Origin of the sequence: Variovorax guangxiensis (assembly GCF_003952165.1) — a bacterium.
Lineage (GTDB): Bacteria > Pseudomonadota > Gammaproteobacteria > Burkholderiales > Burkholderiaceae_C > Variovorax > Variovorax guangxiensis.
This window is the reverse complement of sequence record NZ_RXFT01000010.1, coordinates 112,043-223,609: the sequence shown is the minus strand read 5'-3', so window position 1 is coordinate 223,609 and position 111,567 is coordinate 112,043. Positions and strand designations below refer to the sequence as shown.

Genomic DNA, 111,567 nt, shown 5'->3' with positions numbered 1-111,567 from the left:
TGCCTTCGGGCGAGTGGTTGGAGTCCACCACGCCGATCAGCGGAATGCCGAGCTTCTTGGCTTCGGCCACGGCGATCTTGTGGAAGCCCACGTCGATCACGAAGATGGCGTCGGGCAGAGCGGTCATGTCCTGGATGCCGCCGATGTCCTTCTCGAGCTTCTCGATTTCGCGCGTGAAGGTCAGCTGCTCCTTCTTGCTCAGGCTGTCGAGGCCGGCTTCCTGCTGGGCCTTCATGTCCTTCAGACGCTTGATCGAGGTCTTGACGGTCTTGAAGTTGGTCAGCATGCCGCCGAGCCAGCGGGTGTCGACGAAGGGCACGCCGGCGCGGCGGGCTTCCGCCGCCACGATCTCACGGGCCTGGCGCTTCGTGCCGACCATCAGGATCGTGCCGCGGTTGGCGGTGAGTTGCTTGGCGTACTTCATCGCCTCCTGGAACATCGGGAGCGACTTTTCCAGGTTGATGATGTGGATCTTGTTGCGATGGCCGAAGATGTACGGAGCCATCTTGGGGTTCCAGAAGCGGGTTTGGTGACCGAAATGGACGCCTGCTTCCAGCATTTCGCGCATGGTGGTGGACATTGAAATTACTCCAAAGGTTGGGTCTAAAATCCAGCCCGTTTTGCGCTCTTTGAATCGAGTCACAACACCTTGATTGGGCCGGTTTGCGGATGTGTCTGGCTGGATGCAACGGGAGCCGTTGCCCGACCAGCGAAACCCAAAGAGTATAGCACGGCCGTCGCCCCTCCCTCTGAACCCGAGCCGTCCCGGCGGCACCCGCAGCCTTCCATGAACGACCTTCACGCCACCCGTCTCAACCTTCTGGCAGGTGGCACCGATGCACGCACCGAAATGGAGCGCGCCATCGACATCTCCAGGTCCGCGGCCTGCGAGCACGTCTTCACCCGCACGATGTTCGACGAGGCCCTGAACGCCGCCTCCACGTCGGACCCGGCCAGCCGCCTGGCCGGCCTCGCTTTCACCGCCAAAGACCTTTTCGACGTCGAGGGTCAGGCCACGCCCGCCGGCTCCGCCGTCCTGGCGCACGCCCCGGCCGCCAAGGCCGACTCCCCCGCCGTGGCCCGGCTGCGCGCCGCCGGCGGCGTACTGACCGGCCGGACCAACATGACGGAATTCGCCTTTTCAGGCGTTGGCGTCAATCCGCATCATGGAACGCCAGCCAACGCCAGCGACCCCGCGGTACCGCGCATCCCGGGCGGTTCGTCTTCCGGCGCCGCGGTTTCGGTCGCCAGCGGCGCTGCCTTCATCGGACTGGGCTCCGACACCGGCGGCTCGATCCGCATTCCGGCAGCGCTCAACGGCATCGTCGGCTTCAAGAATACGGCCCGGCTGACGCCCACCGCCGGCGCGCTGCCGCTCTCGACCACCCTTGATACCGCCTGCGCCATGACCCGCTCGGTGCGCGACGCCATCACCGCGCACGAGATCCTCGCCGCCCGTCGAGTGACCGCCGGCAACGCCCCGCTCGCCGCCTACAGGCTCGTCGTGGTGAAGAACGTGTTCTTCGACGGCATCGAGCCCGCCGTGACCAACGCCTTCGAACGCTCGCTGAAGACGCTTCGCGCCACCGGCGCCCGCATCGTCGAAATCGACCTGCCCGAGCTCGCCGAGCTGGGCGCCATCAACGCCACCGGCGGCTTCTCCGCCGCCGAGTCGTACGCCTGGCACCGCCTGCTGCTGGAACGCAGCGGCGCGGGCTACGACCCGCGCGTGGCCCAGCGCATCCTGCGCGGCGCCACGATGAAGGCGCACGAATACATCGACCTGATCAACGCCCGCCGCGACTGGATCGCCCGCGTCGAAGCCGTGCTCGCGCCCTTCGACGCCGTGCTGTCGCCGACGGTGCCGATCACCGCGCCGTCCATCGCCAGCGTGGCGCCGGGCGCGGAGCGCGACGAAGAATTCTTCCGCGTCAATGCGCTGCTCCTGCGCAATCCGTCGATCGTCAACATGCTCGACGGCTGCGCCATCTCGCTGCCCTGCCAGGCTCCAGGCGAACTGCCGGTGGGCCTGATGCTGTGGCACGCGGCGCTGCACGACGACGCCGTGCTCGCGGTGGCGCTCCAGACCGAGCGCGCGCTGCAAGAATAACGGCCGACGGCGCCCGTCCCGCGGGCGCCAGCCATCTCTCTCATCCTGAACACTCAATGAAAATCGCGATCGTGGGCGCCGGCATCATCGGCGTCACCACCGCCTGGGAACTGGTTTCCGACGGCCATGAAGTGACCGTCTTCGAGCGCCGCGGCGCCGCCGCCGAGGAAGCCAGCTTCGCCAACGCCGGCGTGGTCGCTCCCGGATACGTCACGCCGTGGGCCGGCCCCGGCATGCGCGGCAAGGTGCTGCGCTCCCTGCTCTCCTCTCACGGTGCCATCAAGCTGCGCTGGCCCCTGGGCTCGCGCGACCTCGGCTGGCTCTCCCGCTGGCAGAAGGCCTGCAAGCTCGACACCTACCTGGCCAACCGCGCCCGCATGCAGCGCCTGGCCTTCTACAGCCGCAACCGGCTGCACGAGGTGACCGAGGCACGCGAACTCAGCTATGAGCGCAGCGACGGCTATCTGGTGCTGCTTCGCTCCAAGCGCGAGAAGAAGCTGGTGCAGCCCGGGCTCGACGTGCTGCGCGCGGCCGGCAGCGTCTTCAAGGAAGTCGACGCCGACGAAGCGCGGCTCATCGAACCCGCCCTGAACCCCGACACCCCGCTGGCAGGCGCCATCCACCTGCCCGAGGACGAAGTGGCCAACTGCCGCCAGTTCGCGCTGCTGCTCAAGTGGGAGGCCGAGTCGTTCGGTGCGCAGTTCCATTTCAACTGCGACATCGCGCCGCTGAGCCGCGCGGCCCCCACCTCGCTGTCGCTGGCGAGCGGCTCCGACCCGGTGCGCTACGACGCCGTCGTGGTCTGCGCCGGACTGGAATCGGCCTCGCTGCTGCGACCGCTGGGCCTGCGCATTCCGATGGCGCCGGTCTACGGCCATTCGGTGAGCGCGCCGATCCGCGAGCCGCTCAATGCGCCGCGCAGCGCGGTGATGGACGAGCGCTTCAAGGTCGCCATCTCCCGGCTGGGCCAACGCGTGCGCGTGGCCGGCAGCGCCGAAATCGGCGGCTCGCTGGACACGATGAACCCTGCCGCGGTGCAGACGCTCTACAAGGTGCTGCACGACTGGTTTCCGGGCGCCGCCACGCTGCAGTCCGGCATCCAGCAATGGAAAGGCGCGCGGCCGATGCTGCCCGACGGCCCGCCGGTGCTGGGCGCGAGCGGCATTCCGGGCGTGTGGCTCAACCTCGGGCATGGGTCGAGCGGCTGGGCGCTCTCGTGTGGCAGCGCGCGCGTGCTGGGCGACCTGATCGCCGGACGCGAGCCGGGCATCGACCTCGAAGGGCTCGGGGTCGAACGGCTCAGTCTTTAGGGCCCCACCGGCGCAAGGCTTCGGGGCTTGCGGGCTTCTCGACGGGAAGCCCCGGCTCGGGCGGAGGCCGCAGCCTGCCGGCGCCCCAGGCCAGCAAGCCGGGGCAGATCAACGCGAAGAAGATCAGGCACAGCACACCGGCGCCCAGCAGCGCCAGCCGCGTCAGGCCGGAGGCACCCTCGGCCGGCAGGTCGAACCAGCGAATCACGCTGATGCCGAAACCGACATTGGCGGCCCAGGCCACATCTCGCAGAGGCACCCATCGCCTGAACTCCGCCAGCAGGAAGACGCCCCACACGAGGCACAACAGGCCCAGCACCCACCCGAATCCCGCGATCCACGCCTTCGTTGCGGCCAGGAACGAAACGAGCGCCGCGAGAAGCAGGACAAGCAGCCAGCCGACGCCTTTGAAGTTCATCCCCCGGATGATAGGGAGGCAAGCAGCAAGCCGGGCCAGCGGCACAATGCGCCGATGCAACGCATCACCTCCGCCACTGCTGCCGGCCTGTTCGACATCGCCGCCACGCGCCGCATCGAGCAGGCAGCGTCGGCCGCCCTGCCCGCCCACACGCTGATGCGACGCGCAGGCCTTGCGGTGGCGAGGCTCGCGATGGCAATCGCGCCGCACGCGCGCACGGTATGGGTGGCTTGCGGGCCGGGCAACAACGGTGGCGACGGGTTCGAGGCTGCCGCCCAGTTGCGGCACCGGGGCTTCTTTCCGGTGGTCACGTCCATCGGCGATGAAGGCATGCTGCCGCCGGACGCCAAGGCATCGCTTCAACGAGCGCGCGATGCCGGCGTGGCCTTCGCATCGACGCCGCCTTCGGACTACGAACTGGCGATCGACGCATTGCTCGGCATCGGCTCGACGCGGCCACCCGAAGGCGCGATGGCCGACTGGCTGGAGAAGATGCACACCAGCGGCCAGCCCGTGCTGTGCGTCGACGTGCCATCGGGCCTGAACGCGGATACCGGCACGCTGGCCCAAGGCGTCAGCCCTGCGCAGGCGTCGACTCGCACCTGCATCACCTTCCTCACGCTGAAGCCCGGCCTGTTCACCGCGCAGGGCCGAGACGCCGCAGGCACCGTCTGGTTCGACGACCTGGGTTGCGGCGCCTTCAAGGACCAGCCCACGGCACGGATCGCAGGAGCACCCGAAGCGCAGCCGCGCAACCACGCCTCGCACAAGGGCAGCTATGGCGACGTCGCGGTGATCGGCGGAGCGTCCGGCATGGCCGGCGCCGCCCTTCTCGCCGGCTCCGCGGCACTGCATGGTGGCGCGGGGCGCGTGTTCGTCGGTCTGCTCGACCCGAGCGCGGCTCCCGTCGACACCGCCCGGCCCGAGCTGATGCTGCGCGATGCCCGGACTCTGGATCTTTCGAGCATTACGGCGGTCTGCGGTTGCGGCGCAGGAGAAGCCGTGGGCGAACTGCTGCCGGGCGTGTTCTCCAGCGCGGCGGCGTTGGTGCTCGATGCCGATGCGCTCAACGCCATCGCTGCCGATGGCGCGCTGCAAGCCCAGCTGGCATCACGCGGAAAAAGCGGCTCGCCCACGGTGATCACACCCCACCCGCTGGAGGCAGCGCGCCTGCTGGGCCGATCAGTCGGTGAAGTTCAGGCCGACAGGCTGGCCGCAGCCCGCGGAGTCGCCGCGCGCTTCGGAGTGGTCGCGGTACTCAAGGGATCCGGCACCGTCGTCGCCAGCCCTGGCGAAGCGCCACCGATCATCAACCTGAGCGGCAACGCCCGCCTCGCAACCGCCGGAACCGGCGACGTGCTGGCCGGAATGATCGGCGCGGCGCTGGCTGCTGGCCGCCCCGCCTTCGAAGCCGCGCGCGAAGCCGTCTGGCAACACGGCCACATCGCAGACACCTGGCCGGCCGACGCGGCCCCGCTCACGGCCGGCACGCTGGCCCGCCGCGCGCCGGCCTGAAAGGCTCTAGCCGCGCCCGACGAAGGGCATCTTCGTCGCCATGATGGTGTGGAACAGCACGTTGGCTTCCAGCGGCAGGTTCGCCATGTAGAGCACCGACTGGCCGACGATCTTCACGTCGATCAGCGGCTCGATGGCCAGTTCGCCATTGGCCTGCGGCACGCCCTTGGCCATGCGCGCGGCCAGCTCGGTCATGGCGTTGCCCACGTCCACCTGCCCCACGGCGATGTCGTACTTGCGGCCATCGAGGGACGCCGTCTTGGTGAGTCCCTCGACCGCGTGCTTCGTCGCGGTGTACGCAGCCGAGTTCGGACGCGGCGCCGTGGCCGAGATGGAGCCGTTGTTGATGATGCGCCCGCCCATCGGCTTCTGCGCCTTCATCGTGCGGAAGGCCTGCTGGATGCAGAAGAACATGCCAGTCAGGTTGATGTCGACCACACCCTGCCACTGCTCGGGCGTCCAGTCCTCGAACGGACCCGGCGGGTTGCCGACGCCGGCGTTGTTGAACAGCAGGTCGACGCGGCCGAAACGCTCGACGGTGGCAGCGAACAGGGCCTGCACCGAGGCCGCGTTCGATACGTCGGTAGGCACCGCGAAGGCGCGCGCGCCGGCGCCCGACTCTTCCGCCACCTGCTCCAGCGGCTCCAGGCGGCGGCCCGCCAGCGCCACGCTCCAGCCGTCGCCCAGCAGCGCCAGCGCGGCGGCGCGGCCGATGCCGGAGCCGGCACCCGTGACGATGGCGATACGGCCCTTGTTGTCTTCAGCGCTCATGCTGTCTGTCTCTTTCTTTTCGGTTGTCGATGGTTCGTTCGATGGCGTGAGGCCCGGTCAGCGGCGCGGCTTGCGCCCCTTGCCCTTCATCTTGCTGGCGGCTTTCTTCACCGCCGACTTGAAGGCCTGCATCGCCGACTGCGCCCCGGCCGTGGCCGAGGTGGGCCGCTCGCCACGCGGCTCGGCCTTGCCGGCTTCCGCCTTGTTGCGCGTGCTGCGCTTGGCCGAGGCCTTCAAGGGCACGCCCGATGATGCCGCACCCTTGTCCTTCATGGCCCGCGTCGTCAGCTCCTCGCCTTCGCGCACGAGGCGGAAGTCGATCTTGCGGCCGTCCAGGTCGACGCGGCTCACCTGCACCCGCACTCGCGTGCCGATGGCATAGCGGATGCCGGTGCGTTCGCCGCGCAGCTCCTGGCGCATCTCGTCGAACTTGAAGTACTCGCCGCCGAGCTCGGTGATGTGCACCAGGCCCTCGACGTACATCGCATCGAGCGTGACAAAGATGCCGAAGGTGGTGGCCGCGGTGACCACGCCGCCGTATTCCTCGCCGAGATGCTCGCGCATGTACTTGCACTTGAGCCAGGCCTCGACGTCGCGGCTGGCTTCGTCGGCGCGGCGCTCGTTGGCGCTGCAGTGCAGGCCCGCGGCCTCCCACGCCATGACTTCCTTGCTGGGCGCGACGGTGGCCTTCTGCGGCTTCGCCGTGGGCGCCTTCACGCGCGAGGCGAGTCGCTTGGCCAGCTTGGCATGCGCCTCACCGGGGGTGGGCAGCATCGGCAGCTGGTAGCGCGTCTTGCCGAGAATCGCCTTGATCACGCGGTGCACCAGCAGGTCCGGATAGCGCCGGATAGGACTGGTGAAGTGCGTGTAGGCCTCGTAGGCCAGGCCGAAGTGGCCGCTGTTGATCGGCGTGTAGATCGCCTGCTGCATCGAGCGCAGCAGCATGGTGTGGATCTGCTGTGCGTCGGGGCGGTCCTTGGTGGCCTCGGCGATCGCCTGGAATTCACCGGGCCTGGGGTCGTCGGTGATGCTCAGGCCGACACCCATGGCCTTCAGGTAGCCGCGCAGAATCTCCTTCTTTTCGGGCGTGGGGCCTTCGTGCACGCGGTACAGGCCCGGGTGCTTGCCCTCGGCGATGAAGTCGGCGCTGCAGACGTTGGCGGCGAGCATCGCTTCTTCGATCAGGCGGTGTGCCTCGTTGCGCGTGCGCGGCACGATCTTTTCGATGCGGCCTGCGTCGTCGCAGATGATCTGCGTCTCGGTGGTCTCGAAGTCGACGGCGCCGCGCTTGCCGCGCTGTTTGAGCAATGCCTTGTATACGTCGGCGAGGTTCAGCAGGTCCTTGACACGGTCCTTGCGCTTCGCGGCCTCGGGCCCGCGCGTGTTGCCGAGGATGGCCGCCACCTCGGTGTACGTGAAGCGCGCGTGGCTGAACATCACGGCCGGATAGAACTGGTAGGCGTAGATCTCGCCGTCGGCGGCGACCAGCATGTCGCACACCATGCACAGGCGCTCGACCTCGGGGTTGAGCGAGCACAGGCCGTTCGAGAGCTTCTCCGGCAGCATCGGAATCACGCGGCGCGGGAAGTAGACGCTGGTGGCGCGGTCGTAGGCGTCGATGTCGATGGGCGAGCCGGTCTGCACATAGGCGCTGACGTCGGCAATGGCCACCAGCAGGCGCCAGCCCTTGCCGCGGCCCACCTTCGCGGGCTCGCAGTAGACGGCATCGTCGAAGTCGCGCGCGTCTTCGCCGTCGATGGTGACGAGCGGGATGTCGGTGAGGTCGACTCGGCCTTTCTTGTCGGCGGGGCGGACCTTCTCGGGCAGCGCCTTGGACGCGGCCAGGCACTCCGCGGAAAACTCATGCGGCACGCCGTACTTGCGCACGGCGATCTCGATCTCCATGCCGGGGTCGTCGATCTCGCCCAGCACCTCTTTCACACGGCCCACGGGCTGGCCGAACAGGGCCGGCGGCTCGGTGAGCTGCACGACGACGACCTGACCCACCTTCGCGGGGCCGGTGGCTCCCTTGGGAATCAGGACGTCCTGGCCGTAGCGCTTGTCTTCCGGTGCAACGAGCCAGATGCCGCCTTCGTGCAGCAGGCGGCCGATGATGGGCTGCTCAGGACGCTCGACGATCTCCACCACGCGCCCTTCGGGGCGGCCACGGCGGTCCTGGCGCACGATGCGCGCCTTGACGCGGTCCTTGTGAAGCACCGCACGCATTTCATTCGGGGGCAGATAGATGTCTGCTTCGCCATCGTCGCGCTGCACGAAGCCGTGCCCGTCGCGATGTCCTTGGACAGTTCCTTCGATTTCATCCAGCAGTCCGCTGGAAGTGACGTTATTTTTGATATGATCTCCTTCTTTCCTGAAATTCAAAACGTAGTTGCTTCTGCAACTACGTGGGCCCAGATGGCGGAATTGGTAGACGCACTAGTTTCAGGTACTAGCGAGTAACATCGTGGAGGTTCGAGTCCTCTTCTGGGCACCAAGTTTAAACAGACCTTTACCAGGTCATTCGATTCAAGCCACCGGTCTCCGGTGGCTTTTTTCATTGCCGATCGAATCCGCATCGAACGGTCGGCGCAACCGGACAGGCAAGAGCCGGACCAGTGCCAAATTTTTTGCGCGCGACCCGTTTTTTTCAGGCCGCCGCGGCAAATTGTGTATACTCGCAGTCTTTGCTGAAAAGCAGAGAAAGCCCAGATGGCGGAATTGGTAGACGCACTAGTTTCAGGTACTAGCGAGTAACATCGTGGAGGTTCGAGTCCTCTTCTGGGCACCAGATCCAAATTGACCCCCGCCAGGTCATCCGAAACAAGCCACCGGTCTCCGGTGGCTTTTTTCATGGTCGATCGGATCCGCATCAAACGGGCAGCGCGATCAGATCGTGGCCCTCTGCCCCCACGATGCGCGCGCGGGTGAACTCACCTACCTTCAGCGTCTTACTGATCTTCTCGGGCGGCAGCAGACGGACCGTGCCGTCGATCTCCGGCGCATCTGCGTACGTGCGCCCCACTCCGCCCTTGCGGCCCATGGCGGGCGCCGAATCGACCAGCACCTGCATCGTCGAGCCGATGCGCCTTTGCAGCTTGGCGATCGACACAGCCTCCGCCACTTCCATGAAGCGCGCACGGCGCGCCTCGCGCTCCGCCTCGGGCAGCATGCCGGGAATGTCGTTGGCGGTGGCGCCTTCGACCGGGCTGTAGGCAAAGCAGCCGGCGCGATCGATCTCGGCCTCGCGGATGAAGTCGAGCAGATGCTCGAACTCCTGCTCCGTCTCGCCAGGGAAGCCCGCGATGAAGGTGCTGCGGATCACGAGCTCGGGACACACCTCGCGCCAACGCGCCAGCCGCTCCAGGTTCTTCTCGCCGCTGGCCGGGCGCTTCATGCGTTTCAGTACATCCGGGTGGCTGTGCTGCAAAGGCACATCGAGATACGGCAGCACCTGCCCGCTCGCCATCAGCGGAATGATCTCGTCCACGCTCGGGTACGGGTACACGTAGTGCAGGCGAACCCACGCGCCATACGGCTCGGCGATTTCACCCAGCGTGCGCACCAGTTCGAGCATGCGCGTCTTGACCGGCTTGCCGTCCCAGAAACCGGTGCGGTACTTCACGTCGACTCCATAGGCCGAGGTGTCCTGGCTGATCACCAGCAGCTCCTTCACGCCACCTTCGAACAGGGCCTTGGCCTCGCTCAGCACATCGCCGACCGGCCGTGACACGAGGTCGCCGCGCATCGAGGGAATGATGCAGAAGGTGCAGCGATGGTTGCAGCCCTCGCTGATCTTCAGATAGGCATAGTGGCGCGGCGTCAGCTTGAGACCCGCGACGCCGAATGTGTTGGGCACGAGATCGATGAATGGGTCGTGCGGCTTCGGCAGATTGGCATGCACCGCATCCATCACCTCCTGCGTGGCATGCGGGCCGGTCACGGCCAGCACGCTCGGGTGCATCTGGCGCACCAGGTTCCCGCCCTGGTCGCCGGTCTTGGCACCAAGACAACCGGTGACGATCACGCGGCCGTTCTCAGCCAGGGCTTCGCCGATGGTGTCCAGACTTTCCTTCACGGCATCGTCGATGAAGCCGCAGGTGTTGACGATCACCAGATCGGCGCCTTCGAAGGTCTTTGCGGTCTGATAACCCTCGGCGCTCAGCTGGGTCAGGATCAATTCGGAATCGGTAAGGGCCTTGGGGCAGCCCAGGCTCACGAAACCGACCTTGGGGGCGGTCGACGTGGCCGTACGTTCGGGGGAGGCAACTTCGCTCATATGCCTCTATTGTCCCAGCTATCGGAGACGGCGGGGCAACCACCGCTTGCGGGCACCCGCTTCAGATCAGGAACGCTTGATGCCAAAGGCCCCCAGCACCTGCTCGGTGTTCTTCTGCATCTGCTCCTGCATCTGCAGGAAGACGTTCTTCGATTGCTCGACGTAGCTGCCCATCAGCCCCTGCAGCATCGGCGACTGCATGGTCATGAAGCGAGCCCACATCTCGGGCGTCAGGCCTTCGGCCTTTTCGGCGAGCTGCGCCTGCACCTCGGTCATGGCCTGGATGTTCTTCTCGAGATATGGCCCCATGTAGCCCTGCATCGCCTGCCCGTAGAAACGGATGATGTTGGCCAGCACCTGTTCGGTGAACATCGGCGCGCCACCCGCCTCCTCTTCAAGGATGATCTGCAGCAGGATGCTGCGCGTGAGGTCGTCACCGGTCTTGGCATCGCGCACCACGAACTGGGCGTTCTGGATGACCAGCTGCTTCACCTCGGTCAGCGTGATGTACGCGGATGTCTCGGTGTCGTAGAGCCTTCGGTTCGGGTACTTCTTGATCACACGCTGTACCGGCTTGACCCCGGACTTCTTGCTCTGCACTGCGGACTCCTTCACATGGACGCCCATGTCGTCGGACGATTCTAGGGAGCGGTTTTGCTGCGCCGCGACAAGGTTTACCCTGACCGGAACGGGCACTTTCCTCAATCCGACGATGTCGCGTACTCCGCGCCGCAGATATGGCAGGCCGCCACCTCCGGCCGCTCTTCGTCGGCCTCGCGAAATCGCAATGGCGTCTTGTGACCGTAGACCACCCAGCAACGCGGGCAGTGCTCCTGCCCGACGGTCGGCAGATAGGCGCGAGCACGCTGCTCGGCACGCTCTTCGGTCAAAGGCATGCCCTGGCGCTGGGCGCGCACCACTTCGCGCGCAGCCATGGTGTCGGTGCGCCCGCTCGCGTAATCGTTGATGCCGTAGACAGCACGCGCAAACTCGATGGGAGCCTGCTTGAGCAATGCGGCCAGGCGCTTGTCGGCATGAGCCCGATCAACCAGTGTTGATCGCGTATTCATCGGATCGCTTATCAAGAAAAATGGAATGTAGTTGCAGAGCGACCAAGGTAGCACAAGAACGTGGCCAAGGCTTTTGCCTGCATCACTACAAGGGACGATATACACACCGGAGAACCCGGTGCATGATCTGTTCGACTGATCCGGTGGTTGGCCGGGCGAAACAGAAATTGGTAGGCGCGATTGGACTCGAACCAACGACCCCCACCATGTCAAGGTGGTGCTCTAACCAGCTGAGCTACGCGCCTAAGGATGTGTCCGAGAAGCAGTTATTGTAGCAGGAGAAATCGCGTTTTTCAGCGGCGACGTGCAGATCGCACACCAATAACTGCAGTGACCAGTCCAAGGACCTGCGTGAGCCTCGCCGCATCGGCGATTTCCACGGTGAACGTCATCCACGCCGTGCCCTTGATCGACTGCGTCTGCACGCCGATCACGTTCATCTTCTCGCGCGCGAACACATCGGAGATGTCGCGCAGCAGTCCCTGGCGGTCGGCCGCTTCGACGGCCACGTCCACCGCATATACAGGTGCATCGGTGCCCTTCTTCGCGACGCCCCACTCCACGTCGATGACGCGCTCGCCATCCTTCGCGGCCATCGTGCGGAAGTTGCTGCAATCGCTGCGATGCACGCTGACGCCATGGCCTCGCGTGACGAAGCCGCGAATCGCATCGGGCGGCGCAGGCTTGCAGCACTTGGCGAGCTGCGTCATCAGCGAAGACACGCCCACCACCAGCACACCGCCCTTGCCCGACTTCTCGCTGCCGCGCGCCTTCTTGATGAGCACGCCATCGTCCGGCCCCTGCGCAGGTTCCGGCGGACGCAGCAGCGTCTCGATGTTGCGCAGCGAGAACTCGTCCTTGCCCACCACTTCGAACAGATGGTCCGCCGACTTGAAGCCGAGCTGCGAGGCCAGGTCTTCGAGGCGCATGGCCGTCTTGCCTTCGCGCTGCAGCAGCTTCTCGACCGCCTCTCGTCCGCGCGCCACGGTCTCGTGGGTGATCTGCGCGTTGAACCATGCACGCACCTTCGCTCGCGCACGGTGGCTGGCCAGATAGCCCAGCTCCGCATTGAGCCAGTCGCGCGAAGGCCCGCCTTCCTTGGCCGCGATGATCTCCACCGTCTGCCCGTTCGACAGCGGTGTATTCAGCGGCACCATCGCGCCATCGACACGCGCCCCGCGGCAGCGATGGCCGAGCGTGGTGTGCACCGTGTAGGCAAAGTCGACCGGCGTCGCGCCCTGCGGGAGCTCGACGATCGCGGCGTCCGGCGTCAGCACATAGATGCGGTCGTCGAAAAGGCCCTGCCCCTGCAGGCCACCCGAGAGATCGCGCTCCCAGGCCAGCAGCTGCCGCAGCACAGCGATCTTCGCGTCGTACTCGCCGCTGGCCCACACGCCCGCGTAGCCCTTGTGGCCCGCTTCCTTGTACGCCCAGTGCGCAGCCACGCCATGCTCGGCGTGGTCGTGCATTTCTTCAGTACGGATCTGGATCTCGATCGGCTTGCCCGCCTTGCCGTCCACCAGCTCGCGCACCACCGTGTGCAGCGACTGGTATCCGTTGGGCTTGGGCCGCGCGATGTAGTCGTCGAATTCCTCGTCGATGGGCTGGAAGTGCGAGTGCACCCAGGCCAGCGCCGCATAGCAGTCCTTCACATCGGGCACCACCACGCGCAGCGCGAGGATGTCGAAGACCTGCGCGAAGTCGAGCGACTTGCCGCGCATCTTCTTCACGATGCTGTAGATGTTCTTGGGTCGCCCCTGCACCACGGCCTTGACGCCCTCGGCCTGCAGCTCGCGCTCCAGCTTCGAGCGCAACTGCTCCACATGCCCTTCGCGCTCGATGCGCTTCTCGTCGAGCAGCCGCGCGATCAGCTTGTAGGTCTCGGGTTCGAGGAAGCGGAACGAGAGATCCTCGATCTCCCACTTCACCTGCCAGATGCCCAGCCGGTTGGCCAATGGCGCGAACACCTGCAGCGACTCGCGCGCCACGCCCTCGGGCGCCGGCTGCTTGCTGGCGGCGGCATGCCGCAGGGTCTGCAGCCGGGAGGCCAGCCGCAGCATCACCACGCGCAGGTCGCGCGAGAACGCCAGCAGCATCTTGCGCACGTTCTCCGTCTGGGCGCCGGCGTTTTCCGCGTGATGTCCCTGCGAAGCGGAGCGGGCCTGCTCCTGCACGCGCACCAGCTTGGTCGTCTCGACCGCCAGCGCCGCGAAGTTGTCGCCGAATACCTTGGCGATCACCTCCTGCGGCCGGTTCAGGTGCTGGCACGAATAGACCAGGTAGCTCGCCGCCTGCATCGCCTCGGAGCCACCCATCTTCGCGACGATGGCGGCAACGGCGTCGGCATGCGCGAGCGTGTTCTCGCCGGTGTCGAGCTTCTCGTCGGCGATCAGCGGCTCGGCGAAGGCACGGGCGCGCGCCAGCATGTTCTCCATCACCGGGGTGCGCTCGGCCGTTGCCGCGGACAGCGGGTAGTCGACCATGACCGCGTCGGACGCGGTCGCCGTCTGGAGACTCGAAGAATCGCGCTTCACGCTTCGCTCACTCAATCGCTCGATCAGTCGAAAAGGAAGTTGGTGACGGCGGCGATCTGCGCGGGGTCGACGAAAGTCGGCGCATGGCCCACGCCCTCGAATTCGACCAGCGTCGCATGCGGACCGCGCTGCGTCATGGCGAGCGCGGTTTCGCGCGACAGCAGATCCGACTCGGCACCGCGCGTGAGCAGCGTGCGCGCCTCGATGGCGTCGTACAGGCTCCACATGATCGCGCCCCCCTGCGCCGCGGCCTCGGGAGTGATGGCACGGAGCGCAACGCCGATGGCCGGGTCGTAGTGAAGAAGCCAGGCCTCCTCGTCGCCGCCCACTGTCGACTCGCGCTTCGCCGAGCCGTCGGCCGTGCGCTGCGAGGCAGGCACCACCATGTGCCGCGACAGCGCCAGCCACTGCTGCGGCGTATGCGGTCCGAAGGTGGTCGACAAAGCCCACATCGCATCGGCCGCCGCCTGCACGCTTTCATAGCTGCCATTCTTTCCGACGTAGGCACCGATGCGCTGCAGCGCGACCGGTTCGATGGTCGGACCGACGTCGTTCGCGACGAAGCGGCGAATGGGTCGCGCCAACGGCAGTTCCTTGTGGCCCGCCAGCACGAAGCCGATCAGGCCGCCCATGCTGGTGCCGAGGTAATCGAGCGTGCCGATCGCCTGCTCGCGCTGCAGCTGCGCGATCAACGCGACCATGTCGGCCGCGTACACCGGCACCTGATAAAGAGAAGGGTCGCGCAGCCAGTCGCTGCGCCCGCGGCCCACCACGTCAGGGCAGACCACGCGAACATCGCCGCCCGCACGCTCCACGATGGCCTGGGCCAGCAGGTCGAAATCGTGCCCCTGTCGGGTCAAGCCATGCACGCAGATCACGACATGCGCGCTGTGCGCGTCGCCCCATTGCCAATAGGCCATGCGGTGGCCGCCCTGGGCGTCATCGCACGCCACGTAATGAAGCGTCGGTTCGGTCATGGAAACGATGGTGTCCTGGTGCGGATAATTGTCTCGTCGCATCCTAATTCATCCGGAGATTGATCTTCATGCTCAAAGGCAAAACCGCGCTTGTCACGGGGTCCACCAGTGGCATTGGCCTCGCCATCGCCAAGTCTCTCGCCCAGCAGGGCGCCAACATCGTGCTCAACGGCTTCGGCGATTCCGCCGCTCCGAAGGCCGAGGTCGAAGCGCTCGGCGTGCGCGCCGAATACCACGGCGCCGACATGAGCAAGCCCGAGCAGATCGAGGACATGATGAAGTTCGCCGCGTCCAAGTTCGGCCGCGTCGACATCCTGGTCAACAACGCCGGCATCCAGCACGTCGCCAAAGTGGAAGACTTCCCCACCGAACGCTGGGACGCGATCATCGCGATCAATCTCACCAGCGCCTTCCACACCACGCGGCTGGCGATCCCGGCGATGCGCGAAGCCAACTGGGGCCGCGTCATCAACATCGCCTCGGCGCACGGGCTGGTGGCGTCGGCGCAGAAGTCGGCCTACGTGGCGGCCAAGCATGGCGTCGTCGGCCTGACCAAGGCGGTCGCGCTGGAAACCGCGACCACGGGCGTCACCGTCAATGCGATCTGCCCCGGCTGGGTGCTGACGGCGCTGGTACAGAAGCAGATCGACGACCGCGCGGCGCGCGAAGGTATCACGGTCGCGCAAGCTCAAAACGATCTGCTGGGCGAAAAGCAGCCTTCGCTGCAGTTCACCACCGTGGAGCAACTGGGCGGCCTGGCGGTCTTCCTCTGCTCGCCGGCCGCCGACCAGGTCCGTGGCCAGGCATGGGCCATGGACGGCGGCTGGACTGCCCAATAAGACTGCCCAGTAGTGGGTAGCCCCGCGGTACGCGCCTCTTTCTTATATGAGCACGGACCGCTCTACTTGAGCTGCACGGAACCCGAGACGGTGACCATCACGGCGGTCTTGCCGGCTTCGACCGGCACCGCCGAATCCGCCGACGAGAACGACTTGGCCTGCACCGCCATCATGCGCGGGCGGATCGGGCCGTTGTCGCTCGCATTCACCGACACCTCGCGCAGCGTGTAGCCGCCGAAGCCGAAGCCCTTGGCCAGCTCATTGGCCTTCTGCTTGAAGTTGTCGATGGCGATGTTCTGTGCCTCGGTCTCGGTCTTGGCCCGCTGCTCGCGGCTCAGGCCGAAGCCCACGTTGCCCACGCTGAGCGTGGTGATGCGCCCTGCCGTCTGGGTGATGCGCGGGAAGTCGCGGCCTTCGAGCACCAGTTCGGTCGAGCCCTGCCAGCCGTTGATCTTGCCGTCCTTGGTGTAGCGCGGCGACAGGCTGAAGTTGCCGGTACGCACGTCGAGCTGGCCTGCCTGCGCGTTCTTCTTCGCTTCGGCCAGCGCGGCGTCGAGCGCGGCCTTCAGCTGCGTCTGCACGGTGGCGGCGTCGGTCGCGTCGCGGGTGGTCACGAGGGTCATGCTCAGCATGTCCTGCTGGACTTCGACCGTGCCCGATGCCGTCAGCTGCAGCACGTTCTGGGGAGCCGGCGTAGCGGCGTTCTGGGCCAGCGCATTGCCGGCGGCGGCCAGGGCGGCGCAGGCCGCGAGCAGTTTGATCTTTTTCTTCATGGCGAAGTACTCCCGTTGTTGGTATGAAAAGACAGGCAGCCGAGCCTGCACCGGCAGGCCGGACGCACCCGCGCAGATCAGCGGCGCTGGCTGCGCGGCGCGAGCGGCAATGCACTTGCCGCGGCCGGCGGCACCGGCACGATGCGCTCGGCCGGCTGCGATTCTGCCGAATTGAGCAAAGCACCCGTCGAAGGCGGGGTCCATTGGCCGCGGACCTGCTGGCGCAGCTCGAACAGCTCAGCGGGAGTCAGGCGCCGACCGGCAATGGCTTCTCCGCGCTTCATTTCCTCACGCTGCGCGGCCCGGTGGGCGGCGACCGCATCGCGGACTTCGCTGCGGCGCGTTTCACCCACCCTGAAGAAGTCGCCAGACACCGCCAGCGAGGGGCCGCAGGCGAAAACGAGGATGAGCGGCAGTGCGGAAAAAGGACGTCTCATTGAGGCGAAAGTCATCGGTAGACGCGACTTTGCCATTGCCGGACTAACGTCGGATGACCAGACCGCGAGCGTCCGCAAGTTTTGTAACTTAGTGTCAAACCATAAGCAAATCCGGCTCAACCGGACCGCAACGCCATCAGAATCGGCCCTGTTACAAATTCGACGTTGTAGAAATGACTCAAGTTCCCGCTCGCACCGACAAGATCGTGATCGTCGACGACGACGCCCGCATCCGCGACCTCCTGCGCCGCTACCTGACGCAGGAAGGCTTCGAAGTGATCGTGGCCGAGGACGGCAAGGCGCTCAACCGCATCCTGTTGCGCGACACGGTCGACCTGATCGTGCTCGACCTGATGATGCCCGGCGAGGACGGCCTGTCTGTCTGCCGCCGCCTGCGTGCCGCCAACGACCGCACGCCGATCATCATGCTCACCGCCAAGGGTGAGGACGTGGACCGCATCGTCGGTCTCGAAGTCGGCGCCGACGACTACCTCGGCAAGCCCTTCAACCCGCGCGAACTGCTGGCCCGCGTGCACGCCGTTCTGCGCCGCCGTCCGCCGCTGGAAGCGCCGGGCGCCCCCTCCACCGAGAACGAAACCGTCACCTTCGGCCCCTTCGCCTTCGACCTCGGCTCACGCACCCTCAAGAAAGACGGCGAAGAACTCTCGCTGACCACCGGCGAGTTCGCCATGCTGAAGGCGCTGGTGCGCCATCCGCGCCAGCCGCTGTCTCGCGAAAAGCTGGCCCAGCTGGCCCGCGGCCGCGAGTTCGAGCCCTTCGACCGCAGCCTGGACGTGCAGATCTCGCGCCTGCGCAAGCTCGTCGAGTCCGACGCCGCTGCGCCCCGCTACATCCAGACCGTCTGGGGCGTGGGCTACGTGTTCGTGCCGGACGGCACGGCCTGACGCCACGTTGAAAGGTGGCCGTCGGCCAACCCCCCGGACCAGGCGCAGCCCAGGAGGACGGCGCGCAGGTCACGATGCCGAGCCCGCTCGAAGCGAGCGCGCAGCGTGACCGCCGCCCCGGCCTCAAGCTGGGCTTCAGCCTTTTCTGGCGCACCTTCTTCCTGCTGGCGCTGCTGCTGATCGGCTGTACGGTCGCCTGGCTGCAGACTTTCCGCTCCCTCGAATACGAGCCGCGCGCCATTCAAACGGCGCACCAGATCGCCTCTCTCGTGAACCTCACGCGGGCGGCGCTGGTGTACTCCGACGCCATCACCCGGGTGTCGCTGATCAAGACGCTGGCCGACCAGGAGGGCGTGCGCATCCTGCCGCGCGAGCCCAACGACCGCTTCCAGCCCTACACCAGCGGCGCGCTCGACCTGCGCGTGACCGAGGAACTCATCGACCAGCTCGGCGAAGGCACCACGGTGGCGAGCCGCGTGAACGACGAGGCCGGCCTGTGGATCGGCTTCACCATCGAGAGCGACACCTACTGGCTGCTGCTCGACCCCACGCGCTTCAGCCGCGTGGGCGGCCGTACCTGGCTGGTGTGGCTGAGCACCGCCATGGCGCTGTCGCTGGCGGGCGCGGCGCTGATCACCCGGCTCATCAACCTGCCGCTCAAGCAGCTGTCGCGCGCGACCATGCAGGTGCGCGAGGGCGAGTACGAGGCGCACCGGCTCGACGAGCGCGCCCGCACCAACGAGATCCGCGCGGTCAACATCGGCTTCAACCGCATGGCCGACCAGCTCGCCAAGATCGAGCAGGACCGCGCCATCATGCTGGCCGGCATCTCGCACGACCTGCGCACGCCGCTGGCCCGGCTGCGGCTGGAAACCGAGATGAGCGTGGCCGACGAGGACGCGCGCGACCACATGGCGGCCGACATCGCCCAGCTCGACGCGATCATCGACAAGTTCCTCGACTACGCCCGCCCCGACCACGTCGACCCCAAGCCGGTGCTGCTGCGCGACGTGGTCGACGCCTGCACCTACGCCGTGCAGGACTACGAGGAGATGAACATCAAGGTCGAGGTGCCGCCCGACCTGCGCGTGATGGGCGACGAGGTCGAGCTCACGCGCGTCATTTCCAACCTGGTCGAGAACGCGCGCCGCTACGGCAAGACGCCTGCCACCGGCGTGGCCGACGTGACGATCCAGGCGCAGGCCAACAACGACGCGGTGCTCATCAAGGTGCGCGACCACGGCGCGGGCGTCGAGCCGGCCCTGCTCGCGCAGCTGACCAAGCCCTTCTTCCGCGGCGACGCGGCGCGCACATCCGCAGCCGGCGCGGGGCTGGGCCTGTCGATCGTGGCGAAGAACATCGAGCGCATGGGCGGCACCTTCGCGCTGACCAGCACACCGGGCCGCGGCCTGGCGGCGCACATCCGGATGCCGCGCGCGATGCCGGCGGGAATGGTCAGGCCGGGCGAGCCTCAGGGCAGCGGCAAGAAGCCAGCCTGAACAACGCCAGTCGCGCCTGCGTCAGCGATGCAGCAGAACGGCCGCGCGAGCTTCCATCGCGCGGCCCTCGCCCACGGGGCCCAGCTTCTCGGCCGTCTTGGCCTTCACATTCACCTGCTCCAGCGCCACGCCCAGCGTGTCGGCGATGCGCTGGCACATGAGCGGAATATGCGGCGCGAGCTTGGGCGCCTGCGCGATCACGGTGCTGTCGACGTTGCCGATCTCCCAGCCCGCGGCACGCACCCGGCGCGCCGCCTCGGCCAGCAGCACCGCCGAATCGGCACCGCGGAACTGGGGATCGGTGTCCGGAAAGTGCCGGCCGATGTCGCCCAGCCCCGCGCCGCCCAGCAGCGCATCGGTGATGGCGTGCAGCAGCACATCAGCGTCCGAATGGCCCAGCAGGCCGGTGGTGTGCGGCACCTCGACGCCGCCGAGGATCAGTTTGCGCCCCGCCACCAGCTGGTGGACGTCCCAGCCCTCGCCGATGCGGATGTTGAAAGGCGCGGCGGTCATGCCAGTTCCTTCCTGCGGCCGAGCAGCACGGCCTCGGCCAGGGCGAAGTCTTCCGGGAAGGTCACCTTGAAGTTCTGGGCGCTGCCGGGCACCAGCAACGGCGAAAGGCCGACGGCCTCGATCGCGCTGGCCTCGTCCGTAACGGCGTCGCCAGCGCGCTCCAGCGCGTCGAGCAGCATGCCGATGCGGAACATCTGCGGCGTCTGCGCCAGCCACTTGTCGGCGCGCGGCAGCGTCTGGGCCACCCGGCTCTCGGCGGTGGACGACTTCAGCGTGTCAGCCAGCCGCTGCGCCAGCAGGCCGCCGACGGCGTCGTGCTCGCAGGCGGCGATCAGCGCCTCGATCTGGCTGGAAGTGACGAGGCAGCGCGCCGCGTCGTGCACCAGCACCCAGTCGTGCGCGCCGGCGCCCTTCTGCCGCAGCGCCATCAGGCCGTTGCGCACCGTGGCCGCGCGGGTCACGCCGCCCACGCGCAGCAGGTATTCGTTCTCCGAGGGAAAGCGCGGCAGCACCGCATCCACGTCCCGGTCGTCCGGCGACACCACCAGCGCCAGCCCGGCGAAGCGCCCCGACATCGCGCGGAAGGCCTCCAGCGTGTGGGCCACCATCGGCAGCCCGGCCAGGCGCCGGTACTGCTTGGGCTGCGTGGACTGCGCATGTCCCGCGCGATGGCCGGAGCCGGCGCATGGGATCAGCACGAAGAGTCGGGAAGAGGACATGAGGGCCCAGCGTCGGCCGTGGCCGACAAGCGGATAAAGGGCCGCCATTCTAGAATTGACCGCTACGCACACCCCTCGCCAGCCGGCGCGGGGTGTTGTGCATTTCCATCAAGCGTTCCATGGACCTCCCCCACCTCACGGCGGGCAAGCGATTCACGCTGCCGCGTCCTCCCTTGTCGGCAGATGCCTTGCTGCTGGCGCAACTGGCCATGCGCGAGAAGGCCGCCGGGCGCGCCACCGCGATGTTCACGGCCGACGCCAACGACGCCCAGCGCCTGATCGACGAGATCGCCTTCTTCGCCCCCGAGCTGCGCTGCGCGCTGTTCCCCGACTGGGAGACGCTGCCCTACGACAGCTTCTCGCCCCACCAGGACCTGATCAGCGAACGCCTGGCCACCCTCTGGCGCATCAGCCAGAAGGAGGCCGACGTGGTGCTGGTGCCCGCCACCACCGCGCTCTACCGGCTGGCGCCGCCGTCCTTCCTGGCCGGCTACACCTTCCACTTCAAGGCCAAGCAGAAGCTGGAGGAGTCGAAGCTCAAGGCTCAGCTCACTCTTGCCGGCTACACCCATGTGACGCAGGTGGTGAGCCCCGGCGAATACGCGGTGCGCGGCGGCCTGATCGACCTGTTCCCCATGGGCTCGCCGGTGCCCTTCCGCGTCGACCTGTTCGACGACGAGATCGACACCATCCGCACCTTCGACCCCGACACCCAGCGCAGCCTCTACCCGGTGCCCGAGGTGCGGCTGCTGCCGGGCCGCGAGTTCCCGATGGACGACGACGCGCGCGGGCGCTTCCGCAGCCGCTGGCGCGAACTGCTCGAAGGCGACCCGACCAAGAGCCGCATCTACAAGGACATGGGCAACGGCGTGGCCACCGCCGGCATCGAGTACTACCTGCCGCTGTTCTTCGACGAGACGGCCACGGTGTTCGACTACCTGGGGCCGGACGCCACCGTGGTGCTGCACGGCGACCTGGAACCCGCCTTCCAGCACTTCTGGCAGGACACCAACGAGCGCTACCGCCTCGTGCGCGGCGACCCCGAGCGCCCCGCCCTGCCGCCCGAGGCGCTGTTCCTGAACGCCGAGCAGTTCTACCAGCGTGCCAAGCCGCACGCGCAGCTGGCCATCCGCGGCGACGTGGACACCGACGCGCCCTACGCCGAGTTCGACCGGTTGCCGCCCTTCGCCGTGGTGCGCGGCGCCGAAGACCCGCTGGTCGGCCTGAAGGCGCACATCGCGAAGACACCGCACCGCGTGCTGCTGATCGCCGAGAGCGAGGGCCGCCGCGAGAGCCTGCTCGACTTCCTGCGCGCCAGCGGCGTGAACCCGCCGGCCTTCGATTCGCTGGCCGAGTTCGAGTCTTCCGGCGACGAGAAGATCGGCATCGCAACCGCCGCGCTGGCCTCGGGCTTCGCGTGGCGCGAACAGGGCATCGACTTCGTCACCGAGACCGAGCTCTTCGCCACAGCGCCCACCACGCGCCGGCGCAACAAGAAGCAGGAGCAGGTCAGCGACGTCGAGGCGCTCATCAAGGACCTGTCGGAGCTCAACGTGGGCGATCCGGTGGTCCACAGTGCGCACGGCATCGGCCGCTACCGCGGCCTGATCCACATGGACCTGGGCCAGGGCAACGGCCCCGACGGCAAGCCGCTGATGCAGGAGATGCTGCACCTGGAGTACGCCGACAAGGCCACGCTCTACGTGCCCGTGAGCCAGCTGCACCAGATCAGCCGCTACACCGGCGTCAGCGCCGACGAGGCACCGCTGCACAAGCTGGGCTCCGGCCAGTGGGAAAAGGCCAAGCGCAAGGCCGCCGAGCAGGTGCGCGACTCGGCCGCCGAGCTGCTGAACATCTATGCTCGCCGCGCGGCACGCGAGGGCCATGCCTTCCGCTACTCGCCAGCCGACTACGAGGTGTTCGCCAACGACTTCGGCTTCCAGGAAACCGCCGACCAGAAGGCGGCCATCCACGCCGTGGTGCAGGACATGATCTCGCCGCAACCCATGGACCGCCTCGTGTGCGGCGACGTGGGCTTCGGCAAGACCGAGGTGGCGCTGCGCGCCGCCTTCATCGCAGTTACCGGCGGCAAGCAGGTGGCATTCCTTGCGCCCACCACGCTGCTGGCCGAGCAGCACTACCAGACACTGGTCGACCGCTTCGCCAAGTGGCCGGTGAAGGTGGCCGAGATGAGCCGCTTCCGCTCGGCCAAGGAAATCACCGCCGCCGCGAAGGGCCTGGCCGACGGGCAGGTCGACATCGTCGTCGGCACGCACAAGCTGCTTTCGCAGTCGGTCAAGTTCAAGAACCTGGGCCTGCTCATCATCGACGAGGAACATCGCTTCGGCGTACGCCACAAGGAGGCGATGAAGGCCATGCGCGCCGAGGTCGACGTGCTCACGCTCACCGCCACGCCGATCCCGCGCACGCTGGGCATGGCGCTCGAAGGGCTGCGCGACCTGAGCGTGATCGCCACCGCGCCGCAGCGGCGCCTGGCCATCAAGACCTTCGTGCGCAACGAGGGCACCGGCGTGATCCGCGAGGCCGTGCTGCGCGAGTTGAAGCGCGGCGGGCAGGTCTACTTCCTGCACAACGAGGTCGAGACCATCGAGAACCGCCGCCAGAAGCTGGAAGAGATACTGCCCGAGGCCCGCATCGCCGTGGCCCACGGCCAGATGCCCGAGCGCGAGCTGGAGCGCGTGATGCGCGACTTCGTGGCGCAGCGCCACAACCTGCTGCTGTGCTCGACCATCATCGAGACCGGCATCGACGTGCCGACCGCCAACACCATCGTGATCAGCCGCGCCGACAAGTTCGGCCTGGCGCAGCTGCACCAGCTGCGCGGGCGCGTCGGCCGCTCGCACCACCAGGCGTACGCCTATCTCATGGTGCCCGACACCGAGGGCCTGACCAAGCAGGCGGCGCAGCGGCTGGACGCCATCCAGCAGATGGAAGAGCTCGGCTCCGGCTTCTACCTCGCCATGCACGACCTGGAGATTCGCGGCACCGGCGAGGTGCTGGGCGAGAACCAGAGCGGCAACATGATGGAAATCGGCTTCCAGCTCTACAACGAGATGCTGAGCGAGGCGGTGCGCGCGCTGAAGGCCGGGCAGGAGCCCGACCTGCTGTCGCCGCTGTCGGTCACGACCGAGATCAACCTGCACGCCCCCGCCCTGCTTCCCGACGACTACTGCGGCGACGTGCACCTGCGGCTGTCGTTCTACAAGAAGCTGGCCACGGCGAAGACGCCCGACCAGATCGACACGCTGCTGGAAGAGATCGTCGACCGCTTCGGCAAGCTGCCGCCGCAGGCGCAGACGCTGATCGACACCCATCGCCTGCGCGTGCTCGCGCGGCCCTATGGCGTGGTGAAGGTCGACGCGGCGCCGGGCATCATCAACATCACCTTCAAGAAGGATCCGCCGGTGGATGGCATGGCCATCATCCAGCTGATCCAGAAGAACAGGCACATCAAGCTCGCCGGCAACGAGAAGCTGCGCATCGAGCGAGAACTGAAAGAACCCAAGGACCGGGCCCAGATGGTGCGCGACGTGCTGCGCAGCCTGGGCCAGCCCACAGTCAAGGAAACCGCCACCGCATGAGCGCTACTGAAATCTCCCCCGGCCTCGTCATCCAGCGCGTGAAGCCGCCGCTGAAGCTCGCCGACTTCAAGCTGATCGCCTTCGACATGGACTCGACGCTGATCAGCATCGAGTGCATCGACGAGATCGCCGATGCCGTCGGCAAGAAGGCGGAGGTGGCCGCGATCACCGAAGCCACCATGCGCGGCGAGATCAAGGACTTCAAGGAGAGCCTGCGCCGCCGCGTGGCGCTGCTCAAGGGCGTGCCGGTCGGGGCGCTGCAGCAGGTGTACGACGAGCGCCTGAAGCTCAACCCCGGCGCGGCCGAACTGGTGTCGGCCTGCAAGGCGGCCGGCCTCAAGGTGCTGCTGGTGTCGGGCGGCTTCACCTTCTTCGCGAACCGGGTGAAGGACCGGCTGGGCATCGACTTCGCTCGCTCCAACCTGCTCGACGAGGCCGACGGCAAGCTCACCGGCGAGGTGGTCACGCAGAGCTGGGGCGACATCTGCGACGGCGCCGAGAAGCGCCGCACGCTGCTGGAGGTGGCCTCGCTCATGGGCATCTCGCCGCAGGAGACCATCGCCGTGGGCGACGGCGCCAACGACCTGCCGATGATGGGCGAGGCCGGCCTTTCGGTTGCGTATCACGCCAAGCCGAAGGTGCGCGAGCAGGCCATGGTGGCCATCAACGAAGGCGGCCTCGACCGCGTGCTGGAAATCCTGAAATGACCGACGCCACCGCGCCTGCTCCATCGGCTCCTCTCTATCGCGCCGATGCGCTCGTCGAGTATGCGGATGCCCTGCTGCAGAAGGCCGGCCTTGCCGCGCCCAAGGCCGCCGTGGTCGCGCGCACGCTGGTCGAAGGCGACCTGCTCGGCCACGACACCCACGGTCTCGCGCTGCTGGCGGGGTACGTCAAGGAGCTTGAATCCGGCGGCATGACGCGCGACGGCGCGCCCGAGGTGCTGTCCGACCGTCCCGCCGCCGTGCTGTGGGACGGCAAGCGCCTGCCCGGCCCGTGGCTCATGGACCAGGGCATGAACCTGCTGGTGCCGCGTGCGCGCGAGCTGGGCACGGCCTCGCTGGTCATCCGCCGCAGCCACCACATCGCCTGCCTGGCCGTCTACATGCTGCGCGCGCTGCAGGAAGACATGCTGATGCTGCTGGCCTGCTCCGACCCCAACGCCGCCAGCGTCGCGCCCTTCGGCGGCACGCAGGCGGTGTTCACACCGAATCCGCTGGCGATGGGCTTTCCGCTGTCGCAGGGCGGCGTGATGGTCGACATCTCGGCCTCCATCACCACCAACGGCATGAGCAACCGCAAGCGCGCGGCCGGCGAGACCTTCGCCGAAGAGTGGCTGATCGACGCCGCCGGCAAGCCCTCGAACGACCCGCAGGTGCTGTTCGACCAGCCGCCCGGCACGCTGCTGCCGGTGGGCGGGCTGAGCCACGGGCACAAGGGCTACGGCATGGCGCTGCTGGTGGAGACGCTCACGGCCGGCCTCGCGGGCCACGGCCGCGCCGATCCGCCCGAGGGCTGGGGCGCAACGGTGCACGTCACGCTGCACGACCTGAACGCCTTCGGCGGTAAGGAAGCCTTCCTGCGCCAGATGGACCACGTGGCCGAACGCTGCCGCGCCAATGCGCCCATCGACCCGGCGAAGCCTGTGCGGCTGCCGGGCGAAGGCGGATTGAAGCGTCGGGAATTGCAGTCGAGGAACGGAGTGCGGCTGCACCCTTCGATCGCGCGCTCGCTGCAGGATGCGGAGCAGCGCCACGGCCTGCGGCTGGCGCAGGCGCTGGCCTGAGCGGGGCTCAGCCTTCTTCGGGCGGTTCGGATTCCGGCGAGCCTGCCGGGCGCGCCTTGCGCTGCGCCGGCTTGGCCAGGATCTCGATGTAGAACTGCTTGCCACCCTCCTTCGCCACGCCGTCGATCAGGCCGGTGATGGCGGAGAGGTGTATGACCTCGGCAGATTCCTTCGAGGCGCCGAAGCGGCAGTCGAAGTCCCAGTAGTCCATGCCCTCGGGCAGTTCGCGGCGCCGCTCGCGCTTGATGTACTTGCGGATCTCGTGCTTGATGGCTTCGAGTAGACGGTCGGGGTGCTTGCCCTCGACCTGAAGCTGGAAGGTTTTTCTCATGGGTGATCCTAACCCGCTGTGTACAGTCGACTCATTCCACGGACAACAGGACAGGTGACGACATGGCGCGCGCGAACGACTGGGCAAGCAAGGTGATGGCATTGATCAACGGCGGCAACCCGACCGCGGCCATCGCTCAGATCAAGGTCGCGCCCTCGGTGAAGGACCTGAAGGCGCTGCAGACGATCATGACGCTGTCGAAGATGAAAGGCCGCTATCCGAACGTGGATGCGGCCATCACGGACAACCTGGACCTGCTCGCGGCGCCCCGGCTGCACCGGTCGCCCTGAGCGTCCAGATTGCTGCACGAAGCCCTGCGGCTTGACCTCACAAATGAGAACCATTCTCGATAATAATCTGGAGAGCAATACCGACGTATTCATTCCAGATGTCCGCCCAACTCTCCTCCATCCTGCTGCTTCGCGCCTTTCAGGACAGTTACCAGGATTTGGTGCGGTTCATCGCGCGCCGCACGGGCAGCACGCATGACGCGCGCGAGTTGGCGCATGACACCTGGCTGCGCCTGGCCGAACGTGCCGAAAGCCCGCAACACGGAGGGGAGACCCCGCCGGAGCCCGCCGCACGCGCCTATGTGTACGCAGTGGCCGAGAACATCGCCATCGACCACCTGCGTCGCCGCCGGCGCGGCATGGAGCGCTTTGCCACGGCATCGCACATCGACGCCGACGACTGCGCCGCACGCGAACATGGCACGCACGACGTCGCCGATCTCTGCGCCCACCGGCAGGCCCTCGATGCCGTCGACGCCGCGCTGAGACAGCTGCCCCAGCGCAGCCGCGACATCTTCCTGGCCGACCGGCTCGAAGGCATCGGCCACGCCGCGCTGGCCGAACGCTACGGCGTCTCCATCAAGACCGTCGAGCGCGAGGTGATGCGCGCACTCGACAGCATCGAAGCCGCGCTGCATCGGTGGCGAGGCGACGCCGTGCCGGTACGCACCGGACGCCGCAGAGCCCTGTCCACGCTGCTCGGCATCGCCGGCCTGGGCATCGGCAGCGCTGTGCTTTGGCAGGCCTGGCGTCAATGGGTGCCGGACTACCAAGGGAGCCTGTCCACCGCCATCGGCCGCATCCGCAGCCAGGCCCTGCCGGACGGCAGCCGCCTCACGCTGGATGCGGACAGCCGCGCCGAAGTGACCTACTACGCGGCACGCCGAACCGTGCGGCTGCTCGCGGGCAGCGTCTTCTTCGACGTGGCGCGCGACGAATCGCGCCCCTTCGTCGTCACCGCGCTGGGCCACGAGATCACCGTGCTCGGCACACGTTTCGAAGCCGCGCTGCAAGACGGCAGTCTGTGCGTGGCGGTCGAATCGGGCCGAGTGCGGGTTCGCAGCGGCGGCGGCGAAGAGCGCATCCTCGGCGCCGGCGACAGCGCGCGCATCGATGCGTCGCGGCGGTTCACCACGGCGCATCCCGGCGAGGCCGCCGCGGTGGCGTCCTGGCGTGAAGGCTGGCTCGACTTCCACTACGTGCCGCTGGGAGAGGTCGTCTCCCGTCTCGCGCGCTACAGCCCGCGCCCGCTGCGCATCGAGCCCGATGCCGCTTCGTTGCCGGTGTTCGGCCGCGTGCAGATCGCGCAGGCCGGAACCTGGCTGCGCCTGCTGCCCGGGAGCCTGCCGGTCCAGGTGCGCGAAGAGCCTGGCAGCCCGCAAGCCATCGTCATCGCGCGCCGTTCGCAGCCCTGACATCGCATTTCTTTTGCAAATCGCGTGAGGGATTTGCGCCGCTCGGTCGTATCAGCCTGCAGAGCCCGGAAAAGTCCGCCCAGCGGACCGTCCGGATTTCCATGGCCCAGAAATGAACCGACCTCATCGCATGCCTTCCCGCACCATCATTCCACGCCGCGCCTCGCGCCACCTGATCTCCGCCGCCGCCCTGGCCTGTGCCGCCCAAGCGGGCCAGAGCGCAATGGCGCAAGGCACCCCGATGCCGCTGGCTCCGCAGGCGAGGCCGGCGGCTTTGGGCGCGGTCATCGGCGTTGCCATCCCTTCCCAGCCGCTGGACCAGGCGCTGAACCAACTGGCCCGCCAGGCCGGACTGCAGCTGCTGGCGCCGCCTGCCTTGCTGAACGGCCTGCGCAGCCAGGCGATACCGGCCGGCCTGGGCGTGGGCGCGGCCACCGCCCAACTGCTGCAAGGCACCGGCCTGGCCGGACAGACAACGAACAACACGCTGGTCATCGAACGCGCTTCGCAGGGCTCCGGCAACACGCTGCCGGCCGTGACGGTCAGCGCCTCGGCGCAGCCCGAGGACGCCATCGGCCCCGTGCCCGGCTATGTGGCCCGGCGCAGCCAGACCGCCACCAAGACCGACACGCCGCTGCTCGAAGTGCCGCAGTCGATCTCGGTCATCGGTCGAGACGAAATGGATGCACGCGGCGCCCAGGACATCATGGAAGCCGTGCGCTACACGCCCGGCGTTGCGGTCGGCAACTGGGGCTTCGATCCCCGGGGCATCGACTGGATCCTGATGCGCGGCTTCGACGCCACATCGGGCATGTCAGGCTACCGCGACGGCCTCGCCATGCCAGCCTACGCCGTGACCGAGACCTACGGGCTCGAGCGCATCGAAGTGCTGCGCGGGCCGGCCTCGGCCGTCTTCGGCCAGGGCGATGCCGGCGGCATCATCAACCGCGTGAGCAAGATGCCGGACAACACGCCGGTGCGCGAAGTCGAGGTGAAGTACGGCAGCTTCCAGCGCAAGCAACTGGCCTTCGATCTGGGTGGCGTCGCCAGCGACACGCTCAGTTACCGCCTGGTGGGCCTCGGCCTGGACACCAATTCGCAGATGCGCTACGGAGATGGCACGCCGTTCGCGAACAAGCGCACCTACCTGGCTCCTTCGCTGCGCTGGCGGCCCACGGCCAAAACCTCGTTCACGCTGCTCGGCGAATTTCTCGACAACAAGGCCAGCGACGACATCTTCAATGTCGTGGACAACGCAGGCCGCAATACCGGCATCATGCGCGGCGACCCGAAGTTCAGCCGCATCAGGAACCGCCAGGAATCGCTGGGCTACCTGTTCGAGCACGAACTGAACGACAGCTGGACGGTGCGCCACAACCTGCGCTACTCCAACGCCCGCGTCGACAAGCACATCCTGCGCCATGCGCTGCGCCCCGACAACTACACGCTCACGCGCAGCGCGCGCTCGTTTCCGGAGTGGTTCAGCCAGTGGAGTTCGGACGCGCAGCTGCAGGGCCGTGTCCGCACCGGGATCGCCGAGCACACGCTGCTGTTCGGCTTCGACGCGACCCGCGTGCGCTACACGTCCAAGGAGTTCTCCGGACCGGCACCCGGCCTCGACTTGCGCAACCCCATCAACCTGGTGCCGGTTCAAGAGCCCACGCTCCCCCGCAGCGACTACACCCAGATCACCCAGCAGCTCGGCTTCTACGCGCAAGACCAGATCAGGATCGATGACCGCTGGGTGCTCACGTTCAGTGGCCGGCAGGATCGTGTGAAGTCCGAAACCACCGACCGAATCAACAACTCCCGCAAAGGCCAGGCCGACAACAAGTTCAGCGGCCGTGCCGGCCTGAGCTATCTGATCGGCAACGGCTGGGCGCCGTATGTCAGCTATGCCACGTCCTTCATGCCGACCAGCGGCGTCGACCTCAACGGCAGCCCGCTGCGGCCGACCAGGGGCAAGCAGGTCGAAGCCGGCATCAAGTATCAGCCCGAAGACTCGCGCACTTCGTTCACAGCGGCCGTTTTCGACTTGCGCAAATCGAACGTGGTCACCTACGACCAGAACACCTTCGAGTCCCGCCAGATCGGCCGCATCCGCTCGCGCGGCCTCGAACTGGAAGCCAAGGCCGAGCTGGCTCGCAACCTGAACTTCATCGCCTCCTATACCGCGCTCGACATGAAGGTGTTGGAGAGCGCCGATACGAGAGAGCTCGGAAAGATGCCGATCCAGGTTCCCAAGCAATCCGCGTCCCTGTGGCTCGAATACACCATGAACAACGGCCTAGGCTTCGGCGGCGGCGTACGCTACATCGGCAAGCGCTGGAACCAGGTGGCCAACACCACCGCCGAAGGCGGCGTGGCTTTGCTGGACGCCACGGTGCACTACACGACCGGCCCGTGGCGCCTGGCGCTGTCGGCGACCAACCTGGCCAACCGCAAATACACCGCTTCGCGCGCATACGATAACTACTACCCCGGCAACGAGCGCACGCTGGTCGCGAGCGCCAGGTACCAGTTCTAGCCAGCGTCCGGCCGGTGGCGCGCAGACCGCGCACACCACCGGCCTTCAGCGTTTCAGAGGGCCTGGCCCAGGCGCTTCACGCCCTCTTCGATCTTCGCCACGTCGGCCGTCGCGAAGCTCAGGCGCAGAGTCGCAACGTCGGGCTTCTCCGCGAAGAACGGCGCGCCGGGCACGAAGGCCACCAGTTTCTCGATGGCGCGCTTGGCCAGTTCGTTCGCGTCGGCCAGCTTGCCGTTGGCGCCCGTCAGGCGGGCCCAGAAGAACAGTCCGCCGTTGGGCTGGGTGAAGCTCACCGCGTCGCCCAGCTCGCGCTTGAGCGCCGCGCCCATGGCCTGCGCGCGCTGGCCGTACACCTCGCGCACATGCGCCAGCGTGGCGGGCATGCGGCCGCTCTTGAGGTACTGCGCGGCCGTGGCCTGCGAGAAGGTGCTGGTGTGGGCGTCGCTGAACTGCTTGCACATGGTGGCCTTGGCCAGCAGCTCGGGCGGCGCGATCATCCAGCCGATGCGCAGGCCGGGGCTCAGCACCTTGCTCAGGCTGCCGCAGTGCGCGAGCAGTTCGCGGCTGCCGGGCACGTCCTTGCTCAGCGACATGATCGAAGGCGGCGGGGCCTCGCCGAAGTAGAGGTCGCCGTAGGGGTCATCCTCGACGATCAGCGTCTGGTACTTCACGGCCAGCTCCAGCACCTTCTTGCGGCGCTCCAGGCTCAGCATGGCGCCGCTGGGGTTGCCGAAGGTGGGAATCAGGTAGACGAACTTGGGCTTGTGCTCGGCGATGAGCTTCTCGAGCTCGTCGGTCTTCACGCCATTGGCGTCGATGGGCGCGCTGATGAGCTGCGCGCCGTAGAGGCGAAAGCACTGGATGGTGGCCAGGAAGGTCGGGCCCTCGACGATGACCTTGTCGCCGGGCGAGATCATGGTCTTGCCCAGCAGGTCCAGCGCCTGCTGGCTGCCGGTGGTGACGATCAGGCCGCTGGGGTCGACGTCGACGCCCTTGGTCTTCATGAAGGAGCTGAGCTGCGTGCGCAGGGGTTCGTAGCCTTCGGTGGCGCCGTATTGCAGCGCGCCGCCGGGTTCCTCGGTGAGTGCCTTCTGGCTCGCCTCCTTGAGGCCTTCGACGTCGAACATGGCGCTGTCGGGGAAGCCGCCCGCGAAGCTGATGATGCCTGGCTTGCCCAGCAGCTTGAAGAGTTCGCGGATGGCGGAGGTCTCGACGTTGTCGAGGCGGGAGGCGAATTGCATGGTCGGTCTCTCTTTCTGGGGTGGCATTGTCGCCAAAGCGCGGGCAATAAAGCTGCGTAAGGCTATCTGCTTTCGACGATATATTGCGGCTGCCGCCCTTGCCGGCCCCTTGCCGGCCCCCTGCCTGCCGCACTTCCGACGCCCATGAAAAAAGACAACATCCCCCTCTTCTTCGCCACCCTGCAGGCGGCCAACCCCGAGCCCGAGACCGAACTGGAGTACAGCACCCCCTTCGAGCTGCTGGCCGCCGTGCTGCTGTCGGCCCAGGCCACCGACGTGGGCGTGAACAAGGCCACCCGCAAGCTCTTTCCGGTGGCGAACACGCCGCAGGCCATCCTCGATCTGGGCGTGGAGGGGCTGGAGGAATACATCAAGACCATCGGCCTGTACCGCAGCAAGGCCAGGCACCTGATCGAGGCCTGCCGCATGCTGGTGGAACAGCACGGAGGCGAGGTGCCGCGCACCCGCGCCGAGCTGGAAGCGCTGCCGGGCGTCGGCCGCAAGACGGCGAACGTGGTGCTGAACGTGGCCTTCGGCGAGGCGACGATTGCGGTCGACACGCACATCTTCCGCGTAGGCAACCGCACCGGGCTGGCTCCGGGCAAGACGCCGCTGGAGGTGGAACTCAAGCTCGAGAAGCGCGTCCCACTGGAGTACCGGCTGCATGCCCACCACTGGCTGATCCTGCATGGCCGCTACATCTGCGTGGCGCGCAAGCCGCGCTGCTGGGAATGCGCGGTGGCCACCTTCTGCTCCTACAGGCCCAAGACGCCCGCGCCCAGATCGGCCTGAGACAAGACAACCACGACGAATGACGAGAAGCAAGACCACAGCGACGACCACCGACCACTCCCGGGCCCTGCTGCGCACCGCCATGCTGGCCGCGCTGCTGCCGGCCGCCGCCTGGGCGCAACAGGGCGGCCAGCAGCTTCCCAACTACATCGCCCAGTACACCGGCCGCTGGTCCGCCGACTGCGCGGACAACTCGGCCGCCGCGCTGCAGGTGCGGCAGGATTCGCTGATCGCCGAGAGCGGCAAGCGCCGCGTGGTCACACGCGAGCCGCAGACGGTCCACAGCCTCTTCGGCAACAGCCCGCCGCCCGCGGGCTTCGACGTGGCGCTGGTGGGCGACACGGGCAAGGCCGGCGCCCTCACCTTCCTGGTCTACCGCAGCTCGCGCGGCCAGTACGCCACCCTCGATGCCGACAAGCCCCTGGCCGGCCAGCTCGGCCCCGAGATGATGAAGCTGCGCTACTGGCGCTGCAACGGCGCCGCCCGCGCGCTGCCGCCTCCGCCCGAGCCTGCCGCCAAGGTACCGCCGCCGCCCACCGGGAGCCCCGCCGCGCTGGCGCAGGGCCCCGCCATGCAGAAGGCCTGGCGCGCCGCGCTGGGCACGCGCGAAAACGAGCGCTGGCTGGTGCGCCGCGAAGGCCCGGCACCCGAACCGCAATGGGTGACGGTCGATGGCACGCGCTACCTGCTGCATGCCTTCTGCAAGCCGCACGACTGCTACGACAACAACGCCATCGCGCTGTACGACCAGGGCTCCGGCCGCATCTACGGCCTGGTGCAGCGCAACGGCGGCAACCGCCTGCTGGGCTCGCCGCCCGCCACGCTCGCGCCGCAGCTCGACAAGCTCTGGCGCGAGCAGTGGCGCAAGTCGAACTGACCGGCCGCTGAAGGGCGGATTCAGGCCAGCTTGAACATCCGCACCGCGTGCACCAGCCCCGCGGCCTGGTCGTTCATCGACTGCGCGGCGGCCGAGGCCTCTTCGACCAGCGCCGCGTTCTGCTGGGTGGTGCGGTCCATCTGCTTGATGGCGTCGTTGACCTGGCCGATGCCGGCCGCCTGCTCCTGGCTGGCCGCCGTGATCTCCGCCATGATGTCCGTCACGCGCCGCACGCTGCCCATGATTTCCTCCATGGTCTTGCCGGCCTCGTTGACCAGGGTGCTGCCAGCCTCCACCTCGCCCACCGAGTCGCCGATCAGCGTCTTGATTTCCTTGGCCGCCGCGGCCGAACGCTGGGCCAGGCTGCGCACCTCCGAGGCCACCACCGCGAAGCCGCGGCCCTGCTCGCCGGCGCGGGCCGCCTCCACGGCGGCGTTCAGCGCGAGGATGTTGGTCTGGAACGAGATGCCGTCGATCACGCCGATGATCTCCACCACCTTCCTCGAGGAGGCGTTGATGGACGCCATCTTCTCCACCACCTGATCGACCACCGCGCCGCCGCGCGAGGCCACCTGCGAGGCCGAGTCGGCGAGCTGGTTGGCCAGCCGCGCGTTGTCGGCGTTCTGCCTGACGGTGCCGGTGAGCTCCTGCATGGCGGCGGCCGTCTGCTCCAGCGAGCTGGCCTGCGCCTCGGTGCGCGACGACAGGTCGCGGTTGCCCGAAGCGATCTGGCCCGAGGCCGAGGCGATGGAATCGGTGCCGTCGCGCACCTGCCCCACCACCTTGGCGAGCTCGTCGTTCATCGAGCGCAGCGCGCGCATCAGCATGCCCGACTCCGAGGCGTCGGCCACCTCGATGCGCGCCGTCAGGTCGCCCGAGGCCACCTGCTGCGCCACGGTCACCGCCTGACCCAGCGGCCGCGTGATGGAGCGGGTCATGCGGTATGCCAGCAGCACCCCGCCGGCCAGCGAAGCGCAGCTGATCCACAGGATCATCCACTTGGCGCGCTGGTACGCCGCCTGGGTCGAGCCGGTGCTTTCGTCGGCGCTTTTCCGCAGCATCGCCTGGAAGGCCGAGACATGCGCCAGCACCTGGTTGAGCAGCGGCATGCATTCCTGCGTCAGCACCTTCACGGCCGCGTCGGTCTGGCGCGAGGTGGCCAGGCCGACAACGTTCTTCGCGATGGGCAGGTACTGCGCCTCGAGCGCGCGCAGCTTCTCGAGCATCCTGCGCTCCTCGGGGGTGGAGGCGTCCGGCGCGGCCATCACGGCGGCGAGGTTCTGCAGGCCGGCGTCGATCTCGCGCTGCGAGCTGCCGACGAGGTCGATGTCGCCCTTCTGCGCCGCCGGATCGGACACCAGCGCCAGGTTGCGCGCCGCGATGGCCCGCTTGCCGATGGCCGACTGCACGTTGTTGAGTTCGTCGAGCTTGCGCTGGCCCACTTCGGTCGCGAAGGCGACGCTCTGCGAGAGGCGCGCCATCTCGCGCAGGCCGATGCCGGTGATGACAAGCTGCAACAGCAGCAACAGTGCAAAACCCAGCCCGAGGCGGGCTCCGATCTTGAGATTCGAGAGATCGAACATGAGGCTTTCTCCAGTGGACTTGTTGTTGAGGGCTGCGCTGCCTCATCGGCAGCGCGGCCGCGCGCCACCCCACCCTCGAAGGGTGGGGAGGGGCAAACCCTCGAATATGGGATCCGATCCGCGCGCGGGATGACTCAGAATCCGCAGCGATGCAACCCGCCCCAATCCCCGGTACGCCCGCTCTGCGCACGCGAAGCCGCCGCCTGCTGGTTCGTCAAGGCCTGCTCGAGAGGCTCGACGGTCCGGACACCCGGCGCTGCGTTGTGCTGCGCGCACCCGCCGGCTTCGGCAAGAGCTCGCTGCTGCTGACTTGGCAGCGCGAGCTGGTCTCGTCGGACGCCGGCATCGCCTGGCTCAGGCTCGCCGATCTTCCCGAGGGCGACCTGCACTTCATGACCGGCCTGATGTCGGCCCTCGCTGGCATCGACACCGCCATTCCCAGGCAGGCCATGGCGCACGCCGTTCCCGATGCGCTCTCGACGGAGCGGCTGGTCATCGCGCTGGTGCGCGGCATCGCGGCGCATGGCCGCAGGGTGGTGCTGATCGTGGACGACGTGCAGTGCGCCCAGAGCGGCAACGTGCTGCACGCGCTGCAGCTGCTCGTCGAATACGCGCCGCCGAACCTGCTGTGCGTGTTCGCCAGCCAGGACGAGCTGCCGATGACGCTGGCGCACTCCCCCGCCTCCAAGACAGTGCTGGAACTGCGCAACGACGACCTGCGCTTCAGCCTGCCGGAATCGATCGACTATCTCGGCATGCGGCTGCCTCACCTCGACGAGCGCGCGGCCGCGACTATCCACCGGTTGACCGAGGGATGGCCGGCCCTGCTGCGGCTGGCCAGCGCCGACGTGCGCCGCCGGCGCGGCGTGCAGTCGCCGCTGCTGCACGGCGTGCCCGACCCGGAGCCTTTCGCGGCCTACTTCCACGCGCACGTCTTCCCTCGCCTGTCGGAAACGCAGCTGCGCCTGCTCACGTGCTGCGCCGCCACCACGCGCTTCAGCGCGCCGCTGTGCGCCGACCTGGCCGGCGACGGCTACACCCCGGCCCTGTGCGCCGAGCTGCTGGAGCCGCTGGTGCGCGAGGGCCTGCTGTCGCTCGTGGTGGAAACGTCCGAGACAGCCACCCACGAGCGCTGGTGGCACATGCATCCGCTGCTGCGCAGCGTGCTGCTGGTGCGCTTCGCGGCCTGGCCCGAAGCTTCGCGCCTGCGGGTGCATGCCACGGCCTGCCACGCCTTCGCGACCCGCGGCATGCACCACCAGGCCGTGCGGCACGCGCTCGCGGCCAACAACCACGAAACGGCAGGCCGGCTGGCCGAGCGCGGCGCGGAGGCGCTCTTCACCCGGGGCAAGATGAGCGAGGTGATCGCGCTGCTGCGCCAGCTCGACGCCCGGACGGTCGGCGACAACGCCAATCTCGGTCTCTGGATTGGCTGGGTCGAGCTGGCCGACTACAGGCTGGACGACTGCGCCCGCAGCATCGAGCGCCTGCGCGCCAGGCCCGGCGCGCTCGACCCGGCCATGCGCTACCGGCTGACGCTGCTGGGCTGCCTGTTCGCCATCCGCAACGACGACGACGACGCCCTCTCCTGGCTGCTGCCCGAGCTGCTGGCCCCGCCGCCCGCGGCCGACGAGTTCGCGGTGGCCGGCAGGCGCAACGTGCTGACCTGGCTGCACCTGCATCGCGGCGAATTCGAGGAGGCGCGCCGAATCCAGCGCGACGAGCCGGCTCCCCGCATCGACGGCGAGCCGGTCGCCGGCACCCTCTTCGGCTCGCTGGTGGGCCAGTGCCTGGTCGGGCTGTCGTACGCCATCGAAGGCCAGATGCACCGGGCGGAGCGCATCTACCGCCAGGTGCTGGACGAGGCGCAGGAGCGCGGCGCGCGCTGCGGCGAGGCGGCGCGGCTCACCGCCCAGCTGCTGGTCGAGGTTCTGTACGAACAGCAGGGCCCGCTGGTAGCGGCGCGCTTCATGCAGGAGCAGCTGGGCACGCACGACGGGCTGATTCCCGACACCACGCTGCGCATGATCATCGTGGCCAACCGCGCGCAGCAGGCCGCCGGCCGCCAGCGCGAGGCGCTCGAGCACCTCGCGCAGGCCGGCTGCTTCCTGCGGCGCTACGGCATGGACCGCGCGCTGGCCTGCGTGCTGCTGGAGCAGCTCGGTGTCCAGCTCGCGAACGGCGACGCCGGCGCCGCGCGCGAATCGCTGCAGGAACTGGAAGCGCTGCACGCCCGGCATCCCGCCGTCGGCCACGGCACGCTGCGGCGCATCGCCGACGTCGTGGAGCGCGCGCGCATCCGCATGGCGATGCACGACGGCGACCAGCCCTCCATGCTGGAAAGAATCGAAAACCTGTCGCGGCACTACGAAAAACTCGGGCAGGTCGGCCTCGTCGCCGCCCTGCAGCTGCAGGCGGCCGAGGTCGAACGCAGGCTGGGCCGCGCCGAGGCGTCCAGGGCGCGCGTGTGCGCGGCCCTGCGCCTGGGCCATCGGCTCGGGCTGCTGCAGACCCTGCTGGGCGCGCACGACAACGTCCTGCCACTGATCCGCACGGCGGCGTCCATCCCCAACCTCGACCCGGTGCTGGGCTTCTTCATCGAGCGCATCGAGGCGCAGGCCCGTTCGCAGCTCGACGCGCGCACCGAGCCTGCGCCGGTGCCGCGCCTGCGCGACGACCGGCGCCTGACGCGGCTGCTCACGCTGCGCGAGGCCGAGATCGCCGAGCTGCTGCTGCAGTCGCTGCCCAACAAGAAGATCGCGCTCACGCTCGGCCTGTCGCTGGACACGGTCAAGTGGCACCTCAAGAACATCTACCTGAAGCTGGACGCCCACGGGCGCAGCGCGGTCGCCGAGCGGATGCGGCGGGAGCTGGCGCGCAACGACGAAGGCAGCGGCGCGGGCGGCAAGTAGCGCGCGGCCGCTGTCCGGTCAGGGTTTTTTATCGAAAACCAGCCAATTGCCGAAGGGCATCTCGCCTGACGGCCAGTCGCCCGCCACCACCGGGCAGCGGATGCCGCGTTGCAGCAGGGTCACGGCGCGCAGCACGCCCGCATGAGTGACCCAGAGCGTGTCACGCGGCCGAGCCAGCCATTCGTCGTGCGCCTCGGCGATGCGCGACATGAAGGCGCGCACGCTCTCGCCGCGGGTGCCGGCGCGCAGATCGGCGAAGTCGGCCGTCCAGGCGTCGAAGTCCTCGCGCGGGATGTCGGCCCAGGGCCGGCCTTCCCACGCGCCGAAATCCATCTCGGCCAGCCGCACGTCGCGCCGGACCGACAGGTCCGGCCGCAGCGCGGCGATGGCTTCGGCCAGCGCGACGCAGCGCCTCAGCGGAGAGCTGCACAGCGTCACGCCCGCCGGCAGCACGGGCGCGATGCGGCCGGCGGCAGCCAGCGTGGCGTCGGCATGGGCTTCGAGGTCCGTCGCCCCGTAGCAGAGGCCGGGTTGGGCCACGACCGGCGCATGGCGCTGGAGCCAGAGCGTGCTCATGCCTTCCAGGCCAGCGCGAGGTAGATGGCGAGTTCGCAGACCTGTTGCGTCGCGCCCAGCCCGTCGCCCGTGAAGCCCTGCAGCCGCCGCACGAAGAGCCGCGCCATCCAGCCCGCCGCGAGCGTGGCCGCGAGCACCGCCGCCGCGACATGAACCGCATCGTGTGCCTGCAGAAGCAACACCACGGCAGGCACCGTCCAGACGATGGCGATGAGCAGCGCGCCCGGGCTGATCGCATCCGCCAGCGGCTTGGCCTTGCTCGCGCCGCTGTCGCCCACATAGGGCAGCCAGCGGATCAGGAACAGCGGCATCAGCCGCGACAGCACATGCGCGCCGACGATGGCGATCGCCGCCGCCTGCAGCCCCCGCCCCGCCAGCGCGGCGAGCAGCGCGAACTTGAGCCCGAGCGCCAGCACCAGCGCCACGGCCCCGAAGGCGCCGATGCGCGAGTCCTTCATGATCTCCAGCGCCCGCTCGCGATTCGCCGAGCCGCCCAGGCCGTCGGCCACGTCGGCCAGCCCGTCTTCATGGAAAGCCCCGGTGAGCATCACCGTGGCGACCGTGCTGATCACCGCAGCGGCCAACGCTCCCGCCGTACCCTGCAAGCCCCAGGCCACGCCCGCGAACACCGCCGCCGCCACCCCGCCCACCAGCCAGCCGATGCCGGGCAGATGAGCAGCACTCGCGCGCAGCATCTGCGGGCTGAAGCCAACCCACTCGGCCAGCGAGCCCGTCACCGGCACCCGGGTGAAAAACTGCAGCGCGAGCAGGAAATGGCGGATGCCGCTCACAGGAATACCTTCGTGCTTCGCACTGCGGTGCGAGCTTGCTTGGGGCGGCCCGGCGCGGCGGTCATGCTTCCTTTCGAGACACGCCGGCCGATTCGAAGCTCGCCATCTCGCGCAGGATGCGGCAGGCGGATTCGAGCAGCGGCCATGCCAGCGCGCCGCCCGAGCCCTCGCCCAGGCGCAGGTCGAGTTGCAGCAGCGGATCGAGCCCCAGCCGCTCCAGCAGCAGCGCATGCCCCGGCTCGGCCGAGCGGTGCGCGGCCACGCAGCGCTGCACCACGTGCGGCTGCAGCGCCTGCGCCACCAGCACCGCGGCGCTGGCGATGTAGCCGTCGACCACGATCACCCGCCGTTCGCTGGCCGCCTGGAGTACCGCGCCCGCCAGTGTCGCCAGCTCGAAGCCGCCGAGTGCCGCGAGCGCTTCCAGCGGTGCCGTCGCGCCGGCGTGCAGCGCGAGCACTTGCCGCAGCACCTCGCGCTTGCGCGCCAGGCCGGCCGCGTCGAGGCCAGTGCCGATGCCGATGCAGGCTTCGATGTCCAGCCCGCCCAGGCGCGACAGCAGCAGCGCGGCCGACGAGCTGTTGCCGATGCCCATCTCGCCGAGCAGCAGCGCGTTGCCCGGCAGCGCGCGCACCACCTCGCGGCCGTTGGCAATCGCCTGCGCGCATTGTTCGGCGCTCATCGCCGGCGCCACCGAAGCGTCGGCCGTGCCGGGGGCGACGCGGCGAGACACCAGACCCGGGCGCGCCTGGAAGTCGCGGCGCACGCCGCAGTCCACCACCGTCAACGCCAGGCCGTGCTGGCGCGCGAGCACGCTCACGGCGGCGCCGCCGGCCAGGAAGTTCTCGACCATCTGCCAGGTCACCTCGCTCGGGTAGGCCGAGACGCCGCGCGCCGCCAGCCCGTGGTCGGCGGCGCAGACCAGCATCTGCGGCGCCTCCAGCACGGGCTTGTCGGTGCCGAGGATGCTGCCGATGCGCAGCGCCAGCGCCTCCAGCCGGCCGAGCGCGCCAAGCGGCTTGGTCTTGTTGTCGAGCGCGGCCTGCAGGCGTGCGGCGAGCGCGGCGTCGGAAATGTCGGGGATCGTGGGAACGAATTCGGTCATGCAATCAGTCCGGCGAGCACGCCGGCGTCGAAGTGGGTGTCGATGAAATCGGCCAGGCCGTCGAAGGTGGATTCCAGCGTGGGCGCCGAGGCGCCGAAGAGCGCGTGCAGCGCGCCCGGGTCCTCGAACAGGCCGTGAAGATAGATGCCGAGCACGTTGCCCCGCGCGTTCTGCCAGGCCAGCCCCTCGGGCATCACAGCCCTGCCGTCGTGCGCGAGTTGCGGGTGCTCGGCGGTCTGGCCGTGATGGATCTCGTAGCCGCCAACCGGCACGCCCGACAGCGCGCTCCAGGCGCCGGTCAGCTCGCCGAAGCCGGCCGTGCGATGCCGCACCGTCTTCTCGCGCTCGAACACCGTCACCAGCGGCAGCAGGCCGAGCCCCGGCGCATTGCCGTCGATGCCATGCGGATCGACCAGCGCCTCGCCCAGCATCTGCAGGCCGCCGCAGATGCCCAGCACTGCGCCGCCGCGTTCGGCATGCGCGGCCACGGCACGGTCCAGCCCCTGCGCGCGCAGCCAGGCCAGGTCGCCGCTGGTGTTCTTGGAGCCGGGCAGCACGATCCAGTCGGCGGCGGCCACGTCGGCCGGCGTGCGCGCCCAGACCAGCCGCACGCCGGGCAAGTTCTTCAGCGCCTGGAATTCATCGAGGTTGCTGATGCGCGGATAGGCGACGACCGCCACCGTGCGCGTGACGGTGCCGCTGGAGCGGCTGCGGTCGTCGAACACGCCGTCTTCCTCGGGCAGGCCGTGCTGCCACCACATCGGCAGCGTCGCCACCGTGGGCACGCCGGTCAGCTCCTGCAACTGCTGGGGCGCCGGCGCGAGCAGCGAGGCATCCCCCCGGAACTTGTTGAGCACGAAGCCGCGCAGCAGCGCCCGGTCGGCCTCGGGCAGCAGCGCCCAGGTGCCGTAGAGGTGGGCGAAGGCGCCGCCGCGGTCGATGTCGGTCGCCAGCAGGCAGCGCGCCTGGGCGTGGCGGGCGATGCGCATGTTGACGATGTCGCTGGCCATCAGGTTGATCTCGGCCGGCGAACCGGCGCCTTCGATCACGACCACGTCGTTCCCGGCGCGCAGCTCGTCGAGCGCCTGCGCGATCTGCGGCCAGACGCGCTCGCTGCGCCCGCGCCAGGGCAAGGCCGAGAGCGCCTCGCTCACCTGCCCCATCAGCACCACCTGGCTGTGGGTGTCGCGCTCGGGCTTGAGCAGCAGCGGGTTCATGCGAACGTCGGGCACCGCATTCGCGGCCAGGGCCTGGAAATACTGGGCGCTGCCGATCTCGCCGCCATCGACCACGCGGGCGTTGTTGCTCATGTTCTGCGCCTTGAAGGGCGCCACCTTCAGGCCCCGGCGGGCATACCAGCGGCACAGCGCGGTGGCCAGCCAGCTCTTGCCGGCGCCGCTGGTGGTGCCCAGGACCATGACGCAGCGCGCCGGCCCGCTATTCGCCTTTGAACTCATCGGCGGATTGTCGTTGAGCGCCGCGGCCGCTCCGCCGGAGTGCGACATCTTTCACATCTGGACGCAGCAAATGCGGGCGGCGAATCCAGGTGGCGCTTTCCCGCGTACCCCCTGGCGTCGCACACTGTCACAACAACACACCCCAGGGAACCATGCCAGCCTTGAACGATTTGGCGCTGACCGTCGAGGAACCCGAGCCGGGCCAGTTCTTCTGGACCCTGCTCGAGGCCCACCACGCCGACGAAGCCTCCGAAACCCTGGACTACCGGGTCTGCCGCAGGGCCGTCCGGCCGCAGGCCAGCTATTCGAACGCCCTGGCCATGGGCGTGCTGGAGCTGCAAAAAATAAGCGCCGCCGAAAGCCCCGCCGGCGAAACCGGCTGAGCCCCCGACGGCGCAAGACCGCCTTGCGGCGTTCAGGCTGTCAATTTCTTTCCCGAGCGATTCAGCGCGCGGCCACCGTGGTCTGCGCGGTGCCGGCCGCAGCCACGGGCGCCGGCACGTCCCAGCCTCCGCCGATGGCGCGGATCAGACCCACGGCCGCCTGGTACTGGGCCGACTTCACCTGCAGCGCCTGGCGGCGGTTGCGCAACTCGCTGCGGCGGGCGTCCAGCAGATCGAGCTGGCTGATGTAGCCGTTGCGGTAGCGCGTGTCCGACAGGCTCGTCGCACGGGCCGCCGAGGTGACGGCCTGCGCCTGCACCACCGACTGCTCCTGCAGCGTGCGGATGGCGGCCAGCTGGTCTTCCACCTCCTGGAAGGCCACCAGCACCTGCGTGCGGTAGCTGGCTAGTGCGCCGTCGAGCTGGGCGTTGGCGCCCTGCACGCCGGCCTCGCGGCGGCCGCCGTCGAAGATCGGCAGCGACAGCAGCGCACCCACGCCCCACGAGCGGGCCGACCACTTGAAGAGGTCGCCGATCTCGGGCGAGGCATAGCCGGCGGCGCCGGTCAGCGAGATGTCGGGGAACCACGCGGCCTGCGCCACGCCGACGCGGGCCTGCGCCGCGAGCACGGCGCTCTGCGCGGCCGACACGTCGGGACGGCGCGTGAGCACCGTGGCCGGCACGCCCGGCGGAATGCTCGGCAGCGTGGTCGACCAGTCGGCGCCGCTCAGGCCGAAGCTGGAGGCCGAATCGCCCACCAGCACCGCGAGCGCATGTTCCACCTGGGCGCGCTGGCGGTCGAGCGCGAGCGCGTCCGACTCGGTGGACGACACCTCGGTCTGCACCCGCGCCACGTCGAGCTCGGCAATGTCGCCGGCCTGCTCGCGGCGCTGCGACAGGCGCAGCGTGTCGCGGTAGGCCTCGACCTGCTCGCGCACCAGCGCGCGCTCCGCATCGAGTGCGCGAAGCTGCAGATAGGTCTGCGCCACCTCGGCCTGCACCGCCAGGCGCGTGCTCTGCAGCAGCGCCTCGCGGCCGGCTGCATCCAGCTTGGCCGCGTTGCTCGCGCCCGAGAGGCGGCCGAACAGGTCGACCTCGTACGAGAAGGTGGCGCCGATGTTGGTCATCGTGGCCGGGCGCGTGCTGGCGGTGGCCTTGTCCAGGCCCGCGCCGCGGTTGGCGCCGGCGCTCAGGCCGATCTGCGGCAGGCGGTCGGCATTGGCGCTGCGCGCCAGCGCACGGGCCTCGGCCAGCCGCGCGGCGGCGGCCTGGATGTTGCCGTTGTTCACGTCGGCCTTCTCGACCAGCGAATTGAGCACCGGGTCGTTGAACGCCAGCCACCAGGCGCCACGCGGCTGTGCCTCGGCGGGCACTGCGCGCGTGAAGCCGGCGGGCGGCGTGGCGCCTTGTTGCTGCTGCTCCTTGCCCTGCTCCTTGAACTGGGCGGTGGTCTGGATCTCGGGCAGGCCCGAGGGCACGGTGGCACAGCCGGCCAGCACCAGGGCGGCCATCAGCGGCAGCAAGGCAGTCCGCAGGGGCTTCACCAAGGGTTGTACTGAGAATTTCATGATCAGCTTTCTTCGTCTCGATCGATCAGTCATGCGAGCCGTGCGAGGGGCGCGGCGACGCAGGCATCGGGTTCAGACCGCCGCCGCCCGAGCCGCCGTGCGATGCAGGCGCCGCGGGATGGCCGGCCGACACGAAGTCCTCGCCATGCGGCACTTCGCCATGCAGCTTCAGCGGCCGGTTGCCCGCGAGGCGGCGCATCAGCACGTAGAACACCGGCGTCAGGAACAGGCCGAAGGCCGTCACGCCGATCATCCCGGCGAACACCGCCACGCCCATCGCCTTGCGCATCTCCGAGCCCGCGCCGGTCGACAGCACGAGGGGCAGCACGCCCATCACGAAGGCCAGCGAGGTCATGAGAATCGGGCGCAGGCGCAGCCGGCTGGCTTCGATGGCCGCCTGCACGGGCGTGCGGCCTGCGAATTCGAGCTCCCGTGCGAACTCCACGATCAGGATCGCGTTCTTCGCACTCAGCCCCACAAGCACTATGAGCCCGATCTGCGTGAAGACGTTGTTGTCGCCCCCCGAGATCCACACGCCGGTCATCGCGGCCAGGATGCCCATCGGCACGATCAGGATGATCGCGATCGGCAGCGTCAGGCTCTCGTACTGCGCGGCCAGCACCAGGAACACCAGCAGGATCGCCAGCGGGAACACCAGGAAGGCGGAGTTGCCGGCCAGGATCTCCTGGTAGGTCAGCTCGGTCCACTCGAAGCTCACGCCCTTGGGCAGCGTCTCGGCGGCGATCTTCACGATCGCGTCCTGCGCCTGGCCCGAGGAGTAACCCGGCGCCGGGCCGCCGTTGATGTCGGCGGCAAGGTAGCCGTTGTAGCGCATGGCGCGCTCAGGCCCGAAGGTCGAGTTCACCTTCATCAGGGCCGACAGCGGCACCATCTCGCCCGAGGTCGAGCGCACCTTCAGCAGGCCGACGTCCTCGGCACGGGCGCGGTAAGGCGCATCGGCCTGGACGCGCACGGAGTACGTGCGGCCGAACTTGTTGAAGTCGTTCGCATACAGGCTGCCGAGGTAGATCTGCATGGTGTCGAAGATGTCCGTCACCGGCACGCCGAGCTGGCGGGCCTTGGTGCGGTCGATGTCGGCATACAGCTGCGGCACGTTGACCTGCCAGCTGGTGAACATGCCGGCCAGCTCGGGCGCCTGCTGTGCCTTGGCCATGAAGGCCTTCACCGCCGCGTCCATCTGGTCGTAGCCCACCGAGCCGCGGTCTTCCAGCTGCAGCTTGAAGCCGCCCGTGGTGCCCAGGCCCGCCACCGGCGGCGGCGGGAACATCACGATGAAAGCGTCCTGGATGCTCGAGAACGCGCCGTTGAGCTGGCCCGCCACCGCGCCGCCGCTCTGGTCGGGGCGCTTGCGCTGGTCGAAGGGCTTGAGCGTGGCGAACACGATGCCCGAGTTGGAGCTGTTGGTGAAGCCGTTGATCGACAGGCCCGGGAAGGCGATGGCGTCTTCCACGTTCGGGTTCTTCTTCATGATCTCGCCCATGCGCTGGATCACCTCGTCGGTGCGGTCCAGCGTCGCGCCGTCGGGCAGTTGCGCAAAACCGATCAGGTACTGCTTGTCCTGCGCCGGCACGAAGCCGCCGGGCACCGCCTTGAACAGGCCGAAGGTCACCGCGATGAGCGCGACGTAGATCCCCAGCATCAGCGCCTTGCGCGAAATCACGCGCTTGACGCCGCCGCTGTAGGCCTCGGAGCCGCGATGGAAGAAGCGGTTGAAGCCGCGGAACAGCCAGCCGAAGACGCGGTCCATGCCGCGCGTCAGCGCGTCCTTGGGCTCGTCGTGGCCGCGCAGCAGCAAGGCGGCGAGCGCGGGCGACAGCGTCAGCGAGTTGATGGCCGAGATCACCGTCGAGATCGCGATGGTCACCGCGAACTGGCGGTAGAACTGGCCCGTGAGCCCGCTGATGAAGGCCAGCGGCACGAACACGGCCACCAGCACCAGCGCGATCGCGATGATCGGGCCCGACACTTCCCGCATGGCGCGGTACGTGGCCTCACGCGGCGTCAGGCCGGCTTCGATGTTCCGCTCGACGTTCTCCACCACGACGATGGCGTCGTCCACCACGATACCGATGGCCAGCACCAGCCCGAACAGGCTCAGCGCGTTGATCGAGAAACCGAGGATGTGCAGCACCGCGAAGGTACCGATCACCGACACCGGCACGGCCAGCAGCGGGATGATGGAGGCGCGCCAGGTCTGCAGGAACAGGATCACGACCAGCACCACCAGCATGATGGCTTCGAGCAGCGTGTGGATCACCGACTCGATGGACGCGCGCACGAACTGCGTCGGGTCGTAGGCGATGCGGTATTCCAGGCCCTCGGGCATGTTCTTGTTGAGCTCTTCCATCGTCTTGCGGACGTTGGCAGAGATGTCGAGCGCGTTGGAGCCCGGCGCCTGGAACACGCCCATGCCGACGGCCGGGTCGTTGTTCAGCAGCGAGCGCAGCGAGTAGTCGGCGGCGCCCATCTCGAGGCGGCCGATGTCGCGAAGACGCGTGACGGCGCCGTCGGTGCCGCTCTTGACGATGATGTCGCCGAACTCTTCCTCGCTCTGCAGGCGGCCCTGCGCGTTGATCGACAGCTGCATGTCCACGCCCGACAGGCCCGGCGAAGCGCCGACCACGCCGGCCGCGGCCTGCACGTTCTGGCCGCGGATGGCGGCCACCACGTCGGAAGCCGACAGGCCGCGCTGCGCGACCTTCTGCGGGTCGAGCCATACGCGCATGGAGTAGTCGCCGCCGCCGAAGATCTGGACCTGGCCCACGCCTTCGATGCGCGCCAGCGGGTCCTTCACGTTCAGCACCGCGTAGTTGCGCAGGTAGTTGATGTCGTAGCGGTTGTTCGGCGAGACGAGGTGGACCACCATCGTCAGGTCAGGCGCGCTCTTGACGGTCGTGATGCCGAGACGGCGCACTTCCTCGGGCAGACGCGGCTCGGCTTGCGAGACGCGGTTCTGCACCAGCTGCTGTGCCTTGTCGGGATCGGTGCCGAGGCGGAAGGTGACGGTGAGCGTCAGCACGCCGTCGGTGGTCGCCTGGCTGCCCATGTAGAGCATGCCTTCGACGCCGTTGATCTGCTCTTCGAGCGGGGTGGCCACTGTTTCAGCGATCACCTTCGGGTTGGCCCCGGGGTACTGGGCACGCACCACCACCGAGGGCGGCGCGACTTCCGGGTACTCCGAGATCGGCAGACCGCGCAACGCGATCAGGCCCGCTATCAGCATCAACAGCGACAGCACGCCGGCAAAGATCGGCCGGTCGATGAAGAATTTTGAGAGATTCATGTTCGTTTACTCCACCGCGTCGTGCGCGGTCCACGCCGCGTGCAAGCACGCAGCATCCAAGTGGCTCCCATTTCAGGAACACCGCGGAACCGGCTTTGCCGGGCCGCTGGTGTTGCCCCCGTGAGGGGGGTGGCGGCTACACGAAGTGAGCAAGCCTGGGGGTGGTTCAAGATTTGGCGGCCTCTGCCACGCGTTCCGGTTGTTGTTGCTTGGGGTCCGCCTTCGCGTCCATCGTCACCTGCTGCGGCGCCACCACCGCACCCGGGCGGATGTGCTGCAGGCCGTTGACGATCACGCGGTCGCCCGCCTTCAGGCCCTTGCTCACGACACGCAGGCCGTTGATGGAGGCCCCGAGCGTCACTTCGCGGTAGACGGCCTTGCTGTCGTCACCCACGACCATCACGAACTTCTTGTTCTGGTCGGTGCCGATGGCGCGTTCGCTCACCAGCAGCGCGGTGTCGTTGCGGGCCTGGCCCATGCGGATGCGGGCGAACTGGCCGGGAATGAGCGCGCCGTCCTTGTTGTCGAACGAGGCACGCACGCGCACGGTGCCGCTACGGGCGTCGACCTGGTTGTCGATCAGCTGCAGCTTGCCGGTGAAAGGCGTGCCGTCCATGCCGGCGGTACCCATCTGCACCGGAATGCTCTCGATCTGGCCGCGGGCGCTGGAGCCGCTGGGCAGCTCCTTCAGCGCACGGGTGATGACCTGTTCGTCGGCATCGAAGCTCGCGTAGATCGGGCTCACCGACACCAGCGTGGTCAGCACCGGAGCGCCCGGACCGGCCGCCACCAGGTTGCCCACCGTCACCTCGATGCGGCCGATGCGGCCCGACACCGGCGCACGCACCTGGGTATAGCCCAGGTTCAGGCGCGCCGACTGCAGCGAGGCCTGGGCCGCGCGCAGGTTGGCTTCGGCTTCGCGGCCGGCGTTCACACGCTCGTCGTACTCGCGCTGGGCGATGGCCTTGTCGTCCCACAGGCGCTTGGCGCGCTCCTGCTCGCTGCGGCTGAAGGACTGGCGGGCCTGCGCGGAAGCCACCTGCGCCTCGGCACGCTCGACCTCGGCCGCATACGGCGCGGGGTCGATGGTGACCAGCAGGTCGCCCTGCTTCACCAGCGCGCCTTCGCGGAAGTGCACCGCCTGCACGGCGCCCGCGACGCGGGAGCGCACGTCGACGCGCTGCACGGCTTCGAGCCGGCCCGAGAACTCGTCCCAGGCGTTGATCTCGCTCGCCGCCACCGTGGCGACCGACACCGGCGTGGCCTGCGGCGCCGCCGGTGCGTTGTTGGCTTCGGCCTTGAAGCTGTACATGCCCACCACCGCCGCGGCCACGGCCAGCAGCGCGGTGAGGCCGGTCACGGCAGGCCAGAGGCCCTTGCGGGCGGCGGAAGACAGCTTTTTCTCATTGTTCGACATGATGTTCAGTCCTTCTCGATGACTTTTGGGATGCAACAAGCCACCCCGGCGCTTTTGGCACCAGGAGGCGGGATTTCAGGGAAAAAGGGGCCCCGGCACGCGGCCGCGCTGGCAGCGTGTCGATCAGGCAGCCGGTGACCGGCGGGAACTAGCTGGGGTGGTTGGCCGTCGCGGGCGGCGGCGTCGTCGCGCTGAAGAACTCACGGAAGTGCTGTTGCACCGCCGCTTCACAGGCTACGCAGCCCGTGTTCTCGGTGTCGTACAGCGCCTTGGGCCAGTTGGCCGCGCTGGGCAGCACGCTGCTCGTGACCTCGATGCCGGCCGCGCGCAGGCGGTTTGCGAAGGTCATTGCCTCGTCGTGCATCGCGTCGTCGGCGCCCACCAGCACCAGCGCGGGCGCCAGTGCCGACAGCCGCAGCGAACCGCTGGGCACCGCGTAGGGGTGCATGGCGTTCGAGGGGCAGCTCAGGTACTTCTCCCAGCCGCTGGCCCAGCGGCATTCGGCCGCGTCGTTGGTGGCGTTGCGCAGCGAGGCGGTGCCGGCGCAGGGGTCGAGCATGGGCGACAGCAGGATCTGGCCCGCGAGCGGCGGATGGGCCCGGTCGCGGGCGATCAGCGCCACGGCCGCCGCCAGGTTGCCGCCGGCTTCCTCGCCGGCCAGATAGACCTGGGAGCCCTTGCCGCCGAGCTTGGTGCGCTGCTTGTAGAGCCATTCGAGGGCCGCATAGCCCACTTCGATGGGCTCCGGGAACGGAGACTGGGGCGCCAGCGGGTAGGCCAGCGAAACAACCACCGCGCCCGCCCCGGCCAGCAGCCGCGCCACGTTGCGGCCGTTGTCCAGGCCGCCGCAGACGAAGGTGCCGCCGTGGAAATGCAGCACCAGCGGCGCTACATCGCCCTTGGCGCGCTGGCCGTACACGCGGGCACCGACCGGTTCGCGGCCGGGAAGCTCGATCGACAGATCGGCTTCCACGCCTTGTGCCGCAGCGCGGGCGGCAGCTTCGGCAGAACGGGACGATGGAACGGGTGACATGGGCGACCTCGGGGATTTGGGCGATGGTTGAAATATAAGTCGGCCGATCTGTCCATAAACAGGGTCGGCCGACCCCACTCTGTTTCCAAACGGACAACAATCAGCACAGCTCAAGGCAACAGGCGGTGCCACAGGAGGGAATTGTCTCCTTGTGTGAGAATCCGCCTCCCCCGGTGTGGGCCGGGTACCCAGAACAGGCATTCGATGGATCAAATCCAGGCCATGCGGATCTTCGTCCGCGTCGTGGAAGCCGGCACCTTCACCCGGGCAGCGGACTCGCTGGCCCTCCCCAAGGGCACGGTCACCAAGCAGATTCAGGCGCTCGAATCGCGCCTGCGCGTGAAGCTGCTCAACCGCACCACGCGCCGCGTCACCGTCACGCCCGACGGCGCGGCCTACTTCGAGCGGGCCGCGCGCCTGCTCAACGACTTCGACGACATGGAAGCCAGCATGACGAATGCGCAGGCCAACCCCACGGGGCGGCTGCGCATCGACGTCGGCACATCGGTGGCGAGGCTGATCATCCTGCCCGCGCTGGCCACCTTCTGCGACCGCTACCCCGACATCCAGGTCGACCTGGGCGTGAGCGACCGCACCGTCGACCTCATCAGCGACAACGTCGACTGCGTGATCCGCGCGGGCGAACTCAGCGACCAGTCGCTGGTGGCCCGGCGCATCGGCACGCTGGATTTCGTCACCGTGGCGTCGCCGGCCTATGTAAAGCGCTACGGCATCCCGCAGCACCCGAACGACATCGAGAAGCGCCATCACGTGGTCAGCTACTTCTCGGGCACCACGCGGCGCGTCTATCCGCACGAGTTCAAGAAGGGCGACGAGGTGATCGAGCTGAACGGCCCCTACCGCGTGGCCGTGAACGAGAGCAACGCGCACATCACGGCGGTGCTCGGCGGCTTCGGCATTTCGCAGTGCATCACCTTCATGGCCGAGCCGCTGCTGGAAAGCGGCGAGCTGGTGCAGATCCTGCCCGACTGGCAGCGCGACCCGCTGCCGATCCACGTGGTGTACCCGCCCAACCGCCACCTGAGCGCGAAGGTGCGCGCCTTCGTGGACTGGGCCGCCGAGCTGTTCGCCAAGAACCCGAGGCTGCAGCGCCGCTGACCGCGGGGATTGCCGCTGCAGGGGGGCCGATCGGGCGGCGATCTGCCTGCAGATCGCCGCGCAGCCCTAAATTCCGGCCGGCAAATGCCGTTAATCACTTCGGCTGCCTGCCGGAAACCCGTCCCGCCCCCTCCACCCGGCATCCGGCCCCGGGAGCCAGCCCGCCCATGCGCGCGCCGGAAAACAGACACACAAGCTCATGGATACAGAACAGTCGAATGCAGCCGAGCACACCAGCGGATTCGGCCGCCGCACGCCGGCGGAGATCGGCGTCCACCTGCGCAACCTCGCCGGCCGCCGCGACAACCTCACCGTGCAATACGCGGGCGGCCATCTGGTGACGCAGCTGCTCGACGTGGACACCCGCGCCCGCGTCTTCATCTTCGACTGGGGCGCCTCGCCCGAGCAGAACCAGGGCCTGCTGGCGGCGCCGCGCTGCCACTTCGAGGCCCAGCAGGACGGCGTGCGCATCGAGTTCTCAATCGCCTCGCCGCGCGAGATCCGCTACGAGGGCATGCCGGCGTTCGAGGCCGACTTTCCGGAAGTGCTCTTCTACCTGCAGCGGCGCGAGTACTTCCGCGTGGACGCGCCGATCGCCGATTCGTACACCTGCTGCGGCACCCTGCCCCAGGGCGAGCCGTTCTCCTTCGAGGTGCAGGACTTGTCGCTGGGCGGCGTAGGCCTGCGCACCCGCGACGAGCGCGTGGCCGCCTTGCCGGTAGGCACTTTCCTCAGGGACTGCGAACTGTCGCTGGGTACGCTCGGGCGCCTCACGCTCGACCTGGAACTGGTGTCGCTGCGCCCCGGCCTGCAGCCCAACGGCACGCCGCGCTACCAGCTGGGCTTCCGCTTCCTGGCGCTGCCGCCGGGCGTGGAAAGCGCGCTGCAGCGCCTCGTTACCCGGCTCGAGATGAAGAGCCGTTCGCTCGTCGGCTGACCCCGCGCGGCCGGGTCAGAACACCGGCTCGCAGCGCACCTCGGTCTTCACCGAGTTGGCGATGAAGCATTCCTCGTGCGCCCGGTGATGCATCTGCCCGATCTGCTCGCGCGTGGGCAAGTTCTCGCCCGAGAAGATCACCTCGGGCCGCAGCGTGACCACCGTCATCGCCATCTTGCCCTCGGCGTTCTTCTCCATCACGCCGACGGCCGCATCGAAATACCGGTCGACCACGAACCTGCGCTTCACCGCCATCGTGAGGAACCACAGCATGTGGCAGTTCGACAGCGAGGCCACGAACATCTCCTCCGGATCGACCGCCGATGCATCCGACATCGGCAGCGGCACCACGTGCGGCGAGGAAGACGCGGCCACTTCGGCACCGCCATCGAAGCGCAGCGAGTGCCGCCTGCTGTAGGTGTTCGCGAGGAAGTCCTGCTCGCCACGCAGCCAGAGGACTTCCGCTGTGTACTGGGCCATGAAGTTCTTCTCCGGCTCGGTTTGCGGGAGTGCGATTCTGCGCCAGCCGCGATTCAGACAAGCGCGATGCGGTAGCGCAGCTTCGTCAGGCTCCCCTGGCTCGGCAGGGTGATGAAGGTCTCGACCAGCTCGCCGCCGTTCGCCACGATCACCTTCTGCGAAGCGAAGTTGTCGGGGCTGGTGGTGATCTCCACGCGCTTGAGGCCCTCTCCGACCGCAAGCTTGAGCATCGCGCCAAGCGCGCGCGTGGCGTAGCCCTTGCGCTGCTTCCAGGGCACGACGTTGTAGCCGATGTGGCCCAGGCAGTAGAGCGGCAAGGCGTCGGTGCCGGGCTGCCAGCGCAGGTCGATGCTGCCGCAGAACTCGCCGTCCCACATCCAGCACCTGTAGCCTGGCAGGCGCCGGACCTTGGAGCCGTCGGGCATGACGATGCGGCCGCCCTTCGCCTCGCGGTCGACCAGGCTCGCAAGGAAGCGGTCGGCGTTCGCCTTGATGGCGGCGCGGTCCTCGGCGCCCGATTCGGGCCGCGTCTCGTCGCGCGCCCAGCCGCGGTTGAGCGCGGAGACGTAGCTTGGCAGATAGGCCTTGGAAGGCCAGACCAGTTCCATCGGACGCGGCTCCACGCCAAGCTTGGCCATGAGCTTTCCTAGGCCCCCATCAGCTTCACGATCAGCGGCACCAGCAGCGCGGTGGCGATGCCGTTGAGCCCCATGGCGAGCGCAGAGAACGCGCCCGCCGTCTCGTTCACCTGGATGGCGCGCGCCGTGCCGATGCCGTGCGCCGCCATGCCGACCGCGAAGCCGCGCACCGCCGGCTCCCTGATGCGCAGCAGGTTCAGCAGGCCGGTGGCCATGATCGCGCCCGAGATACCCGCGACGGCAGCCGCCACAGCCGCCAGCGAGGGCAGCCCGCCTATCTTCTCGGCCACGCCCATCGCGATGGGCATGGTGGCCGACTTGGGCGCGAGCGACATCATCAGCTCGTGTGAACCGCCCAGCACCCAGGCGATGCCCACGGCCGAGACGATGGCTGCGACCGAACCGACGATCAGCGCCACGCCGATGGGCAGCCACAGCCGCCGCAGCCGGTCGATCTGCCCGTAGAGCGGCACGGCCAGCGCCACCGTGGCGGGGCCGATCAGGAAGTGCACGAACTTGGCGCCTTCGAAATACGTGTCGTAGGGCGTGCGCGTGAGCAGCAGCACGGTGACGATCACGATCACCGAGATCAGCACCGGGTTGACCATCGGGTTGCGCCCGCTGCGTGTGTGCAGCCACAGCGCCCCCAGGTACGCCAGCAGCGTGAGCGACAGCCACAGCAGCGGCGACTGGGCCAGGAACACCCAGATTTCGAAGAGCCTGGCGGGCGCGGTCATCTATTGGGCGTCCTTGCCGGTGATGCGGATCATCCAGCGGAAGGTGAGCGCGGTGACCGTCATGGTGAAGGCCGCCCCCACGATGCCGGCGGCGAGAAAAGGCAGCCACTCGCGCCCCACCCGCTCGAAATGCAGCATCACGCCGGTGACGGCCGGAATGAACAGCAGCATCAGGTTGCGCAGCAGATGGCCCGATGTGTCGTTCAGCACCTGCGGAACGCTGCCGCGCACCAGCAGGCCGACGAACAGGAAGACCATGCCGATCAGCGGTCCGGGAATGGGCAGCCCCAGCCACTGCACGAGCAGTTCGCCGGCAAGCTGGCACAGAAAGAGCGTGGTGATGGCGTAGAGCATCTTTTCTTCTGGTCTTCGGTCAGGGTGGGTATGTATGCGTTCAGGCCGCGCTTGTCCAGGCTTCTTTCAGCGCCTGCTGGCTGGCTGGCGGCAGCACGCCCATGCGCACGTGGCCCGGCAGGCCGAAGGAAGTGCAGTCGCGCAGCTTGATGCCCGCCGCGCGCAGCCGCTTCAGCAGAGCTGCGAAATCGTCGGCGCCGGGCTTGGCGACATGGAAGTTGGCGTCGCTCGGCCAGACTTGCCAGCCCATCTCGCTGCACAAGGCCGTCTGCGACGCCTTCCACGCACGCAGGGTGACGAGGCTGTCGCGCAGCCACTGCTGCACACCGGGCTGCGTCCAGGCCGAAAGCATCGCCACGCCATCCGCGCCCACCGGCCACGAGGCTGCAAGGCGCAACAGCGTGCGCACCGCGTCCTGCGCATCAGCCGGTGCGATCGCATAGGCCGCGCGCACGCCCGTCATGCCGAGCGCCTTGTTGGGCGACCACATCTGCCAGACGCGGCCCAGCTGCCGCTGGTTCAGTGCGAGACGGCCTTCCAGCCGCAGAGGCTCGTAGGCGCGGTCGAGCACGCATGGCACGCCTTCAGGCAGGGCATCGACGGTTTCGCCGATGCCCTGCTGCGCCTGGCCCAGCGGCGCAGAGGGATCGCAGCACCAGGCCAGCCAGGGCCGCCGCGCCGCATGCGGTGCGCGCACCACCTGCAACCCGAGCGCCCGAGCGCTCGCGGCGTAGTCGCCGTACGACATGGCCGGCAGCGCTGCCTCGCCATGCCCGTTCCGGTTTTCGAGCGCCACCCAGGTCGTGATGCGCCGGATGAATTCGCTGGCCCCGGCCGCGAGCACGATGCGCCACGCGTCCACGCCGTGCATGGCCGCGAGTTGCTCGCGCAGCGCCGTGTAGGCGGGATCGGGATAACGGGACAGGTCGGCCGCACGCACCAGCTCCATCGCCCCGGGGCTCGGGCCGCATGCGTTGGCGTTGGTGGAGAAGTCGTGCGCGGGCGCGCCGAGCGCATCCGGGCCGCCGTGGGTGAACAGGGAATCGGCGTCGGTCATGGCACGAAGAACAGTAGCGCGGCGGCCAGCAACAGGACGCCGCTCGCCAGCAGCAGCACACCGCGCTGGCCGAGCTGCGCGGCACGGCCGGTATCCGCCGGCGTCGGGGCGGCTCCCTCGGCATTCAGCGCATACACGCCCGGCTTGGCCAGCCGCACGCCGAGCAGCAGGGCCACCGTCGCCATCGGCCAGCCGCTGTTGGGCGACGGCGTGCGGCGGGCTTCTTCAGACAGCCCCGAAGGCCAGCGCCATGCGGCAAGTACGAGTAGTGCCACGGTGATGCGAGCAGGAATCCACGAAAGAACGTCGTCGGCTCGCGCGGCCCATTTGCCGAACCAGGTCCAGTCGCGGCCGTTGCGCTCGCCTCGATAGCCCCACATCGCATCGGCGGTGTTGGCGAAGCGGTAGAGCGCCGCGCCCGGCAGGCCCAGCAGCACGAACCAGAAGACGGGCGCCACCAGCGAATCGTTGAGGTTCTCGGCGAGCGATTCGATGGCGCTCTCGCGCACCTCGCGCTCGCTGAGACGCTCGACGTCACGGCTCACAAGGCGCGCCAGCTGAGCGCGCCCGGCATCGAGCGAAACGCCCAGCGCCGCCTCGACCGCGAGCACCTCGTCGCGCAACATGCGCCAGGCGAAGAGCGGCTTGAGCAGCAGGCCCAGCACCAGCGCCACCGCCCATACGGGCAGATGCAGCACCGCCAGCGTCTGCAGAGCCATCGTGATGCCCCAGACGCACATCGCCCCCACGCACCACACCAGCGCGCCGCAGAAGAACATCGGCAGATCGACCGTCTTGGCCTCATGCATGCGCGGCGCGATGCGCGACCCCGTGCCCAGATAGCGCCCCATCCACACGACCGGATGCAGCGGTGCTGGCGGCTCGCCCAGCCAGCGATCGACGGCCAGCGCTATCCACAGCGCGGCGGCGAAGGCGATGGCGTATTCGGAACTCGGCAAGGGCATGGGAGCCGCCATTCTCGCGAATCAGGCGGCCGCCCTGCCCCGGCGCCATTGCATCGCCGCACCGAACGCCAGAAGCAGCGCGGCGCCCAGCACCATCCAGAGCCGCAGGACGGCGGCTTCGCCGGCCTTGTGCGGCGGTGCATCCGCTGGCGTCTGCTCCAGCTTCAGGCCGAAGACGGGCCGCGGGCCGTCCGGCGCGGGAGCTGGTTCAGAGGCCGCTGCCGGCGCGGGCGCCTGCACGACCACGGGAGTGACGGCCGGCTGCGGCCTGGGCGAAACCGGAGCCGGCGCCAGTTCGGCCTGCACGAAGCGCTGCACACCCGCATTCGGCTCGCGCAGCCCCGTCGCCCGCACCGCCTGCGCATAGGCTTGCGCCAGCTCTCGCCGCGTGGCGGCATCGGGCTTCCAATAATTCAGCCGCACCGCATCGAGCATGCGCTCCAGCGTCTGCGCGAAGGCCGCGCGGTTGTCGCCTTCCAGCCATTCGCGCGTGCCCAGCCGGTACCTGTCGCGCACGTACACGTCGTGCAGCGACTGCCACTGATCCTGCCGCACCGCCTGCGGCGCGGTCACCTGCCAGCCCCAGAGGAACTGCGCGGTCTTCAGCACCTGCAGCGTGCCGCTGTAGCCCTCGGCCTTCTGGGCTTCGATCCACTGCGGGTGCAGGTAGCGCGTCTGCATCTCGCGCGCGATGGCGCCGGCCGCGGTGTCGGTGCGTACCTCGGCGCCGTCGCGCAGGTTCTGCACGTACAGCGCCGGGTCCTTGCCGGTGAGATGCCGCACCGCCTGCGCGATGCCGCCCAGGTACTGGAACGGGTCGTCGTTGGTGAGCACGCCGTACAGGTTGGAGCTGCGCGCCATCAGCGCCGCATCGACCTGCGCGAGATTGCCGGCATACGCGCCCGGACGCGCTGCGCCGTCGAGGCCCTTGCCGTAGGCATGGCCCATGCGGTCCATGTAGAGCTGCGCCATCTGCGCGTCGCCGCCGCCGCGCTGCTGGTTCTTCCACACATCGCTCGCGAGCGCGGCTTCCTCCAGCCCGGCGCCGTAGCTGCCCTGCTCGTTGGAGAACACGCGGGCGGTGGACCAGCGTTGCGCCTCATCCGCCGCCGAACCTTCAGCGCGCAGCTTGCGCGCCATGGCCTCGCTGTTGCGCGCCACGGCATTGCCAGGCTCGCGCAAGGCAGCGACCTGCTGCACCGCCTCGTCGAGCCAGCGCATCACAGCCGGAAACTGGTCGCGGTAGGAGCCCGTGACGCTGACCAGCACGTCGATGCGCGGTCGCTTCAGCTGCGACGCCGGAATGATCTCGATGCCCGCCATGCGCCCGCCCTCGTCCCAGCGCGGCCTCACACCCATGGCATAGAAGGCCTGACTCTCCAGCACGCCCTGGTGTCGCGAGGCCTCGCCGGCCCAGAGGGTGAAGGCGATCTTCTCGGGCGCCTTGCCTGCGTGGGTCTGCGCGTGCTGAGCGATCCATGCGTCCATCGCGGCGACACCCGTTTCCCACGCCGTGCGGGTGGGCACGCGGCTCGGGTCGAAGCCGTAGAGGTTGCGCCCGGTCGGCAGGCTGTCGGGGTTGCGCACCGGGTCGCCGCCGTAGCTGGACTTGAGGTAGCGGCCGTCGAGCGCGGTCAGCAGCCCTTCGATTTCCTCGTTGTGCGCGAGCACGTCGTCGAGCTTGCGGGCACGTGCGGCCAGCTCCAGCAGCTTCTGCCGGTCGGCCGCCGTCTTGCCCATGGCGCTCGCGGCCTGCGCGTCGGCGAGCGCCTGTTCCACCCATCGCGCGGGGCGCGAGCTGGCGACGTTCTTCGCGTCGATCAGGAAGGCTTCGTCGATGTCCTCGCCCAGCGCCTCGACCAACGGCTTGCCGAGTATCTGCAGGATGGTCATGCGCCTGCGCTGCGCGTCGGGCGCCTGCCCGAAGGTCGCGAGGCCCAGCGGCTGCGCGGTCTGCGCGAGTTCGTCGAGGTACGGATGCAGCACCGCGATGAAACCGGCGAAATCGGCGCGGATGCGCGCGGGTGTCCAGCCCAGGTCGCGGTCGTAGCGGTGCTCGGCGAACTCCGCCGCGAGCCGCTTCTCCAGCGCGGTCTTCACGGAGCCGGGCACGAGCGTCTCCCACTCATGCATGCGCTCGTGCATTTCCTGCACGCCGGGGCGGAAGCCCGCCGGCGCGAACATGGGCGTCGAGTGGCTCACCATGGTCGCGCGGCCGCGCCGCTTGGCGGTGGTGGCCTCGCCGAGGTTGTCCATGACGTACGGGTACACGTTGGGCAGGTCGCCGAGCGCGAGCAGCGGATCGTCCTGCACCGACAGCCCGCGCTCCTTGCCCGCCGACCACTCGACCGTGCCGTGCGTGCCCACGTGCAACACCGCGCTGGCGCCGAAGCGCTTGCGCAGCCAGAGGTACGTTGCGAGGTAGCCGTGACTCAGCGGAACGGCCGAACGGTGATAGACCTGCTCGGCCTTGCCCACCACCTGCGTGCCGGGCTCGAAGCGCGGCGGCTGGCGCAGCACGACGACGTTGCCGAAGCGCACGCGCGGGATCACGAAGGCCGGGCCGCCCGCCACGGCGCGCAGCATGGTCGACTTCTCAGGCGCTCCCCAATAGCTTTCGATGCGGCGCTGCGTTTCCTGCGGCAGCGCGCGGAACCATGCGAGGTAGTCCGAAAGCGGCAGCGTGTCGGCCAGATCCTTGTCGAGCAGCGGCTGCAGCTCGTCGCCCTGGCCCGTCGGGTAGTAGGCCCGCATCGTCGCCTGCACCTGCGCGATGAGCGCGTCGGTACCGGGCAGCTCGGCAACGTAGCCGGCCGACTTCATCGCCGCCAGCATGTTGTTGACGCTGCGCGGCACGTTCAGGAACGAGGCGCCGAAGTTGGCCTCGCCCGGCGGGTAGTTGTAGACCAGCATCGCCACGCGCCGCTCGGCCGGTGGCGTGCGTTGCAAGCGCAGCAGCGCGGCGGCTTTGGCGGCCACGGCGTCGATCTGCGCGGGCAGCGGCTGCAGCGTGCCGCTCGCTGCATCGCGGGCGCTCACGAGCATCGGGTCCGTCATGCCCGCGAGCTCGCTGGGACTGTAGTAGGCGGCGATGTCGGTCTGCGCGAGGCCGTCCTTGCTCTTCGCCCATTGCGCGGCGTCCATAGCCAGCGAGGGCAGCGTCTGCAGCACCGGCACGCCGATGCGCTCCAGCTCGGCCTTGCGCTCGTTGGGGCCGAAGACCAGCGAGGCGTTGACGATGGCATCGGCCACGCGACGTTCGCCGTCGTGCGTCATGCGGAAGAACAGGTCCTTCTGCTGGCGCGGGCCGTAGAAGGCGTAGGCGCGCAGGCCGCGGGCTTCCAGCGATGCGATCAGCGCATCGAGCCAGCCGGTGTCGTCGCCCGTCACGGTGGCGCTGTTGATGGCGATGGCGACTGTGCCGCTGCCCGGCAGCCTTTCGACGGCTGCCACTTCCGTTTCAACGCGCGGCCAGCCGGGGTGGTAGATGCCGGCGAGCGGAAGCGGCACGGGATCGGGCAGCCCGTCCAGCCTGCCGGGCTGGCGCAGCGCCTTCATCGACGCGCCCAGGTTGGCCGCGCCCGGAAAGCGCCAGAACTCGCGCAGCCGCTGGGCCCATGCGGCATCGACACCGCGCTCGGCCGCAAGCGGTGCGGCGGCGGTCGTCCGGCCCTTGGTCACCAGCGCGAACTCGCCGACCAGCACGTAGGGCACCGCGCTGCGCGAGATCGCATCGCCGAAACGCGCTGCCGCCGCCTGCGCCACGCTGATGTGCGGCGCGTCGATCACGAGCAGGCCCGCTCCGTCGATCGCGGCGGCCAGTGCCTCGGGCGAGTCCTGCGAAGCCGACAGCACCTGCAAGGGCAGCCCCGCCTCGCGCGCGGCAGCCTGAAGCCGCACCACGCGCGCCGGCGATACCAGCGAGGTGCTGAGCACCACGACACGTGCAGGCCCCTGCTGCTGCGCGTGCGCCGGCTGGAGCAATCCCAACCCGGCAAGAAAGAACCAGACGGAAAGAAGAAGCCGCGTCACTTCCCGCCCGGCCCGGCCAGCTCCGCATCCGCCGGCACGTAGACCATCGTCCCGTCCTTCAGCCGCCAGGCGGTGCCGGCCTTCTCGCCGTCGCCCTGCCCCCTCGCGCCACTGGCCTTGAAGCGCGTGATCTTGCGGCCCTCGCGCGTCACGATCTCCATGTCCGGCTGGCCTTCGTTGCGGATGATCGTCACCTTGTCCTGTGCGAAGGGATTCATCGGGTTGTTGATGACCGCGATCATCAGCATGCCGATCACCACCATGAACACGTCGATCAGGTTGATGGTCGAGAGCACCGGATCGTCGTCGTCGCTGTCCAGGCTGCTCAATATCGAGAACTGGCGCCGGCTCATGAGAGGCGGTCCCGCGCGTCGAGTACCGTCACCAGTTCGCGCATCAGCCAGCGGCGGCGCACGGTGTAGACCACGAAGGTGATCGAGGCCGAGGCCAGCGCCACGATCACGCTCGCGAAGGCCGGCGCCAGGCTCTGCGCCACGCCCTGCGATTCGCCGGAGGCCACGGCCACCAGCGCGGGGCCCATGGGGATCATGGTGGCGATCAGCCCCAGCATCGGCGCCACGCGGCTGCACAGGCGCACGCCTTCGAGCTGCTTGAGCACCACCAGCTCCATCTGCTCCTGGCTCGCCTGCGCGTGGCCCTGCAGCACCAGCGCGCGCGACGGATCGCGGCGGCGCTGCAGGTATTCGACGCCGAACGCGCCAAGGCAGTACACGGCATAGACGAAGGACAGCAGCACGCCCAGCGTCACCGGCCAGAGAAACAAGCGCGCGAGCTCGAAGAGAACGGAGTCGAAGGCCAGCATCAGGTGCGCTCCACGGCGGACGGTTGATCGAAGAGGTCCGAAGGCCGGCCCCAGCCCTCGTCGAACACCAGCGACGCGAGCGGCTCGCGCTTGGCCCAGCGTTCGCGCTGCAGCATCGGCTCTTCGTAGAAATCGGCCACGGGGCCCAGGCACAACAGGGCGATGGGCTCGGCGCCCTCGGGCAGGCCCAGCAGCGCAGCCACTTCGACCGGATCGAAGAGCGACACCCAGCCCATGCCCAGCCCCTCGGCGCGTGCTGCGAGCCAGAGGTTCTGGATCGCGCAGGAGGCCGAGGCCAGGTCCATCTGCGGCAGGGTGCGGCGGCCGAACACATGCTTCTCGCGGCCGTTGGCCAGCGTCACCGCCAGCAGCTCGGCGGCATCGAGCAGGCCCTGCACCTTCAGGCGCATGAACTCGTCCTCGCGTTCGCCGAGGGCGCGAGCCGTCAGCACGCGCTCCTGCTCGACCACGCGATGCAGCTGCTGCCGCAGCGCCTCGCCGCGAATGCGGATGAAGCGCCACGGCTGCATGAAGCCCACGCTGGGCGCGTGGTGCGCCGCGTCGAGCAGCCGGCGCAGCACCTCGGGCTCGACGCGGCCACCCGCGAAGTGGCGCATGTCGCGCCGCTCGTGGATGGCGCGGTACACCGCCCTCGCCTCGCCGGCCTCGAACGCGTGTGCCATGAGCGCCTTCAGTCCTCGATGCCGCGCTGGGCGGGAATGCCGGCCTTGAAGGCGTGCTTGACCAGCGTCATCTCGGTCACCGTGTCGGCCAGCTCGATGATCTCCGGCGGGCAGCGCCGGCCGGTGAGCGCGACGTGCACATGCTTCGGCCGCGCGCGCAGCGTTTCGAGCACGCCTTCGAGCGGCAGCCAGCCGTAGATCAGCGGATAGGTGATCTCGTCGAGCACCACGAGGAAGAACTCGCCCGACAGGATCGCCGCCTTCGCCTTCTCCCAGCCGTCGCGCGCGAGCTGGGCCGAGCGCTCCAGGTCCTGGCTCTTCCAGCTGAAGCCGTCGCCCAGCCCTTCGATGGGAATGCCGATCTGCTCGAACATGCGGTGCTCGCCGAAACGCGCGGTCGGCACCTTCATGAACTGGTAGATCTTCACGGCCTTGCCGCGGCCGTGGGCGCGCAGCGCGAGGCCGAAGGCGGCGGTGCTCTTGCCCTTGCCGTCGCCGGTGTTGACGATGACGATGCCGCGGCGTTCGCCTTCGGGCTTCTCGTAGGGCTTTTCGCTGGGTGGGGTTTCTATTTGCATCTATGCCTTTTCAAGCTGTCTCAAATGCGGACTTGACCGGAACGCAGAAGTCGCAAAGGTTTCGCGAAAGTCGCAAAAGGAATATCCAGAAATTTTGTATTCACTTCTGCGACCTCTGCGAAACCTTCGCGCCCTCTGCGTTCGGCTGTCCGATCCCGCATTTCAATTTCATCTGGGTAACGCAATCCACTGCTCAGCCACGCGGTGCACGCGGATGCGGTGGTCGAAGACCTGCTCCAGCGCGGCATGGGTGGCCGGGTCGTCGCAGCTGCCGTGGTGCACGACGCGGCCCTGGTTCATCACCACCATTTCGTCGGCGGCCAGGGCCATCGGCAGTTCGTGCAGCACGCTGACCACGGTGCGGCCTTCTGCGACGAGGGTGCGCACGATCTGCATCCAGTCGGACTGGTGGGGCGGGTCTAGGTTGGCCAGCGGCTCGTCCATCAGCAGCGCCTCGGCTTCGACGGCGAGCGCGCGCGCCAGCAGCACGCGCTGGCGTTCGCCGCCGGAAAGCTGGCCCAGCGGGCGGTCGCGCCAGTCCCAGGCCTGGGTGCTGCGCAGTGCGCGTTCGACAGCCTCGCGGTCGGCGACGCCGGGCGTGGCGAGCCAGCGCTGGTGAGGCAGGCGGCCGAGCATGGCGACGTCGTAGACCATCAGGTCGTCGGCGCTGCCCTCGCCCGTGCCGCTCTGGCCGAGCCATGAAAGGCGCTGCGCGCGAATGCGCGCCGGCACCTTGCCCAGCGCCTCGCCGAAGAGCCGCACCTCGCCGCGATGCGCAAGAAGCCCCGCCAGCGCCTTGAGCAGCGTCGACTTGCCCGCGCCGTTCGGGCCGACGATGCTGGTCCAGCGCGCGGCCGAGAGCTTCAGGTCGATGCCGTGCAGCACCTCGGTGGAACCGAGCGTGGCGCTCAGCTGGCGCGCCTCGAGCGCGGCGGGAGCGTCGTTGCGGCTCATGCCACGCCGCTCCGCGCGCTGCGCCTGTGCATCAGCCACAGCAGGTAGCTGCCGCCCAGCACGGCCGTGAGCACGCCCACGGGCAGCTCTTGCGGCGCAATCAGCCAGCGCGCGAGCAGGTCGGCCGCCATCAGCAGCAGGCCGCCCATCAGCGCCGACAGCACGATCAGCCGCGCATGCGTGGTCTTGACGGCCGAGCGCACCAGGTGCGGCGCCGCGAGTCCGACGAAGGCGATCAGCCCGGTCTGCGCCACGGCCGCACCAGTGGCCAGCGCCAGCACCACGACCAGCGCCGCGCGCATCGCGCCCAGCGGCAGGCCCAGGCTGCGCGCGGTGGCTTCGCCGAGCGCGAGTCCGTCGAGCACCGGCGCCAGCGCCCAGCCCGCGAGCAGGCAGGCCGCGCCGACCATGGCCATCACCGCGCAGGCGCTCCAGCCGACGAGGCCAGTGCTGCCGAGGATGAAGCCCTGGATGGCCTGGAGGATGTCCGCCGAGGCGATGGTGATGAGGTCTTTGGCCGCGCCAAGCACCACGCCCACGATCACGCCGGCCAGCAGCAGCCGCAGCGTCTGCTGCACGCCGCGCGCCAGCATCAGCGTGAGCATCACGGCCAGCACCGCGCCCAGGAAGGCCGCGCCGGTGAGCCCGAGCCGCATCACCCACTGCGTGCTTGCGGCCGAGCCGCCGAACATCAGCAGCGCCACCGCCACGCCGAGCGAGGCGCCCGAGGCGCTGCCGAGCAGGTACGGATCGGCCAGCGGATTTCGGAAGAGCCCCTGCGCCACCGCTCCCGCCAGCCCCAGCAGCGCACCCGCGAGCCAGGCGCCGAGCGTGCGCGGCAGGCGGATGTCCCACACGATCTGCAGCGCCACCGGGTCGTGGCGCGCGGCGAACAGGCTCTCGAGGCCGGTGCTGCCGATGCCCAGGCCCAGCAGCATCAGCGCCGCGCCCAGCACCAGCAGGCCGGCGCCGAGCAGCAATACGCGGCGCAGATGGGCCGTGTGCCTGACGGCGGCCGCGTTCATCGCTTGCCGCCCTTTTCAACGATGCACTGCGCCATCAGCCGCGCGGCCTCGTCCATGCGCGGACCGGGCCGCACGAGCACGTCGGACTGCTCGGCACTGAATCGGCAGACGCGGCCCTCGCGCACCGCGCGTATGCCGGCCCAGCCGGGCCGCTGCTCCAGCCCCTGCGCGCTGCGCACGCTGACCATGATGAGGTCGGGGTTCGCGCGCACCACGTACTCGGGGTTGAGCTTGGGGAACGGGCCGAGCGACGCCGGCACGATGTTCTTCATCCCGAGCCGGGCAAGCGTCTCGCCGATGAACGACGACTCGCCCGCCGCGTAAGGCGCGCTGTTGACCTCGAAGTACACGCGCATGCCCTTCGCCCCCGCGGGCACCGACTGCGCGGCGGCCGACACGCTGGCGTCGATCACGCGCCACACCTTCGGCGCCTCGTGCGTGCCCAGCACCTGGTCGAGCTTGTCGAGCACGCGGCGCACGTCGGCATGGCTCTTGGGCTCGAGCACCAGCACCTTCATGCCCAGCGCCTCCAGCCGCTGCGTGACGCGCGAGGACTTGGCCAGCAGCACCGCGTCGGGCTTGAGCGCGACGATGGCCTCCACGTTCGGATCGATGCCGCCGCCAAGCTGCGGCAGCGCCTTCACCTGCTCGGGCGAATTGGAGTAACGGTCGACGCCCACGAGCCGGTCGCAGGCGCCGAGCGCGCAGACCGACTCGGTAAGCGAAGGCAGCAGCGTGACGATGCGCTGCGGCGGCTGCGGCAGGCTCACGGAAACGCCGCGCTCGTCGACCACGTCGAGCGCATGCGCGGCCAGCGCGAAAAGAGCGAGGCCGAGCGAAGCCAGCGAGATGCGGATCTTCTTCATGCAGCAGGCGCCTTCAGACTCAGCGGCAATCCGGCCGCCATCAGTGTGACGTGCCCGCAGGCGGCGGCCACGTCCTGGTTGAGCCGGCCGAGCGCGTCGACGAAGGCGCGCGTCTCGCGGCCCATCGGGATCACGCCCAGGCCGATCTCGTTGCCGACCAGCACCACCGGACCCGGCGCATCGCGCAGCGCGACCAGCAGCATCGCGACGTGCGCCGCGGGGGTGCGCGTCACCGGGCGGGCGTCTTCGCTGGGCATCGGCATCAGCAGGTTGGTGAGCCACATCGTGAGGCAGTCGACGACCACCAGCGTCTCGGGCGTGCTCTGCGTGACGATGGCGCGCGCGAGCTCGATCGGCTCCTCGATGGTGCGCATGCCGGGCACACGCTCGGCGCGGTCGGCCTGGTGGCGCACGATGCGCTCCTGCATCTCGTCGTCATAGGCCTGGGCGGTCGCGATCAGCACGGCGCGGCGGGGCCGGGAGCCGGATGCGAGCCAGTCGATGGCGCGCTGCTCGGCGCGGCGCGACTTGCCGCTCTTCTGGCCACCCAGGATGAACTCGTGCACCACGGCTTCAGGCTTGGTCGAATGCGGCATGGCTCTCCAACTCGATGGACATGGTGCCGAAAAGGCGGGCAGTGGCTTGCGGACTGGACGCGAACCACGCATGGAAGTAGCTCGCGCGCACCGGGCCGTGCACGTACAGCGCTTCGCCGGCGCGCGCGCCCACGGCCTGCGGGGCGCCGGGCCGGGCGGTGCGGGCGACCGGCTCCAGCGGCGTTTCGCAGCTCGAATAGTGGAAGGTGTGGCCGCGCAGCACATGGCTGCCCAGCGAGAGCTGCTGCGGCCCGAGGCCCGCGAGCCGCTTCTGCATGATCACGCGGCCGGGCAGCAGGCCCCAGAGGCGGTGGACTTGCTCACCGTCCTGCAGGGCCAGCTCGTCGAACAGCGCCATCATTCCGCCGCACTCGGCCCAGACCGGCTTGCCCGCTGCGGCATGCGCGGCAAGCGATTCACGCATCGCCGTGCAAGCCGACAGCGCCTGCGCGTGCAGCTCCGGATAGCCGCCGGGCAGCCAGACGGCATCGCAGGCCGGCAAGGCATCACCCGCGAGCGGCGAGAAGAAGCTCAGCTTCGCGCCCAGTGCCGTGAGCACGTCGAGGTTCGCGGGGTAGATGAACGAGAAGGCGGCGTCGCGCGCGATGGCGATGGTGCGGCCGGCCAGCAACGGGGCCATGGCTTGCGGCTCGTCGGATGCAGCCTCGAAGCGCACCTGTGGCAGGTTGGCAACCGACATCCGGCCCAGCGGCGTGCCGGCCAGCACGTCGGCGGCCGCGTCCAGCCGGGCCAACGCGTCGCCGAGTTCGGTGGCGGCCACGAGGCCCAGATGACGCTCGGGCAGCGCGAAACGGGAATCGCGCGGCAAGGCACCGAGCCATTGCGAAGGGTCGCGCAACGCTTGCTGAAGCATGGCGCCGTGCCGTTCGCTCGCCACGCGGTTCGCCAGCACGCCGGCCCACGGCAGGCCGTCGCGGAAGCTCTGCAGCCCGTAGGCCAGCGCCCCGAAGGTGCCGGCCATGGCGTGCGCGTCGATCACCGCCAGCACCGGCAGGCCGAAGCGCTGCGCCAGGTCGGCGGCGCTGGGCGTGCCGTCGAAGAGGCCCATCACGCCTTCGACGACCAGCAGGTCGCATTCGGCCGCTGCCGCGTGCAGGCGCGCGCGGCAGTCGGCTTCGCCGGTCATCCAGAGGTCCAGCGAATGCACCGGCGCGCCGGTGGCCAGCGCAAGCCAGTGCGGATCGAGGAAGTCGGGCCCGCACTTGAAGGCGCGCACGCGCCTGCCCTGGCGCGCATGCAGCCGGGCCAGCGCGGCAGCGACCGTGGTCTTTCCCTGCCCCGAGGCCGGGGCGGCCACCAGCACGGCGGCGCACGAGGCCGCCGCGGCACCGGCGGTGCCGCCCGGCTGGGATGCTTGGCTGCTTAGTGAGGCGTCCACTTGAGACCGACGTAGGCGGTACGGCCGGCATTGGCGTACAGCCGCGCGAACTGGTAGTCCTTGTTGCCCACATTGTCGACGCGCGCGACGAGGTTGATGTCGCGCGTGATCTGCGTGGTGGCCGACAGGTTCAGCACGGTGTAGCCGCCGAGCTTCACGCTGTTGGCGGCGTCGTCGTAGCGGCGGCTGGAAGTCTGCACCTCGGCCCCCAGCGTCCAGCCCGCGACGCGCCAGTCGGCGCCCATGGTGGCGTGGCGCTGCGCGCGGCGCGCGAGCAGGTTGTGGGTGGCGAGGTCGCGCGGGTCCTGGAAGTCGAAGGAGCCGCGCAGCGTGACGTCGCCGATGCGGTGGCTGCCCGAGAGCGTGACGCCCTGGTAGCGCGCGCGGGCGGTGCTGGCGTAGCAGCCGAAGGACGAGGCGCAGCCCTTGGCCGAGCCGTCGAACACGATCAGGTTCTGCACACGGTTGGCATACGCCACGATGCCCATCTGCGTCGCGCCCTCGGTGTACTGCAGGCCCAGCTCGAGATTGCGGCTCGATTCGGGCTTGAGCGTGGCCAGGCCGTATTCGCTGAAGCGCTGGTACAGCGTGGGCACGCGGAAGGCGGTGCCGGCCGACGCCGTGAAGCGCAGCGACGGCGTGATGGCGTAGCCGTAGGCCGCGCTGCCGGTGGTCTTGCCGCCGAATTCGCTGTCCTTGTCGTGGCGCACGTGCAGCTGCAGCGAGTGCGGGCCCTTCACGAAGCCGTAGCCCAGCGAGACGGCGTCCTGCGAGCGGTCGCGCGAGAGCAGCTTCGAGGTGGTTGTGGGAGCGTTCTCCAGGGCGTCTTCGCGGCGCTCGAGCGTGGCGGTGACGAGGTGCGGGCCGAAGCGGAATTCGTTCTGGAACAGGTAGCCGCGCAGCCGGGTTTCGGTGCGGTAGAACGAAGGCTGCGTCTTGTAGACCTGCTGCGAGTCGGTCACCTGCAAGCGGGTGCTGTAGACGTCGTTCCACTTTGCCGACCAGCTCAGGCCGGCGGTCTGCAGCGTGTTGCTCGAGATGTCGTTGGCGAACAGGAACGGCAGCCTGGTCCTGTAGGACACCGTGGCGTCGTAGCCGGCTTTGACGTCGCTGGAAAGCAGCGTGGCCTCGATGCGCTGGTCGGGCGTGATCTGGAAGCCCAGCTTCGCGTTGCCCGAGGTGCTGTTGTAGCCGTCGCGGTCGGGGCTGGTGAAGCCGTCCTTGGTCACGTTGCGCTTGCTCACGGGCTGCACGTTGTAGCCCTTGCTCTCTTCATGCGCCACGCCGAAGGAGTAGTCGAAGAGGCCCGACTTGCCGCTCACGCCGCCTTCGATCCTGCGCAGCCCCTTGCTGCCGAAGCCGATGCCGGCGTAGGGCGACACGCCCTCTTCTCCTCGCTTGGTGAAGAGCTGGATCACGCCGCCCACGGCGTCGGAGCCGTAGACCGCGGCGGCCGGGCCGCGCAGCACCTCGATGCGGTCGATCTGCGACAGCGGGATGCCCTCCCAGCCGGCGCCGCCGGTCGATTGCGAGTCGATGCGCACACCATCGAGATAAACGGCTGTGAAGCGCGTCTCGGCGCCGCGGATGAAGAGGCTGGTGGTGTTGCCCACGCCGCCCGAGCGCGAGATCTCGATGCCGGGCACTCGCGAGAGCAGGTCGGCCACGCCGGTCGCGCCGCTGCGCTCGATGGCGTTGCTGTCGACGATGGAGACGTCTCCCACGAGCTCCGACAGCGCCTGAGGCGTGCGGTTGGCCGTGACCACCGTCTCGCGCAGGGTGGAAGCCTCCTGCGCATGGGCCATGCCGCCGAAGGCGGAAACCAGCGCCAGCGGCAGGCAGGCGTGGCGGAAGCGGCGCGCAGGAGCGCGGCCGCGGAAAGAGCAAACACGGGAAATCATGGATCAAGCGAACGAACGTCAATACCCCTGGCCGGCCTCCCCGCCGGCGCCTGGGCGCAATGGCCGCGCATGCGTTCGTCATTCATCTTCGACGCATGCGGCAGCCGCCTTGTTGGCCGGTATCCGGGCTGGCAGAGCGACTCCTTGCCGCCTTCCCAGACGCCTGTTTCAGGGCATCCAGTGGCTTCGATGGAAAGGGGTTGGCGCCTTGCGGCACCGTCTGCTTGACCGTTGCGGGGGCAGCGCAGGCGGCTTCGGCCTTGTTCCGGCAAGAACCGGGGCGTTCACTCCTGCTTCCCGTTGAACTGCGCCGTGCGAACCACGGCGCGAGCACCAACGGCGGTGATTTTATGCGCTGGCCAACGGGGCTTAAGTCGAAAGTTGCGGCACCGCTAACATCGACGGCCATGATGCAGCCCGCCTCGGTCTTCCTGAATCTGCGTTCGGCGCTGCAGCGTCTCTTCGGTGTGTCGGGCTGGCAGTCGATGCTGCTGTGGTCCATCGTGGCGGGGCTGCTGGGGACGCTGGCGACCGAATTCTTCCGCGCGGCGCTGCTGGCCTTCGAGCACCTGGTGCTGGGGCCTGGCGAAGGGCTCGTGGCAATGGCCAGGCAACTGCCATGGTGGGCACGCATCGCCTGCCCCACGCTCGGCGGTCTGGTGGCGGGGCTGCTGCTGGTGCTGGCCAGGCGCGTGGCTTCGCGCAGCGCCACGTCGGACTACATGGAAGCCATCGTCCTCGGCGACGGGCGCATCCCGGTGGCCCAGACGCTGGCGCGCAGCGCGTCGTCGCTGGTGAGCATCGGCACCGGCGGCTCGATCGGGCGCGAGGGCTCGATGGTGCAGTTGGCGGCGCTGGCTTCGTCGCTGCTCGGGAGGGTGTTCCGCTTTCCGGCCGAACGGCTGCGGCTGCTGGTGGCCTGCGGCGCGGCGGCCGGCCTCACTGCAGCCTACAACGCGCCCATCGCGGGCGCCTTCTTCGTCGCGGAGATCGTGCTGGGCTCCATCGCGATGGAGAGCGTGGGGCCGATCATCATCGCCTCGGTGGTCGCCAACGTCGCGATGCGGGCGCTTCCGGGCTACCAGCCGCCTTACAGGATGCCGCCGTTCCCGGAGATCCACGGCACCGAGGTCGTGCTGTTCTGCGTGCTCGGCGTGCTGCTGGGTTTCGCGGCGGTGGGCTTCCTGCGCGCGCTGCAGGGCAGCCGGGCGCTGTTCTCGCGGCTGCCGCTCGCGCTGCCGTGGCGGCTGGCGCTGGGCGGGCTCGTCATGGGCGCGGTGTCGGTGCCGATGCCGGAGGTCTGGGGCAACGGCTACAGCGTGGTCAATTCGGTGCTGCACACGCCGTGGGCATGGACGCTGATCGCGATGGTGCTGCTCGCCAAGGCGGTCGCCACCATGGCAACGGCGGGCTCGGGCGCGGTGGGCGGCGTGTTCACGCCCGCGCTCTTCTTCGGCTGCATGATCGGCGCGCTCTTCGGCCAGGGCGTGCAGGCGCTGTGGCCAGCGGCGAGCTCGGCGCCTTTCGCCTACGCCATCGTCGGCATGGGCGCGTTCCTGGCGGGCGCCACGCAGGCGCCGCTGATGGCGATATTGATGATCTTCGAGATGACGCTGAGCTACCAGGTCATGCTGCCGCTGATGGCCGCGAGCGTCATCGCGTATTTCGTGGCGCGCTCGGCCAACGCGGGCTCGATGTACGAGATCACGCTGCATCGCAACGCACAGCGCGACGACCAGCTGCGCCTGCGCGGGCTGCACATGCGCGACCTGGTGCAGCCGGCGGAAACGGTGGTCGGCCCGCAGGCGGACCGCGAGGCGATGAGCAGGCTCTTTCTGCAGCACCCCGTGAAGTACCTGTACGTGGTGGACGCGGACAACCGCTATCTCGGCGTGGTGCCGCTCTCGTCGCTCGGCACGGCGCCGCAGGAGACGACGGCCGGCGCCCTGCTCTCGCAGGCGATCCTGCCGATCACCGCCGACACCGGGCTGGGCGAGGCGCTGCAGCGTTTCCTCGACCACCTGGGCGAGCGGCTGCCGCTGATAGAGAGCGCCGCCAACCCGGTGCTGCTGGGCGTGGTCGCCAAGAGCGCGCTGCTGGCCACCTACGTGCGGCTGAGCGAAGCCTGAAACACCTGATCGGGGGTTTGATCGGCGGGCGGCAAAGCCGCAGAATCCCGGGCACGCCGGGCGCCGCGTCCGGCCTCGGCGGGACCGCCTCCCCGGGAAACTACAATCGCCAACCATGCCCGCCTCCAGCCCCATCGACCAGATCGCCGAGCGCGTCGAACGACTGCTCGTGCGTCACGAAGAGGTGCAGCGCACCAACGCGCTGCTGCAGGAACAGGTCGATGCGCTCACGCGCGAACGCGACGCCCTGAAGTCGCGGCTCGTCGCGGCCCGCACGCGCCTCGACGCCCTGCTCGAACGGTTGCCGGCTGAACCACCTTCCGAAGATTCCCCCGCATGAAGCAGATTGAAGTACAGATCATGGGACAGAGCTATCTGCTCGGCTGTCCCGACGGCGGCGAGGCGCAGCTGCGCGAAGCCGTCGACCGCGTGGATGCCGCCATGTGCAAGATCCGCGACGCGGGAAAAGTCAAGGCCCGCGACCGCATCGCGGTGCTGGCATCGCTGAACCTGGCATTCGACCTCGCCGCACAGCAGGCCGCCGCCACCGCGGCACCCGCGCCTGCTGCCGCAGCAGCCGATACCACAGAGACCGACCCGAAGGCTGCCCAGCTCATTCAAAGACTCGATCAGGCCCTGGCGGGCGATGGACATTTGCTCTGAGCGGGTTCCGCCGGCAGGGCTGCAGCGGTAAAATCCGAACTGTCTGCGGTGCGCGTTGGGCTTTATATGTCCTTGTTCCAATGCTCTACGGAGCCGGGCTTGGTAAATCGCTCGACGGGTGTGATCATCTCGCGTCAGATGAACCCGAAGTCCTGCTGCCCTCGCCCACCTGAACCCCGGTTCAGGATGCGAGTCCGGCGCCCACTTGCAGACACCTAATTCCGCCACGGCCCCCTGCACAAACTGCTCGGGGCCGTTGCTTTTTGCGATACAGAATTTCCGTGAACGTCTCCAGCCTGCTCGACCCCATCCTCATCGCCGAACTCGCCGCCCTCGGGCTCGGCACCGGTTTTCTCGCAGGCCTGCTGGGCATCGGCGGCGGCATGCTGATGGTGCCGTTCATCACGATCATCATGGGCCACCGCGGCGCGCCGGCCGATCTCTCGGTGAAGATGGCCATCGCGACCTCGATGGCGACCATCATCTTCACCTCGGTGTCGAGCGTGCGCGCGCACCACAAGCGCGGCGCGGTGCGCTGGGACATCGTGCGCCGGCTCGCGCCCGGCATCGTCATCGGCAGCCTGGTGGGCAGCCTGGGCGTGTTCTCGCTGCTCAAGGGAACGGCGCTGGCGATCTTCTTCGCGCTCTTCGTGGGCTTCTCGGCCACGCAGATGTTCCTCGACAAGAAGCCCGCGGCTTCGCGGCAGATGCCGGGCACGGGCGGCCAGCTTGCGGCGGGCGGCGCCATCGGCTTCATCTCGGGCCTGGTGGGCGCCGGCGGCGGCTTCATCAGCGTGCCGTTCATGACGTGGTGCAACATCTCCATCCACAACGCGGTGGCCACCAGCGCGGCGCTGGGCTTTCCGATCGCGGTGGCGAACGTGCTGGGCTATGCGGTGAGCGGACAGTCGGTGCAGGGCCTGCCGGCCGGCTCCTTCGGCTACATCTGGCTGCCCGCGCTGGCGGTGATCGCCCTGTGCAGCGTGCTGACCGCGCCGCTGGGCGCGAAGGCGGCGCACAGCCTGCCGGTGAAGAAGCTCAAGCGCGTGTTCGCGAGCATCCTCTACATGCTGGCCGCCTACATGCTCTGGAAGGGGCTGCACGGCTGACTCCCTTCGGGCGCAAGGCCCTTGCGCGAGAGGTGCGACTCGTTGCCGCCCGCGCGGCACGCGCCGTATAACGGGGCCATGAAAATCCTCATCGCAGTCGACGGCAGCGCCTACACGCAGAAGGCGCTGGCTTATCTGGTTGCCAACCGCGCGATGTTCGTGGACGGCCACGAACTGGTCATCGTGCACGTGTGCACCGGCATCTCGGGCCACGTCACGCGCCACCTCAGCAAGGAGATCGTCTCCGACTACTACGCCGAGGAAAGCGCCAAGGTGATCGACCCCGTGAAGGCGCAGCTCGCGGCACAGGGCATCGCCAACTACACGGTCGATGCGCGCCACGGCCACATCGCCGAGGAGATTCTCAAGTCGGCCGCCGCCGCGCAGGCGGGGCTGATCGTGCTGGGCACGCACGGCCACGGCATCCTGGGCCGAGCGCTGATGGGCTCCGTCGCCACCAAGGTGATCGCCGAGACGAACACCACCGTGCTGCTGGTTCAGTAAGCCGATCCTTCGATCCGTTACTGCATGCGCTGCTGCCGCCACTCGCGTGGCGAGCAGCCGAATCGCTCCCTGAACGCGCGGCTGAAGTGCGCCGCGTCGTTGAATCCCCTGCTGTAGGCGATATCGGCCACGGGGCGGCCCGCGAGGCGCGGCTCCAGCAGGTCGCGGCTGCATGCCTGAAGCCTGCGCTCCCAGATGTACTGCGACGGCGTGAGCGGCTCGCTCCTGAACACGCGATGGATTTGGCTCACCGAGACGCCCAGCCCGGTCGCCAGCGTGCTCACCGAGAGTGACGGATCGGCCAGCTGCTCGTCGATGCGCCGCTTCACGCGCGCGAGGTGGTAAGCCGCCAGATTGCTCAGCGAAGGCGCGCTCGCCGCCGGCAGCGTCTGCAGCCCCGCCACCAGGATGTTCTGCACGCCGTTGGCCACCGCGAGGGCCGAGGCCGGCTGCAGCGTGTCGATGTCCTCGCGCAGCGTGCGGATCATGCCCAGCAGCAGGTGTCCCGCGCCTTCGCGCCCCGACACGGTGGTGGCCGTCAGCGCCTCGGTGTCGCGCAACTCGCTGCGCAGGCGTTCGCCGGGCAGCTTGAGCACGATCTGCTCGAATGATTCGTCGAACAGCAGCTGGTAGGGCCGCGTGCTGTCGTACAGCGCGAAATCGCCGGCCGACAGCACCGCGTCGCGGCCGTCCTGCCGCACCACGCCCTGGCCGCGCGCCTGGATGCTCACGAGGAAGTAGTCGTCGCTGGAATGCGAGATGTGCCCCGGCGTGCGCATCACCTTCTGCGGGCTCGAGGTGACGACCGACACGTCGAGCCCGGGCAACGTGTGCTGGCGGATGCTTCCCTCGAAATCGCCAGGATCGCCCTCGCGCACCGGGTCGCAACCGAGCTGCACGTAGACGTTGCAGATCATGTCGGTCCAGTAGGCGAGCCGCTGGTCGCGCGAAACGGCATCGGTGCTGAGCAGCTGGGTCATCGGATTCCTCGGAAAGCCTGGGCAACGAGCGGATGCAACGCTGGAACAAGAACGCCGCCAAACCGGGTCAAGGCGTTCCGGCGGCGCGAATCTACGCTTCAAGCAACCCGCATGCCACAGCGCAAACCCGGTGACTGCGGACCACGCCTCGTTACTTTCATTGCATCTGGAGAAGCATCATGCCCACCACCGTCCACCCCAAACTGCGCGTTGCCGCAGTGCAGGCCGCCCCCTTGTTCCTCGACCTCGACGGCACCATCGACAAGACCATCGACCTGATGGCGCAGGCCGCGAAACAGGGCGTGAAGCTCATCGCCTTTCCCGAGACCTGGGTGCCCGGCTACCCGTGGTGGATCTGGCTCGATTCGCCGGCCTGGGGCATGCAGTTCGTGCAGCGCTATCACGACAACTCGCTGGTCGTCGGCTCGGCCGAGTTCGAGCGTGTCGCGCAGGCGGCGCGCACACTCGGAATCTGGGTCTCGCTGGGCTACAGCGAGAAGGCCGCGGGCAGCCTCTACATCGCGCAGGCGCTCATCGACGACCAGGGCGAGACGGTGCAGACGCGGCGCAAGCTCAAGCCCACGCACGTCGAGCGCACGGTGTTCGGCGAAGGCGACGGCTCCGACCTCGCCGTGGTCCGCACGCCGCTGGGCAACATCGGATCGCTCTCGTGCTGGGAGCACCTGCAGCCGCTGAGCAAGTATGCGATGTACTCGCAGAACGAGCAGATCCACTGCGGCGCATGGCCGAGCTTCTCGCTGTACCGCGGCGCGGCCTACGCGCTCGGGCCCGAGGTCAACAACGCCGCGAGCCAGGTGTATGCGGCCGAGGGGCAGTGCTTCGTGATCGCGCCCTGCGCCACCGTGTCGAAGGCCATGAGCGAGCTGATGTGCACCGACGCCGGCAAGCAGCAGATGCTGCGCACCGGCGGCGGCTATGCGCGCATCTACGCACCCGACGGCTCGCCACTGGGCACGCCTTTGGCGGAAGACGAGGAAGGCCTGGTCGTCGCCGACATCGACCTCGGCATGATCTCGCTCGCCAAGGCCGCAGCCGACCCCAGCGGCCACTACTCGCGGCCCGATGTCACGCAGCTACTGCTCAACAAGACGCGCCGCGAGCCTGTCGTGGTGCAGCAGGCGACGTCGCCGGAGCCCGAAGTCAGCACGCCAGAGCCGGTCGCGGCCTGAAGCAACGGAGGCACACCATGGAATCCGCCATCGACGAGCACCTGAAGTGCCCCCGCACGCGCCACCGCCGCGTGGAAGACGACTACGTGCCGCCCTACCCCGTGTGGTCGGCCCGCGCACCGGTCGCGGTGAGGCAGGTCGTGATGGGCTACTTCGGCGTGCAGTCGCGCGGCGCCGAAATGCAGGGCCGCGCCTGTGCCGCGCTGATGAAGATCGCGCAAGACTTCGCCCTGCCCGACGGCCCCGGCCATCACGACCTCACGCACTACGTCGACGCGCAAGGCTTCGACAACATGATCGCCATCGCCTACTGGAGCGACCCGGCCGCCTACGCACGGTGGTGCGCGACGCCCGCCGTCGACGCCTGGTGGCGCTCCGACGAGCGGCTCACGGAGGGCCTCGGCTATTTCCGCGAGATCGCCTCGCCGCGTGTCGAGCACTTCGAGACCATGTTCAACACGCCCGACCGCTTCGAGGGCGTGGGCGTGGTAATGGGCGGGGTCAGCGGCGAGCTGCAGGAGCACGGCTACTGGGGTTCGATGCGCGACCGCATTCCGCTGTCGCAGACCGACGCGATGGCGCCTTCGGGCTCGCGCGCGGTGATCGCAGGCGCGCCGGCGCCGGGGCAGCGCGTGCGCATCGCGGGCCACGAGAACGTCGCGATGATCCGCTCCGGCCAGGAATGGACCGACACCACCGGCCAGGAGCGCACGCTCTACCTGCAGGACATGGAACCGGTGCTGCGCGAGGGCATGGACTTCCTGCGCGACCAGGGGCTGGGCATCGGCTGCTACAGCAACCGCTACATGCGCCACCTCGACGCGCAGGGCGCGCCGCTGCAGAAGTCGTTCGGGCTGAGCTACTGGCGCTCGCTGGCCGACATGGAGCGCTGGGCCGAATCGCACCCCACGCACGTCGCGATCTTCGGCAGCTTCATGCGCTACGTGCAGGCGCTGAACTTCCAGTTGCAGCTGCGCGTGTACCACGAGGTGTCGGTGCTCAAGGCCGACGAGCAGAGCTACGAGTACATCAACTGCCACGCGGGCAGCGGGCTGATGAACGGACTCGCGCCCTCGGCCTGACCCGGCTCAGGCCGCGAACAGCCCCTTGTGCTCGGTGCGCAGCAGCGCCTTCTGCACCTTGCCCATGGCGTTGCGCGGCAGCTCGGGCACCACGAAGCAGCGCTTGGGAATCTTGAAGTTGGCGAGCTTCGACTTCAGCTCCGCCACGATGGCGTCACCATCGAGCGCCGCACCCGCCTTGGGAATGACGATGGCCACGCCCACCTCGCCGAAGTCGGGGTGCGGCACGCCGACCACGGCGCTCTCGGCCACGCCCGCCATCTCGTTGATGTAGCCCTCGATCTCGGCGGGGTACACGTTGTAGCCGCCGCTGATGATCAGGTCTTTGCTGCGCCCGACGATGGTGATGTAGCCCCGGCCGTCGATCTTGCCCACGTCGCCGGTCTTGAAGAAGCCGTCGGCGGTGAACTCCTCCTTCGTTTTCTCGGGCATGCGCCAGTAGCCCGCGAACACGTTGGGGCCGCTGACCTCGATGTTGCCGATCTCGTCGGTGGTGCAGTCACGGCCGCTGTCGTCGCGCACGCGCAGCTGCACGCCAGGCAGCGCGAAGCCGACGGTGCCGCCGCGGCGCTCGCCCTGCTCCGGCCGGTAGGGGTTGGAGGTGAGCATGACCGTCTCGCTCATGCCGTAGCGCTCGAGAATGGTGTGGCCGGTGCGCTCGCGCCATTCGTCGAAGGTCTCGATGAGCAGCGGCGCCGAGCCCGCGACGAACAGGCGCATGTTGCGCACCACCTCGCGCGTGAGGCCCGGCTCGGCCAGCAGGCGCACGTACAGCGTGGGTACGCCCATGAACACGGTGGCCTCGGGCAGCTTCTGCACGACGCGCTTCGGGTCGAACTTGGCGAACCACAGGATCTTGCTGCCGTTGAGCAGCGCGCCGTGCAGCGCGACGAACAGGCCGTGCACGTGGAAGATGGGCAGCGCGTGGATCAGCACGTCGCCCTCGGTCCAGCCCCAGTAGTCCTTCAGCACCTCGGCGTTCGACAGCAGGTTGCCGTGCGTGAGCATCGCGCCCTTGCTGCGGCCGGTGGTGCCGCTGGTATAGAGGATGGCGGCCATGTCGTCGGCCTTGCGCTTTGCCGGCACGTGCTGGTCGCTGCACTGGGCGGCCACGTCGAGCAGCGTGCCGGTGCGGTCGTCGTCCAGCGTGAAGACGTGCTTCGTGCCCGCCGCGGTGGCGATGGGCGCGACCCACGACGCGTTGCGGCTGGTGCACACCACCACGGCCGGCTCGGCGTTGCCGATGAAGTATTCGATCTCGGCGCTCTGGTAGGCGGTGTTCAGCGGCAGGAACACATAGCCCGCGCGCAGCGTGGCGAGGTACAGCAGCATGGCCTCGACCGACTTCTCGACCTGCACCGCGATGCGCGCACCCTTCTCCAGCCCGAGGGCGTCGAGCAGGTTGGCGATCATGGCGCTGGCGCGTTCGAGGTCGCGCCAGGAATAGAACAGGCCGCTGTCGGTTTCGACGGCGATGGCGTCGAGGTCGGCGGGAAAGGCCGCGCGCAGGGCGGCGAACAGGTTGGCGTTGGCGGACTTCTTCATTCGGACGATTGCTTGGCTTGGCTTCAGAAATTCGGGGTGCGCTTGGCAAGGAAGGCGGCGATGCCCTCGCGGTGCTCCACGGAATCGGCGTAATCGTAGGCGGTGGCCAGCAGGCCGTGGGCCGAGGGAGCGCCGGCACGCAGCACGGCGAAGGTGGCCTTGTGCAGGCGCGCGGCCTGCGGGGAGAGTGCTGCGATGCGCGCGGCGTGCGACTGGGCGGCGAGCGGCACTTCGTTGTCGGGCAGCACCTGCAGCAGGAAGCCCGCGTCGTACAGGCGCTGCGCGCCATGCACGCCGGCGGCCAGCAGCATGTCGCGCGCGAGCACGTCGCCGATGGCGCCATGCACCAGCGCGGCTTCGCGCGGCGCCATCGGAAAACCGAGCTTGGCGATGGGCGCGCCGAACCTCGCGGAGGCGCCGGCCAGGCGGATGTCGCAGCAGCTCGCGATCTCGATGCCCGCGCCCATGCAGGCGCCCTCGATTTGCGCGACCAGCGGCAGCGGGCAATCGAGCATCGCCTGCAGCGCAGCCCAGACCTCGTTCTCGTGGAACTCGCGCAGGCTGGGCTCGCTGAAGCGGAACGACGGGTACTCGGAAATGTCGCCGCCCGCGCAGAAGGCGCCGCCCTCTCCGCGCACGATCACGCAGCGCAGGGCGCTGTCGCTGTCGCCATCGCTGCGCAGGCCGTCGAACACCGCGCGCAGTTCACGCCACATGGCGCGCGTCATGGCGTTGAGGCGCCCCGCGTTCGACAGCGTGACGATCGCGATGGCGCCGTCGCGGCGCAGGGAGATGGCGCTTCCAGCGGTCATTCGAGCTTGGCGCCCGAGGCCTTCACCACCGCGGCCCAGCGCTTGATCTCGGCATTGACGAAGCTGCCGTAGGCGGTGGTGGTGAGGTTCGGGATCTCGGAACCGTTCTGGGCCCAGATGCCCTTGAGGTCGTCGGTGGCCAGCGACTTCTTCATGTCGTCGATGGCGCGCGTCTGCGTGTCGGCCGGCGTGCCCTTGGGCGCCCACAGGCCGTACCAGGTGGTCACGGTGTACTCGGGCAGGCCCACTTCGGCGGCGCAGGGCACATCGGGGAAGGCGGGATTGCGCTTGGTGCCGGCCACCATCAGCGCCTTGATGCGGCCGCTCTTGATGTGCTGCGCCGAGGAACCCAGGCCGTCGAACATCAGGTCGACGTTGCCCGAGATCAGGTCCGACAGCGCCGGGCCCGCGCCGCGGTACGGAATGTGGGTGATGAAAGTGCCGGTCTGGATCTTGAAGAGCTCGCCCGCCAGGTGGTGCGAGGTGCCCGAGCCGGCCGAGCCGTAGTTGAACTTGCCGGGGTTGCGCTTCACCAGCGCGATGAATTCCTGGATGGTGTTGGCCTGCACCCGCTTCGGGTTGATGACCACCACCTGCGGCACGTTGGCCAGCAGCATCAGCGGCACGAAGTCTTTCTCGATGTCGTAGTCGAGCTTCGGATAGATGGACGGTGCGATCGCATGGTGCACCGCGCCCATGAAGAGTGTGTAGCCGTCGGCCGGCGCCTTGGCGGCGATGCTCGCGCCCAGCGTGCCCCCTGCCCCGCCGCGGTTGTCGATGACCAGCGTCTGGCCCGCGACGCGCGAGAACTGCCCCGACAGCGGCCGAGCGAAGGCATCAGTGCCGCCGCCGGCCGGGAACGGCACGATCATCGTCACGGGCTTCGTCGGCCAGCCCTGCTGGGCCCGCGCGGCGCCGCACAGTACGGCCGCACCGGCGGCGGCCACGCGCAGTACGTCGCGGCGCTGAAAGCTTGGGTTCATTTGTCTCATCTCCTGTGTGTCGTTGTGGATCTTGCCGCCCCGTGCGGCTGCCGGCCTTGGGTGCACCGGCTCCTTGCTCTGCTTCGACTTTCTCTTTTGCGGACTTCAGCCTTTTTTGAAATACAGGCTTTCGACGTCTCCCGATACGGCCACCTTGCCCTCGGCCAGCCAGGTGCGGTGCTTGTCCAGGCGCTTGAGGTCATAGAGGTAGTTGACCATGAGTCCGTAGGACTGCTTCTGTCCCTTGGCCGACGGATCGCCCGCCCAGTTCAGGCGCTCGACGCGCGCGCCGTTGCCCAGGTGGAAGCGCGCCACCGGATCGGCCGGCGTGCCGTCGACCAGCGCGCGGCCAAGGTACTCGGCGGCCGCCTGCATCAGCCACTGGCGCAGCGGCGACTTGGCGTCGAGGCTCGCGGCGCCGTCCACCGCGGCGAGCAGGCGCTCCGCCGTGGGCGGCACCGAGCCGACGAGGCGGCCCAGTTCGGCCTCGCGCTTTTCGTCCAGGCGCGGCAGCAGGTCGCCGGCGTTCTTCGCGAGCCAGGTGCGAAAGCCCGGAATCGGCGAGAGCGTGGCGAAGGTCTTCAGGCGCGGAAGCTCGTCCTGCAGCGTCTCGACCACGCGCTTGATGAGCGAATCGCCGAAGCTCACGCCGCGCAGGCCGTTCTGCGTGTTGCTGATCGAATAGAAGATGGCGGTGGTGGCACGTGCGGCAGGCACCGGCACGGCGGCTTCGTCGAGCAGCGGCGTGATGCCGGCGCTGATGCGGTCGACCAGCGCCACCTCGACGAAGATGAGCGGCTCGTTGGGCAGGCGCGGATGGAAGAAGCCGTAGCAGCGGCGGTCGCTGTCGTCGAGCCGGTTCTTCACGTCGGACCAGCTCTTGATGTCGTGCACCGCTTCGTAGCGAATGAGCTTCTCGATCAGCGAGGCCGGCGAATCCCAGTCGATGCGGCGCAGTTCGAGGAAGGCGACGTCGAACCAGGTGGAGAAGAGCTGTTCGAGCTCGGCATCGAGCGCGAGCAGGCGCTTGTCGGCCTTCAGGCAAGGCAGCAGGTCGGCGCGCAGGTCCACCAGAAAGCGCATGCCCTCGGGCTCGACCGCGAAGCGCTGCAGCAGGCGCATGCGCGGCGACACCAGTGCGCGGCGCAGGCGCAGCTCGGCCTGGCCCTCGTCGGGCGTGCCGACGGCCGCCTGGTGCTGGTCGCGCGCGGTCTTGAGCTTTTGCGCATCGGCGGCGAAATGCTCGCTCATGAGCGCCCAGTAGTCGCGGCGCTCGTCGGGCGTGGCGGCTCGGTAGGCGTCTGCGATGGCATGGGCGCGGCGGCCGCCCTCGACCTCGCTCACGCGCGGGTCGATCACCGCCTGCAGGTCGGCCAGCACGCGGCGCAGCGCACGCGGCGACAGGGCCTCGTCGGCCTTGCGCAGCGTGGCCTGCAGGCGCTCGGCGGTCGGGCGGGCGCTGGGCTTGGGCGCGTTCTTCGATGCGCTCTTCGCCGCGCCTTCGGGCGCTACCGGCACTTTGGACTTCTCGCCAGAACGCAGCCGCGCCTGGAACCATTCGGTCGCACTCATCGGGGCACTCCAATGCTCGTAAGGATCGTCACGACATCACCCTGGACTTCTGCTGGCGCGCGACCTCGCGCAGCGCCTCGCGCTGGCGTGTCAGGTGCGTGCGCATGGCGGCGTCGGCGCCTTCGCTGTCGCGCGCCTTCAGCGCCGCGAACACGGCCAGGTGCTCCGACAGGCTCTGGTCGAGCCGCCCGGGCGCATGCAGCTGCTGCAGGCGCGCGAGCTTGAGGATCTTGCGCAGGTCGCCGATCACCTGCGCCAGCCACTTGTTGTCGGCCAGCTTGATGATCGCCTCGTGGATGATGTGATTGGTGGCGTAGTAGTCGTTGATGCGCTTGGCCCTGGCGTGGCGCACGAGGCGCTCGTGCAGGGCGTCGAGCTCCTGCAGTTCGGCGTCGCTGGCATTGCGGGCCGCCTCGTAGGCGCAGCGGCCTTCGAGCAGCGCGATGACGGGGAAGATTTCGTCGAGATCGCGCTCGGTCACCTCGTTGACGAAGCAGCCGCGCCGCGGCTCATGCCGCAGCAGGCCTTCGGCGGTGAGCACCTTGAGCGCTTCGCGCAGCGGCGTGCGGGAGATCGAGAGCCGCTCGCACAGGGCGATCTCGTCGACGAAGCTGCCGGGGGCCAGGGAGCCGTCGAAGATCTGCTCGCGCAGCGTGGCGGCGACTTCGTCGTGCAGGGAGTTGGGAACCAGGCGCATGGGATCAGGACCGCATAATTTCCTGTAATTACGCGTAATTCTGAGCCCGACATCCGCCCGGCGCAAGTGCCGCGCGTCGAATGTGCGGCGGGTAGTTACCCTTAAGACAAAGGGCCCGAAGGGCCCCTTGGTGAAAGCTCAGGCCCGCGCGGCGCTGGCCGCTTTGCCACCGGTGCGGCCGAACCAGAACCAAAGCGCGATGCCCGCAACGATCATCGGGATGCTCAGCCACTGCCCCTGGCTCAGGTCGAGCGCACGCAGGCCGAGGAAGTCGTCGGGCTCGCGGAAATACTCGGCCACGAAGCGCAGCACGCCGTAGCCGATGAGGAACACCGAGGCCACCTGGCCCTGCTTGCGCTCCTTGCGCGCGTAGAGCCACATCACGACGAAAAGCAGCAGCCCCTCCAGCAGGAACTGGTAGACCTGCGAGGGATGGCGCGGCAGCATCGACCCGCTCTGCGGGAACACCATGCCCCAGGGCAGATCGGGGCTGCTGAAGCGCCCCCACAACTCGCCATTGATGAAGTTGCCCACGCGGCCGGCCGCGAGGCCCGTCGGCACGCAGGGTGAGACGAAGTCCATCACCTGCCAGAACGGCCGCTTGCGCGAGTGCGAGAACCACACCATCGCGCCGATCACGCCGAGCAGACCGCCGTGGAAGCTCATGCCGCCCTGCCACACGTAGAGGATTTCGAGCGGGTGCGTGAGATAGAACTCGGGCTTGTAGAAGAGGCAGTAGCCCAGCCGCCCGCCGACGATGACGCCCATCACGCCGAGGAAAAGAATGTCCTCGATGTCCCGGCGTTGCCACACGCCGGCATCCACCAGCCTGCGGAACGGCTCGTGCCGGAGGCGGCGCGTGCCGAGGAAGTAGAACAGCGCAAACGCGGCCAGGTAGGTCAGGCCGTACCAGTGGATGGCCACCGGCCCGATTTGCAGCGCGATGGGGTCGATATGCGGATACATGAGCATCCGCGGATTGTGCCCCGGCCCGATGTCACGGCCGGGTCGGGGCTATTCGGGCCGGGCTAGCGCCCGAACTTCCACCATACGAGCGCCGCCACCACGGCCGGCACCGCGAAGATCAGCAGGAAGATCGGCAGCTCCTCGGCCACCGAATACCCGGCCTTGATCACGCCCACGGCCATGTTGATGCCCGCGCCGACGAACCACGCCGGAATGAACCACTTGGCCGCGACGGCCAGCGCCGCCGGGGAGCCGTCGCCCAGCAGGCGCCCGGCCAGCAGGAACACCACCAGCAGCACGAAGCCGCCGCCCATCACCATGATCGTGTGCATGTCGTCTTTCCTCCTGGCGGCATCTTGCCCGGTCAACGCGTGGTGTAGCCGCCGTTCGCGAAGATCGTCTGCCCGGTGATCCACCAGCCCTCGGTGACCAGGAAGCGCACGATGGGCGCGATGTCCTCGATGTCGGTCAGGCCCTTCTTCGAGAACTTGCTGAGCGCGGCGGCGCTGCTGTGGTACTCCACGGCCTCCTTGCTCTCCTGGCCGTAGAAGAACGGCGTGTCCATGGGCCCGGGGCCGATGGCGTTGACCGAGATGCCGCGCTCGCCGAACTCCTTCGACGCGGCACGCGTGTAGTGCTCCACGGCCGCCTTCGAACCCGGATAGATCGCATAGAACGGCGTGTAGGCCGCCAGCAGCGAGCTCACCAGCGTGACGATGCTGCCGCCGTCCGCCATCGTGCGGCCGGCCTGCTGGATGAAGAAGAAGGCAGCCTTGGCGTTGGCGTCGAAGCTCTTGTCGTAGTCGGCCTCGGTGACCTCGAGGATCGGCTTCTTGATGACCACGCCGGCCGTGTTGATGGCGATGTCGACCTGGCCGAAGTGCTTCACCGCCTTGTCGAACAGGCCGACGCAGTTCTCGACCACCGAGAGGTCGCCCTGCACCAGCAGCGTGTCGGCGCCCTTCGCCTTGAGCTCGGCGGCGGTCTTCTCCGCATCGGCGCGCGAGGCGTCGCTGTTGTAGTGGATGGCGATGCCCCGGGCGCCGCCGTCGACCAGCTGGTGGCCGATGAGGGCGCCGAGGTTCTTGCCGCCGCCGGCGATGACGGCGACCTTGTTCTTGAGCGTACGTGCGGACATGGATGGACTCCTTGGTTGAAGCGTGGATGTGTGACTGGAGCGGCCAGTCTATTGATCGGCTTCGAACTGATAAATAGGCCATCCGAGGCTAGACTGTTCAGGATTTCACGAACAATTCGTTCTTCTTCCATGGACCGCATCGACCTCCTCCAGGTCTTCGTTCGCGTGGCCGAAACCGGCAGCTTCACGCGCGCCGCCGACCGCCTGGGCCTGCCGCGCGCCAGCGTCTCCACGGCGGTGCAGCAGCTCGAAACCCGCCTCGGCTCGCGCCTGCTGCACCGGACCACGCGCCGCGTCGGCCTCACGCCCGATGGTGAGGTGATGCTGGAGCGCGCCCGTGCGCTGGTGGCCGACATGGAGGACATGGAGCAGCAGTTCCTGCCCGCGCGCGGCCAGGTCAGCGGACGCCTGAAGGTCGACGTGCCCAGCCGTATCGCGCGGCGCCTGATCGCACCGGCGCTGCCGGACTTCTTCGCGCTCCATCCGGCCATCGAGCTCGAACTCGGCTCCAGCGACCGCGCCGTCGATCTCGTGCTCGAAGGCATCGACTGCGCACTGCGCGTCGGCCCGCTGGCCAACAGCAGCCTCGTGGCGCGGCCGCTCGGCCACTTCACACTCATCAACTGCGCGAGCCCCGCCTACCTGGAGCGCCACGGCACGCCGCGCACGCCGGCCGACCTGCCGGAGCACGTGGCCGTCAACTACGCCTCGCCGACCAGCGGCCGGGCCGCGCCATGGGAATGGCTGCGCGACGGCGAGACCTCCACCCTGCGCATGCGCAGCCAGGTGGCGGCGAACAACGCCGAGACCTACATCGCCTGCGCGCTGGCGGGGCTGGGCCTGATCCAGATTCCGGCCTACGACGTGCGCGAGCACCTCGCGGCCGGCGAACTGGTGGAAGTGCTGCCCGACGCGCGCGCCGAGCCGCTGCCCGTGCAGCTGGTGTACCCGCACCGGCGCAACCTGTCGCGGCGCATGCAGGCTTTCGTGGGTTGGCTCGAAACGGTGCTGGCCGATGCGCTCGACAAGCCGGCCCAACCCGCTGGCGGACGCACCCGCAAGGCCCGCTAGGCCTCGTCCCGGCTCGTCGAACCCGCGCCCCGCTCGCGGACGAAGTCGACGAAGCGCGCAAGCGCCGGATTGACGCCCCCCTCGGGCCACACCAGGCTGGTCTCGCAGCCGGGCAGCTCCGGCGGGCTGCGGCGCCGCGCGGCCGGCGCGAACTCCTCGGCGCGACGGTACACCACGCCCGCGCGGCGGAACTGCGTGACGCTCTCGGGCACCCAGGCCACGCCGATGCCGCCAGAGACCAGGTTCACGATCGTCTGCATCTGTATCGCCTCCTGCCCGAGCAGCGGCGTGCGACCGGCCGCGTGGTACAGGTCGAAGATGGCATCGTGCAGCGAAGGCACGATGCGGCGCGGAAAGATCACCAGCGGTTCGGCCAGCACGTCGGCCAGCAGCAGCCGGTCGGTGCGCGCCAGCGGGTGACGCTCGGGCAGCGCCAGCACCAGCGGCTCCTGCGACACGGCGAGGCGCGCCAGCCCTGGAGGCGCCGCGCCGGGCGAGTGCAGCATCAGGCCGGCGTCGATCTCGCCGCGCGCGAAGGCCTCGAGCTGCACGTCGCCGGTGGCCTCGACCAGCTCCAGCGCCACCTCGGGACACAGCACGCGGAATTCGCGCACCCAGGCGGGGAGTTGCTCGAAGCCCACCGTCGAGACGAAGCCGATGCGCACGCGCCCGACCTGCCCCGCCGCCGCGGCACGGGCCCTTGCGGGCAGCGCCGCGGCGCGCGCCAGGAGCTCCCGCACGTCGGGCAGCAGCGCCTCGCCCGCCGGCGTGAGCGCCACGCGCCGGCGGGTGCGGTCGAAGAGCACCACGCCGAGCGTCTTCTCGAGCTGCGCGATGGCCTGCGTGACCGGCGGCTGCGTCATGTGCAGCCGTTGCGCGGCGCGGCCGAAGTGCAGCTCTTCGGCCACGGCGACGAACTGGCGCCAGGCGCGCAGGTCGATGAGGGCTTCATTCATATGCCGAGCATATCAATCTGCAATTGAAAATGGATTGGAAGCAATCAATCAGAAGTCCGATACTTGGACCCCCACCGATCTCCCCACGACAGAAGAGCCACCATGGACACCAAGCCAATCCAGATCAACCGCCGCAGCGCCAACATCGTCGAAGGCAAGAGCCGCGCCCCCAACCGTTCGATGTTCTACGCCATGGGCTACGAGGAAGGCGACTTCAAGAAGCCGATGGTCGGCGTCGCCAACGGCCACAGCACCATCACGCCCTGCAACTCGGGCCTGCAGAAGCTGGCCGACGCGGCCATCGCCGGCATCGAGGAAGCCGGCGGCAACGCGCAGGTGTTCGGCACCCCCACCATCTCCGACGGCATGGCCATGGGCACCGAGGGCATGAAGTACTCGCTGGTGAGCCGCGAAGTCATCTCCGACTGCATCGAGACCTGCGTGGGCGGCCAGTGGATGGACGGCGTGCTGGTGGTCGGCGGCTGCGACAAGAACATGCCCGGCGGCATGATGGGCATGCTGCGCGCCAACGTGCCCGCCATCTACGTCTACGGCGGCACCATCCTCCCCGGCAAGTACAAGGGCCAGGACCTCAACATCGTCAGCGTGTTCGAGGCCGTGGGCCAGAACGCCGCCGGCAACATGAGCGACGAGGACCTGAAGGAAATCGAGAAGCGCGCCATTCCCGGCACCGGCTCGTGCGGCGGCATGTACACCGCCAACACCATGTCGAGCGCCTTCGAGGCGCTGGGCATGTCGCTGCCCTACTCGTCGACCATGGCGAACCCGCATGACGAGAAGCAGAACTCGGCCAAGGAATCGGCCAAGGTGCTGATCGAGGCGATCAAGAAGGACCTGAAGCCGCGCGACATCGTGACCAAGAAGGCCATCGAGAACGCCGTGGCCGTCATCATGGCCACGGGCGGCTCGACCAACGCGGTGCTGCACTTCCTGGCAATCGCGCACGCAGCGGGCGTGGACTGGTCCATCGACGACTTCGAGCGCATGCGCAAGAAGGTCCCGGTGATCTGCGACCTGAAGCCCTCGGGCAAGTACCTCGCGGTCGACCTGCACCAGGCCGGTGGCATTCCGCAGGTGATGAAGGTGCTGCTGAACGCGGGCCTGCTGCACGGCGACTGCATCACCATCAGCGGCCAGACCATCGCCGAGGTGCTGAAGGACGTGCCGGACGTGCCGCGCGCCGACCAGGACGTGATCCGCACCATCGACAACCCGATGTATGAAGAAGGCCATCTCGCCATCCTGAAGGGCAACCTGTCGCCCGAGGGCGCGGTCGCCAAGATCACCGGCCTGAAGAACCCCGTCATCACCGGCCCGGCGCGCGTGTTCGACGACGAGCAGTCGGCGCTCAAGGCGATTCTCGACGGCAAGATCAAGGCCGGCGATGTGATGGTGCTGCGCTACCTCGGCCCCAAGGGCGGCCCGGGCATGCCCGAGATGCTGGCGCCGACCGGCGCGCTGATCGGCGCGGGCCTCGGCGAGAGCGTCGGCCTCATCACCGACGGCCGCTTCTCCGGCGGCACCTGGGGCATGGTGGTGGGCCACGTCGCGCCCGAGGCGGCTGCCGGCGGCACCATCGCCTTCGTGAACGAGGGCGACTCGATCACCATCGACGCACACCAGCTCAAGCTCGAACTGAACGTGCCCGAAGCCGAGATCGCCAAGCGCCGGGAAGGCTGGAAGGCACCGGCTCCGCGCTACACGCGCGGCGTGCAGGCGAAATTCGCGTTCAACGCATCGAGCGCCAGCTCGGGCGCTGTGCTCGACAAGTTCTGAGATCGCTCGCTCAAGCAGCCATCATCCACGCGCCGTAGCCGAAGGCCAGAAAGCCCAGGCCCACGATGGCGAGGATGCTGCGCGACTGGAAATCCATCGCCGGCGGCAGGCTCTGCACCAGAAAGTGCAGGATCGCGCCGGCGCCGATGGTCATGAAGCCGGCGCCGAACTGCTTCATCGGGCTCGGGTCCGGATAGAGGAACACGAGCGCGAAGCCGGCCAGGAAGACCAGGTTGGCGAGCACGGTGCCGCGCGTACGCCAGCGCTTCTGGCCAGGGGTGGGTTCGCGCAACTCCGGCCGCACGTAAGCGCCCTGTTTCTCGCGCGCCTCCCTGCGCGCCATGCCGATGAAGAACAGGCCGAACATCATGGGAAAGGCACCGAAGATGCCGAGCCCCCAGACGCCGCCCCACATGTTCTGGAAATCGGCCACCAGTGCCTGCGCGGGGTCGGCCACGCGGTAGCGCACTTCGACCGGGTCGCCCCATTCCTTGTCCGCAAGGCCGCCGCCAAGGCCCTTGACGCGGCGCTTCTGGCCATCGGGCGTGACGTATTCGACGACCGGCGCGCGCGAGACTGTGACGCGGCCCTTGCTGTCCTTGCTCTGCTCGTCCACGAACTCGACGAGGCTGCCCTGCACACTGGCGGTGCCGGCGATCGACTGGTAGCGGCTCCAACCGAGCGAGGCCGCGCCGTAAATGCCCGCGCAGCCGATGAGCAAGGCGCCCACGCCCACACCCCAGAAGAAGTTCCTGCGCCACCCCACGAGCCCGCCGATGGCCGGGCCGAGCAGCAGCGAAAGCCCGAAGACGATCAGCGCGCGGGTGGTGGCTTCCTCGTCCATGGCACGTCAGCGCGGTGCATGCGGTGCGGGGACTTCGGCAGACGGCGAAGGAAAAGGCTCAGCGGCGCGGGCGCTGCCCGTTGCTGGTCTTCATGCCCATGTTGGTCTTCTGCCGGTCGATGCGCTCCTGCCGGCGCCGGTTTTCACGTTCGACGACCTTGCGCTTGGTATAGCCCGACGAATCGGCCCAGGCCCACCATGCCACGGCCATCGCGAACGGCGACAGCACGATCCACCAGCTCCATGTGGCGACCATGCCGATCTCGAAATACTTGAGGGCCAGAGCAAGCAGGCCCAATCCCAGAAACCACATCGCGAATCCCTCAGGGTTGTATTGGCAACGCTTCCGGCGCCGTGCACGGCGCTACCTACAATCGCGTTGAGTCGAATGTAACTCAGCCCTTAACAATTACACCCCATGAAAAGAGTCTTGCTGCCGGCAGTCCTGGGCCTTGGCCTCACCGCACTCGCCGCGCCCGCCTTCGCCGACCTGGCATTGGCGACCTCGAAGAACTGCATGAGCTGCCACGCGGTCGAGCGCAAGGTGCTCGGCCCCTCGTTCAAGGACGTGGCCGCCAAGTACAAGGACGACAAGGGTGCCGTCGACACCCTCGCCAGCAAGATCATGAAGGGCGGCTCCGGCGTGTGGGGCCCGGTGCCGATGCCGGCGAACAACCAGGTCAGCGAAGCCGACGCGAAGAAGCTCGCGGCCTGGGTGCTGTCGACGAAGTAAGCTCCGGAAAGCTCAGGCCTGCGGATTGATGTCCGCGGGCACCGGCCGGCGCTCGATGCGGTCCTCGAGCTGGCCGATGTGGGCGGCCAGCGTGTTGTCGGTCTGGTCCGAGCGCAGCCGGATCGCCGTCTCGAGCTGCTCCAGCCGCGCCAGGATCGCCGTCTGGCGATCGGCGTTCTGCGCCATGTGCTTGTTCTCCTGCGCCTCCAGGAAGTTGCGCAGCTCGGTGAAGCGCGAAGCTTCCGCCTTGTCGGCCAGGTCGCGCTGGACCTGCATTTCCTTGGTGTGGCGCTTGGCGTCGATCAGCACCGAGCTGTGCAGGTACAGCACATAGACGAGGAAGAAGGCCGCCAGCACTGCGGTCAGCCCCAGCATGATGAGGCCCAGCGGGGCCGAGACGGTCATGAAGCCCAGCCACACGTCGGTGGGCGTGGACAGCGTGCCCCAGTTGAGCGCGGCAAGCGCCACGATCAGCAGCACGACGACAAAAAGAAAAGCGGATCTCACGCCCATTGCAGGCCTCCTTCGGAAAGATCGAACACATCTGGAACCCGCGCGCTTCGAGGCGCGCGGTGATCCAATGGTTTTACCTCAGCAAAGAGCCACGTTCGGCGCAAATGGCCGCACAAACGGCCATGTCCTACAGCACTAATGCACTGCTGGTCAGTTCGTCTGCGACAACTGCTCCAGGATCGCCGGATTCTCGAGCGTGGACGTGTCCTGCGTGATCGCCTCGCCCTTGGCGATGCTGCGCAGCAGGCGGCGCATGATCTTGCCGCTGCGGGTCTTGGGCAGGTTGTCGCCGAAGCGGATGTCCTTGGGCTTGGCGATCGGGCCGATTTCCTTGGCGACCCAGTTGCGCAGCTCGTTGGCGATCTGCTTGGCTTCCTCGCCGGTCGGGCGTGCGCGCTTGAGCACGACGAAGGCGCAGACGGCCTCGCCGGTCACGTCGTCGGGGCGGCCCACCACGGCGGCTTCTGCCACCAGGTCGGTCTTGGCGACCAGCGCCGATTCGATCTCCATCGTGCCGAGGCGGTGGCCCGACACGTTGAGCACGTCGTCGATGCGGCCGGTGATGCGGAAGTAGCCGCGGTCCGCACTGCGCACCGCGCCATCGCCGGCGAGGTAGATCGTGCCGCCCATCTCCTCGGGGAAGTAGCTCTTCTTGAAGCGCTCGGGGTCGTTCCAGATCGTGCGGATCATCGAAGGCCAGGGCCGCTTGATGACCAGCATGCCGCCCGCGCCGTTGGGCAGGTCCTTGCCCGTCTCGTCGACGATGGCGGCCATGATGCCCGGCAGCGGCAGCGTGCACGAGCCCGGCACCAGCGGCGTGGCGCCCGGCAGCGGCGTGATGACGTGGCCGCCGGTCTCGGTCTGCCAGAAGGTGTCGACGATGGGGCAGCGCTCGCCGCCCACGTTGCGGTGGTACCACATCCACGCTTCGGGATTGATCGGCTCGCCGACCGAGCCGAGGATGCGCAGGCTGGTGAGGTCCCAGTTCTTCGGATGCACCTTCTCGTCACCGTCGGCCGCCTTGATGAGCGAGCGGATCGCGGTGGGCGCCGTGTAGAACACCGTCACCTTGTGCTTCTCGATCATCTGCCAGAAGCGGCCCGCGTGCGGGAAGGTGGGGATGCCCTCGAACACCACCTGCGTGGCGCCGGCCGCGAGCGGGCCGTAGGCGACGTAGGTGTGGCCGGTGATCCAGCCGATGTCGGCGGTGCACCAGAACACGTCTTCGGGGCGGATGTCGAAGGTCCAGTCCATCGTGAGCTTCGCCCACAGCAGGTAGCCACCGGTGGCGTGCTGCACGCCCTTGGGCTTGCCGGTGGAGCCCGAGGTATAGAGGATGAAGAGCGGATGCTCGGCGTTGACCGGCACGGGCGCGCATTCGGTGCCCTGCCCCTTCAGCGCCTCGGTGAAGGTGATGTCGCGGCCCTCGACGCGGTTCCACGCGGTGGGCGTGCGCTCGTACACGAACACGGTCTTGATCGACTCGCAGCCGCCCAGCGCGATGCCGTCGTCCACGATGGCCTTCAGCGGCAGTTCCTTGCCGCCGCGCAGCTGGTAGTTGGCCGTGATGACCGCCACCGCGCCCGCGTCGATGATGCGCTCCTGCAGCGCCTTGGCCGAGAAGCCGCCGAACACCACGCTGTGGGTGGCGCCGATGCGCGCGCAGGCCTGCATGGCGACGACGCCCTCGATGGTCATCGGCATGTAGACGATGACGCGGTCGCCCTTCTTTATGCCACGAGCCTTGAGCGCGTTGGCGAACTGGCTCACGCGGGCGAGCAGTTCCTTGTAGGTGACCTTGGTGACGGTGCCGTCGTCGGCTTCGAAGACGATGGCGGTCTTGTTCTCGACCGGGGTGCCGATGTGCCTGTCGAGGCAGTTGGCACTGGCGTTGAGCTCGCCGTCGCCGAACCACTGGTAGAACGGCGCATTCGATTCGTCGAGCGTCTTCGTGAAGGGCTTGGTCCAGTTCAGGTTGTCCTTGGCCAGGCGGGTCCAGAAACCCTCGAAGTCCTGCTCGGCCTCCTTGCACAGGGCCTCGTAGGCGGCCATGCCGGAAATGCGCGCGCCCTGCGTGGCGCGGGCGTCGGGCGGGAAGACGCGGTTCTCGACCAGGACGGATTCAATGTTCTTCGATGCGCTGCTGCTCATGCTCTTTGTCTCCAGGATGGGTGCGGCCGTAATGTCGGCGGACCCACTTACGGGTCACTGACGGATGCCATGTTAGAGCCTGTTCGATGGCCCTCTCGGGGTTATCACGAGTGCGTCACCGGGACGCCCCTAGAATTCCCGGTCCTCCACAACCGCACTGCAGATGTCTGCTCCCGACCCTTTCGACACCCGGAACCAGCCCGTACCACGCCGTGGTTCGCCGCTTCGACCCCTGCCCAAGCTGATCTTCGCGAGCCGCTGGCTGCAGCTGCCGCTGTACCTGGGCCTGATCGTGGCGCAGGCCGTGTACGTGGTGCACTTCCTGGTCGAGCTGCTGCACCTGGTGGAGGCCGCCTTCGGCTCCAAGGACGCGCTGCAGGCGCTGATCACCAGCATCGGCTACAAGACCACGGCGCCCGTGGGTACGCTGAACGAGACGGTCATCATGCTCGTGGTGCTCGCGCTCATCGACGTGGTGATGATCTCCAACCTGCTCATCATGGTGATCGTGGGCGGCTACGAGACCTTCGTGAGCCGCATGGACCTCGAAGGCCACCGCGACCAGCCCGAGTGGCTGAGCCACGTGAACGCCTCGGTGCTCAAGGTGAAGCTGGCCACGGCCATCATCGGCATCAGTTCGATCCACCTGCTGAAGACCTTCATCAACGCCGACAACTACACCGACCGCGTGCTGATCGCGCAGACCGTGATCCACATCGCGTTCCTGTTCTCGGCAATGGCCATCGCCTACACCGACCGGTTGATGGCGCCCGCCCATCCGCCGGCAGACTCGCACTGACCTCTTCTAGCCCCGGCCCTGGCCTGCCTGCGATGCAATGTCCCAGGCGGGCGGGTCCGTGAAGCGCTCGGCAAGAAAGTCGAGCATCGTGCGCAGCGTGGCCGGCATGTGCTTGCGCGAGGCGTAGACCGCGTACATGCCCACCACCTGCGGCTCGAAATCCCCGAAGAGCCGCACCAGTTCGCCGGACTGCAGCAGCTGGCATGTCAGATATGTCGGCAGCATCGCGATGCCGGCCCCTGCCCTCGCCAGGTGCATCAGGCTCGCGGCATCGTTGGTCGACACATTGCCGCCGACGGCCACCGAGACCGGCTCCCCGCTTTCCTTGCGCGTGAAATTCCACAGGCTGCGCCCGAAGTACGAGTGCGTGAGGCAATTGCGCTGCGCCAGCTCTTCCACGCTCGACGGCCTGCCGTGCTCCTTCAGATAGGCCGGTGAAGCACACACCACCGAGCGGCAATTGGTGAGCCGTCGCGCGATCAGGTTCGGGTCGATCTCCGCCGCCACGCGGATCGCGAGATCGATGCGCTCGTCGACCAGATTCACCGCCCGATCCAGCAGCACCAGGTCGACCGCTACGCCCGGATAGACCCGCACGTAGTCGGCCATCGCATCGGCCAACTGGGCCTGCGCGAACGAAGTGCTGGCGGTGATGCGAAGCTGTCCGCGCGGCGCCTCCGCCGGATGCCGCACCGCGGACTGCATGTCGCCCGTGAGCTCCAGCACCTGGCGGCAGCGGGGCAGCAGTTCCTCCCCGGCGGCCGTGAGGCTCAGGCGGCGCGTCGTGCGGTGCAGCAGGCGCGCGCCGGTCCATTGCTCCAGTTCGGCGACATAGCGCGTGACGACCGGGCGGGACATGTCGAGCTTGTCGGCAGCGGCCGAAAGACTGCCCGAATCGACCACGGTGACGAACACGCGCATTGCATTCAATCGATCCATTCGAACGATTTTAGGAATAAACAAGCGCGCAAATCGAGGTATTTTTTTCGAAACCAGAAACCTAAGATTCGCTCCATCCCAACCCGATCTATCGATCCTTCCGATCTTTCACAGGAGTCACCATGAGCCACATCGCCATCATCGGCGCCACCGGACGCGCCGGCAGCCAGCTTCTCGAAGAGGCCCTGCGCCGCGGCCATACCGTCACCGCCATCGCCCGCAAGGCCAGCGCCAAGCTGGCGGGCCGCGCCAACGTGAAGGCCGTCGACCTCGACGTGCTCGACGGCGCTGCGCTGGAGAAGGCCCTGGCCGACCACGACGCCGTGTTCAGCGCCGCGCATTTCGCCACCGTGCCGCCCGCGGCCATCATCGAGCCGACGAAGCGCGCCGGGGTGAAGCGCCTGCTGGTGGTCGGCGGCGCGGGCAGCCTGTTCGCGGCGCCCGGGCTGAAGGTCATCGACACGCCGAACTTCCCCGACGCGTACCGTGCCGAAGCATCGGCCGGCGGCGTATTCCTCGACACGCTGCGCAACGAGAAGGATCTGGACTGGACCTTCCTCTCGCCCTCCGCCGAATTCGTCGAAGGCGAGCGCACCGGCAAGTTCCGCCTGGGCAAGGACGACCTGCTCGTGAGCGCCGAAGGCCGCAGCTGGATCAGCTTCGCGGACTACGCGATCGCGTTCATCGACGAGCTGGAAAAGCCCGCTCATTCCCGCCAGCGCTACACCATTGGGTACTAAAAGCTCGCCCCCAGGCTGCGCGCACTTCGTGTCGCTTCGCCAACCCCCTACCGGGGGCGGGCCGGCCGCTTCGGGCGGCCGTGCGCGGCGGCCCCCACGAAAGACCGGCCCAATGGCGGATCAGCGGCCGGTCATGTTCTCCGGCACCACCCACTGGTCGAACTGCTCGGCCGTCAGGTGGCCCGACGCGATCGCCGCCTCGCGCAGGCTGGTGCCCTCCTTGTGCGCCTTCTTGGCGATGAAGGCGGCCTTGTCGTAGCCGATGTGGGTGTTGAGCGCCGTCACCAGCATCAGCGAACGCTGCACCAGCTCGGTGATGCGCTCGCGGTTGGGCTCGATGCCCACGGCGCAGTGGTCGTTGAAGCTCACCATACCGTCGGCCAGCAGGCGCACGCTCTGCAGGAAGTTGTGCGCAACCATCGGACGGAACACGTTCAGCTCGAAGTTCCCCGAGGCGCCGCCGATGTTGATGGCCACGTCGTTGCCGAACACCTGCGCGGCCAGCATCGTCACGGCCTCGCTCTGCGTCGGGTTGACCTTGCCCGGCATGATCGACGAGCCGGGTTCGTTCTCGGGAATGCTCAGTTCGCCGATGCCGCTGCGCGGGCCGCTGGCGAGCCAGCGCACGTCGTTGGCGATCTTGTTCATGCTGGCGGCCAGCGTCTTCAGCGCGCCGTGCGCATGCACCAGCGCATCGACGCTGGCCATGGCCTCGAACTTGTTGGGCGCGGTCACGAAAGGCAGGCCGGTGAGCTTCGCCAGCTCGGCCGCCACCTGTTCCGCATAGCCCTTGGGCGCATTGAGGCCGGTGCCGACGGCCGTGCCGCCCAGCGCCAGTTCGCACAGGTGCGGCAGCGCGGCGCGCACGTGCGCCTCGCCGTGCGCGAGCTGCGCCACGTAGCCCGAGAACTCCTGGCCCAGCGTGAGCGGCGTGGCGTCCTGCAGGTGGGTGCGGCCGATCTTCACGATGTCGGCGAAGTCCTTGGACTTCTGTTCCAGCGTGCCGCGCAGCTTGGCGATGGCCGGCAGCAGCTTGTGGGTGATGGCCTCGACGGCCGCCACGTGCATCGCCGTGGGGAACACGTCGTTGCTCGACTGGCTGCGGTTCACGTCGTCGTTGGGGTGAACGAGGCGGCCTTCGCCGCGCTCGCCGCCGAGGATCTCGCTGGCGCGGTTGGCCAGCACCTCGTTGACGTTCATGTTGGTCTGCGTGCCCGAGCCGGTCTGCCAGACCACCAGCGGGAACTCGCCCGGGTGCTTGCCGGCGATGACTTCGTCGGCCGCGGCCACGATGGCGTTCGTCTTCTTCTCGTCCTGCAGGCCCAGCGCGTGGTTGACCACGGCGGAAGCGCGCTTGACCTGGGCCAGCGCCTTGATGATCTCGCGCGGCTGCTGCTCGCCGGAGATGTCGAAGTTCTGCAGCGAGCGCTGGGTCTGCGCGCCCCATAGCTTGTCGGCCGGCACGTCGATCGGTCCGAAGGTATCGCGCTCGGCACGGGTCTTGGGGGAAGTCGTCATGAGAAAAAGCTCCGCAGGATCATGAAAAGTCGCGCCGCTTGCCGGCGCCTTCGCAGTATCGCCCCAATGAGAGTGGCTCTCATCTGACGTGGTCATTGCATCGCCTCCGACGGCGCCGCATCGCCTCCAAGGTTGACCGCATCATGTCGAAAAGTTATAATCGATAGCTTCTGACGACCAACAAGTCATGATGATGACGGCGTTGGTCAAGCCTTCACTACTCGCGGATCTCCGAATCCCGTCGCGGTGCAAGGTGCTCCCGCCGGGCGCTGCCCGGCAAACCGACCGGATCTTTCCGGTCCCATTGCCACGTCACGCTCTTCCAGCCGGCGCCCCTCGACCAGGCCCGCCGCGCTGCGAATGAAGCATCCGGCGGGCACTGGCTTCGTCGCCCTGTCGTCTTCAGTGCCTGCCGGCCGTCCATCGATGCGATGGGCCGGGACGTGGCTGCGCCGCTCCTTCGGGACGGCCACCCCACAGTCAACCCTTCACCCAAGGAGAGCCCCGACGTATGGCCAAAGGAATTCTCATCGACCATGTCTTCAAGGTGTTCGGCGACGAGCCCGAACAAGCACTGGAGCTGGTCCGGCAAGGACTTTCGAAGAAGGAGATCCTGGCGCGCACCGGCCAGTCGATCGGCGTGTTCGACGCCACCTTCGAGATCCAGGCCGGAGAAATCTTCGTCATCATGGGCCTCTCGGGCTCGGGCAAGTCGACGCTGGTGCGCCTGCTGAACCGGCTGATCGAGCCGACCGCCGGGCGCATCGTGATCGACGGCGCCGACATCAACGAGCATTCCGACGCGCGGCTTCGCGCACTGCGCCGCAAGGACATCAGCATGGTGTTCCAGTCGTTCGCGCTGATGCCGCACATGACGGTGCGCGAGAACACCGCCTTCGGACTCGAGCTCTCGGGCACCGGCAAGAAGGAGCGCCTCGCGCAGGCCGACAAGGCGCTCGCGCAGGTGGGCCTGGCGGGCTGGGGCGACAGCTACCCCGACGAGCTCTCCGGCGGCATGCAGCAGCGCGTGGGTCTGGCGCGCGCGCTGGCCTCCGATCCGTCGATCCTGCTGATGGACGAGGCCTTCTCGGCGCTCGACCCGATCATCCGCACCGAGATGCAGTCGGAACTGCTGCGCCTGCAGCAGGAGCAGCGCCGCACCATCGTCTTCATCTCGCACGACCTCGACGAGGCGATGCGCATCGGCGACCGCATCGCGATCATGAAGGACGGCCAGGTGATCCAGGTCGGCACGCCCGACGAGATCCTGCGCAGCCCCGCCAACGACTACGTGCGCAGCTTCGTGCGCGGCGTGGACGCGGCGGCCGTGTTCAAGGCCGGCGACATCGCGCGCAAGCAGCTCACCGTGGTCTGCGAGCACCCCGAGCGCGGCGCGCGCGCGGCGCTCAAGCAGCTGGAAGACCAGGACCGCGACTTCGCCTACGTGACCAGCCCGAACAGGCGCTACCTGGGCACCGTGTCGGCCGACACCCTGCGCGCCGCGCTCGACGGTCATTCCGGCCCGCTGGGCCTGCGCCACGCCTTCCTGAACGACCTCGGCACGATCGACGCCGATGCGCCCGTGGCCGGCCTCTTCGGCCAGGTGGCCCAGGCGCCGTGCGCGATGCCGGTGGTGGCGGCCGACGGCCGCTTCTGCGGCGCGATCAGCAAGACGACGCTGCTGAAGTTCCTCGACCGCGACACGCCGCCCATCGACCCGGCACACCAGCCGCAGCAACCCGTGGCCGCCGTTGTCTCAGCCAACGCCGCCTGAACGAACTCGAAGGAACAACAGATGAACGACACCGCACTGCCCTCCGAACTCGCGCCGCTGAACGACGCATCGACCGCGCTCGCGACGCCTACCCCTGCGCCCACGCCGATCGACCCGTGGGAAGCCCTGTTGGCAGCGCCCGACAGCTCCGCAACCAGCGCCTGGCTCGACGCTCCCGCGCCGCTCGATGGCGCCCATCAGCTCGCCGGCAACGCCGATGCCGCCGGCGGCCTGCAGCTGCACCGCCTGTGGGATGGCTCGCTGCCCGTCGAATCCTGGATCAACAGCGGCCTGGGCTGGGTGGTCGAGCACTTCCGCCCCTTCTTCCAGACCGTGCGCCTGCCCATCGACGGCACGCTGAACTGGATCCAGGGCCTGCTCACCGGCCTGCCCACGCTGGCGATGATCGCGCTCATCGGCCTGCTGGCCTGGCAGTTCGCCGGCCGCGCGCTGGCCATCGGCACCACGGTGGCGCTGCTGCTGGTGGCCATGCTGGGCATCTGGCCCGAGGCGATGGTGACGCTGTCGCTGGTGCTGACCTCGCTGGTGTTCTGCATGGCCGTGGGCCTGCCGCTGGGCGTGCTGCTGGCCAGCAGCGACCGCGCGCAGCGCGTGATGCGCCCGGTGCTCGACGCCATGCAGACCACGCCGGCCTTCGTGTACCTGGTGCCGGTCGTGATGCTGTTCGGCATCGGCAACGTGCCGGGCGTGATCGTCACCATCGTCTTCGCGCTGGCGCCGCTGGTGCGCCTGACCAACCTCGGCCTGCGCCAGGTGCGCCCCGACCTGATCGAGGCCGCGCGCGCCTACGGCGCCTCGCCGTGGCAGATGCTGGTGAAGGTGCAGCTGCCGCTGGCCATGCCGTCGATCATGGCGGGCATCAACCAGGCGCTGATGCTGTCGCTGTCGATGGTGGTCATCGCCTCGATGATCGCCGTGGGCGGCCTCGGCCAGATGGTGCTGCGCGGCATCGGCCGGCTCGACATGGGCCTGGCGACCGTGGGCGGCCTGGGCATCGTGCTGCTGGCGATCTCGCTGGACCGCCTGACGCAGGCCATGGGCAAGTCGCGCCGCAGCGCCGGTCGCCGCTGGTGGCACACCGGGCCGGTGGGCCTAGCGCTGCGCCTGCTGCAGCGTGCAGTGGCACCGGCCCGCACCGATGCCGAGCCCGCTCCCGCCCTGTCGGCACAGGTGCGATGAACGAAGGAGCCCGCCACATGAACTTCATCAACCGGAAGACCCGATTCATCGCACGCGGTCTGCTCGCCCTCGCCTTCGTGGCCTCGGGCGTGGCCGCCCAGGCCTCCGCCGACCTGCCCGGCAAGGGCATCAAGGTACAGCCGCTGAAGAGCTCGCTCGCCGAGGAAGCCTTCCAGACGTTGCTGGTGATGCGCGCGCTCGAGAAGCTCGGCTACACCGTGGAGCCCATGAAGGACCTGGAGCCCGCCACCGAGCACCTGGCCATCGCCAACGGCGACGCCACCTTCATGGCCCACCACTGGAGCCTGCTGCACGCCGACTTCTACAAGAACAGCGGCGGCGACGCCAAGCTGTGGCGCAAGGGCGTGTATTCCGAAGGCGCGGTGCAGGGCTACCTGATCGACCGCAAGACGGCCGAGCAGTACGGCATCACGAACATCGCGCAGCTGAAGGACCCGGCCATCGCGAAGCTGTTCGACATCGACGGCGACGGCAAGGCCGACCTCACGGGCTGCAACCCCGGCTGGGGCTGCGAGCTCGCCATCGAGAACCACCTGACGGCCTATCAGCTGCGTGACACAGTCAGCCATCGGCAGGGCAGCTACGCCGCGCTGATGGCCGACACGATCGCGCGATTCAGGCAGGACAAGCCGGTGCTCTACTACACGTGGACGCCGTACTGGGTCAGCGCCGTGCTGCGCCCCGGCAAGGACGTGGTGTGGCTGCAGGTGCCGTTCTCGTCCTCGCAAGGCGACGGCGGCAACGTCGACACGCAGCTGCCCAACGGCAGGAACTACGGCTTCCAGGCCAACGACGAGCGGATCGTCGCCAACCGCGCCTTCGTCGAGAAGAATCCGGCCGCCGCGAAGCTGTTCGAGGTGATGAAGCTGCCGATCGGCGACATCAACGCCCAGAACCTGCGCATGAGCCAGGGCGCCAACTCCCAGCAGGACGTGGAGCGCCATGCCGACGGGTGGATCCGGGCGCACCGGCAGCTCTTCGACGGCTGGGTGGAGCAGGCCCGGGAAGCGGCACGGTAAGCGGGGCAGGCGCGGCGGCTGAGATAATCGGGGGGCGTTTCACATTCCTAAAAAGCCCCCCACCATGACGACCACGATCCAGCAGGCCGACCTGATCGAATCGATCAGCGCCGCGCTGCAGTACATCAGCTACTACCACCCCGCCGACTACATCGCCCACCTGGCCCGCGCCTACGAGCGCGAGCAGAGCCCGGCGGCCAAGGACGCCATCGCGCAGATCCTGACCAACAGCAAGATGAGCGCGACCGGCCAGCGCCCGATCTGCCAGGACACCGGCATCGTCAACGTGTTCCTCAAGGTGGGCATGGACGTGCGCTGGGGCGGCTTCACCGGCAGCCTGGACGACGCCATCAACGAAGGCGTGCGCCGCGGCTACAACCACCCCGACAACACGCTGCGCGCCTCGGTCGTCGCCGACCCGCAGTTCGACCGCAAGAACACCAGGGACAACACGCCCGCGGTGATCTTCACGGAGATCGTGCCGGGCGACAAACTCGAAGTCACCGTGGCCGCCAAGGGCGGCGGCAGCGAGAACAAGAGCAAGCTGGTCATGCTGAACCCCGGTGACAGCGTGGTCGACTGGGTGCTCAAGACCGTGCCCACCATGGGCGCCGGCTGGTGCCCGCCGGGCATGCTGGGCATCGGCATCGGCGGCACGGCCGAGAAGGCGGCGCTGATGGCCAAGGAAAGCCTGATGGACGACCTCGACATGCACGAGCTGCTGGCCAAGAAGAACTCGGGCGCCGAGCTGAGCAAGGTCGAGGCGCTGCGCGTCGAGCTGTACGAGAAGGTGAATGCGCTGGGCATCGGCGCACAGGGCCTGGGCGGCCTGGCCACCGTGCTGGACGTCAAGATCCAGATGTACCCCACGCACGCGGCGAGCAAGCCCGTGGCGATGATCCCCAACTGCGCGGCCACGCGCCACGCGCACTTCACGATGGACGGCAGCGGCCCGGTCTACCTCGAGGCGCCCTCGCTCGACCTTTGGCCCGACGTGAACTGGGCTCCCGACGAGAAGAAGAGCAAGCGCGTCGACCTCGACAAGCTCACTCCCGCCGAAGTGGCGAGCTGGAAGCCGGGCGACACCCTGCTGCTCAACGGCAAGATGCTCACCGGCCGCGACGCCGCGCACAAGCGCATCCAGGGCATGCTGGCCAAGGGCGAGAAGCTGCCGGTGGATTTCACCAACCGCGTCATCTACTACGTCGGCCCGGTCGATCCGGTGAAGGACGAGGCCGTCGGCCCCGCAGGCCCGACCACCGCCACCCGCATGGACGGCTTCACCGAGATGATGCTGGCGCAGACGGGCCTGATCGCCATGATCGGCAAGGCCGAGCGCGGCCCTGTCGCCATCGAGGCCATCAAGAAGCACAAGAGCGCCTACCTCATGGCCGTGGGCGGCGCCGCCTACCTGGTCAGCAAGGCCATCAAGACCGCCAAGGTGGTGGGCTTCGAGGACCTGGGCATGGAAGCCATCTATGAATTCGACGTGGTCGACATGCCCGTGACGGTGGCGGTCGACGCCGGCGGCACCAGCGCGCACATCACCGGCCCGGCCGAGTGGCAGAAGCGCATCGCCACGGGCGAGTTCAAGACCATCATGATGGAAGAAGCCTGAGTTGAGCCCGGTAGGCGTCTTCGACAGCGGTGTCGGCGGGCTCAGCGTGCTGGCCGCGCTGAGGGCCGAGCTGCCGCACGAGAACTTCGTCTACTTCGCCGACACGGCCTATGCGCCCTACGGTGAACGCGGGGACGCCTACGTGATCGAGCGCTCGCGCGCGGTGGTCGAACACCTGCTGCGCGAGCACGGAATCAAGGCGCTGGTGGTGGCTTGCAACACGGCCACCACCGCCGCCATCCACCTGCTTCGGGCCGACCACCCCGACCTGCCGATCGTCGGGCTGGAGCCCGGCCTCAAGCCTGCCGTGGCTTCGAGCCGCACGGGGCACATCTCGGTGCTGGCCACGCGGGGCACCCTGGCCAGCGCCAAGTACGCGAACCTGCGCGCTTCCTTCGCGGGATCGGCCGACGTCCGGCCCGTGCCCTGCGACGGCCTCGTGAAGGCCATCGAGGGCTTCGACTCGGGCGGCATCGCGGCGCTGAGCGAACGCTATATGGCCGAAGCCGGCCCCTTCGGCGACGGGCCCGGCGAAGTCGACACGGTGGTGCTCGGCTGCACCCACTATCCGCTGGTGAAGGAAGAGCTGGGCAAGCATGCGCCGGCGACGCTGCGCTTCATCGACACGGGCGTGCCGGTCGCGCAGCAGACGCGACGCCTGCTCGCATCGGCGGGGCGGCTTGCCGATGGCACCGGCGCCGCTGGCAACCTCCTGCTGCAGAGCAGCGGCGATGTCGCCGTGCTCGAAGCCGCGGCCGCCAGGTGGCTCGGGCTTTCGGCAACCGCCACAGCCTGAACCGAGCCATGCGCCTGCCGCTGCTGCGCCACGCCGCCCTCTTCCTCCTGGGCCTTGCGGCCGCCGGCCTGAGCCACGCAGCCTGCGAAAGCGGCCTTGCCGAGCGCATGCATGCAAAGCTGCACCCCCACCGCCAGCTCGACGAGCGGCTCGCGGCCTGCAAGGTGTGGCCGGCCTTTCCGGGGCGCAGCATCGTGGTGCTGCCGATGCCGCGCGAAACCACCGACCGGGGCGCCAAGGTCTTCGATCTGGAGATCCTGCTGATCCAGCGCCCCGACAACGGCAACACCGACCGCGACACCGTCATCGGCCGGCTGCTGCAGCCCGAGGCGCTCGACGAGGACGCCACCACGTCGATCCAGGACATCCGCATCGACACCTCGCGCTATGTGCTGTCTTCGGAGGCGCGCGCCTTCGGCCTGCGCGTGCGCTACCGGGGCAGCAACGGGCCCGGCAGCCCGCTGGCGAGCGAAACGGTGCGGCTGTACGTGCACCACGGCAAGCAGCTGCGCCAGGTGCTGCAGGAGATCGAGCTCGACCACGACCACGGCGGATGGGATTCGACCTGCACCGGGCACTTCGAGAAGCTGCGCACCATGCTCTCGGTCGGCAAGGGCAGCAGCAACGGCCTTGCCGACCTGCAGCTGTCGCGCACGCTGCTGCAAAGCCGCGCACAGGAGCAGGAAGACCAGAGCTGCGTCGAGAGGTCCCTGCCTCCGAAATTCAACACCATCACGCTGCGCTACGACGGCGAGCGCTTCAAGGTGCCCAAGTCGCTCCAGCAGCAAGTCCCCTGACGGGAACCTGATTCGAGCCCGCTTTTCACCGGGGCGTCACACAAAAGTACCAGCATGCGCGGTTTGTCAAAAAGTATTGCCGCGCACAATGAACCCTCTTCCCCAAGCCCGCATTCCCTTCAAGCCCCTGATGCTCGCCGGTGCGCTCGCGCTGGCACTGAGTGCCTGCGGAGGCGGCGGTGGCGGCTCCGGTCCGATCGGCTTCCTTCCGCCCGCGAGCACCACGCCGCCGGCCACGCAGCCGCCGGCACAACCGCCCGCAGCGCAGCCTGAACCCGACCAGCTCGTCTCCAAGGCGCGATTCACGCCCAATGCAGGAACCACCGAAGGTTCTTCCGACGCATCGACCGCCCTCGCCCTGCCCGGCAACTTCATGATCGTGGCGGACGACGAGTCGAACGTGCTGCGCGTCTACCCGCGCGGCGGCGGCGCCGCGGTGAAGGAATGGAGCTACGAGCTCGAAGGCCCCAAGCTCACCAAGGAGCTCGATCTCGAGGCCGGCACCCGCGTCGGCGACACGCTGTACTTCACCGGCTCCAACAGCAACAAGAAGGACGGCGCCGATGCGGCGGCCGACCGCTCGCACCTGTTCGCGGTCAAGGTCACCGGCACGGGTGCCGACACCGCATTCAGCTATGTCGGCCAGTTCTCGCTGCTCGAAGCGCAGCTCGTCGCCTGGGACTCCGGCAATGCGCACGGCCTCGGCGCCAACCGCTTCGGCTTTGCGGTGTCGGCCGCGGCGGGCATCGTGCCCGAGCGCGTCGACGGCTTCTCCATCGAAGGCATGACCAGCTCGCCGGGCGACACCGCGCTGTGGCTCGGCTTCCGCGCGCCGCAGACGGGCACCACGGTGCGCTCCAAGGCGCTGATCGTGCCGGTGCAGAACTACGCCGCGCTGGTCGCGGGCACCGCCACGCAGGCTACCTTCGGCGCGCCCATCGAGCTCGAACTGGGCGGCCGCGGAATCCGCTCGATCGACAAGGGCACCGACGGCAACTACCTGATCGTCGCCGGCCCCGCGGGTGCCGCAAGCCCGGACGTGGATCGCAACTTTGCGCTCTTCGCGTGGGACGGCAACCCCAACAGCGCGCCGGTCGAGCTGTCGAACAACCTCGATGCACTGGCCAAGGACACCGGCGGCAGCTTCGAATCCGCAGTCGAGGTGCCGGGCCCCGTGAGGCCCGGCACGGAAGTCCAGCTGCTGCTGGACAACGGCGACACCAAGTGGGACGGCAGCACTGCCTCGAAGGACCTGCCTCCCGCCGACCAGAAGTTCGACGGCTTCGTGGTGCGCCTGGGCTCGCCGCTGGTGGACACCACCGCGCCGAAGCTGAAAAAGGCATCGTTGGCCGGCCTCGTGGGCGTGAATCTCGACGCCTCGATCGCGCTGTCGTTCAACGAAGCCGTGCGCCTGGGCTCGGGCAGCATCGTTCTGCACAAGGCCGACGGCAGCGTGGTCGAGACCTTCCACGCCAACAGCCCGACCAGCCGCCTGCAGGTGGCCTTCAACAAGCTGAAGCTGGTGCCGTCGGCACCGCTTGCGGCCAGCAGCGGCTACTACGTCACCATCGACGCCAACGCGATCACCGATCCCGCCGGCAACGCCTTCGCCGGCATCAGCGACGCGACGCAGCTGAGCTTCACCACGACCGACGGCGCCACGGCGCTCGCCGCCGGCGACCTGCTCTTCATGGCCGCCAACGCCGAGGCGCCCGACGCTTACGCCTTCGTGCTGCTGAAGGCGGTGAACGGCGGCACGAAGGTGCTCTTCACCGACCGCGACCGCAAATCGGGCACGAACGAGTTCACCGGCATCACCAACGAGACGGCCTTCTTCTGGACCGCCGACCGCAACCTGCCGGCCGGCACCATCGTGACCATCCAGACCGACGTGACGGGCAATCCGGTCGCGGACAAGGGCTTCACACTCGGGTCGCCGGGCGGCATCGGCAAGTCGGAGACCGTCTATGCCATCGCGGGAGGCAGCATCGCCGGCCTGGGCGACGGCGTGGCCGGGCAAATCACCGCCGTCGGCGACTACCTCGCGACCATCACGCTGGGTGGCAGCGCCGGCACCATTCCCGACGCAGTCACGACGGCCGGCACCGCCTTCAGCTTCACGGCGAGCCCCGCCAACCAGACCAACGCGATCTACACCGGCTCGCTGGACCGTTCGGACCTGGCGGCCTTCGCGGCCCGCGTGAAGAACCCGGCGAACTGGACGGTGCGCTACGCACCGGAAGTCGGCTGGCCGCTGACCAACGGCAGCCTGTTCGGCGACAAGCTGCCCTGATTGCCGGCAGTCAGGAGGAGGCGCGCAGCGCGGCCTGGCGGCCGCGCTGCATGTCGATAGGGAGCAGCAGCAACAGCCCCGCCACGAACAGCACCGTGGTCGAAAGAATCGCGATTCGCTGGTTGCCGCCGGTCATCCAGGTGATGGCGCCGAAGCTCAGCGGTCCGACGATGCTCGCCAGCCGCGTGGCGAAGGTCCAGAGCCCGAAGAACTCGGCGAGCTGCTTCGGCGGCGCCAGGTAGCCAGTCATCGCGCGGCCGGCCGACTGGCTCGATCCCATGGCCAGCCCCGCGATGGTCGCGGCCCACCAGAAGCCGCCCTTGGTGGTGACCAGCGCTGCGATCACGCAGACAGCGATCCACGCGACGAGCGTGCCGGCCAGCGAGACCTTGTGGCCGATGCGGTCCTGCACATAGCCGAAGCCGAAGGCACCGAGTGAAGCCGCGATGTTGAGCACGAAGATCAGCACCATGGTCTCGCTTGCCACGAAGCCGATCACCTGCTCCGCGTAGATGGCGGCAAGCGTGATGGCTACCGCCACGCCGCCCTGGTAGCAGACGGTGCAGGCCAGCAGCCACATGAAGTCGCGATACGCGCGCGCCTGACGGTAGGTGGCGAGCAACTGCTGCCAGGCACCCTGCTCGTTGCCGGCGGCGCGGGGCTGTGCGCGCTCGGGCAGCAGTGCGAAGGTGGCGCATGCGGCGAAGCCATAGATGGCTGCGGTGATCAGCATCGTGACCGGCACGAAGTGCGCCGCCGGCAGCCCCTTGGATTGGGACCACAACACGTAAGCCAGACAGATGCCCAGCGCCAGCATGCCGCCCACATAGCCGAAGGCCCAGCCCCATCCGCTCACCTTGCCCATGCCCTCGGCCGTCGCCAGCTCGGGCAGGAAGGCACCCGTGAGGGACTCGCCGTAGGAATAGAAGGCGTTGGAGACGATGATCAGCGCCATCGCGAGCGCGACGCCGCCGGCGCCGGAGAAGCTGGGCGTGACGGAGAGCGCAGCCGTCGCGAAGACGCAGCCCAGGGTCGCGAGAACCAGCACGCGCTTTTTTGCCGCGCGCATGTCGGCCCATGCGCCGATGGCGGGCATCGTGAGCATCACGATGGCATAGGAGGTACTGAGCGCCGCCGTCCATGCGAAGGCGGCCCATGGTGCGCCTTTGGCGATGCCGCCCACGAAGTAGGCGGCGAACACAGCAGTGATGACGACGGTGGTGTAGCCCGAGTTGGCGAAGTCGTACATCGCCCAGCCGAACACCTCGCGCTTGCGCACGCCCGGCTGCAGCGCGGAGGCGGGGAACAGGGCCATGCGCGGGCTGCGGCGAGCGGTGCCGGGAGCCAGTCAGGCAGTCAGTGCAGGTGGCGCGGACGGCGGCCGCCGCCGTGGCCACCACCGCTGCCCCCGCTGCCCGGTCCACCGGTGCCGCGCGGGCGCTTTCCAATTTCGAGCGAGTTCACGAGCGCGTCGAAACGGTCGCTGAAGAGGCGATCGATTTCGGCGACAACACCACCCAGCTCGGAGCCGTCGAAGTGGCGTTCCATGAGGTTGACGACGTCTTCGACGAGCAGGTCGCGCTGCACCTGCATGATGGCGGCCGGATTGGGGCCGACGAAGAGCATCAGGAAGTCGTCGCGCGACTCCTCTTCGGGGTCGCCCTCTTCCTCGTCGAAGTCGGTGTCGTAGAAGGTGACCTCGATGGCCGCGCCGCGCTCGGAGAGCTCGTTCAGGCCCATGCACATCTCGTCGAGCGCCTGGCGGAAGTCTTCATCGCCGGCCACGGTCCAGCACATCTGGAGCATGTGGTCCTTCTGCTCGTAGCGGATGCCGGGTTCTTCTTCGTAGGAGCTGGTGGCGCCATCGGCCAGCGACTTGGCACCGGCGTATTTCCACAGCGGCTTGAGCGCCTCCTGGATCTGTTCGAAGGTGACGTCCGAACGCAGCGGCACGTCGCCGTGCACATGAATTTCAAATGGAGCGTTATAGCGAGGCATCTGATGCTCCCTTGTAAGTTGGTACCCGGAACGGGGGTCGAACCCGTATGCCCCGATTAAGGAAGCGGCGGATTTTAAGTCCGATGTGTCTACCAATTTCACCATCCGGGCGTCAGGTTGGACATCGACGATAACCCAAACAAAACAAGCCCCGGCAACGTCGGTTGGCGGGGCTTGGCGTTCGGGGTCGAATCTGTTTGAACCGAGAGAGTGGAGGCGCGATCCGGAGTCGAACCGGACTAGACGGATTTGCAATCCGTTGCATAACCGCTTTGCTATCGCGCCACGCAGAAATACGAAATCGAACTAGCGAAAAAAAGGGAAGCTGGAGCTTCCCTTTTTCAAAACTGGAGCGGGAAAAGAGTCTCGAACTCTCGACCTCAACCTTGGCAAGGTTGCGCTCTACCAACTGAGCTATTCCCGCGTTTCGAGCCTTGAAGTATATACCAATTTTTCAAGGTCCCGCAACTTTTGCGATTATTCGATCAGTGTTTGACCGAACCTTCGGAAGCCGGAGCCGGCGTGCGCTGCTTGGCCAATTCGGCCATGGCGGCGGCGGACGCAGCGACCTCTTCATCGGACAGCGGCTCGGGCGATTTCTCGAGAGCGATCTCGAGCACCTTGTCGATCCATTTCACCGGCACGATCTCGAGACCGTTCTTCACGTTCTCGGGAATGTCCTGCAGGTCCTTGGCGTTCTCTTCCGGAATCAGCACGGTCTTGATGCCGCCACGCAAGGCTGCCAGCAGCTTTTCCTTGAGACCGCCGATGGCCGTGACCTCGCCTCGCAGCGTGATCTCGCCCGTCATCGCGACGTCGCTGCGCACCGGGATGCCCGTGAGCGCCGACACGAAGGCCGTCGTCATCGCGGCGCCCGCGCTCGGGCCGTCCTTCGGCGTGGCGCCATCGGGCACGTGGATGTGGATGTCGCGCTTTTCGAACACCTCGTCCTTGATGCCGAGGCGGCGCGAGCGGCTGCGCACCACGGTGCGCGCGGCCTCGACCGACTCCTTCATCACGTCGCCCAGCGAACCGGTGCGGCTGATCACGCCCTTGCCGGGCATGGTGACCGCCTCGATCGTCAGCAGGTCGCCGCCGACTTCGGTCCACGCGAGGCCGACCACCTGGCCGACCTGGTTCTGCTTCTCGGCCAGGCCGAAAGTGAGCTTGCGCACGCCGAGGAAGTCGTTGAGGTTCGCGCCGGTGACCGTGACCTGCGGCGTGAGCTGCTTGAGCAGCAGGCCCTTCACCACCTTGCGGCAGATCTTCGATAGCTCGCGCTCGAGCGAACGAACGCCGGCCTCACGCGTGTAGTAGCGCACGATGTCGCGCACCGCTTCCTCGGTGACGGCGAGCTCGTCGTCCTTCACGCCGTTGTTCTTCATCTGCTTGGGCAGCAGGTACTTGATCGCGATGTTGGTCTTCTCGTCCTCGGTGTAGCCCGAGAGGCGGATGACTTCCATGCGGTCCAGCAGCGCCGGCGGGATGTTCATCGAGTTCGAGGTGGCGACGAACATCACGTCGCTCAGGTCGAAGTCGACTTCCACGTAGTGGTCGCCGAAAGTGTGGTTCTGCTCGGGGTCGAGCACCTCGAGCAGCGCGCTCGACGGGTCGCCGCGGAAGTCCGTGCCCAGCTTGTCGATCTCGTCGAGCAGGAACAGCGGGTTGCGCGTGCCGATCTTGCTCAGGCCCTGCAGCACCTTGCCCGGCAGCGCGCCGATGTAGGTGCGGCGGTGGCCACGGATCTCGGCTTCGTCGCGCATGCCGCCCAGCGCCATTCGGGTGTACTTGCGGCCGGTCGCCTTGGCGATCGACTGCCCCAGCGAGGTCTTGCCCACGCCCGGAGGCCCCACGAGGCACAGGATGGGCGCCTTGACCTTGTCCACGCGCTGCTGCACCGCGAGGTATTCGAGGATTCGGTCCTTGACCTTCTCCAGGCCGTAGTGGTCGGCATTGAGCACCGCCTCGGCGTTGGCCAGGTCGTGCTTGATCTTGGTCTTCTTGCTCCAGGGCAGGCCGACCAGCACGTCGATGTAGTTGCGCACCACCGTGGCCTCAGCCGACATGGGCGACATGAGCTTGAGCTTCTTGAGCTCGCCCTCGGCCTTCTTCAGGCCTTCCTTGGACATCTTCGCGAGCTTGATCTTCTTCTCGATCTCCTCGATGTCCGCGCCCTCTTCGCCTTCGCCGAGCTCCTTCTGGATGGCCTTGACCTGCTCGTTGAGGTAGAAGTCGCGCTGGTTCTTCTCCATCTGGCGCTTCACGCGCCCGCGGATCTTCTTGTCGACGTTGAGGATGTCGACCTCGCGCTCGAGCTGGCCGAACAGGTTCTCCAGGCGCGACTTGACGTCGTCCAGGTCGAGCACGGCCTGCTTGTTGTCTAGCTTGAGCGGCAGGTGGGCGGCGATGGTGTCCGCGAGGCGGCCCGGATCGTCGATGCTCGAGATCGAGGTGAGGATCTCGGGCGGAATCTTCTTGTTCAGCTTGACGTACTGGTCGAACTGCTGCATCACCGCGCGGCGCAGCGCCTCGACCTCGGTGCCCTTCTCGCCGCCTTCGGGCGCCTCCACGGGCGTCACGTTGGCCGAGAAGTGGGTCTCGCCGTCATCGATGCGGTTCACGCGGGCACGTTGCTGGCCCTCGACCAGCACCTTCACCGTGCCGTCGGGCAGCTTGAGCATCTGCAGGATGGTCGAGACGCAGCCGACCTCGAACATGTCCTCGACGGAGGGCTCGTCCTTGGCCGCGGCCTTCTGGGCCACGAGCATGATGCGGCGCTCCGCCTCCATGGCCAGCTCGAGCGCCTTGATGCTCTTGGGGCGACCCACGAACAGCGGAATCACCATGTGGGGAAACACCACGACATCGCGCAGCGGCAGCAGCGGCAGGTCGAGGGCTTCGGGAGGCAAGGGGGTGTGGCCAGACATGCAAATCCTTCGCGTCTTTGGCTTTAAGCCTTTTTCGCCGCTTCGCGGTACACGAGCAGCGGGGGCTTGTTTTCGTCGATGGTCGATTCCTCGACCACCACCTTGTCGACATTGGTCGCGTTCGGCAACTCGAACATGGTGTCGATCAGCGACTGTTCAAGGATCGAGCGCAAACCGCGCGCACCGGTCTTGCGGGCCAGTGCCTTGCGGGCGATGGCCTTGAGTGCCGCCGGACGGATCTCGAGGTCCACGCCTTCCATCTGCAGCAGCTTGGTGAACTGCTTGACCACCGCGTTCTTCGGCTCGGTGAGGATCTGCACCAGCGCGTCCTCGCTGAGTTCGGCGAGCGAGGCGACCACGGGCATGCGGCCCACGAGTTCGGGGATCAGGCCGAATTTGATCAGGTCCTCGGGCTCCACTTCGCGGAACACTTCGGTGAGGCTACGCTGCTGCTTGCTCTTGACTGAAGCGCCGAAGCCAATGCCCGAGGCCTCGGTGCGGTTTTCGATGACCTTCTCCAGGCCCGCGAACGCGCCGCCGCAGATGAACAGGATGTTGGTCGTGTCGATCTGCAGGAAGTCCTGGTTCGGGTGCTTGCGCCCGCCCTGGGGGGGCACGCTGGCCATGGTGCCTTCGATCAGCTTCAGCAGCGCCTGCTGCACGCCCTCTCCCGACACGTCGCGCGTGATGGAAGGGTTGTCGGACTTGCGCGAGATCTTGTCGATTTCGTCGATGTAGACGATGCCGCGCTGCGCGCGCTCCACTTCGTAGTTGCAGCTCTGCAGCAGCTTCTGGATGATGTTCTCGACGTCCTCGCCGACATAGCCGGCCTCGGTCAGCGTGGTGGCGTCGGCCATCACGAAGGGCACGTCGAGCATGCGCGCCAGCGTCTGCGCC

Annotated in this window: 98 protein-coding genes, 6 tRNA genes and 1 riboswitch (2 of these 105 only partly in view); of the genes, 39 read left to right on the top strand and 65 right to left on the bottom strand. The window is 68.3% G+C overall.

Features of this window, described 5'->3' with window-relative positions; genetic code table 11:
* A protein-coding gene (gene rpsB / locus EJP67_RS22915; protein ID WP_126024014.1) for a 30S ribosomal protein S2 crosses the window boundary here: on the bottom strand, nt 1-580 show its 5' portion. The gene continues 173 nt to the left of window position 1, outside the view; 580 of the gene's 753 nt are visible here — the first part of the coding sequence; its start codon is at nt 578-580; its stop codon lies beyond the left edge, outside the window.
* Nucleotides 581-787: 207 nt separating this feature from the next.
* Here rpsB and EJP67_RS22910 point away from each other — a divergent pair, with 207 nt between their 5' ends.
* Nucleotides 788-2,110 carry an amidase gene (locus EJP67_RS22910; protein ID WP_126024012.1) on the top strand — a complete coding sequence of 441 codons (1,323 nt, stop codon included), beginning with the start codon at nt 788-790 and terminating at the stop codon, nt 2,108-2,110.
* A 56-nt stretch (nt 2,111-2,166) separates the two neighbouring features.
* Complete coding sequence (locus tag EJP67_RS22905) at nt 2,167-3,420, top strand: D-amino acid dehydrogenase (protein ID WP_126024011.1); 1,254 nt, start codon at nt 2,167-2,169, stop codon at nt 3,418-3,420.
* Here the strand turns inward: EJP67_RS22905 and EJP67_RS22900 are convergent.
* Nucleotides 3,410-3,838 carry a hypothetical protein gene (locus EJP67_RS22900; RefSeq protein ID WP_126024010.1) on the bottom strand — a complete coding sequence of 143 codons (429 nt, stop codon included), beginning with the start codon at nt 3,836-3,838 and terminating at the stop codon, nt 3,410-3,412. The genes EJP67_RS22905 and EJP67_RS22900 overlap by 11 nt on opposite strands.
* Nucleotides 3,839-3,892: 54 nt before the next feature.
* Here EJP67_RS22900 and EJP67_RS22895 point away from each other — a divergent pair, with 54 nt between their 5' ends.
* The gene (locus EJP67_RS22895) at nt 3,893-5,353 is read left to right on the top strand and encodes an NAD(P)H-hydrate dehydratase (protein WP_126024008.1); all 1,461 of its coding nucleotides are present in this window, start codon (nt 3,893-3,895) and stop codon (nt 5,351-5,353) included.
* 6 nt (nt 5,354-5,359) lie between these two features.
* On the opposite strand, the gene EJP67_RS22890 is transcribed toward EJP67_RS22895, so the two are convergent.
* Complete coding sequence (locus tag EJP67_RS22890; protein ID WP_126024007.1) at nt 5,360-6,124, bottom strand: SDR family oxidoreductase; 765 nt, start codon at nt 6,122-6,124, stop codon at nt 5,360-5,362.
* 57 nt (nt 6,125-6,181) lie between these two features.
* On the bottom strand, nt 6,182-8,452 hold the full coding sequence (gene rnr, locus EJP67_RS22885; protein WP_240650752.1) for a ribonuclease R: 2,271 nt from the start codon (nt 8,450-8,452) through the stop codon (nt 6,182-6,184).
* Nucleotides 8,453-8,533: 81 nt separating this feature from the next.
* On the opposite strand from rnr, the gene EJP67_RS22880 reads away from it, so the two are divergent.
* Both EJP67_RS22880 and EJP67_RS22875 read left to right on the top strand, forming a co-directional pair.
* A tRNA-Leu gene (locus tag EJP67_RS22880) sits at nt 8,534-8,618 on the top strand.
* A gap of 209 nt (nt 8,619-8,827) precedes the next feature.
* Nucleotides 8,828-8,912: transfer RNA gene (locus tag EJP67_RS22875), tRNA-Leu, on the top strand.
* A gap of 81 nt (nt 8,913-8,993) precedes the next feature.
* Here EJP67_RS22875 and rimO read toward each other — a convergent pair.
* From rimO to EJP67_RS22845, 6 genes are all read right to left on the bottom strand, one after another.
* Entirely contained in the window at nt 8,994-10,400 is a 1,407-nt protein-coding gene (gene rimO / locus EJP67_RS22870) for a 30S ribosomal protein S12 methylthiotransferase RimO (RefSeq protein WP_126024005.1), read from the bottom strand.
* A gap of 66 nt (nt 10,401-10,466) precedes the next feature.
* A complete protein-coding gene (gene phaR / locus EJP67_RS22865; protein WP_126024003.1) occupies nt 10,467-11,027 on the bottom strand; it encodes a polyhydroxyalkanoate synthesis repressor PhaR in 561 nt (186 codons plus the stop codon).
* Nucleotides 11,028-11,101: 74 nt separating this feature from the next.
* Entirely contained in the window at nt 11,102-11,470 is a 369-nt protein-coding gene (locus EJP67_RS22860) for a hypothetical protein (RefSeq protein ID WP_126024001.1), read from the bottom strand.
* Between the two features lie 168 nt (nt 11,471-11,638).
* Nucleotides 11,639-11,715, bottom strand: a tRNA-Val gene (locus EJP67_RS22855).
* 48 nt (nt 11,716-11,763) lie between these two features.
* On the bottom strand, nt 11,764-13,953 hold the full coding sequence (locus EJP67_RS22850) for a RelA/SpoT family protein (protein ID WP_240650751.1): 2,190 nt from the start codon (nt 13,951-13,953) through the stop codon (nt 11,764-11,766).
* 74 nt (nt 13,954-14,027) lie between these two features.
* The gene (locus EJP67_RS22845) at nt 14,028-15,023 is read right to left on the bottom strand and encodes an alpha/beta fold hydrolase (RefSeq protein WP_126023999.1); all 996 of its coding nucleotides are present in this window, start codon (nt 15,021-15,023) and stop codon (nt 14,028-14,030) included.
* A gap of 26 nt (nt 15,024-15,049) precedes the next feature.
* Between EJP67_RS22845 and EJP67_RS22840 the strand changes: the two genes are divergently transcribed.
* Nucleotides 15,050-15,820 (top strand): 3-hydroxybutyrate dehydrogenase, encoded by a 771-nt coding sequence (locus EJP67_RS22840; protein WP_126023997.1) that lies wholly within the window; start codon nt 15,050-15,052, stop codon nt 15,818-15,820.
* A 62-nt stretch (nt 15,821-15,882) separates the two neighbouring features.
* Here EJP67_RS22840 and EJP67_RS22835 read toward each other — a convergent pair whose 3' ends face one another.
* Nucleotides 15,883-16,593 carry an SIMPL domain-containing protein gene (locus tag EJP67_RS22835; RefSeq protein WP_126023996.1) on the bottom strand — a complete coding sequence of 237 codons (711 nt, stop codon included), beginning with the start codon at nt 16,591-16,593 and terminating at the stop codon, nt 15,883-15,885.
* A gap of 77 nt (nt 16,594-16,670) precedes the next feature.
* Nucleotides 16,671-17,045: a hypothetical protein gene (locus tag EJP67_RS22830; protein WP_240650748.1), complete on the bottom strand. Its 375-nt coding sequence runs from the start codon at nt 17,043-17,045 to the stop codon at nt 16,671-16,673.
* A gap of 158 nt (nt 17,046-17,203) precedes the next feature.
* On the opposite strand from EJP67_RS22830, the gene ompR reads away from it, so the two are divergent.
* Both ompR and EJP67_RS22820 read left to right on the top strand, forming a co-directional pair.
* On the top strand, nt 17,204-17,935 hold the full coding sequence (gene ompR / locus EJP67_RS22825) for an osmolarity response regulator transcription factor OmpR (RefSeq protein ID WP_007837017.1): 732 nt from the start codon (nt 17,204-17,206) through the stop codon (nt 17,933-17,935).
* A gap of 74 nt (nt 17,936-18,009) precedes the next feature.
* Nucleotides 18,010-19,434 (top strand): sensor histidine kinase, encoded by a 1,425-nt coding sequence (locus tag EJP67_RS22820; protein ID WP_126023995.1) that lies wholly within the window; start codon nt 18,010-18,012, stop codon nt 19,432-19,434.
* A gap of 21 nt (nt 19,435-19,455) precedes the next feature.
* Here EJP67_RS22820 and ispF read toward each other — a convergent pair whose 3' ends face one another.
* Nucleotides 19,456-19,947 (bottom strand): 2-C-methyl-D-erythritol 2,4-cyclodiphosphate synthase, encoded by a 492-nt coding sequence (gene ispF, locus EJP67_RS22815; RefSeq protein ID WP_126023993.1) that lies wholly within the window; start codon nt 19,945-19,947, stop codon nt 19,456-19,458.
* Nucleotides 19,944-20,666 carry a 2-C-methyl-D-erythritol 4-phosphate cytidylyltransferase gene (gene ispD, locus EJP67_RS22810; protein ID WP_126023992.1) on the bottom strand — a complete coding sequence of 241 codons (723 nt, stop codon included), beginning with the start codon at nt 20,664-20,666 and terminating at the stop codon, nt 19,944-19,946. Before ispD ends, ispF begins: the two co-directional genes overlap by 4 nt.
* A 119-nt stretch (nt 20,667-20,785) precedes the next feature.
* On the opposite strand from ispD, the gene mfd reads away from it, so the two are divergent.
* From mfd to EJP67_RS22795, 3 genes are read left to right on the top strand one after another with little or no spacing between them, the layout of a single operon-like run.
* Nucleotides 20,786-24,268, top strand: coding sequence for a transcription-repair coupling factor (gene mfd / locus EJP67_RS22805; RefSeq protein ID WP_126023991.1), 3,483 nt, complete (start codon nt 20,786-20,788; stop codon nt 24,266-24,268).
* Nucleotides 24,265-24,975: a phosphoserine phosphatase SerB gene (gene serB, locus EJP67_RS22800; RefSeq protein ID WP_126023990.1), complete on the top strand. Its 711-nt coding sequence runs from the start codon at nt 24,265-24,267 to the stop codon at nt 24,973-24,975. The genes mfd and serB overlap by 4 nt, the downstream gene beginning before the upstream one ends.
* Complete coding sequence (locus EJP67_RS22795; protein ID WP_126023988.1) at nt 24,972-26,054, top strand: Ldh family oxidoreductase; 1,083 nt, start codon at nt 24,972-24,974, stop codon at nt 26,052-26,054. The genes serB and EJP67_RS22795 overlap by 4 nt, the downstream gene beginning before the upstream one ends.
* 7 nt (nt 26,055-26,061) lie before the next feature.
* On the opposite strand, the gene EJP67_RS22790 is transcribed toward EJP67_RS22795, so the two are convergent.
* Nucleotides 26,062-26,385: a DUF6172 family protein gene (locus tag EJP67_RS22790; RefSeq protein WP_126023987.1), complete on the bottom strand. Its 324-nt coding sequence runs from the start codon at nt 26,383-26,385 to the stop codon at nt 26,062-26,064.
* A 62-nt stretch (nt 26,386-26,447) separates the two neighbouring features.
* On the opposite strand from EJP67_RS22790, the gene EJP67_RS22785 reads away from it, so the two are divergent.
* The 3 genes from EJP67_RS22785 (at nt 26,448) to EJP67_RS22775 (ending at nt 30,617) form a co-directional block, all read left to right on the top strand.
* Nucleotides 26,448-26,675: a hypothetical protein gene (locus tag EJP67_RS22785; RefSeq protein ID WP_126023986.1), complete on the top strand. Its 228-nt coding sequence runs from the start codon at nt 26,448-26,450 to the stop codon at nt 26,673-26,675.
* Between the two features lie 98 nt (nt 26,676-26,773).
* Nucleotides 26,774-28,090 carry a sigma-70 family RNA polymerase sigma factor gene (locus EJP67_RS22780; protein WP_126023985.1) on the top strand — a complete coding sequence of 439 codons (1,317 nt, stop codon included), beginning with the start codon at nt 26,774-26,776 and terminating at the stop codon, nt 28,088-28,090.
* Between the two features lie 130 nt (nt 28,091-28,220).
* Entirely contained in the window at nt 28,221-30,617 is a 2,397-nt protein-coding gene (locus tag EJP67_RS22775; protein ID WP_126023984.1) for a TonB-dependent siderophore receptor, read from the top strand.
* A gap of 53 nt (nt 30,618-30,670) precedes the next feature.
* On the opposite strand, the gene EJP67_RS22770 is transcribed toward EJP67_RS22775, so the two are convergent.
* Nucleotides 30,671-31,858 carry an aminotransferase-like domain-containing protein gene (locus EJP67_RS22770; RefSeq protein WP_126023983.1) on the bottom strand — a complete coding sequence of 396 codons (1,188 nt, stop codon included), beginning with the start codon at nt 31,856-31,858 and terminating at the stop codon, nt 30,671-30,673.
* A gap of 144 nt (nt 31,859-32,002) precedes the next feature.
* Here EJP67_RS22770 and nth point away from each other — a divergent pair, with 144 nt between their 5' ends.
* Nucleotides 32,003-32,650, top strand: coding sequence for an endonuclease III (nth, locus tag EJP67_RS22765; protein WP_126023982.1), 648 nt, complete (start codon nt 32,003-32,005; stop codon nt 32,648-32,650).
* Between the two features lie 19 nt (nt 32,651-32,669).
* On the top strand, nt 32,670-33,527 hold the full coding sequence (locus EJP67_RS22760) for an Ivy family c-type lysozyme inhibitor (RefSeq protein ID WP_126023981.1): 858 nt from the start codon (nt 32,670-32,672) through the stop codon (nt 33,525-33,527).
* 20 nt (nt 33,528-33,547) lie between these two features.
* Here the strand turns inward: EJP67_RS22760 and EJP67_RS34140 are convergent, their stop codons facing one another.
* Entirely contained in the window at nt 33,548-35,110 is a 1,563-nt protein-coding gene (locus EJP67_RS34140) for a methyl-accepting chemotaxis protein (RefSeq protein ID WP_126023980.1), read from the bottom strand.
* Between the two features lie 149 nt (nt 35,111-35,259).
* On the opposite strand from EJP67_RS34140, the gene EJP67_RS22750 reads away from it, so the two are divergent.
* Nucleotides 35,260-38,022 carry a LuxR C-terminal-related transcriptional regulator gene (locus EJP67_RS22750; RefSeq protein WP_126023979.1) on the top strand — a complete coding sequence of 921 codons (2,763 nt, stop codon included), beginning with the start codon at nt 35,260-35,262 and terminating at the stop codon, nt 38,020-38,022.
* Between the two features lie 18 nt (nt 38,023-38,040).
* Here EJP67_RS22750 and EJP67_RS22745 read toward each other — a convergent pair whose 3' ends face one another.
* From EJP67_RS22745 to EJP67_RS22730, 4 genes are all read right to left on the bottom strand, one after another.
* The gene (locus EJP67_RS22745) at nt 38,041-38,598 is read right to left on the bottom strand and encodes a histidine phosphatase family protein (RefSeq protein ID WP_126023978.1); all 558 of its coding nucleotides are present in this window, start codon (nt 38,596-38,598) and stop codon (nt 38,041-38,043) included.
* Entirely contained in the window at nt 38,595-39,389 is a 795-nt protein-coding gene (locus tag EJP67_RS22740) for an adenosylcobinamide-GDP ribazoletransferase (protein WP_126023977.1), read from the bottom strand. Before EJP67_RS22740 ends, EJP67_RS22745 begins: the two co-directional genes overlap by 4 nt.
* A 61-nt stretch (nt 39,390-39,450) precedes the next feature.
* Nucleotides 39,451-40,491 carry a nicotinate-nucleotide--dimethylbenzimidazole phosphoribosyltransferase gene (gene cobT, locus EJP67_RS22735; RefSeq protein WP_126023976.1) on the bottom strand — a complete coding sequence of 347 codons (1,041 nt, stop codon included), beginning with the start codon at nt 40,489-40,491 and terminating at the stop codon, nt 39,451-39,453.
* Nucleotides 40,488-41,948, bottom strand: coding sequence for a cobyric acid synthase (locus EJP67_RS22730; RefSeq protein WP_126023975.1), 1,461 nt, complete (start codon nt 41,946-41,948; stop codon nt 40,488-40,490). The genes cobT and EJP67_RS22730 overlap by 4 nt, the downstream gene beginning before the upstream one ends.
* 152 nt (nt 41,949-42,100) lie before the next feature.
* On the opposite strand from EJP67_RS22730, the gene EJP67_RS22725 reads away from it, so the two are divergent.
* Nucleotides 42,101-42,331, top strand: coding sequence for a hypothetical protein (locus tag EJP67_RS22725; protein WP_126023974.1), 231 nt, complete (start codon nt 42,101-42,103; stop codon nt 42,329-42,331).
* A 61-nt stretch (nt 42,332-42,392) separates the two neighbouring features.
* Here the strand turns inward: EJP67_RS22725 and EJP67_RS22720 are convergent, their stop codons facing one another.
* The 4 genes from EJP67_RS22720 to EJP67_RS22705 all read right to left on the bottom strand — a co-directional run bounded on the left by EJP67_RS22720 (nt 42,393) and on the right by EJP67_RS22705 (nt 49,652).
* Nucleotides 42,393-43,898 carry an efflux transporter outer membrane subunit gene (locus EJP67_RS22720; protein ID WP_126023973.1) on the bottom strand — a complete coding sequence of 502 codons (1,506 nt, stop codon included), beginning with the start codon at nt 43,896-43,898 and terminating at the stop codon, nt 42,393-42,395.
* Between the two features lie 25 nt (nt 43,899-43,923).
* Nucleotides 43,924-47,202, bottom strand: coding sequence for an efflux RND transporter permease subunit (locus EJP67_RS22715; protein WP_126023972.1), 3,279 nt, complete (start codon nt 47,200-47,202; stop codon nt 43,924-43,926).
* Between the two features lie 166 nt (nt 47,203-47,368).
* A complete protein-coding gene (locus EJP67_RS22710) occupies nt 47,369-48,619 on the bottom strand; it encodes an efflux RND transporter periplasmic adaptor subunit (RefSeq protein WP_126023971.1) in 1,251 nt (416 codons plus the stop codon).
* 148 nt (nt 48,620-48,767) lie between these two features.
* Nucleotides 48,768-49,652 (bottom strand): alpha/beta hydrolase, encoded by an 885-nt coding sequence (locus tag EJP67_RS22705; protein ID WP_126023970.1) that lies wholly within the window; start codon nt 49,650-49,652, stop codon nt 48,768-48,770.
* 204 nt (nt 49,653-49,856) lie between these two features.
* Here EJP67_RS22705 and EJP67_RS22700 point away from each other — a divergent pair, with 204 nt between their 5' ends.
* The gene (locus EJP67_RS22700; RefSeq protein WP_126023969.1) at nt 49,857-50,771 is read left to right on the top strand and encodes a LysR family transcriptional regulator; all 915 of its coding nucleotides are present in this window, start codon (nt 49,857-49,859) and stop codon (nt 50,769-50,771) included.
* Between the two features lie 199 nt (nt 50,772-50,970).
* Nucleotides 50,971-51,708: a flagellar brake protein gene (locus EJP67_RS22695; protein ID WP_126023968.1), complete on the top strand. Its 738-nt coding sequence runs from the start codon at nt 50,971-50,973 to the stop codon at nt 51,706-51,708.
* Nucleotides 51,709-51,723: 15 nt separating this feature from the next.
* Here EJP67_RS22695 and EJP67_RS22690 read toward each other — a convergent pair whose 3' ends face one another.
* The 17 genes from EJP67_RS22690 to EJP67_RS22610 all read right to left on the bottom strand — a co-directional run bounded on the left by EJP67_RS22690 (nt 51,724) and on the right by EJP67_RS22610 (nt 68,796).
* Nucleotides 51,724-52,188 (bottom strand): OsmC family protein, encoded by a 465-nt coding sequence (locus tag EJP67_RS22690; protein WP_126023967.1) that lies wholly within the window; start codon nt 52,186-52,188, stop codon nt 51,724-51,726.
* Nucleotides 52,189-52,241: 53 nt separating this feature from the next.
* Complete coding sequence (locus EJP67_RS22685) at nt 52,242-52,826, bottom strand: GNAT family N-acetyltransferase (RefSeq protein ID WP_240650747.1); 585 nt, start codon at nt 52,824-52,826, stop codon at nt 52,242-52,244.
* Nucleotides 52,827-52,834: 8 nt separating this feature from the next.
* Nucleotides 52,835-53,563, bottom strand: a complete 729-nt coding sequence (locus EJP67_RS22680; RefSeq protein ID WP_126023966.1) for an LrgB family protein — start codon at nt 53,561-53,563, stop codon at nt 52,835-52,837.
* Nucleotides 53,564-53,917, bottom strand: coding sequence for a CidA/LrgA family protein (locus tag EJP67_RS22675; RefSeq protein ID WP_126023965.1), 354 nt, complete (start codon nt 53,915-53,917; stop codon nt 53,564-53,566).
* 40 nt (nt 53,918-53,957) lie between these two features.
* The gene (locus EJP67_RS22670) at nt 53,958-54,974 is read right to left on the bottom strand and encodes an aminotransferase class I/II-fold pyridoxal phosphate-dependent enzyme (RefSeq protein ID WP_126023964.1); all 1,017 of its coding nucleotides are present in this window, start codon (nt 54,972-54,974) and stop codon (nt 53,958-53,960) included.
* A complete protein-coding gene (cbiB, locus tag EJP67_RS22665) occupies nt 54,971-55,939 on the bottom strand; it encodes an adenosylcobinamide-phosphate synthase CbiB (RefSeq protein ID WP_206169544.1) in 969 nt (322 codons plus the stop codon). The genes EJP67_RS22670 and cbiB overlap by 4 nt, the downstream gene beginning before the upstream one ends.
* Before the next feature lie 21 nt (nt 55,940-55,960).
* Nucleotides 55,961-59,929 carry a cobaltochelatase subunit CobN gene (gene cobN, locus EJP67_RS22660; protein ID WP_240650746.1) on the bottom strand — a complete coding sequence of 1,323 codons (3,969 nt, stop codon included), beginning with the start codon at nt 59,927-59,929 and terminating at the stop codon, nt 55,961-55,963.
* A gap of 38 nt (nt 59,930-59,967) precedes the next feature.
* Nucleotides 59,968-60,324 carry a DUF2149 domain-containing protein gene (locus tag EJP67_RS22655; RefSeq protein ID WP_126023962.1) on the bottom strand — a complete coding sequence of 119 codons (357 nt, stop codon included), beginning with the start codon at nt 60,322-60,324 and terminating at the stop codon, nt 59,968-59,970.
* The gene (locus EJP67_RS22650; protein ID WP_126023961.1) at nt 60,321-60,794 is read right to left on the bottom strand and encodes a MotA/TolQ/ExbB proton channel family protein; all 474 of its coding nucleotides are present in this window, start codon (nt 60,792-60,794) and stop codon (nt 60,321-60,323) included. The genes EJP67_RS22655 and EJP67_RS22650 overlap by 4 nt, the downstream gene beginning before the upstream one ends.
* The gene (bluB, locus tag EJP67_RS22645; protein ID WP_126023960.1) at nt 60,794-61,477 is read right to left on the bottom strand and encodes a 5,6-dimethylbenzimidazole synthase; all 684 of its coding nucleotides are present in this window, start codon (nt 61,475-61,477) and stop codon (nt 60,794-60,796) included. The genes EJP67_RS22650 and bluB overlap by 1 nt, the downstream gene beginning before the upstream one ends.
* An 8-nt stretch (nt 61,478-61,485) precedes the next feature.
* Entirely contained in the window at nt 61,486-62,055 is a 570-nt protein-coding gene (gene cobO, locus EJP67_RS22640; protein WP_126023959.1) for a cob(I)yrinic acid a,c-diamide adenosyltransferase, read from the bottom strand.
* Between the two features lie 168 nt (nt 62,056-62,223).
* Nucleotides 62,224-63,009, bottom strand: a complete 786-nt coding sequence (locus tag EJP67_RS22635) for an ABC transporter ATP-binding protein (protein WP_126023958.1) — start codon at nt 63,007-63,009, stop codon at nt 62,224-62,226.
* Nucleotides 63,006-64,034: a FecCD family ABC transporter permease gene (locus tag EJP67_RS22630; protein WP_126023957.1), complete on the bottom strand. Its 1,029-nt coding sequence runs from the start codon at nt 64,032-64,034 to the stop codon at nt 63,006-63,008. Before EJP67_RS22630 ends, EJP67_RS22635 begins: the two co-directional genes overlap by 4 nt.
* Nucleotides 64,031-64,900, bottom strand: coding sequence for an ABC transporter substrate-binding protein (locus tag EJP67_RS22625; RefSeq protein WP_126023956.1), 870 nt, complete (start codon nt 64,898-64,900; stop codon nt 64,031-64,033). Before EJP67_RS22625 ends, EJP67_RS22630 begins: the two co-directional genes overlap by 4 nt.
* Complete coding sequence (locus EJP67_RS22620) at nt 64,897-65,496, bottom strand: bifunctional adenosylcobinamide kinase/adenosylcobinamide-phosphate guanylyltransferase (RefSeq protein WP_126023955.1); 600 nt, start codon at nt 65,494-65,496, stop codon at nt 64,897-64,899. Before EJP67_RS22620 ends, EJP67_RS22625 begins: the two co-directional genes overlap by 4 nt.
* Entirely contained in the window at nt 65,474-66,895 is a 1,422-nt protein-coding gene (locus EJP67_RS22615; RefSeq protein ID WP_126023954.1) for a cobyrinic acid a,c-diamide synthase CobB, read from the bottom strand. Before EJP67_RS22615 ends, EJP67_RS22620 begins: the two co-directional genes overlap by 23 nt.
* Nucleotides 66,880-68,796 carry a TonB-dependent receptor domain-containing protein gene (locus EJP67_RS22610; protein ID WP_126023953.1) on the bottom strand — a complete coding sequence of 639 codons (1,917 nt, stop codon included), beginning with the start codon at nt 68,794-68,796 and terminating at the stop codon, nt 66,880-66,882. The genes EJP67_RS22615 and EJP67_RS22610 overlap by 16 nt, the downstream gene beginning before the upstream one ends.
* Before the next feature lie 97 nt (nt 68,797-68,893).
* A riboswitch (cobalamin riboswitch) is annotated at nt 68,894-69,149 on the bottom strand.
* Between the two features lie 54 nt (nt 69,150-69,203).
* On the opposite strand from EJP67_RS22610, the gene EJP67_RS22605 reads away from it, so the two are divergent.
* From EJP67_RS22605 to EJP67_RS22585, 5 genes are all read left to right on the top strand, one after another.
* Nucleotides 69,204-70,925 (top strand): ClcB-like voltage-gated chloride channel protein, encoded by a 1,722-nt coding sequence (locus EJP67_RS22605; RefSeq protein WP_126023952.1) that lies wholly within the window; start codon nt 69,204-69,206, stop codon nt 70,923-70,925.
* Between the two features lie 115 nt (nt 70,926-71,040).
* Nucleotides 71,041-71,265 (top strand): hypothetical protein, encoded by a 225-nt coding sequence (locus tag EJP67_RS22600; protein WP_019652365.1) that lies wholly within the window; start codon nt 71,041-71,043, stop codon nt 71,263-71,265.
* Nucleotides 71,262-71,588, top strand: a complete 327-nt coding sequence (locus EJP67_RS22595) for a cell division protein ZapA (protein WP_126023951.1) — start codon at nt 71,262-71,264, stop codon at nt 71,586-71,588. The genes EJP67_RS22600 and EJP67_RS22595 overlap by 4 nt, the downstream gene beginning before the upstream one ends.
* Nucleotides 71,589-71,869: 281 nt before the next feature.
* The gene (locus tag EJP67_RS22590) at nt 71,870-72,697 is read left to right on the top strand and encodes a sulfite exporter TauE/SafE family protein (RefSeq protein WP_126023950.1); all 828 of its coding nucleotides are present in this window, start codon (nt 71,870-71,872) and stop codon (nt 72,695-72,697) included.
* A 78-nt stretch (nt 72,698-72,775) separates the two neighbouring features.
* On the top strand, nt 72,776-73,201 hold the full coding sequence (locus EJP67_RS22585; protein ID WP_126023949.1) for a universal stress protein: 426 nt from the start codon (nt 72,776-72,778) through the stop codon (nt 73,199-73,201).
* Nucleotides 73,202-73,218: 17 nt separating this feature from the next.
* On the opposite strand, the gene EJP67_RS22580 is transcribed toward EJP67_RS22585, so the two are convergent.
* Nucleotides 73,219-74,181 carry an AraC-like ligand-binding domain-containing protein gene (locus EJP67_RS22580; RefSeq protein WP_126023948.1) on the bottom strand — a complete coding sequence of 321 codons (963 nt, stop codon included), beginning with the start codon at nt 74,179-74,181 and terminating at the stop codon, nt 73,219-73,221.
* 179 nt (nt 74,182-74,360) lie between these two features.
* Here EJP67_RS22580 and EJP67_RS22575 point away from each other — a divergent pair, with 179 nt between their 5' ends.
* Complete coding sequence (locus tag EJP67_RS22575) at nt 74,361-75,371, top strand: carbon-nitrogen hydrolase family protein (RefSeq protein WP_126023947.1); 1,011 nt, start codon at nt 74,361-74,363, stop codon at nt 75,369-75,371.
* A gap of 17 nt (nt 75,372-75,388) precedes the next feature.
* Nucleotides 75,389-76,453 carry a phenylacetaldoxime dehydratase family protein gene (locus EJP67_RS22570; RefSeq protein WP_126023946.1) on the top strand — a complete coding sequence of 355 codons (1,065 nt, stop codon included), beginning with the start codon at nt 75,389-75,391 and terminating at the stop codon, nt 76,451-76,453.
* Between the two features lie 6 nt (nt 76,454-76,459).
* On the opposite strand, the gene EJP67_RS22565 is transcribed toward EJP67_RS22570, so the two are convergent.
* The 8 genes from EJP67_RS22565 to EJP67_RS22530 form a co-directional block, all read right to left on the bottom strand.
* Nucleotides 76,460-77,998: a malonate--CoA ligase gene (locus EJP67_RS22565; RefSeq protein WP_126023945.1), complete on the bottom strand. Its 1,539-nt coding sequence runs from the start codon at nt 77,996-77,998 to the stop codon at nt 76,460-76,462.
* 23 nt (nt 77,999-78,021) lie between these two features.
* Nucleotides 78,022-78,810 (bottom strand): enoyl-CoA hydratase/isomerase family protein, encoded by a 789-nt coding sequence (locus tag EJP67_RS22560; RefSeq protein ID WP_126023944.1) that lies wholly within the window; start codon nt 78,808-78,810, stop codon nt 78,022-78,024.
* The gene (locus EJP67_RS22555; RefSeq protein ID WP_126023943.1) at nt 78,807-79,793 is read right to left on the bottom strand and encodes a Bug family tripartite tricarboxylate transporter substrate binding protein; all 987 of its coding nucleotides are present in this window, start codon (nt 79,791-79,793) and stop codon (nt 78,807-78,809) included. Before EJP67_RS22555 ends, EJP67_RS22560 begins: the two co-directional genes overlap by 4 nt.
* 105 nt (nt 79,794-79,898) lie before the next feature.
* Nucleotides 79,899-81,365, bottom strand: a complete 1,467-nt coding sequence (locus tag EJP67_RS22550; protein WP_126023942.1) for a malonyl-CoA decarboxylase — start codon at nt 81,363-81,365, stop codon at nt 79,899-79,901.
* 28 nt (nt 81,366-81,393) lie between these two features.
* Nucleotides 81,394-82,062, bottom strand: a complete 669-nt coding sequence (locus tag EJP67_RS22545; RefSeq protein ID WP_126023941.1) for a GntR family transcriptional regulator — start codon at nt 82,060-82,062, stop codon at nt 81,394-81,396.
* A 138-nt stretch (nt 82,063-82,200) separates the two neighbouring features.
* Nucleotides 82,201-83,034, bottom strand: a complete 834-nt coding sequence (gene lgt, locus EJP67_RS22540) for a prolipoprotein diacylglyceryl transferase (protein WP_126023940.1) — start codon at nt 83,032-83,034, stop codon at nt 82,201-82,203.
* 56 nt (nt 83,035-83,090) lie between these two features.
* Entirely contained in the window at nt 83,091-83,360 is a 270-nt protein-coding gene (locus EJP67_RS22535; RefSeq protein ID WP_126023939.1) for a hypothetical protein, read from the bottom strand.
* Between the two features lie 32 nt (nt 83,361-83,392).
* Entirely contained in the window at nt 83,393-84,166 is a 774-nt protein-coding gene (locus tag EJP67_RS22530; RefSeq protein WP_126023938.1) for an SDR family oxidoreductase, read from the bottom strand.
* A gap of 129 nt (nt 84,167-84,295) precedes the next feature.
* Here EJP67_RS22530 and EJP67_RS22525 point away from each other — a divergent pair, with 129 nt between their 5' ends.
* Entirely contained in the window at nt 84,296-85,237 is a 942-nt protein-coding gene (locus tag EJP67_RS22525) for a LysR family transcriptional regulator (RefSeq protein WP_126023937.1), read from the top strand.
* Here the strand turns inward: EJP67_RS22525 and EJP67_RS22520 are convergent.
* Complete coding sequence (locus tag EJP67_RS22520) at nt 85,234-86,193, bottom strand: LysR family transcriptional regulator (RefSeq protein WP_126023936.1); 960 nt, start codon at nt 86,191-86,193, stop codon at nt 85,234-85,236. The two genes, EJP67_RS22525 and EJP67_RS22520, sit on opposite strands and share 4 nt — an antisense overlap.
* 102 nt (nt 86,194-86,295) lie before the next feature.
* Between EJP67_RS22520 and ilvD the strand changes: the two genes are divergently transcribed.
* A complete protein-coding gene (gene ilvD / locus EJP67_RS22515) occupies nt 86,296-87,990 on the top strand; it encodes a dihydroxy-acid dehydratase (protein WP_126023935.1) in 1,695 nt (564 codons plus the stop codon).
* A 10-nt stretch (nt 87,991-88,000) separates the two neighbouring features.
* Here the strand turns inward: ilvD and EJP67_RS22510 are convergent, their stop codons facing one another.
* Together EJP67_RS22510 and EJP67_RS22505 are read right to left on the bottom strand one after the other, a co-directional pair.
* Entirely contained in the window at nt 88,001-88,834 is an 834-nt protein-coding gene (locus tag EJP67_RS22510) for a DUF3592 domain-containing protein (RefSeq protein WP_126023934.1), read from the bottom strand.
* Nucleotides 88,835-88,892: 58 nt separating this feature from the next.
* Nucleotides 88,893-89,147: a TIGR04438 family Trp-rich protein gene (locus tag EJP67_RS22505; RefSeq protein ID WP_126023933.1), complete on the bottom strand. Its 255-nt coding sequence runs from the start codon at nt 89,145-89,147 to the stop codon at nt 88,893-88,895.
* A 105-nt stretch (nt 89,148-89,252) separates the two neighbouring features.
* Here EJP67_RS22505 and EJP67_RS22500 point away from each other — a divergent pair, with 105 nt between their 5' ends.
* Nucleotides 89,253-89,567, top strand: a complete 315-nt coding sequence (locus tag EJP67_RS22500) for a c-type cytochrome (RefSeq protein ID WP_126023932.1) — start codon at nt 89,253-89,255, stop codon at nt 89,565-89,567.
* Nucleotides 89,568-89,579: 12 nt separating this feature from the next.
* Here the strand turns inward: EJP67_RS22500 and EJP67_RS22495 are convergent, their stop codons facing one another.
* A complete protein-coding gene (locus EJP67_RS22495) occupies nt 89,580-90,080 on the bottom strand; it encodes a DUF485 domain-containing protein (RefSeq protein WP_126023931.1) in 501 nt (166 codons plus the stop codon).
* Between the two features lie 150 nt (nt 90,081-90,230).
* Nucleotides 90,231-92,231, bottom strand: a complete 2,001-nt coding sequence (acs, locus tag EJP67_RS22490) for an acetate--CoA ligase (protein WP_126023930.1) — start codon at nt 92,229-92,231, stop codon at nt 90,231-90,233.
* Between the two features lie 163 nt (nt 92,232-92,394).
* On the opposite strand from acs, the gene EJP67_RS22485 reads away from it, so the two are divergent.
* Nucleotides 92,395-93,030 (top strand): YqhA family protein, encoded by a 636-nt coding sequence (locus EJP67_RS22485; RefSeq protein ID WP_126023929.1) that lies wholly within the window; start codon nt 92,395-92,397, stop codon nt 93,028-93,030.
* A 6-nt stretch (nt 93,031-93,036) separates the two neighbouring features.
* Here EJP67_RS22485 and EJP67_RS22480 read toward each other — a convergent pair whose 3' ends face one another.
* Nucleotides 93,037-93,969, bottom strand: a complete 933-nt coding sequence (locus EJP67_RS22480) for a LysR family transcriptional regulator (RefSeq protein ID WP_126023928.1) — start codon at nt 93,967-93,969, stop codon at nt 93,037-93,039.
* A 122-nt stretch (nt 93,970-94,091) separates the two neighbouring features.
* On the opposite strand from EJP67_RS22480, the gene EJP67_RS22475 reads away from it, so the two are divergent.
* Nucleotides 94,092-94,709 carry an NAD(P)-dependent oxidoreductase gene (locus tag EJP67_RS22475; RefSeq protein WP_126023927.1) on the top strand — a complete coding sequence of 206 codons (618 nt, stop codon included), beginning with the start codon at nt 94,092-94,094 and terminating at the stop codon, nt 94,707-94,709.
* 120 nt (nt 94,710-94,829) lie between these two features.
* Here the strand turns inward: EJP67_RS22475 and fumC are convergent, their stop codons facing one another.
* Nucleotides 94,830-96,227 carry a class II fumarate hydratase gene (fumC, locus tag EJP67_RS22470; protein ID WP_126023926.1) on the bottom strand — a complete coding sequence of 466 codons (1,398 nt, stop codon included), beginning with the start codon at nt 96,225-96,227 and terminating at the stop codon, nt 94,830-94,832.
* 511 nt (nt 96,228-96,738) lie between these two features.
* Here fumC and proV point away from each other — a divergent pair.
* From proV to EJP67_RS22435, 7 genes are all read left to right on the top strand, one after another.
* Entirely contained in the window at nt 96,739-98,001 is a 1,263-nt protein-coding gene (gene proV / locus EJP67_RS22465) for a glycine betaine/L-proline ABC transporter ATP-binding protein ProV (protein WP_126023925.1), read from the top strand.
* A 21-nt stretch (nt 98,002-98,022) separates the two neighbouring features.
* Complete coding sequence (proW, locus tag EJP67_RS22460) at nt 98,023-99,201, top strand: glycine betaine/L-proline ABC transporter permease ProW (RefSeq protein WP_126023924.1); 1,179 nt, start codon at nt 98,023-98,025, stop codon at nt 99,199-99,201.
* A 17-nt stretch (nt 99,202-99,218) separates the two neighbouring features.
* Nucleotides 99,219-100,241: a glycine betaine/L-proline ABC transporter substrate-binding protein ProX gene (proX, locus tag EJP67_RS22455; protein ID WP_206169543.1), complete on the top strand. Its 1,023-nt coding sequence runs from the start codon at nt 99,219-99,221 to the stop codon at nt 100,239-100,241.
* A 64-nt stretch (nt 100,242-100,305) separates the two neighbouring features.
* Complete coding sequence (locus EJP67_RS22450) at nt 100,306-101,859, top strand: fumarate hydratase (protein ID WP_126023923.1); 1,554 nt, start codon at nt 100,306-100,308, stop codon at nt 101,857-101,859.
* Between the two features lies 1 nt (nt 101,860).
* A complete protein-coding gene (gene murI, locus EJP67_RS22445; RefSeq protein ID WP_126023922.1) occupies nt 101,861-102,655 on the top strand; it encodes a glutamate racemase in 795 nt (264 codons plus the stop codon).
* 8 nt (nt 102,656-102,663) lie between these two features.
* Nucleotides 102,664-103,452 carry a PA3715 family protein gene (locus tag EJP67_RS22440; protein ID WP_126023921.1) on the top strand — a complete coding sequence of 263 codons (789 nt, stop codon included), beginning with the start codon at nt 102,664-102,666 and terminating at the stop codon, nt 103,450-103,452.
* Nucleotides 103,453-103,540: 88 nt separating this feature from the next.
* Nucleotides 103,541-105,745, top strand: coding sequence for an Ig-like domain-containing domain (locus EJP67_RS22435; RefSeq protein WP_126023920.1), 2,205 nt, complete (start codon nt 103,541-103,543; stop codon nt 105,743-105,745).
* A gap of 10 nt (nt 105,746-105,755) precedes the next feature.
* Here EJP67_RS22435 and EJP67_RS22430 read toward each other — a convergent pair whose 3' ends face one another.
* The 7 genes from EJP67_RS22430 to clpX all read right to left on the bottom strand — a co-directional run.
* Complete coding sequence (locus EJP67_RS22430; RefSeq protein WP_126023919.1) at nt 105,756-107,060, bottom strand: MFS transporter; 1,305 nt, start codon at nt 107,058-107,060, stop codon at nt 105,756-105,758.
* 41 nt (nt 107,061-107,101) lie between these two features.
* Nucleotides 107,102-107,743 carry a DUF6806 family protein gene (locus EJP67_RS22425; RefSeq protein ID WP_126023918.1) on the bottom strand — a complete coding sequence of 214 codons (642 nt, stop codon included), beginning with the start codon at nt 107,741-107,743 and terminating at the stop codon, nt 107,102-107,104.
* 19 nt (nt 107,744-107,762) lie between these two features.
* A tRNA-Leu gene (locus EJP67_RS22420) sits at nt 107,763-107,854 on the bottom strand.
* 100 nt (nt 107,855-107,954) lie between these two features.
* Nucleotides 107,955-108,028: transfer RNA gene (locus EJP67_RS22415), tRNA-Cys, on the bottom strand.
* 63 nt (nt 108,029-108,091) lie between these two features.
* Nucleotides 108,092-108,167 (bottom strand) — tRNA-Gly (locus EJP67_RS22410).
* A gap of 61 nt (nt 108,168-108,228) precedes the next feature.
* Nucleotides 108,229-110,670, bottom strand: a complete 2,442-nt coding sequence (lon, locus tag EJP67_RS22405) for an endopeptidase La (RefSeq protein ID WP_126023917.1) — start codon at nt 110,668-110,670, stop codon at nt 108,229-108,231.
* Between the two features lie 23 nt (nt 110,671-110,693).
* On the bottom strand, nt 110,694-111,567 hold the 3' portion of the coding sequence (gene clpX / locus EJP67_RS22400) for an ATP-dependent Clp protease ATP-binding subunit ClpX (RefSeq protein ID WP_126023916.1). The gene runs 392 nt beyond the window's last position; only the last 874 of its 1,266 coding nucleotides appear in the window; the start codon falls outside the window, past its right edge; it ends in the stop codon at nt 110,694-110,696.

Bases quoted from the DNA above. Each gene is read 5' to 3' on its own strand.
- acs (WP_126023930.1), bottom strand. From the start codon at position 92,231: ATGAGCAGCAGCGCATCGAAGAACATTGAATCCGTCCTGGTCGAGAAC.
- EJP67_RS22450 (WP_126023923.1), top strand. From the start codon at position 100,306: ATGACGACCACGATCCAGCAGGCCGACCTGATCGAATCGATCAGCGCC.
- EJP67_RS22695 (WP_126023968.1), top strand. From the start codon at position 50,971: ATGGATACAGAACAGTCGAATGCAGCCGAGCACACCAGCGGATTCGGC.
- EJP67_RS22505 (WP_126023933.1), bottom strand. From the start codon at position 89,147: ATGTGGTTTCTGGGATTGGGCCTGCTTGCTCTGGCCCTCAAGTATTTC.
- EJP67_RS22580 (WP_126023948.1), bottom strand. From the start codon at position 74,181: ATGACCCAGCTGCTCAGCACCGATGCCGTTTCGCGCGACCAGCGGCTC.
- proV (WP_126023925.1), top strand. From the start codon at position 96,739: ATGGCCAAAGGAATTCTCATCGACCATGTCTTCAAGGTGTTCGGCGAC.
- EJP67_RS22835 (WP_126023996.1), bottom strand. From the start codon at position 16,593: ATGAAGAAAAAGATCAAACTGCTCGCGGCCTGCGCCGCCCTGGCCGCC.
- EJP67_RS22655 (WP_126023962.1), bottom strand. From the start codon at position 60,324: ATGAGCCGGCGCCAGTTCTCGATATTGAGCAGCCTGGACAGCGACGAC.
- EJP67_RS22890 (WP_126024007.1), bottom strand. From the start codon at position 6,124: ATGAGCGCTGAAGACAACAAGGGCCGTATCGCCATCGTCACGGGTGCC.
- rimO (WP_126024005.1), bottom strand. From the start codon at position 10,400: ATGAGCGAAGTTGCCTCCCCCGAACGTACGGCCACGTCGACCGCCCCC.
- EJP67_RS22715 (WP_126023972.1), bottom strand. From the start codon at position 47,202: ATGAATCTCTCAAAATTCTTCATCGACCGGCCGATCTTTGCCGGCGTG.
- EJP67_RS22895 (WP_126024008.1), top strand. From the start codon at position 3,893: ATGCAACGCATCACCTCCGCCACTGCTGCCGGCCTGTTCGACATCGCC.
- cbiB (WP_206169544.1), bottom strand. From the start codon at position 55,939: ATGCCCTTGCCGAGTTCCGAATACGCCATCGCCTTCGCCGCCGCGCTG.
- EJP67_RS22700 (WP_126023969.1), top strand. From the start codon at position 49,857: ATGGATCAAATCCAGGCCATGCGGATCTTCGTCCGCGTCGTGGAAGCC.
- EJP67_RS22770 (WP_126023983.1), bottom strand. From the start codon at position 31,858: ATGCAATTCGCCTCCCGCCTCGACAACGTCGAGACCTCCGCCATCCGC.
- EJP67_RS22730 (WP_126023975.1), bottom strand. From the start codon at position 41,948: ATGAGTTCAAAGGCGAATAGCGGGCCGGCGCGCTGCGTCATGGTCCTG.
- cobT (WP_126023976.1), bottom strand. From the start codon at position 40,491: ATGACCGAATTCGTTCCCACGATCCCCGACATTTCCGACGCCGCGCTC.
- cobO (WP_126023959.1), bottom strand. From the start codon at position 62,055: ATGCAAATAGAAACCCCACCCAGCGAAAAGCCCTACGAGAAGCCCGAA.
- EJP67_RS22545 (WP_126023941.1), bottom strand. From the start codon at position 82,062: ATGCGCCTGGTTCCCAACTCCCTGCACGACGAAGTCGCCGCCACGCTG.
- EJP67_RS22560 (WP_126023944.1), bottom strand. From the start codon at position 78,810: ATGACCGCTGGAAGCGCCATCTCCCTGCGCCGCGACGGCGCCATCGCG.
- EJP67_RS22530 (WP_126023938.1), bottom strand. From the start codon at position 84,166: ATGTCCGCACGTACGCTCAAGAACAAGGTCGCCGTCATCGCCGGCGGC.
- ispD (WP_126023992.1), bottom strand. From the start codon at position 20,666: ATGTCCTCTTCCCGACTCTTCGTGCTGATCCCATGCGCCGGCTCCGGC.
- EJP67_RS22585 (WP_126023949.1), top strand. From the start codon at position 72,776: ATGAAAATCCTCATCGCAGTCGACGGCAGCGCCTACACGCAGAAGGCG.
- EJP67_RS22900 (WP_126024010.1), bottom strand. From the start codon at position 3,838: ATGAACTTCAAAGGCGTCGGCTGGCTGCTTGTCCTGCTTCTCGCGGCG.
- EJP67_RS22680 (WP_126023966.1), bottom strand. From the start codon at position 53,563: ATGACCGCGCCCGCCAGGCTCTTCGAAATCTGGGTGTTCCTGGCCCAG.
- EJP67_RS22775 (WP_126023984.1), top strand. From the start codon at position 28,221: ATGCCTTCCCGCACCATCATTCCACGCCGCGCCTCGCGCCACCTGATC.
- EJP67_RS22495 (WP_126023931.1), bottom strand. From the start codon at position 90,080: ATGGGCGTGAGATCCGCTTTTCTTTTTGTCGTCGTGCTGCTGATCGTG.
- serB (WP_126023990.1), top strand. From the start codon at position 24,265: ATGAGCGCTACTGAAATCTCCCCCGGCCTCGTCATCCAGCGCGTGAAG.
- EJP67_RS22845 (WP_126023999.1), bottom strand. From the start codon at position 15,023: ATGCGACGAGACAATTATCCGCACCAGGACACCATCGTTTCCATGACC.
- EJP67_RS22595 (WP_126023951.1), top strand. From the start codon at position 71,262: ATGAAGCAGATTGAAGTACAGATCATGGGACAGAGCTATCTGCTCGGC.
- EJP67_RS22790 (WP_126023987.1), bottom strand. From the start codon at position 26,385: ATGAGAAAAACCTTCCAGCTTCAGGTCGAGGGCAAGCACCCCGACCGT.
- EJP67_RS22620 (WP_126023955.1), bottom strand. From the start codon at position 65,496: ATGCCGCATTCGACCAAGCCTGAAGCCGTGGTGCACGAGTTCATCCTG.
- EJP67_RS22685 (WP_240650747.1), bottom strand. From the start codon at position 52,826: ATGGCCAAGCTTGGCGTGGAGCCGCGTCCGATGGAACTGGTCTGGCCT.
- ompR (WP_007837017.1), top strand. From the start codon at position 17,204: ATGACTCAAGTTCCCGCTCGCACCGACAAGATCGTGATCGTCGACGAC.
- nth (WP_126023982.1), top strand. From the start codon at position 32,003: ATGAAAAAAGACAACATCCCCCTCTTCTTCGCCACCCTGCAGGCGGCC.
- lgt (WP_126023940.1), bottom strand. From the start codon at position 83,034: ATGCTCATGTATCCGCATATCGACCCCATCGCGCTGCAAATCGGGCCG.
- EJP67_RS22610 (WP_126023953.1), bottom strand. From the start codon at position 68,796: ATGATTTCCCGTGTTTGCTCTTTCCGCGGCCGCGCTCCTGCGCGCCGC.
- EJP67_RS22575 (WP_126023947.1), top strand. From the start codon at position 74,361: ATGCCCACCACCGTCCACCCCAAACTGCGCGTTGCCGCAGTGCAGGCC.
- mfd (WP_126023991.1), top strand. From the start codon at position 20,786: ATGGACCTCCCCCACCTCACGGCGGGCAAGCGATTCACGCTGCCGCGT.
- EJP67_RS22480 (WP_126023928.1), bottom strand. From the start codon at position 93,969: ATGGATCGATTGAATGCAATGCGCGTGTTCGTCACCGTGGTCGATTCG.
- EJP67_RS22435 (WP_126023920.1), top strand. From the start codon at position 103,541: ATGAACCCTCTTCCCCAAGCCCGCATTCCCTTCAAGCCCCTGATGCTC.
- EJP67_RS22820 (WP_126023995.1), top strand. From the start codon at position 18,010: ATGCCGAGCCCGCTCGAAGCGAGCGCGCAGCGTGACCGCCGCCCCGGC.
- EJP67_RS22430 (WP_126023919.1), bottom strand. From the start codon at position 107,060: ATGGCCCTGTTCCCCGCCTCCGCGCTGCAGCCGGGCGTGCGCAAGCGC.
- EJP67_RS22475 (WP_126023927.1), top strand. From the start codon at position 94,092: ATGAGCCACATCGCCATCATCGGCGCCACCGGACGCGCCGGCAGCCAG.
- EJP67_RS22725 (WP_126023974.1), top strand. From the start codon at position 42,101: ATGCCAGCCTTGAACGATTTGGCGCTGACCGTCGAGGAACCCGAGCCG.
- fumC (WP_126023926.1), bottom strand. From the start codon at position 96,227: ATGACGACTTCCCCCAAGACCCGTGCCGAGCGCGATACCTTCGGACCG.
- EJP67_RS22630 (WP_126023957.1), bottom strand. From the start codon at position 64,034: ATGAACGCGGCCGCCGTCAGGCACACGGCCCATCTGCGCCGCGTATTG.
- EJP67_RS22850 (WP_240650751.1), bottom strand. From the start codon at position 13,953: ATGGTCGACTACCCGCTGTCCGCGGCAACGGCCGAGCGCACCCCGGTG.
- EJP67_RS22485 (WP_126023929.1), top strand. From the start codon at position 92,395: ATGTCTGCTCCCGACCCTTTCGACACCCGGAACCAGCCCGTACCACGC.
- EJP67_RS22605 (WP_126023952.1), top strand. From the start codon at position 69,204: ATGATGCAGCCCGCCTCGGTCTTCCTGAATCTGCGTTCGGCGCTGCAG.
- EJP67_RS22745 (WP_126023978.1), bottom strand. From the start codon at position 38,598: ATGAGCACGCTCTGGCTCCAGCGCCATGCGCCGGTCGTGGCCCAACCC.
- EJP67_RS22440 (WP_126023921.1), top strand. From the start codon at position 102,664: ATGCGCCTGCCGCTGCTGCGCCACGCCGCCCTCTTCCTCCTGGGCCTT.
- phaR (WP_126024003.1), bottom strand. From the start codon at position 11,027: ATGGGCGTCCATGTGAAGGAGTCCGCAGTGCAGAGCAAGAAGTCCGGG.
- EJP67_RS22840 (WP_126023997.1), top strand. From the start codon at position 15,050: ATGCTCAAAGGCAAAACCGCGCTTGTCACGGGGTCCACCAGTGGCATT.
- EJP67_RS22760 (WP_126023981.1), top strand. From the start codon at position 32,670: ATGACGAGAAGCAAGACCACAGCGACGACCACCGACCACTCCCGGGCC.
- EJP67_RS22710 (WP_126023971.1), bottom strand. From the start codon at position 48,619: ATGTCGAACAATGAGAAAAAGCTGTCTTCCGCCGCCCGCAAGGGCCTC.
- EJP67_RS22525 (WP_126023937.1), top strand. From the start codon at position 84,296: ATGGACCGCATCGACCTCCTCCAGGTCTTCGTTCGCGTGGCCGAAACC.
- EJP67_RS22905 (WP_126024011.1), top strand. From the start codon at position 2,167: ATGAAAATCGCGATCGTGGGCGCCGGCATCATCGGCGTCACCACCGCC.
- EJP67_RS22565 (WP_126023945.1), bottom strand. From the start codon at position 77,998: ATGAAGAAGTCCGCCAACGCCAACCTGTTCGCCGCCCTGCGCGCGGCC.
- EJP67_RS22690 (WP_126023967.1), bottom strand. From the start codon at position 52,188: ATGGCCCAGTACACAGCGGAAGTCCTCTGGCTGCGTGGCGAGCAGGAC.
- EJP67_RS22555 (WP_126023943.1), bottom strand. From the start codon at position 79,793: ATGAACCCAAGCTTTCAGCGCCGCGACGTACTGCGCGTGGCCGCCGCC.
- EJP67_RS22670 (WP_126023964.1), bottom strand. From the start codon at position 54,974: ATGACCGACGCCGATTCCCTGTTCACCCACGGCGGCCCGGATGCGCTC.
- EJP67_RS22910 (WP_126024012.1), top strand. From the start codon at position 788: ATGAACGACCTTCACGCCACCCGTCTCAACCTTCTGGCAGGTGGCACC.
- EJP67_RS22750 (WP_126023979.1), top strand. From the start codon at position 35,260: ATGCAACCCGCCCCAATCCCCGGTACGCCCGCTCTGCGCACGCGAAGC.
- EJP67_RS22780 (WP_126023985.1), top strand. From the start codon at position 26,774: ATGTCCGCCCAACTCTCCTCCATCCTGCTGCTTCGCGCCTTTCAGGAC.
- EJP67_RS22720 (WP_126023973.1), bottom strand. From the start codon at position 43,898: ATGAAATTCTCAGTACAACCCTTGGTGAAGCCCCTGCGGACTGCCTTG.
- EJP67_RS22510 (WP_126023934.1), bottom strand. From the start codon at position 88,834: ATGGACGAGGAAGCCACCACCCGCGCGCTGATCGTCTTCGGGCTTTCG.
- ilvD (WP_126023935.1), top strand. From the start codon at position 86,296: ATGGACACCAAGCCAATCCAGATCAACCGCCGCAGCGCCAACATCGTC.
- EJP67_RS22795 (WP_126023988.1), top strand. From the start codon at position 24,972: ATGACCGACGCCACCGCGCCTGCTCCATCGGCTCCTCTCTATCGCGCC.
- EJP67_RS22625 (WP_126023956.1), bottom strand. From the start codon at position 64,900: ATGAAGAAGATCCGCATCTCGCTGGCTTCGCTCGGCCTCGCTCTTTTC.
- bluB (WP_126023960.1), bottom strand. From the start codon at position 61,477: ATGGCACACGCGTTCGAGGCCGGCGAGGCGAGGGCGGTGTACCGCGCC.
- EJP67_RS22860 (WP_126024001.1), bottom strand. From the start codon at position 11,470: ATGAATACGCGATCAACACTGGTTGATCGGGCTCATGCCGACAAGCGC.
- EJP67_RS22570 (WP_126023946.1), top strand. From the start codon at position 75,389: ATGGAATCCGCCATCGACGAGCACCTGAAGTGCCCCCGCACGCGCCAC.
- lon (WP_126023917.1), bottom strand. From the start codon at position 110,670: ATGTCTGGCCACACCCCCTTGCCTCCCGAAGCCCTCGACCTGCCGCTG.
- EJP67_RS22520 (WP_126023936.1), bottom strand. From the start codon at position 86,193: ATGAATGAAGCCCTCATCGACCTGCGCGCCTGGCGCCAGTTCGTCGCC.
- EJP67_RS22705 (WP_126023970.1), bottom strand. From the start codon at position 49,652: ATGTCACCCGTTCCATCGTCCCGTTCTGCCGAAGCTGCCGCCCGCGCT.
- EJP67_RS22635 (WP_126023958.1), bottom strand. From the start codon at position 63,009: ATGAGCCGCAACGACGCTCCCGCCGCGCTCGAGGCGCGCCAGCTGAGC.
- EJP67_RS22650 (WP_126023961.1), bottom strand. From the start codon at position 60,794: ATGCTGGCCTTCGACTCCGTTCTCTTCGAGCTCGCGCGCTTGTTTCTC.
- EJP67_RS22675 (WP_126023965.1), bottom strand. From the start codon at position 53,917: ATGCTCTACGCCATCACCACGCTCTTTCTGTGCCAGCTTGCCGGCGAA.
- EJP67_RS22600 (WP_019652365.1), top strand. From the start codon at position 71,041: ATGCCCGCCTCCAGCCCCATCGACCAGATCGCCGAGCGCGTCGAACGA.
- EJP67_RS22535 (WP_126023939.1), bottom strand. From the start codon at position 83,360: ATGCACACGATCATGGTGATGGGCGGCGGCTTCGTGCTGCTGGTGGTG.
- ispF (WP_126023993.1), bottom strand. From the start codon at position 19,947: ATGACCGCCGCGCCTTTCAACATCCGCATCGGCGAGGGCTGGGACGTC.
- EJP67_RS22830 (WP_240650748.1), bottom strand. From the start codon at position 17,045: ATGACTTTCGCCTCAATGAGACGTCCTTTTTCCGCACTGCCGCTCATC.
- EJP67_RS22425 (WP_126023918.1), bottom strand. From the start codon at position 107,743: ATGCCTCGCTATAACGCTCCATTTGAAATTCATGTGCACGGCGACGTG.
- proX (WP_206169543.1), top strand. From the start codon at position 99,219: ATGAACTTCATCAACCGGAAGACCCGATTCATCGCACGCGGTCTGCTC.
- EJP67_RS22550 (WP_126023942.1), bottom strand. From the start codon at position 81,365: ATGAGTGCGACCGAATGGTTCCAGGCGCGGCTGCGTTCTGGCGAGAAG.
- EJP67_RS22785 (WP_126023986.1), top strand. From the start codon at position 26,448: ATGGCGCGCGCGAACGACTGGGCAAGCAAGGTGATGGCATTGATCAAC.
- proW (WP_126023924.1), top strand. From the start codon at position 98,023: ATGAACGACACCGCACTGCCCTCCGAACTCGCGCCGCTGAACGACGCA.
- EJP67_RS34140 (WP_126023980.1), bottom strand. From the start codon at position 35,110: ATGTTCGATCTCTCGAATCTCAAGATCGGAGCCCGCCTCGGGCTGGGT.
- EJP67_RS22500 (WP_126023932.1), top strand. From the start codon at position 89,253: ATGAAAAGAGTCTTGCTGCCGGCAGTCCTGGGCCTTGGCCTCACCGCA.